A 110,897-nucleotide genomic window follows, 5' to 3' on the forward strand; every position below is an offset into this window, starting at 1 on the left:
ACGGAGAGCAGGGCGGTCGAGGCCGCCTCGGCATTGCCCGAGAGCAGGGCGCGGAAAACGAAATAGATGCCGAGCAGGGCGACCGCAGCGATCGCCGCCACCGACCAGACCGGCACCTTGAAGCCTGCGACGGTTGCCGCGATGGCCTGCCCGCGCCAGCGCGGCGAGAGCTCGGGGTCGGGCTGCTTCAACCGCCGCAGCGTCTCGAAGAGGTTGCGCTGGATCATCTGCAGGTTGTTGGCGCCCCCGGAGGAGGTGCGATGGATGCCCTGGAAGCCCAGCGCCAGGCAGGCATGCATCAGTTCCAGCAGGTCGTAATTGACCGATGGGTCGGCCTTGGCCCTGTCCAGCTCCTCGAAGAAGCGGACGCCGCCGGTGCGCTCGCCGAAGAAGCGCGAGAGCATGCTGTACTGCGTCCAGACATGGCGGTCGTCGCCGGGAGTGTTCTGGACGATGTCGTCGGCGGTGGCGGCGAGGACGTATTTCGCGGTGCGGGCGGTCTCGGCGGAGACGCCGGCGGCGCGGACCTCATGATCAAAGGCCTCGATCGTTTCACCGACCTGGCCCAGCAACTGCGCGAAGGGCGCGTTGGAGAGATTGGCGCGCATCCGCCCGAGCAGCAGCAGAAGCGGACCGGCGGCGCGCAGCAGCGGGTTCGCGTTCGGCGTCAGCAGCTGGTCGCGGCGCGGCAGCGACTGACTTCCCCCCGGAGGCGGGGGAGCCTGCGGGCGCTGCGGGATCGGCGCCGGGTTCGACATCCATTCGTCGCCGCCGCCGGGTACGCCGGGCGAGGGCACCTGCGGGGGCGCATAGGGCTGAGGCGCTGGCGTTGCGGCGGGGGAAGGCGTGGCAGGAGCTTGTGGCAGGGTCGCGCGGCGCCCGCCGGGGTTCGGCCGGATGATGGTCCGTTCGGAACGGCCGAACGGGTCGGACGAACCGTCGTCGCTCATCGCCTGCCCTCCAGAACGGCCCAGAGCTCGAGTTCGAGATCGGGCCAGTCACCGGAAAAATGCATGCCGATCGAACTCGCCGTGCTGAACTCGGGCCAGAGCGGCGAGGTGCGGTCGAGGTAGAAGTATACATGATCCGTGAGCGCGCGGATCTGCGGCGGTGGCGTCGGCAGATGGACGAGGCTGATGCCCGGCAGATGGGCATGGACGATCTCGTTCATCTTGGTGTTGGGGCCGATCTTGAAGAGCTGCGGGAACTGCGCCTGGATCTCGGTCAGCGGCCGGCGCGCCGCGACTTCCAGCACCAGCGTCGCGTTGCGGACGAGGCTGCGGTCCCGGATCGTCGACATGAAGGCGTTGGGCGCGCGTTCGATGATTTCCAGCCGGATGGCGCGGCGGCCGAGATTGGCCGAGAGGAAATCCTGGATGTCGCGCACGACGGGCGCGAAGCAGTTCTCCAGATCGTCGTGGTCATAGGCCGGATAGTCGCGGGCGCGGCGCTCGGCCGTGGTGAAGGTCGCGAGCTCACCGGCGAGCGCAAGGAAGACCGTGAACAGCCGCTCGGGATGGATGAAGCGCGAGCGGCGCATGTGCTTCAGCACGGGGATGTTGCGATTGAGAAGCTGAAGCACGAAGTAGTCCGCGCTCTGCAGGCCGCCGCCCGCCGTGGGGTCGGCGGCATAGCGAGCGAGTTCTTCCAGCTTGTTGTCGATCCAGCCGATGACCCGATCGAGCCAGCCCTCGATCACCGGATAGGCCGAGCAGACCAGCACCGGCGGGGCGAATTTCTCGTCAAACAGGATGGCGCGGTCGCGCACTTCGAGGATGCGGCCGAGCGCGAGACCGACATAGCCGGCCTTCGAGGTCTTGCGCAGCTCCAGCGTCAGGCGCGGATGGGCGACGTCGATCTCCTCCTCGGTGCGCAGGGAGGCGGTCGAATCGATCAGCATCTCGTTTGCGGGGACGTAGCGGCTGGCCGAGCCGTTCAGCGCGTCCTCGACCTCGCGGGTATTGGCGGCGGCCAGCGGCAGCGAGAGCCAGACGATCTGGCCGGCAGCATTCTCCGGCACCTCGATCGCGGCCGGCAGGGGGCTGTTGTCGGGCAGCGCGAAGGGGGTGCCGTCCGGCATCACGCCGACGGCGCGGCGCAGGCCGATGCGGCTCTGCTGGGCGAGGTCGCGGTCGATCTCCAGCACCGAGAAGCCCCATGGATAGGGCGAGATGGTCCTGACGCGGCTTTCCAGCAAATTCTCGAGATAGCGGTCGTTCTGCTGGAAGTGATGCGGCCTGAGGAAAAGCCCTTCCGACCAGACGACCTTGCTGTACCACGACATTCCGGTCTCGCTCACTCGAAGGCAGGCATGGTGAGCTTATCGAGGACGTAACCCAGCGTCACCAAGGGAATCCTATTCCCCTCGCGCGCGGGCCGCCGTCATTGACTTGAAGGATGCGGCGCCGAGAATTTCGCGGCAGTGCTGACAGCAACGAATCCGCCCGGGAGCCAGCGACGCATGCCCAAGGGACCGGCCGCCCGTATCCTCGACCCCGTGATCCACCCGCTGCCGGGCATCCTGCAGCCGGGGCCGGGCAGCCCCAATGTATTGATCGGCAGCCTGCCGGCCTGGCGCGGCGTGCCGGCGGCCGCGGCCGCCGCTATTCAGGCAGCCAAGGCGGCGTCCGATACGACACTTCAGGTTGCTGCCGCCGCGACGCTGGCGGCGGCCGGAACACCGGGTGCGCCCGCCGCCAAGGCGGCGGAGGAGGCAGCCAAGACGGCTGCGCTCTCGGCGATGAGCTCGACCATCACCGGCGCTTCGGGCGGCGCCGACATCCATAACTGCCTGACCCTGATGCCGCCGCAGCCGCATGGGCCCGGCGTCGTCATCGACGGTTCGCAGACCGTGCTGATCAACAACCTGCCGGCTTGCCGGGTGGGCGACACGATCACCGAGGCGCTCGGCCCGCCCAACAAGATCGTCATGGGGTTGCCGACTGTCATCATCGGCGGATGATCGCGAATTGATTCAGGAAAACAGCGCAAGCGGCTGATCCTCAATCGTTTTCTTCTTCAGTGGGTGCGATGGGCAAGAACAACCGGACAGTTCCCGATCGCCAGGAGGCCAAGAGCGAGCGCTTCCGCCACAAGATCGTGCAGCGGCTCTCCTCCGATCAGCGTCGGGCGCTGAACCACGGCACGGCCCGCAACGGCCGCATCGCCGAGACTTTGTGCTTCATGGCCTTGATCCGCGATCCCGCCCGGCGCAAGCGGCCGATGCTGCCGGTGCCGAACGTCAGCTGCACGGCGGCCGTGCGCCAGTTCTTCCGGGCTGATGACGGCGAGCAGGCCGCCCATCTGCTGCCGGGGCAGATCTCGATCGATGGTGCCTTTCCCTGGCTGTTCCTGTCGGGGCCGGCGGCGCGGCAGCTCGAAAACCTCTTCGGCTATGTCGAGCCGCTGCGGGCCGACTACAACAAGGCCGATTCGGCCGCCGAGGCGAACGGCCTGACCGACGCCTTCGCAGCGGCCTGCCGGCGCGTGCTGGCGACGAGGGGCGACGCGGCGACAGACATCGTCGCCGCTTACGAGCAGTTCTGGCATCCCGGTGCGCTCGCGGCCTTCGCCGCGGCAGAAGCCCAGAAGCGCAGCAAGCCGACGCCGCCGCCGATCGTCTATGGCGAGCCCGGCGGCGTCGAATACGGCATGATCCTCAACCTGGAGGAGCGGGTGGCCGCTTTCGAGGACGAGTCGATCTGGGCGACCTACGAGCAGCTCAGCATCCTCGGCTACTACAAGGCGGCTATGGACGAGGAGCCGCGCCAGCTTCAGCTCCGGGCGATCCGCGAGATCCTGGCGCTGCCAACGGCTTGACCGACGCGGACGGGCGGGCCAAGCGGGCGCTTCCATTTTCTCGCGCGACAGGACGCAAGCCCATGACCATCGAACGCATCGGATTGGCCGCCCGCTACTGCGACGCCGCCATCTTCAACGGCATCGTCTTCCTCGCCGGCCATGTGCCGGAGAAGACCGAGGGCGCTTCCCTGACCGAGCAGACGGAAGAGGTGCTGGCGCTGCTGGAGGACACGCTGGCGCAGGCCGGCAGCAGCAAGGAGCGCATCCTCAGCGTCCAGATCTTCCTCACCGATATCGGCAAGATCGGCGAGATGAACGCTGTCTGGGACAAGTGGGTGGCGGCAGGCCATGCGCCGGCGCGTGCGACCGTCGAGGCGAAGCTCGCCTCGCCCGGCTACGGCATCGAGATCACAGCGGTGGCGGCCAAGCGCTGACGGATACCTCTCGTCATTCCGGGACATTGCAAAGCAATGGGCCCGGAACCCAGAACCGATGCGCTTCGGCAAGGAAGTGACCGGATGCCCCCGCCCTTCCGATGGGCGGCATCGGTTCTGGATTCCGGGCTCAGGCCTGCGGCCTGCCCCGGAATGACGGTGTGGAGGTGATTGGGGTCAGGCCCGAGCATGACGGCCGCATAACCCGACCGTCACTTCCCGCCGCGGTCGTAGCACTCGGCGAAATAGATCATGAAGGCGTCGACCAGCCCGTTCTCGTAAGGGGCTGTCTTGGCCTCCCAGCGCGCGACATAGGCGTCCCACATCTTCGCCTTGCGCGAGCCGATCAGGCCACCGATGCCGCCGTCCTGCGCGGTGCTCTCGGCGACAGCCTGGGGGTCGAGGTCCTCGACCAGCATCTTCAGCGCGTGCTGCATGGCCGAGTAGGTCTTGATCTGGTGGGCCTTCAGGTCGCGGAAGCTCTCGTCGAAAGCGCGCCTGGCGTCGAGATAACCGGTGCGCGGCTGGCCGAAGATCAATTGCAGCGCATCGTCGACCGTCGGCGAGAATTTCAGCGGGTTGTTGTCCTGCGCCTGGATCATCGTCTGGTTGGTGCTGCGGGCGATGCGCTTGCTCTCGGCGCGGGCGGCGAGCAGGCCCTTCAGTTCCTCCGCGATCAGCCGCATCAGCCCGCCGAGCTGCTCGGCGAAGGCGCCGGGGTCCTGCGACGACAGCGACTGCGGCGAGACGCCGGCGCCCTTGGCGAAGCGCTGCATGAACTCGCCCATCGAGATCGGCGCTGCGGCTGCGGGCTGCGCGGCGCTTTCGGCTGCGAAGGGAGGTTCGGGCGCGAAAGCTCGAGGACGAGCCGGCTGTGGTTCGGTTGCCGCATCGGCCGGGACCGGGTCGGTGCCCGGCTCGTCCCAGGGGTTTGCGGCGGGCGCGCTGCTCGGGGCAGGGCGGCGTGGCGTCGGGATCGGCGCGATGGGTTCGACGGGGGCGATCGGCGACGGCTGCATCGGCGCCCAGGCGAAATCGTCGCCTTGCGCGGCCGGCGCGGACCAGCCCGGAGCGGCCGGTGGCGGAAGAGCCCCTGCATCGGGAGCAGGGATGTCCGTAGCCCAGTCGATGAAGCTCGCATGGACCGGTTTGGCGTGGCTGGGCGGCATCAGCTCGCGGCGCGAAATCGGCGGTGCGGCTTCCTCGCTCGGCGCCCAGAGCGATTCCGGCTGGGCCACATAGGGAGGCGGGGTGAGGGGGTGGGCCGGAGCCTGACCGGCATCGTCGTCGATCACGACGGCGATGACGTAGTGGCCGATTTCGAGCCGGTCGCCGTTCTGGAGCCGATAGGGCGACTGGACGCGATGATCGCCGCCATTGACGAAAGTGCCATTGGTCGAAATGTCGCGCAGCCACCAGGCGCCGTCGCGGAAGCGGATTTCGCAGTGGCGGCCGGAGATGGCGCGGGTGGGGTCGGGCAGGGCCCAGTCGAGATGCTGGTCGCGGCCGATGTCGAGGCCGCGCCCGCCGCTGGCGGTTACGCTCAGCGGGCCGCCATCCGGCAGGGAGGTCTCGTTCTCGATCGTCAGTGTCAGCGCCATGGTAGCGAACCGCTTCTACAGCATCGAACCGAATATCGTACTCGGACCGATGCTGTAGCTCTTTGATTTTGCATCGGCTTTCTCCGAAAACCGGACCCCACTTTTCGGGCCGATGCTCTAGCGCTTGCCGGCATCGTCTTCAGCCAAACGAATGCATGCTTCGACGCAGCGATGCAATGCGCCCTCGCGGTCGCGTGAGGGCAGGCGGTTGATCGCGTTGAGCACGGCGATGCGCGCCATCTTGGCGGTGAGGTCGGGCGGGCAGGGCACGCCGTGGCTTTCGACCATGCTGCCGCCGGAATACCCGGCCGCCCAGGCGACCCAGGTGCCCGGCCGGGCGCGGTCGCCGGCCAGCGCGAGCTTCAGCGCGTCGAAGCGGGTGCGGTCTCCGGGCTCGCGCACCCAGGCTTCGGCGGCGGCGAGGCCGGGATCCTGCGTGCCGGGCGGCTGCATCGCACGCACGGCCTGCAGCGCCCACCAGACGGTTTCGCGCCGCGGCAGCAGGAAGGCGCAGAAGCCGACCGCCTCCGACGGCGCCGGGCCCCTGATCAGCCGGGCAAGGAAGGCAAGCGGCGGCTCCGTGGTCGGCGGCATCGTGACGGCCTCGTGCGCCGAGGGAAAGGTCTCGAACACCTCGCGGGCGGTGCTGAAGCGCAGGCGTGACATGGAGGCCCCGGCCATTCTCAGTTGATCGTTATCATGGGGGCCTTGATCACGACGGTGCCGTCGCTGCCCACCTCGGTCATGCCGACGCTCTTGATCCTGATGCTCGGCGAGGTGATCTCGATGCTGCCGGGCGTCATCTTGATCTTGCTCTCGCCGACCTTGAGGTTGATCTCGGTCAGCGCCTCGACATCGATCTTGCCGTTTTCGACGTCGAGCCTGTCGTCGCCCTTCTTGAGCGTCGTCTTTCGCGAATAGCCGCCGTCCTGGTAGCGTTCGCCGATCTCGCGCGTCTCGATGTTGTTGACCACCACCTTGTGGTCCTTCTCTGCATGCATCTCGAAGACCTCGTGGTCCTTGCGGTCCTCGAACTTGATCTCGTTGTAGGTGTCGGGGAAGCCGGCTCCATCGGTCGATTCCGATTTCAGGCCCGATTGGGTCTTGTTCGCCGGCAGTTCATAGGGCGGCTTGTGCTGGTCGTTGACGACCGCGCCGACTACGAGCGGCAGGTCGGGGTTGCCCTCGAGGTACTCGACGATCACCTCCTGGCCGATTCGCGGGATGATCTGGCCGCCCCAGCCCTTGCCGGCCCACATCTGCGCGACACGGGTGCGGCAGGAGGTCGAGCCGTCCTCGCGATCCCAATGAAAGCGCAGCCAGATCCGGCCGTATTCGTCGACGTCGATGTCGCCTTCCTCGCCCTGGTTACGCTCACCGACCACCTTGGCGGTGTGCGGCCCGTAGACGGTGGGGCGCGGCGTGACGATGGGCGCGCGGAAGCGCCGCTCGCATTTCTGGAGTTCGTAGGAGCCGTGATAGAGCGCCTCGTCCTGCCTGGAGGAGGAACGATAGCTCTGGATGCCGAAGGCATGGGTTGCCCGGACAACGAGGTACTCGACATTCTCGGTGCCGGCCGGATGGTCCGCGAGCTTCATCAGGGCGCCGGGATAGAGGCTTGCGGCGTCGCCACCGGCATGGCGCCTGTCGTCCCTGGCCTGCTCGGCCTCGGCCATGACGCGGGCGAAATGCTCGCCCTGGTCGCGCTTGGTGTAGGCGGCGGGATAGTCATAGGCTTCATAGGATTTGGCCTTGGGAAAGCCCTCTTCGGCACGGGCGGTCAGGTCCGATTCCGATTTCTCGAAGTCGTAGTCCTTGAGCTCGAACTTGCCGGTGCGCAGGCGGCGCATCGTCGACCAGTGGGTGAGGTGCTCGACCTGGGAGTGCGGGAAGCGGTTGCCCTGCTTGACGAGCGAATAGGCCGAGGCATCGCCCTGGAAGCTCGGCTCGGCTGCGGCCGTGACCTGATCGTGAGCGGAGCGGGAATCGCAGAGCACGAGCTTGTGGTCGCCGTCGCTGTGCTTGAAATAATAATAGATGCCGTACTGCTCCATCAGCCGCAGCACGAAATCCAGATCGGTTTCGCGATACTGCACGCAGTAGTCGATCGGCTGCAGCGTCTCGCTCGTGCGGTCATCGAAGCTCGCCGAGCCTTCCTTGCCGAAGATCTCCTTGATGATGTCGATCGCGCTCTTGTTCTTGAAGATCCGGCAGTCGGCCCGCTGCGAGAGCAACCAGAGCCAGGGTCTGAGCGTGAAGCGATAGATGTAGAGATCGTCCTGTTGGCCGAGCCACTGCGCGTCGACCAGCGTGCCGTTCAGCACGCGCTCGCTCTTGTTCTTCAGCGTGAACTTGATCGAGCATTTCTCGCTCATCATGCTTTGCAGGTCGGCGTTGTCCGTCTTGCTCGCCGCTTCGATGTTGTATGTAAATAACTCGCTCAAAGCTTCGCTGGCTTCGAACTTGATAAGTGTAAATTTATCTTGGCCAGACGGCGTCGTGAATGACGCGGTTCTTTGACCTTGCCCTAGATTGGCAGTCATCAACAAAACCTCTCGCCGATTGAACCTATTTTTGCCTTGACGTAACTAACATGGAGAGTCATCGTCGACTCCTAAAGTCTTCATACGCCGAATGGCGCAACTTATCGGGAGGGTTCCCATGCGCAAGCAGTCCGGCTTCATCACATTGGTCGCTCTGACGGGCCTCGGGGTTCTCACCATGGCCGCAACGGCCGGAGCGCAGACCTACAAGGCCGACGACATCGTCAAGCATTTCGGGCCGGCGGCTGTGCCCAAGCCCGCGGTGACGCGCGGCCTGTGCGTCGGCACCGAGGCCGAATGCGCCAAGGCTGGCCATGTCGTCGAGGTGGCCAAGCCGCCGAGCGCCTTCGATCTCGTCGTCAAGTTCAAATACAATTCCGACGTGCTCGAGCCCGAGGCGAAGCTTAATCTCGATGAGTTCGCCAAGGCGCTGAAGACCCCGCAACTCTCCGCCCAGAGCTTCATGGTCGAGGGGCATACCGATGCGGCCGGCACGCCCGGCTATAATCTCAGCCTGTCGCAGCGCCGCGCGCAGGCCGTGGTCCGCTATCTCGGGGATCGCGGCGTGAGCCCCACCAAGCTCGTCGCCAGGGGATACGGCCAGAGCCGGCCGATCGCGCCCGATCCGCTGTCCGGCGACAATCGCCGCGTCGAGACCCGTCTGCGCACCGAATAACCAGCCAGGCCAGACAGCCGAGGCGGCGCGGGGCCAGCCCGGGCCGCCGATCCTGCAAGCGGGGAGAGCGATGGCGGCCTTGAATTTTGCCGAACTGACGAAGCCGGTTTCGGCCGACGAACCCTGCGGGCCGGATCTCGAGGACGATACCGACTTCATGAATGTCACGGCGCGGCTCGAGGTCGCGCTGCCGGCGTCGTATTTCCGCCGCGACGATGATGGGCGGCAGGTCGCTTTCGATCGCAGCGGCATCGAGTTTCCGGCTGCCTTCGCCGATCTCGGCAAGCTGCTGGAGCGCTCGCGCGACCTGCGCGTGCTCGTGCTCGGCGCGAAGCTGACGATCCTCAACCGCGACGTCCCGGGTTTCGCGGCCAGCCTCTCAACCATGGCGGGCCTCCTCGGCGATTACTGGGAGGAGGTGCATCCGCGGGCAATGGACGGCGATTTCGTCATGCGCGAAGTCGCGCTCCAGGGGCTCGACGAACTGGCGACCGTGGTGTTGCCGCTGCAGCATGCGCCGCTCTTCGTCAGCCGCCGGATCGGCCCTTTCGCCTTCCGCAGCCAGCTCGTCGCCAGCGGCGAGACCCGTCTCGTCGAGGGCGAGCAGCATCCCGATGCCGGAGCCATCCAGGCCGCGCTGGGCGATGTCGAGCCGGAGGATCTGACGGCGATTCTCGGCCATGTCAGCGCGGCGCGCGATGCGCTCGCCCGCATGCGCATGGTCTGGCTCGAGAAGGTCGGTGTCGATCATCCGCTCGGCTTTCCGCGCCTGGCGGCGCTTCTGGACCAGATCGCTGCCTTTCTGGACGCTGCAGTCGCGCGGCGCGTTCCGGGCCATCAATCGGCCGGTGCAGCGCCAGTGGCGAGCGGCGCGCCGGTGCCGGCAGCGAGCGCCGCAAGCTTCGGTCCCGGCAGCGTTTCGAACATCCTCCAAGTGAAGGATACGCTCTCGGCCTGCCTCGGCTACTTTCGCAAAACCGAGCCTTCCAGCCCGGCGGTCCTGCTGATCGGACAAGCCCAGCAGTTGATCGGAAAGTCGCTGATCGAGGTCATCCAGATCATGTTTCCCGAGCATGTCGACAAGGCTGTCATCGAGATCGGCGAATTGCGCCGGTTTCGGCTGCCGCTCGAACGCTTGCCGGTGCCGAATGGCTACGAGGCGGAGAGCGAAGCCGATCAGGGCTACGCCGAAGCGGCCGACGAGGCCGAGGATAGCGGCTACGGAAACGATGGCGATGACGAACAAGCGGTGGAGGACGACGCCGAAGCCGGCGAGCCTGCGGCGATCGAGGTCGCTCCCGCGCCGCCTGTCGCAGCATCCGCTATCGCGATCGGCAGCCGCAGCGAGGCCGTGGACGCGATGAGGGCGGTCGCCGCCTTCTATCGGCGGGTCGAGCCCTCGCATCCGACGCCGCTCTTGATGGACAAGGCCTGCGCTCTGGCGCAGCATGATTTCATGTCTCTTCTGGGCAATATCCTGCCAGACGTCGCTCAGGTTCCGGAGACCGACAGCTAGGTCAGTTTTTTGCCTTTGCTTTGAACCTTCCGTCGCGATGGCGCGACTATATCGATGACGGACGAAAACGGATAGGATGTCACGTTACGTCGGCGTGGCACGGATGCAGAGGGGCACGTCACATGGCCGGGGATTCAGGACAGAAGTTCATCCGCCGCAACAGGCCGCCTCGGGTGCACATCACCTATGAGGATCCGTACAACGCCGAGCAGAAGATCGAGCTGCCCTTCGTGATGGGCGTGCTGGCCGATCTCTCCGGCAACGCCTCGGCGATCGAGAAGCCGGAAATCTCCCAGCGCAAGTTCCTCGATTTCGACATGGACAATTTCGATCAGCGCATGGCCGCGATCGAGCCTGCCGTGTCCTTCAACGTGGCCAACAAGCTCGGCGACGACAGCAACGAGAAGTTGTCGGTGGCGCTGAAGTTCTCGAAGTTCGAGGATTTCAACCCGGCTGCGGTCGCCCGCCAGATCCCGGCGACGGCGAAGCTGCTGGAGGCGCGCGAGCAGCTCGCCAACCTGCTGCGCTACATGGACGGCAAGATGGCCGCGAGCGACCAGATCAAGGCGCTGCTCGCCGACCCGCAGCTGATGGCCACCCTCAAGGACAGGCTCGGCAAGAGCGAGCCTGCCGAGGACAAGAAACAGAATTGATCATGGATGCGGGCCCGCCGCTGCGGGTCTGCCAGGCGGTTAAGCAAGCGAGGCGGCAATGGCAGCGGAAGCACAAACCCAGCAGCCCGGTGGCGCGGCTGTAGAGACCCGCGAGATCGATGATTTCTCGGCAGTCCTGAAGCAGAGTTTCAAACCGAAAACCGAGCGGGCGGCGACCGAGGTCGAGAACGCGGTCGCGACGCTGGTCAACCAGGCGCTGGCGGATCAGACCCTGATCAAGGGCGACGTCATCGACACGATCGAGGAGATGATCGCCCGGCTCGACGCCAAGTTGACCGAGCAGATGAACGCGGTGCTGCACGCACCGGAATACCAGAAGATCGAGAGCGCCTGGCGCGGCCTCAACTACCTCGTCTTCAACTCCGAGACGGACGCGCAGTTGAAGATCAAGGTGATGAACGTCTCGAAGAACGAGCTCGCTCGCAATCTCAAGACCTATCCCGGCGCGCGCTGGGACCAGAGCCCGCTGTTCAAGCAGGTCTACGAGCAGGAGTTCGGTCAGCTCGGCGGCCAGCCCTTCGGCTGCCTGGTCGGCGACTACCACTTCAGCCATGTTCCGACCGACGTGCAGCTCCTGCGCGATCTGTCGAAGGTTGCGGCGGCGGCGCATGCGCCTTTCTTCGCCGGCGCCGAGCCGACCCTGATGGGCATGGACAGCTGGACGGAACTCTCCAACCCGCGCGATCTCGGCAAGGTCTTCGACACGCCGGACTATGCGGCCTGGAAGGGTCTGCGCGACGCGGCCGACTCCCGCTATGTCGGGCTTTGCCTGCCGCGGGTGCTCTCGCGGGTGCCTTACGGCGCCAAGTCCGAGCCGGTCGAGGAGTTCGCCTTCGAGGAGGACACCGACGGCCACAAGGGCGAGAACTACGCCTGGATGAACGCGGCCTATGCCATGGCCGTCAACATCAACCGCGCCTTCAAGGAATATGGCTGGTGCACCCGCATCCGCGGCGTCCAGTCGGGCGGTGAGGTGCTCAACCTGCCGACCCACACCTTCCCGACCGACGATGGCGGCATCGACCTGAAATGCCCGACCGAGATCGCGATCAGCGACCGGCGCGAGGCGGAGCTGGCCAAATCCGGCCTGATCCCGCTCATCCATCGCAAGAACACGGACAAGGCGGCCTTCATCGGCGCGCAGTCGCTCTACAAGCCCAAGGCCTTCTCGGGGCCGGACGGGGTGGCGGCGACAGCCTCCGACAACCTGTCGGCGCGCTTGCCCTACATGTTCGCGGTCTCGCGCTTCGCGCACTACCTGAAGTGCATGGTTCGCGACAAGATCGGCTCCTACAAGGAAAAGGAGCCGCTGCGCCGCTGGCTGCAGGAGTGGATCACCGACTATGTCGACGGCGATCCGGTCAATTCCAGCGAAGAGACGAAGGCGCGGCGCCCGCTCTCCGATGCGCGCATCGACGTCTTCGAGGACGAGGAGAACCCTGGCTACTACTCGGCCAAGTTCTATCTGCGGCCGCACTTCCAGCTTGAAGGCATGGATATCGGCCTGAGCCTGGTCTCGCGACTGCCAGCTCCCAAGCAGTGACCGTCACCTGATCAGCAGGTGATGGCCAACGAGAATCTTCGGCGCGCCGGCCGGTCGAGGCGGCGCGACAGGAGAAGTGCGTCCCCAAGCCCGTTCGCACCAGCGAGCGTCACAACATTCCACCTTGGAGGTAAACATGGCTAGCGACTTCCTGCTCGAGATCGATGGCATCAAGGGCGAAAGCAAGGACAAGAACCACAAGGACACGATCGAGGTCGATTCCTTCTCCTGGGGCGTCAGCAACGCCGGCTCGCATGCATCCAATGCCGGTGGCGGCGCCGGCAAGGCGAGCTTCCAGGATATTCACTTCACCTCGTCGGTCGGCAAGGCGTCGGCGAACCTGGCGCTGTCCTGCGCCAGCGGCAAGCACATCAAGAAGGCCGTGCTCTATGTCCGCAAGCAGGGCGAGACGCAGCAGGACTACTATGTCGTGACGCTGGAGGACCTGCTGGTGTCGAGCTACCAGTCCGGCGACGCGGCCGGCGGGACCAGCATCCCGACCGACCAGTTCTCGCTGAACTACGCGAAGATCAAATACGAGTACAAGCCGCAAAAGCAGGACGGCGCGCTCGATGCGCCGATCACGATGACCTGGGACATCAAGGCCAACGCGAAGTGAGGATAGTGCGCCGGTTCCGGGTCTCCGGAACCGGCGCACTAATGCCGGACAGGACATGATGGCCGATCCGATCTCGAAGAAGCGGCTGCGGCCGCCTTTGATGTTCGCATTCCGGGAGGCGCATCTGGAAAAGGATGCGAGGACCGCGCTCGACCTGCGGGACGAGGGCGGCGAACGCGTGATCGCGAACCGCCGCGCCGCGCCGCGCGCGGCGATCACCGAGCAGAAGCTCAGGCGCGAGATCGGCATCGATCTGGACGCGCTGGTGAACACGATCAACCTGGCTTCCGCGCTCGATCTCTCAGGGCTGGAGCATGTCCGCCGCTCCGTGCTCAACCACGGCTTCCCCGACATGACGCGGCTGTCGATCGACGAGCACCGCGTCGATGCGATCCGCGAGGATCTGGCGGATGTGCTGATCGGCTACGAGCCGCGCCTGATCCGCAAGTCGATCGCCGTGGAGCGCGACCAGACGGTGAATCCGGCGGAACTCAAGGTGCGCTTCCTGGTCCGGGCCGACCTCAACTGCGAGCCGCTCAACGTGCCCGTGCAGTTCGTCGCCGATCTCGAGCTCGATACCGGCAAGATCGCGATCAAGGGGCGCTGACGCGATGAACCAGGAGTTTCTCGACCTCTACAACCAGGAACTCCGGCTCTTCATGGAGCACAGCAAGGAGTTCGCCGAGGAGTATCCCGGCATTGCCGAGCGGCTCGGCGGGCTCGCCGGCGAGCGCATGGACCCGATGGTCGGGGGCCTGCTGGAGGGCGCGGCCTTCCTCGCCGCCCGCGTGCAGCTCAAGCTGAAGCACGAGTTTCCCGAGTTCACCAACAACCTGCTTGAGCAGCTGCTGCCGAACTACCTGGCACCGACGCCTTCGGCGCTGCTGGCGGGCATCGAGCCGCCTTATTCCGATCCTGGCCTGCGCGAGGGCGTCCGCATTCCCCGCGGCTCCTATGTCGATGCGACCTATCTCGAGCGCGAGCGCCGCGTCGCCTGCCGCTACCGCCTCGGCTCCGATGTCGTGCTCTGGCCCTTCGAGGTTACGGCGGCGGAGTACATCCCGGCGCCCGGCTCATTGCAGGCGCTCGGTCTCAAGGTCGGTCCGCGCGCTCTGGCGGGCCTGCGCCTGACGCTGACCCATCGCGTCATGGCCGATCGCGAGCAGGAGCCCTCCGCGGCGGACGCGCTCAAGAATCCGGCGAGCTGGTTTGCCGGCTGCCGCGCCCGCGAATTGAGCTTCCATCTCCTCGGCGGGGAGGGCGACGCGGTCGCGCTCTACGAGCAGCTCTTCGCGAACTGCATCGGCGTGCATTTCCGCCATCTCGACGCCTTCGGCGATCCGGTGGTGACGCCGGGTGAGGATTGCCGGCTCGAACAGATCGGCTTCGACGAAGACGAGGCGCTGCTGCCGGCCGATACGCGAGTCTTCCGCGGCTTCGAGCTGCTGCGCGAACTGTTCTGGTTCCCGCGCAAGTTCCTCGGCTTCCGGCTGGAAGGGCTGAACAGGGTCCTGCCGAAGCTCACCGCGAAGACGGTCGAGCTGATCTTCGTCTTCGACGAGGTCAATACGCGGCTGCCGGGCGCCGTGCGCAAGGAGATGTTCGCGCTTTACGCAGCGCCCGCGATCAACCTCTTCGAGAAGACGGCCGACCGCATCCCGGTGAAGATGAACCAGCACGAGTTCCATGTCGTGCCGGATCGCAGCCGGGCGCTCGACTACGAGCCGCACAGCGTTCTCTCGGTCCACGCCCACTATATCGGCGGGCGCGAGAAGCAGCCGGTCCATCCGCTCTATTCATCGCCGGAAGGCGCTTCGCCGGTGCATGGCCTGCATTACACGCAGCGCCGCTTGCCGCGCCGGCGCTCCTCCGCCGAGCGTCGGCAGGGCCGCGCCTCCGACTATACGGGTACGGAGATGTTCATCTCGCTGGTCGAGCCGGCGGGCCTGTCGGAAACCGCATCGGTCGCCGAGCTCAGCGTGCGCGCGCTCTGCTCGAACCGGCACCTGACCGAGCATCTGCCGACCGGCATCGGCGGCGCCGATTTCCGGCTGATCGACAATGTCTCGCTGGATGTCTCCTGCCTTGCCGGGCCGACGCCGCCGCGCGAGCCGATCGTTTCCCAGCTCAAGCTGCGGGCCGAGATGGCGAGCACCGGCGTCGTCACTTGGCGGTTGATCAACCTGCTCAGCCTCAACCAGCTCGGCCTCGTCCAGCGCGGTGCGGGCCAGAACGGCGAGGCGTTGCGGGAGCTGCTCTCGCTTTTCGCCGACCTCGCCGACAGCGCGACCGAGCGGCGCATCCGCGGCATCAAGAGCGTCGACAGCCGGGCCGTCGTGCGGCGCTTTCCGCAGCGGGCGGGGACGGGCGCGGCGCGCGGGCTCGAGATCACCGTGCTGCTCGACGAGAAGGCCTTCGAAGGCTCGGGCGTCTTCCTGCTGGGCGCGGCGCTCGACCGCTTCTTCGCCGAATACGCAGCGATGAACCATTTCACCCAGACGGTGATCCGTACGGTGGAGCGCGGCGAAGTCATGCGCTTTCCGCCGCGGGCCGGTTCGAGGCGCATCCTGTGACCGAGGAACCGGCCAACCCGCTGGAGAAGGCGCCGACCTACCAGGCGCAACTGGAGGCCGAGCCCTGGCGCTTCGATTTCTATGCGGTGATGCGCCGGCTGGAGCGCAGCTTTCCGGAGCGGGGCCGGATCGGCGACGTCGCGACGCGGCGGGACGAATATGTTGCGCTGGGCGAACCGGCCTATCTCGACTTTCCGGCGTCCAGCATCGCCGAGGCCGATCGCGACGGGCAGGGGCGTCTGCGGCTGCTGGTCAAGTTCCTCGGCCTGCTCGGCCCGCAGGGCGCGCTGCCGCTGGCGACCACCGAGGAGACCTACCACTGGCAGATCGCGCGGGACGACGCCTTCCCCCGATTCCTCGACATCTTCAACCACCGCTTCCTGCAGCTGTTCTATCGGGCCTGGGCGGATTCGCGGCCGATCGCGCAGCATGACCGGCCCGATCTCGACCGCTTCGCCGCCTATATCGGCAGCACGGTCGGGCTGGGCTCGAAGCCCTATGCCGGCCGGGACAGCGTTCCCGATGCCGAGAAGCTCGCCCATGCCGGGCTGATCGGCGCGCAGGCGAAATCGGCCTCGCGGCTCAAGCGTTTCCTGGCGGGGTTGTTCAAGGCGGATGTCGAGATCGAACAGTTCGTCGGCATGCGGCTCGTCTTCGATCCGGCCGACCGGACACGGCTCGGCGGCGCGCATTGCACGCTCGGAGGCGACGCGCTGCTCGGGGCCAGCGTCTATAGCGTCGAGGACAAGTTCCGCGTGAAGATCGTGGCTGGCGACCTCGCGCAGTTCGAGCGCTTCCTGCCCAACGGCGACCGCTGCGAGCCGCTGGCCGATGCGGTGTTCTTCCATCTCGGCGAGCAGTTCGAATGGGATGTCGAGCTGGCTTTGCCGGTCGGCGAGGTGAAGCCGGTCCGGCTCGGACAATCCGGCCATCTCGGCTGGACGAGCTGGATGGCGCCGAACTGGGATGTCGAGCCCGGCGCGCTGCGCCGCGACGCCCGCTTCCATCCCGCCGAAAGCCTGCGCCTGAAACGAAGCCGCACTGCGACCGCCGGACACTGAAGGGGACGACCATGGCCGATATCAGCCTCGAATCCGTCACGGGCAAGCTCAACCGCGTCGGCTACGACAGCTTCCTTCAGGCTCTCAGGCAGGCCAAGGGAGCGGGCAACCGCAATGTCGAGCTGGCGCATTGGCTCGTCCAGATCCTGCAGGGCAGCGCGAACGACCTCACCCTGACGGCGGACCACTACAAGCTCGATCGCGCCCGGCTGCTGATGGATCTGGGCGGTGTCGTCGAGGGCTTCCGCAAGAATGAGACGGAGATGCCGGGCATCGCCAACCACATCGTCGATATCCTCGACCGTGGCTGGCACTATGCGACCCTGTTCTTCGGCGAGACGCAGATCAGGACAGGCCATCTTCTGGTGGCGGCGTTGAAGTCGAACGATCTGCGCCGGGCGCTCTCCGGCCTCTCCAAGGAGTTCGCCAAGATCCCGGTCGAGGAACTGGCGGCGGGCTACGGCAAGATCTGGGAAAGCTCGGGAGAGGAGAATCTCCGGCCGATGGATGGTTCCGGCCTGCGCGCCGCCGGGACGCCCGGTGCCGAGGCTGCCGACGGACCGAAGGGCACCACGGCGCTCGACCGCTTCTCGCAGGACCTCACCGTCAAGGCTCGCTCCGGCACGATGGACCCGATCCTCGGCCGCGACGACGAGATCCGGCAGGTCATCGACGTGCTGATGCGCCGGCGCCAGAACAACCCGATCCTCACCGGCGAGGCCGGCGTCGGCAAGACGGCGATCGCCGAGGGCTTCGCCCAGCGCGTCGCCTCGGGCGACGTGCCGCCGCCACTGAGGGGCGTGAAGGTCTGTGCGCTCGATATCGGGCTGATGCAGGCCGGCGCCTCGATGAAGGGCGAGTTCGAGCAGCGTCTACGCTCGGTGATCGACGAGGTGCAGTCCTCGCCGACCCCCGTGATCCTGTTCATCGACGAGGCACATACGCTGATCGGCGCCGGCGGGCAGGCCGGCACGGGCGATGCCGCGAACCTGCTGAAGCCCGCTTTGGCGCGCGGCACGCTCAGGACGATCGCCGCGACGACATGGTCGGAATACCGGCAGTATTTCGAGAAAGACCCGGCGCTGACCCGGCGCTTCCAGCCGGTGCAGGTCGACGAGCCGGACGTGCTGCGCTGCTGCACCATGCTGCGCGGGCTGATCGGGCCGATGGAGAAGCACCACAAGGTGCGGATATCGGACGCGGCGATCGTCGCGGCGGTGACGCTTTCCTCGCGCTACATCCCGGCACGCCAGCTTCCCGACAAGGCCGTGAGCCTGCTCGACACCGCCTGCGCCCGCGTCGCCATCAGCCAGACCGCGACGCCGGCTGCGATCGAGGATGCGCGCGTTGCGATCTCGGCGCTTGAGAACGAGAGGGCGGCGCTGGTCGCCGACAAGGATCTCGGCGACGCCACTGACGAGCGGCTCGGCAAGATCGACGAGGAAAGCGCCGCGCTGAAGACCAAGCTCGAAGCCCTGGAGGCCGACTGGGCCTCGGAGCTGGCGCTGGTCGAGGAGATCACCCTGCTGCGCGGCAAGCTCGGGGACACCAGCGACAAGGGGGATGGTCGCGTGACCCCGCCGGCCGGTAGCGAGGCCGCTGCCGCCAATGACGACCCGCAGTCCGGGCCGGCGCCGGCTGAAACGCCAGTCGATCCCGAGGCGACGCGCGCCAGCCTGAAGGAGAAGTTCAGCTCGCTCGGCGCGATCGATCCGGCCAACCGGATGATCTATGCCCATGTCGACGAGCAGTCGGTCGCCTCCGTCGTGTCGGACTGGACCGGCATCCCGGTCGGGCGGATGGTCAAGGACGAGATCGAGACGGTGCTCAACCTCGCCGAGACGCTGAACCGGCGCGTCGTCGGCCAGGGCCATGGCATCGGCATGATCGCCAAGCGGATCGAGACGAACCGCGCCAAGCTCGACAACCCCAACAAGCCGATCGGCGTCTTCATGCTCTGCGGCCCTTCGGGCGTGGGCAAGACCGAAACGGCGCTGGCCCTGGCCGAAGCGCTCTATGGCGGCGAGCAGAACGTCATCACCATCAATATGAGCGAGTTCCAGGAGGCGCATACCGTCTCGACGCTGAAAGGCGCGCCTCCCGGCTATGTCGGCTATGGCGAGGGCGGGCGGCTGACCGAGGCGGTGCGGCGCAAGCCCTATTCGGTGGTGCTGCTCGACGAGGTCGAGAAGGCGCATCCCGACGTGCACGAGCTGTTCTTCCAGGTCTTCGACAAGGGCCAGATGGAGGACGGCACCGGCAGGCGCATCGACTTCAAGAACACGCTGATCATCCTGACCTCGAATGTCGGCACCGACGAGATCATGAGCCAGGCCGGGAATGGCGCGGCCAAGCCCGACCCCGAGGAACTGGCGGTCTCGCTCAGGCCGGCGCTGCTCAAGGTCTTTCCGCCGGCGCTGATCGGGCGCCTCGTCACCATCCCCTATTATCCGCTCTCGCCGGAGATGCTGGGCGGCGTCGTCCGGCTCCAGCTCGGGCGCATCGGCAAGCGGCTGGCGGAAAATCACAAGGCCAGCTTCGGTTACGACGACGCGGTGGTCGAGCACATCGTCGCGCAGTGCAACGACCCGGATTCGGGCGGGCGCATGATCGACAACATCATCACCAACTCGATGCTGCCGGCGCTCTCACGGGCGATCCTCAATCTGCAGCTCGAGAAGAAGCCGCTGACCGAGGCGAAGGTCTCCGTCGAGAACGGCAGCTTCGCCTATCAGGTGGCTTGAGCAAGGCGAGCTAGCACCCGGTTTCAACTCCACCGAGGAGATTTGCCATGGCTGTTCCGGATTCCGGCAACCCGACGGACATCGCCAACGCCTCGCCTTCGCCGGGCGCCTGGGTCGACCGCTACTGGAACGTGCCGGCCGGTGACACGACGGTCTCGATCAACAAGTACATGATCGGGATTCACAATGCCGATGCGGGCGCGACCAAGCGTGGCCTCGTGGTGCAGGAAGCGACCAGGAAAAAGCTCTACGTCGACAAGAAGGCCTTCAATCGCGCCAGCATGGGCAAGGTCAGCCCCGATGATTGCGAGCATATCCTGAACCTTGCGCTGGAAACCGGAAAGGCGACGGAGGACACGATCCAGGCCTGGGCCGATCAGAGCCTCGGCGTCGACTGCACGGGCTTCGTCGTCGCCTACTACAGCGAGCTGGAGCGGATCAGCCTCGACAAATATTCGGGTGGCGCGAGCTGCCCGTTCCTCGTCGGCGCGGCCAAGAAGGGCAAGCCGCCCGGCCTAGCCAGCGCGCTGATCTGGGATTTCGACGAGGTGCGGACCGGCGACATGGTGGTCTGGATGACCGACCAGCTTCTGGAGACGCGCAAGCCCGGCCATATCGCGCTGGTATCCTACAACAACGTGGTTCCGGACGCGCTGCTGATCGCGCATTCCAACGGCGCCAATGACGGCTCCGGCCATTTCGGTCCGAAGCATGGCCGGCTCGGCTGGGATGAGGTCAAGACCGGGGCCAACGGCAAGTACATCCAGGTCGACAGCACCGGCAAGGTCATCATCGTGCGCCCGCCGGCCTGGATTCCGTGAGCGTCTGGAACCAGCCGATTTAGGACGAAACCACGCCGTCATTCCGGGGCTTCGCGCCAGCGAAGAGCCCGGAACCCAGAACCGATGCGGTTTCCGAGAGGACTGTTTGGGCCGGCTCGGCAAATCTTCGACGGCATCGGTTCTGGGTTCCGGGTTCGCCGCTGCGCAGCGCCCCGGAATGACGGCGTGGTTCCACCAAAAACCCAGCAGGCTCAAGTCGTGGGTTCCGGGTTCTTCGATGCGCGAAGTCCCGGAATGACAATGGTCGCTCTGTCCGGGCACGGCCCTGCAGATGTCCGGACCGCCTTAGACCGTCCTTGTTGCGGCTTCCTGCATGAAATCGTCGAGTGCCTCGGCTTCGTCGGCGGAGAGCCGCAGGCCGAGCTTGCTGCGCCGCCAGAGCACGTCCTGGGCACGGCGCGCCCATTCCGCCTTCATCAGGTAGCGGACCTCGCGCTCGTAGAGATCGGCGCCGAAATGGCGGCCGAGATCGGCCAGGCTCTCGGCGCCGTCGAGGATATCGCGCGCGCGGGTGCCGTAGGCGCGGGCGAGGCGCGTCGCCGTCCTGCGCTCCAGCCAGGGATGCGCGGCCGCGATCTCGCCGGCTAGCTCCTCGAAGGTGCCGACCGCGAAATCGCCGCCGGGCAGGGCGCCCGTCATCGTCCATTCGGCGCGGGCCGCCCAGGGCGCATGCGGCGCCAGCTTGGCGATGGCGGCCTCCGCAAGCCGGCGATAGGTCGTGATCTTGCCGCCGAAGACGGAGAGCAGAGGCGCCTCGCCCTGCCGAGCGTCTAGCGTCAGCACGTAGTCGCGGGTCGCTTCCTGTGCCTTCGAGGCACCGTCGTCATAGAGCGGACGCACGCCGGAATAGGTCCAGACCACGGCTTCGGGCTTCACCGGCTGGCGGAAATACTCGCTCGCGGCGGCGCATAGATAGGCGATCTCCTCGGGCGTCGCGGCGACTTCTGCCGGGTCGCCCTTGTAGTCGCGGTCGGTGGTGCCGATCAGGGTGAAATCCTGCTCGTAGGGGATCGCGAAGATGATGCGCCCGTCCGCGTTCTGGAAGATGTAGCAGCGGTCGTGCTCGTAGAGCCGGGGCACGACGATATGGCTGCCCTGGACCATGCGGACGCCGGCCCTGGCGTTGCTGTGGACGACGCCGTTCAGCACGTCGCCGACCCAGGGGCCGGCGGCATTGACGAGCGCCTTCGCCCAGATCGTCTGCCTGCCGTCCGCGCCTTCCGTCTCGATCTGCCAGAGGCCATCCTCGCGCCTTGCCGAGGCCACCTTCGTGCGCGTGTGAACCGCCGTGCCGCGCACGGCGGCGTCCATCGCGTTGAGCACGACGAGGCGGGCATCCTCGACCCAGCAATCGGAGTATTCGAAGGCCTTGGCCTTGTCGTCCTTCAGCGGCTGGCCTGCGGGGTCGTGCGCGAGGTCGAGCGTGCGCGTCGCCGGCAGGAGCTTCCGGCCGCCGATATGGTCGTAGAGGAAGAGGCCGAGCCGCAGCAGCCAGGCCGGGCGCAGGCCCTTGTGATGCGGCAGCACGAAGCGCAGCGGGCGGATGATGTGCGGCGCGATGGCCCAGAGCCGCTCGCGCTCCATCAGCGCCTCGCGCACCAGCCGGAACTCATAATGTTCGAGATAGCGCAGGCCGCCATGGATCAGCTTGGTCGAGCGCGACGAGGTGGCGCTGGCGAGATCGTCCTTCTCGAACAGCACGACCGACGCGCCGCGCCCGGCCGCATCGCGGGCGATGCCGCAGCCATTGATGCCACCGCCGATGACGGCGAGGTCGTATGCCGTGGCGGGGTTCGTGCCGAAGCCGGCGGTGGGCGAAGTCGTTTCGGAAGCCATGCTCGTCTTCTGGAAGGCCTGGGCACTCGGTTCAGCAATGGCGCCATCCAAGCCCGGCCAAGCCGGCGCCACAAGTCCGCTCCTGTCGCGAAATCATGGGCGATGTCAATTCGGATCGCTTGACGCGAGGCCCACGAGGCCGGAACTGGGGCCGGGGAAGGGCGCAGTGCTGCGGCTGGGATGATCGAGACAGAGCGAGATCGCGACGGGAACAGGCTGGCGGCGCGGGTCGAGGCGGCTCTCCGCTCGGTGCTGGAGCACGCCGGTGCCGCCGTGCTGGCCGTGCTGTTCCTCGTCGTGATGGCGGCGGTGCTGCGGCGCTATGTGTTCGGCGGCGGCTTCGTCTGGTCCGACGAACTCGCGATCTGGCTGCATCTGGTGCTGATCGCCATCGGCGCACCGCTCGCGGTGACCGGTACGCTGGCGATGCGGCTCGATGCGCTCGTTCGGTTGCTGCCTGCGCCGCTTCGCAGGCTCGCCGACATCTTCGCCGATGCGATCGCGTTTCACGGCGCTATAGTGCTGGCCGTGGGAGGGGCGAGCGTCGCGATGCTCGTCGGCGGGCAGTCAACCGTGCTCGGCCTGCCGGAAGCGCTGCGCTTCGCCGTCTTCGCCTGTGGCGGCGGGCTGACGGTGCTGGCGCTGTTTCTGCGCGCCGGACTCGTCCGGGGCTGGGCGGGGGCTGCTGCGTCGCTGGCGCTAGGCCTCGGCTTCTACGGTCTCGCGCAGCTCTCCTTCGATTTCTTCCCGACCCCGAGCCTCGTCGCGGCACTGGTTGCGGGGGCCGGGCTGCTGCTCGGCGCGCCCTTGCCCTTCGCCCTGCTGGCCGGCGTCTCCCTGACGGGTCCCTTCGGCGGATTGCTGCCGGAGCCGGCGATCGTGCAGACCACCGTGGGTGGCGTGGGCAAGTTCCTGCTGCTGGCCATCCCCTTCTTCCTGCTGGCCGGCGAACTCCTGACCGAGGGCGGCCTGGCCGAGCGGCTGATCCGCTTCGCCGCGACACTGGTCGGCCATTGGCGCGCGGGGTTGGCGCAGACGGCGCTGGTCGCCAGCGTGTTGTTCTCCGGTGCGTCCGGCTCCTCCGTGGCAAATGCCGCCTTCGGCGCCAAGGTGATGGCGCCGACGCTGGTGGCACGGGGGTATCCGCCCGCCAATGCGGCGGCGATCGTCGCCGGCGTCTCGATGCTCGACAACATCATCCCGCCTTCGATCGCCTTCCTGATCCTGGCCAGCGCGACCAATCTCTCGGTCGGCTCGCTGCTGGTCGGCGGCTTCGTCGCGGGCGGCGTGCTGGCACTGGCGCTCGCCATCGGCATCCATCTCAGCGTCCGCGGCGTCGTCGATGCGGCGCCGAAGGCCAGCGCGGCCGAGCGGGGCAGGGCGCTGATCGGGGCCATTCCCGCGATCGGGCTCGGCATCGTCGTCGTGGTCGGCATTCGCTTCGGCGTGGTGACCGTGACGGAAGCCTCAGCGCTGGCCGTCGCCTATGCCGCCATCGCGTGCCTGGCGTTGCGGAGCCTGAACGCGCGTAGCGTGCTGGCGGCGCTGTGCAAATCCGCGGCCGAGGCCGCCGCGATCGGGCTGTTGATCGGCGCCTCGGCGCCTTTCGCCTTCCTGCTCGCGGTGGATCGCATCTCCGAGCAGATGGCGGGGCTCGTCACCGCCTTCGGTGCCGGGCCCTATGCCGTGATGCTGCTCGCCAATCTCGTGCTGCTGATCGCCGGCCTCTTTCTCGACATCGGCGCCGCGATCCTGCTGCTGGCGCCGCTGCTGCTGCCCGTGGCCGTGGCGGCGGGCCTCGATCCCATCCAGTTCGGCGTCGTGCTCGTGGTCAACCTGATGATCCATGGGCTGACGCCGCCGCTCGGCATCCTCGTCTATGTCGTCAGCGGCATCATGCGGGTGCCGGCAGGCGCGGTCTTCCGGGCCGTGCTGCCGCTGCTGGGTGTCCTGCTGGCAGCTCTCATGGTCCTCTCGCTGGGCATGGCTGCGTGGCCGACGCTTGCGCCGGCGCTCAAGGCGCTGTTCTGATGAGGCCCGTTTGCCCGGCGCCCGCGCGCCGCCCTGTGCAGTCCCGCCGCCGAGCTCTCCCGGATCTGATGCCGATATGATCTACACTGACATCGCGACGCGGACGTATAATCACGGCTGGCGGCTCGACCCTATCATCCGCAGCCTGCTCGATACCGATTTCTACAAGCTGCTGATGCTGCAGATGATCCGGGCTTTCCATCCGGAGGTCCGCGTCACCTTCTCGCTGATCAACCGCTCGCGGCATATCCGCCTCGCCGACATCGTCGACGAGGGCGAGTTGCGCGCGCAGCTCGACCATGCGCGCTCGCTGCGCTTCACCAAGAAGGAGCTGATCTGGCTGACCGGCAACAGCTTCTACGGCAAGACGCAGATGTTCTCGCCGGACTTCATGGCCTGGCTCGCCGAATTCCAGCTGCCCGAATACGATCTGCGCAAGGTCGACGGCCAGTACGAGCTGCATTTTGAAGGTCCCTGGACCCACAGCACCATGTGGGAGGTGCCGGCTCTCGCCATCATCAACGAGCTCAGGGCGCGCCGGGTCATGCTCGGCCAGAGGCGCTTCTCGCTCGACGTGCTCTATGCGCGCGCCAAGGCGAAGATGTGGAACAAGGTGGAGCGGCTGCAGAAGCTGCCGAATCTCAGACTCTCCGATTTCGGCACGCGCCGGCGCCACGGCCATCTCTGGCAGCGCTGGTGCGTCCTGGCGCTGAAGGAGGGGCTGGGCAAGGCCTTCACCGGCACCTCGAACGTGCTGCTCGCGATGGACACCGATCTCGAGGCGATCGGCACCAACGCCCATGAGCTGCCGATGGTGCTGGCGGCGCTGGCCGATACCGACGAGGAGCTGCTGCGCGCACCTTATCGCGTGCTCGACGAATGGCGGCAGGTCTATGGCGGCAACCTGCTGATCGCGTTGCCGGACGCCTTCGGGACGCAGAGCTTCCTGCGCCATGCGCCGGACTGGGTGGCGGACTGGACCGGCTTCCGGCCGGACAGCGCGCCGCCGATCCCGGCAGGCGAGACAATCATGGAATGGTGGCGCCAGCATGGGCGCGATCCGCGCGAGAAGCTGCTGGTCTTTTCCGACGGGCTCGATGTCGATGCGATCGAGCGCGTCTACCATCATTTCGACGGCAAGGTGCGCATGGCGTTCGGCTGGGGCACCGACCTTACCAACGACCTCGTCGGCTGCTCGCCGGACGGCTCGCGTGCGCTCGATCCGATGTCGCTGGTCTGCAAGGTCACGAAAGCGAATGGCCGGCGGGCCGTGAAGCTCTCCGACAATCCCGAGAAGGTCTCGGGCGAACCGGAGATGGTGCAGCGCTATCGGCGGGTGTTCGGGGTTTGATGACGCAACGTCAGAAAAATATGTTGCCATTATGTTCCTCATGCGCGATGCTGCTCGCGGGTTGGGGGACTCGATATGTTGCGCTTTCTGGTTGTGCTGTTCGCGGCTGTCGCCGTCATTGCCGCTACGACGGCTTCGATTGCCGGTACAATAGGACGTGAGCGGCTGAACGAAGCTCGGCCTCTCAGCGAGACCGAGATGGCGGGGCTGCTGACGACCATGATCAAGGGGCGCCCGGGCGTGAGCGCCCTGCGCGTCGAAGCTGGCGATGTGGTTTTCAGGGCAGGCGGCCGCGATATAAGGATGGGGCTGGCCCCGCTCGGCGCGCAGTTCAACGCCTTGCCGGACGCAAAGAGCCGGCAGGGTGCCTACGACAAGCTCACGCAGCGCATCACTGAGGCTGTCGCCGGCCAGTTATCGGTCAAGACCGAAGCGGAGCGCGCACGGTTCATCGGGGCTCTGATCCCTGTCATGAAGAACCGATCCTATGTCGAGCAGTTCGCCGCCATGGCTCGCAAAAAGGGCGATCCCAACGCGCGGTTGCTATATGTTCCGCTGGAGGGCGACATCATCGTCGCAGCGGGACTGGATCTTCCGAAAATCACGCGCTTTGTCTCCGTTGGAGAAGGTGGTCTCTACGGGATGAGCGACAAGGACGTGTTGCGCGCGGCTCTGGACAACTGGGTCCGGCGCGTCGACAAATTTGAGATCCATGATTTCGGAAAGCTGCGGAAGTTCCATTTCGGCGAGGGCGACTACAACGCCTCGATCCTGCTCCTGGAGAATCCCTGGAAGGACATTCCAGATCTGCCGCTCAATGTCGCCATCGCCATGCCGTCTCGCGACCTCCTCGCATTTGGAGACGCCGACGACGCCGAGGTGGTCGCCGCGTTGCGGGCGCTGACGAAAGCGCCCGACGGAGGCTTTCCCGTCAGCAAGCAACTCTACAAGCTGGGCCCGCAGGGACTGGTCGTGATCCCGTGACGTTCACGGAGCGGATTTTGGCGCCGTTTCGCGGTCGACCGCGGTGCAGACCCCGCCAACAACCTCGTGGGCGGTGCGTCCGGTGACACGCGCGTGCTCGCCCCGATATCGCCGATCTGCAAGGTCGCGAAGGAACGGGCGTTCTGCGGTGAAACTCCGGCGATCCCGAGAAGGTCTCTGGCGAAGCGAAGACGGTGCAGCGCTATCGGCGCGTGTTAGGGCCGGCTGATACCAACGGCTGATTGCAGCCTTAGGGCGACGCGACATAGACGCCATGCCGACTCCGAGCGGAATGCGAGGAGATTCGCGACCGGAGATGCCTATGCCGTCACTATGCCGCTTCTTCCCCGTCATTGTTCTCGTGACCGTGCTGACCGGGTGCCTGTCGGCCAACAAACACGAATTGTCCATTGAGGACGTTCAAAGCTTCAAGTTCGTATCTGTGGAGGGCGAGGCGGCTCCAACGCTCTCCGGTGAATGGCTCAACATGCGGAACGACTTCCTGAAGTCGAAAGGGCTGTTGCCGCCGGAGGGGAACGAGCCCATTCCGCCAGAACAGGCGCAGCCGCGAGCGGAGCCGTCGCCCGTCGAACTGCGCGCTTTTCTTTCCGCGCAGTTCTCACCGCGCGTGAAGCGCGTATTTGCCGAGCCGCTGGCCGAAGAACTGCGCGGCCATCGGCCTGTGCGTGTCGTTGTAAGTTTGCTTCAGGTCCAGATCGCGCCGGCAGTCAGCCGCTTCTTCAGGACGTTGGCGGCTGGGCAGGCCGGCAACAGCAACAGCATCACCGTGACCTTCACGATCGTCGATGCCAAGAGCGGTAAGGTCCTGCTGACTTCTCCGCCCATCCATCACTCTGGCACGGGTGGCGAGTTCATCGTCGATTTTGGCGGCGGGAAGCCGGGAGCTTTCGATCCCGACCCGATGACCCGCATGCTCGCATCTCTGCAACCGCAGTTTTCGAGCTGGCTTTTCAAGCGAGATCGATAGGGAGCTCAAGTCCGGATTTGTGGAGCGCCGAGGGTGGTCGGCTCTCGGCCTACCAATGCGACGACTGCTCGCGATATCGACCTTTGCCCAATCGCATCGTGGTGGATGCAGGCATGAGAGTTGTCTGATGCGAGGTGCGCCGCGAGCAACCTTGCATCCCCGCGCAAAACCCCCTAAGCGGACCCGCGTTTCAAGGCCCGAAGGGCCGCCTTCGAGGACAAGGGTGTCATGGCCAAAGAGAAATTCGCTCGTACGAAGCCGCACTGCAACATTGGCACGATTGGTCACGTCGACCATGGCAAGACGTCTTTGACGGCTGCGATCACGAAGGTTCTGGCGGAGACTGGCGGAGCGTCGTTCACGGCGTATGACCAGATCGACAAGGCGCCTGAGGAGAAGGCCCGCGGCATCACGATCTCGACGGCGCACGTCGAGTACGAGACCCCGGCCCGCCACTATGCGCATGTCGACTGCCCCGGTCACGCCGACTATGTGAAGAACATGATCACGGGCGCGGCGCAGATGGACGGCGCGATCCTGGTCGTGTCGGCGGCCGACGGCCCGATGCCGCAGACCCGCGAGCACATCCTGCTGGCGCGCCAGGTCGGCGTTCCCGCGCTGGTGGTGTTCATGAACAAGGTCGACCTGGTCGACGACGCCGAGCTGCTCGAGCTGGTCGAGATGGAAATCCGCGAGCTTCTGTCGAAGTACGACTTCCCGGGCGACGACATCCCGATCACCAAGGGCTCGGCCAAGGCCGCTCTGGACAACGTCACGCCGGAGATCGGCCATGACGCGGTGCTGGCGCTGATGAAGACGGTCGACGACTACATCCCGCAGCCTGAGCGTCCGATCGACCAGCCGTTCCTGATGCCGGTCGAGGACGTGTTCTCGATCTCGGGCCGCGGCACGGTGGTGACCGGCCGCGTCGAGCGCGGCATCGTCAAGGTCGGCGAGGAAATCGAGATCGTCGGTCTGAAGGACACGGTCAAGACGACGGTGACGGGCGTCGAGATGTTCCGCAAGCTGCTGGACCAGGGCCAGGCTGGCGACAACATCGGCGCGCTGCTGCGCGGCACGAAGCGCGAGGACGTCGAGCGCGGCCAGGTGCTGTGCAAGCCGGGCTCGGTGAAGCCGCACACGAAGTTCAAGGCCGAGGCCTACATCCTGACGAAGGAAGAGGGTGGCCGTCACACGCCGTTCTTCACCAACTACCGCCCGCAGTTCTACTTCCGCACGACGGACGTGACCGGCGTGGTGACGCTGCCCGAGGGCACGGAGATGGTGATGCCGGGCGACAACATCTCGATGGAGGTGACGCTGATCGCCCCGATCGCGATGGAAGAGAAGCTGCGCTTCGCCATCCGCGAAGGCGGACGTACCGTCGGCGCCGGCGTCGTCGCCAGCATCATCGCCTGATCGACGCGCATAGCGATTTGGGAAAGGGCGGTGGCGACACCGCCCTTTTCTTTTTGACCCGGTTCCGAGCCCATACCTGGAATGCAGGGCCAGCGTTGTCCGCGCCATCTGCGCGGAGGCGACATTCCATGCTCTAAATCGTTTTGAGAGAGCGGATCAGCCGCTCCCGTCGCGGAGGAGCCTGCCCATGCCATTCAAGCCGCCGTTTCCCGGTATCCATTCGATCGTCTTCGCCCTGTTCGACGAGAACGAACGGCTCGATCGAGCGGCGATGCGCCGGCAGGCTGAGATCAGCGTTGATCTCGACGTGCAGGGCATGGCGGCGCTGGGGCTCGCCACCGAGGTCTCGAAGCTCAGCTTCGCCGAGCGCTGCACCGTGATGGAATGGATGGCGGAGGATGTGGCGGGCAGGAAGCCGCTCGCCTTCACCATCTTCGGCTCCTCGGTGGCGGAGCAGGCCGAGCTGGTGAAGGTCGCCGAGAAGAACGGCGCCGACTGGGTGATTCTGCAGCCGCCGATGGTCGGCAGCTTCGGCGCGGCCGAGTATATCAGCTTCTTCGGTCGCATCGCCGATACGACCTCTCTGCCGGTCGCGATTCAGAATGCGCCGGCCTATATGGGGCGTGGTCTTTCGGCGGAGGATATCCGCGAACTCACACGCCGGCATCCGAACATCAGCCTGATCAAAGGCGAGGGCTCGGTCGTCGAGATCGAGCGCCTGATCGCTGTGACCGAAGGGCGGCTGCCGATCTTGAACGGGCGCGGCGGGCTCGAGCTCGTCGACAATTTCCGGGCGGGCTGCATCGGCATGATCCTGGCGCCCGATACGATCGACTACGCGCTGCGGGCCTACAATTTCTACAGGGCCGGGGACGAGGCGGGGGCGGATGCCGCCTATCGCGAGGTGCTGCCGGCGATCACCTTCATCATGCAGTCGATCGAGACGCTGCTCTGCTATGGCAAGCGCATCTTCGGCGCACGCGCCGGCATTCCGATCCATGATCGCGGTCCGGCGCTGAGGCCGACCGAGTTCGGTTTGAAGCTGGTCGAGCGCTATGCCCGGGAACTCGGCCCCTATCGCAAATGAGGATGCCGCGAGATTTCGACTTGAAATGTGCCGCGCCTTGGGGCACATGACGCGCACCTGCAGGGGTGTAGCTCAGTTGGTAGAGTACCGGTCTCCAAAACCGGTTGTCGTAGGTTCGAGCCCTACCGCCCCTGCCAGTCGCTCTCCGGGCGACTGAAGCGCGGACCGCAACGCGGTTTTCGAGCGCCATGACCCAGAATATCTACGACGACGAGACTTTTTTCGCGGGCTATAGCCGGCTGCCGCGTTCCGTCCATGGATTGGACGGGGCGCCGGAATGGCCGGTTCTACGTTCGATGCTGCCGGAACTCGCCGGCAAGGACGTGCTCGATCTCGGCTGCGGCTTCGGCTGGTTCTGTCGCTTCGCTGCGGGTGAGGGCGCCCGGAGCGTGCTCGGAATCGACGTCTCCGAGAAGATGCTGGAGCGGGCAAGGCGCGAGACGCGCGAGGCCGGCGTCGTCTACGAACGCGCCGATCTCGAAAGCTTCGTGCCGCAGCCTGCCGCCTTCGATCTCATCTACAGCTCTCTCGCCTTTCACTATCTCGCCGATCTCGCCGGGCTGTTCGGCCGCGTGCATGCGGCGCTGAAGCCCGGCGGAAGCCTGGTCTGTTCGGTCGAGCATCCGCTCCTGACCGCACCGGCCCGGCAGGAATGGCTCGCGGACGCCGATGGTCGCGCGACCTGGCCGGTCAATGGCTACCTCGACGAGGGCGAGCGGGTCAGCAACTGGCTGGCGGAGGGCGTGGTCAAGCGCCACCGCACCATCGCGACCTATGTCGATCTGCTGCTGGCCGCAGGCTTCTCGCTGACGAAGCTGGTCGAATGGGCTCCGAGCCCGGAACAAGTCGCCGCCGAGCCGGGCTGGGCGAAGGAGCGCGAGCGGCCGTTCTTCCTGCTGATGGCTGCAAGCCGGAACTGAGGATGCCGTGGCCCGAAAGGCTCTTGGCTAACGGCTCCAAGCGATGTAAGAGGCTTGCGATGACGGCGCGCGACCCCTCCGGGTCCCGCGCCGCGAATGTTTCAGGACGGCCGATTCGGCGTCGCGGCAAGGCCGGGCGCAGCTTCGGAACCCGAGGTGGTTCATGGCGAAATCCAATCCCTTCCAGTTCCTGCAGGACGTGCGCTCCGAGGCGTCCAAGGTCACCTGGCCTTCGCGCCGGGAGACGCTGATCACCACGGGCCTCGTGCTCGCGATGGTGGTCGCCTCCAGCCTGTTCTTCCTCTTCACCGACACCGTCATCCGCTGGGTGCTCGGCATCATCCTCGGCGCCCGTTGAACGGAATTACGAACGTGAGCACCCGCTGGTACATCGTCCACGCCTATTCGAACTTCGAGAACAAGGTCGCCCAGTCGATCCGTGACCAGGCGGCGCAGCGCAACCTCGCCGACAAGTTCGACGAGGTGCTGGTGCCGACCGAGAAGGTCGTCGAGGTCCGTCGCGGCCGCAAGGTCGACACCGAGCGCAAGTTCTTCCCCGGCTACGTGCTGGTGAAGTGCGAGATGACCGACGAGGTCTACCACCTCATCAAGAACACGCCGAAGGTCACCGGCTTCCTCGGTGCCGACAAGGCCAAGCCCATGCCGATCCCCGAGCATGAAGCGATGCGGATCAAGGGACAGGTCGCCGAGGGCATCGAGCGGCCGAAGCCGACGATCGTTTTCGAGGTCGGCGAGCAGGTCAAGGTGGCGGATGGCCCCTTCGCCTCGTTCAACGGCGTCGTCGAGGATGTCGACCATGCCCGCGCCCGCCTCAAGGTCGCGGTCTCGATCTTCGGCCGCGCCACGCCGGTCGAGCTGGAATACAGCCAGGTCGAGAAGCTCTGAGCCGGCTGATATTCCTGGGCCGGATCTGCAATCGGTTCCGTTAGGTTAAGCGGCCTTTAACACAACTGCGCCAACGCTTTGCGTCGGTAATCCGACGCAGGGCACGATGTTTCCCAGTTTCTTCAAGGCCACGGTTCGCCAGCGGCTCACGCTCTGGGCGTTGATCCTCGGCGTCCTCGCTTGCGTGTTCGGCGCCGCCGAGACCATCGGCTCCATCAAGCTCGCCGGCTTCGCCAGGGCGATCGCCGCCCATACCGGCGCTGCGGCGATGCTCTCGGAAACGGACGCCGCCTATAGCCACGTCGTCGTCGCGATCGTCTCCGGGGGCGATCGCCGCGGCCTTTCAGATGACATCGAGCTCATGACGGCGGCGGCGAAGGCCGTGGCCGAACGCAGCGAGGGCGAGATCGCCGCACGGGCGGCCGATGCTGTCCAGGGGCTGCAGGAGCTTTCGTCGAAGCTCGGGGCCGATGCCGCGGTCGCGCGCGAGGCGCTACGTAAGGTTGCCGGGCAGCGCAACGAGCTGCGCGTGCTGCTGAACGCGGCGATGGTGGGTGTCAGCGAGGCACTCGGCGCCCAGGTCGAAAGCTCGCGGCAGAACACGGTGCTGCTGGCGGCGCTCGGTCTCTTCCTGGCCGCCCTGATCATTTCCTTCGAACATCGCTGGCTGGTGCGTCCGATCTCGACAATGGCCACGGCTCTGGGTGCGCCGGGAGAGGATGCCGGCTGGGTGCGCAAGCTCGCACGCCGCGGCGACGAGATCGGCATGCTCGGCCGGGCGCTGCAGGCCCATCTCTCGGATGAGAAGCTAAGGCAGGAGGCGGCAAAGGAGCGGCTCGCCTCGCTGGCCGGAGAGGTCGAGCGGCAACAGGCGTTGCGGGTCAGCGGTCAGGCCTTTCAGGACAACATCGCCGGCATCGCCACGGCGCTCGAAACCCATGCCGCGAGCATGACCGACGCGTCGAACGAACTCTCGCAGCTCTCCGGCTTCGTCGATCAGCACGCTGGTGCGGCGGCGCAGTCGAGCCAGCGTGCCGCCATCCATGTCGGCCAGATGTCCTCGTCGCTGAATGAAATCGCCGAGCTTCTCGCGACGACGGCCGGCGAGGCCCGCCGGACCTCGGGGATCGCGAACGCGGCGAAATCCCTGGTCGAGGAAGCGACAGACGACAGCGTGCTGCTGCGCGAGGCGGTGGGCTCGATCTCCGCCGTGGTGACGCTGATCAGCACCGTCGCCAACCAGACCAATCTCCTTGCGCTCAATGCGACCATCGAGGCGGCAAGGGCCGGGGAAAGCGGGCGCGGTTTCGCGGTGGTGGCCGCCGAGGTGAAGCAGCTCGCCAATCGGACCGCGGAGGCGACCGGGCAAGTGCGGCACGGACTCGATTCCATCGGCACGGCCGCCGAGCGGATCATCGGGCGCATCGGCTCCCTCGTCGCTTCGGTCAATGCCGTCGAGACCGCCGCAGATTCGATCGCCGAGCTGGCGCGCAAGCAGGACGACACCTCGCGCTCGATCAACATCGGCACTGCGCAAACCGCGGGCGACGTGCGGGGCATGGCCGAACAGGTCGAGCAGGTCGCCGGCATGATCGAGGATTGGCGCCGGATGACGGAGCGGATGGCCAAGGCTTCCGCCGACATCGACGGTCAGGCCGCTGCCCTGAGGCAGGCGGTCGACAGCTTCATGACTGATAGGCAAGGCGTGCAGCACGCATGACGATGCTCACCGATTCCCGGAATGCCGCCACGGTCCGCCGGCAGCGTATCGGCGCCCATGAGTTTCCGCTCCTGGCCAAGGTGCTGCACTGGAGCACGGCAGCGCTCGTCCTGATGCTGTTCTGCATCGGGATCCTGATGAAGGAGATCGGAGGCGGCGCCTGGGCGGACGGACTTATGACCTTTCACAAGACGGCCGGGTTCCTGCTGCTCGCCCTGGTGGCGGCTCGGCTGGCCTACCGCATCTTCGCGCGGCTGCGCGGGCGCTGGTCCCGCACGGCCGGCGGGCGGACGGTGCACCGGGTTCTCTATGGCCTGCTGATCGCGATTCCGCTGCTCGGGCTGGCGGGCGTGTCGGATTTTGGTGCGCGGGAGATCTATGGCGGGGTTTCCCTGCCGGCGATCTGGCCTGAGGGTGCCGGGCATGCGGACATGCTGTTCCGCGGCCACGCGATCCTGGCCTTCGTACTCGTCGGGCTGGTCGCCGTTCATATATGCCTTGCCCTCGACGATTATATCCAGCATGTCCAGAAAGCCGACATGCCGGGGGCTCAGGCCGCGAAGCCCCCTTCCATTCCGCAGCCGGATATGCGATAGGCCCGGCCTCAACCGCGTGGAAGGCGTGCCGGTCGCCAGCCGGATCAAAGGCGCCGCACCACGCACTGCAACCACCCCGGCCCCGATGAAGAGCATCGGCAGGCGGGGTCGTCGTCGTTCCGGATAGGCATCCGGGCAGGCGGCAGGAGCAGCCATCATGGCAAAGAAGATCACGGGCTACGTGAAGCTTCAGGTTCCGGCGGGCGCGGCCAATCCGTCGCCGCCGATCGGTCCGGCGCTGGGTCAGCGCGGCCTCAACATCATGGAATTCTGCAAGGCCTTCAACGCGAAGACCGCGCAGATGGAAAAGGGCATGCCGATCCCGGTGATCATCACCGCGTATCAGGATCGCTCCTTCACCTTCGAAATGAAGCAGCCGCCGGTGTCCTACTGGCTGAAGAAGGCCGCTGGCCTCACCTCCGGCTCGAAGACTCCGGGCCGTGGCGGCAACGTCGGCAAGGTGACCGCTGCTCAGATCGGCGAGATCGCCGAGAAGAAGATGGCGGATCTCAACTGCGACACCGTCGAATCGGCTTCGGCCATGATCCGTGGCTCGGCCCGCTCGATGGGCCTGGAAGTCGTGGGCTGAGGGGGCTGACATGGCACATACCGGAAAGCGCGTCGTCAAGGGCCGTGAAGGCATTGACCGCACCAAGCTCTACCCGCTCGATCAGGCTGTCTCGTTCATCAAGGACCGGGCCAACGCCAAGTTCGACGAGACCGTCGAGATCGCGATGAATCTCGGCGTCGATCCGCGTCACGCCGACCAGATGGTCCGCGGCGTCTGCAATCTGCCGAACGGCTCGGGCCGCACGCTGCGCGTCGCCGTCTTCGCTCGTGGCGCCAAGGCTGACGAGGCCAAGGCCGCGGGTGCCGACATCGTCGGCGCCGAGGAGCTGGTCGAGTCCGTCCAGAAGGGCGAGATCAACTTCGATCGCTGCATCGCGACCCCGGACATGATGGGTCTCGTCGGCCGTCTCGGCAAGGTGCTCGGCCCGCGCGGCCTGATGCCGAACCCGCGCGTCGGCACCGTGACGATGGACGTCACCGCCGCCGTCGCCGCCTCGAAGGGTGGTTCGGTCGAGTTCCGCGTCGAGAAGGCCGGCATCATCCACGCCGCCGTCGGCAAGGCCTCGTTCTCGGCCGAGAAGCTCTCGGAGAACATCAAGGCTTTCGTCGACTCGGTCGCCAAGGCGAAGCCCGCCGGCGCCAAGGGCACCTATATCCAGCGCGTCGCGATCTCCTCGACCATGGGCCCGGGCGTCAAGGTCGAGCCGAACACTGTCGTCGGCGGCTGATCGATGCAGGGAAGAGCGGCCAGATCGCCGGCCGCTCACCCGCTCTTGATTTCGTGAAGTCAAGAGCCTACTTGGCAGAAGCAGGCGAAGGCGCTATGACGCTCGCCTGTTTCCATGAGTGACGAGGCTCCGGCGTGCTTGGCACGAAGGGGTCCGTTTCGCGTTTTTCGGCGGTTTTCCGCTGAAGAAATGGGTGCTTCAGGTTCGGAAGAGCGATTTTTCGAGCGGGAATCACCCAGTCCTGTCTGAGACTGCAGGTGCTCCGGAGCTTCGGCCCCGGGCATAATTTCGCCAAGAGGCCTGCATAGACGGTGCAAGAGCTTAATCCCGGATCGCAGGATCCGGAGAAGACGGTTCGAACCATCTCGCCCGATCGCGGCCCTTTCGGGTTCGGGAGCGGGGACAGGGCACCAAGCGTCGCTTCGCGGGACGCCGGTGTCAACCGGGGTTCCAGGAAGCGACACGTGCAACCGGCGGCAAGCCCTCGAAAGCCTGCCGCCTACCGGAGAGAGCCCAGTGGATAAAACGGCAAAAAAAGATGCCGTCGCGTCGCTGAACGATGTGTTTGCGAACACGTCGGTCGTCGTCGTGGCCCACTATGCGGGCTTGACCGTGGCCCAGTTCCAGAAGCTTCGTCGCGAGATGAAGGCGAATGGCGCCACTGTTAAGGTCGCAAAGAACCGGCTGGCCAAGATCGCTCTTGAAGGCACCGACGTCGCGTCCATCAGCAATCTGCTGACGGGTCCCACCCTGATCGCTTATTCAAACGATCCGGTCGCGGCGCCGAAGGTCGCCACCGCTTTCGCCAAGGAGAACGACAAGCTCGTCATCCTGGGCGGCGCGATGGGCACGACCGCCCTGAACCCCGATGGTGTCAAGGCTCTGGCCACGATGCCCTCGCTCGACGAATTGCGCGCCAAGTTGGTCGGCCTCATCCAGGCCCCGGCCACGAAGCTTGCGCAGCTCTCGACTGCGCCGGCTGCGAAGCTCGCGCGGGTGTTCCAGGCATATGCCGACAAGGATGCGGCCTGAACGGCCTGCTGATCCCGATATCGTTCGAACCTCTTACACGTAGGAACCCAAAATGGCTGATCTTACCAAGCTCGTCGACGAGCTGTCGTCGCTCACCGTTCTCGAGGCCGCCGAGCTCGCGAAGCTCCTCGAAGAGAAGTGGGGCGTTTCCGCTGCCGCCGCCGTCGCGGTTGCCGCTGGCCCGGCCGCTGGTGGCGCTGCCGCCGCCGCTGTCGAAGAGCAGACCGAGTTCACCGTTGTCCTGGCCGCGGCCGGCGACAAGAAGATCGAGGTGATCAAGGAAGTCCGCGCCATCACCGGCCTGGGCCTCAAGGAAGCCAAGGATCTGGTCGAAGGCGCCCCGAAGCCGGTCAAGGAGTCGGTCGGCAAGGACGAGGCCGAGAAGCTCAAGAAGCAGCTCGAGGCCGTCGGCGCCAAGGTCGAGCTCAAGTGAGCTAGGGCCGGCTGATGCCGGTCCGACCGTAGTCACTATCGACAGTCCCGGGGCGGGCTACGCCTCCGGGGCTGTTGCGTCGTTTCCGCGCTAGTGCGCGGGAGTTGTTGTTGGAGCCTGTCGCAACCTTGCGACGTAGCTCCGATGGAAATGCAGGTCGGCGCGATGCAGCGCCGAACGGCTCACCCGGCGGCCTTGGGGCTGTCGCCACGGACCACCGGGTGAGCCGTCCGAAGAGATTGCGAGGAACAACATGGTCAATTCGCTCCAGGGTCGCAGGCGCGTCCGCAAGTTCTTCGGCAAACTCAAGGAAGTGGCGCAGATGCCGAACCTCATCGAGGTTCAGAAGGCGTCCTATGACCAGTTCCTGATGGTCGACGAACCCAAGGGCGGCCGGGCCGACGAGGGATTGCAGTCCGTCTTCAAGTCGGTCTTCCCGATCGGCGATTTTTCCGGCGCTTCGCTGCTGGAGTTCGTGAAGTACACCTTCGAGCCGCCGAAATACGACGTCGACGAGTGCCGCCAGCGCGGCATGACCTTCTCGGCGCCGCTCAAGGTGACGCTGCGCCTGATCGTGTTCGATATCGATCCCGACACCCAGGCGAAGTCCGTCAAGGACATCAAGGAGCAGGATGTCTACATGGGCGACATGCCGCTCATGACGGATAACGGCACCTTCATCGTCAACGGCACCGAGCGCGTCATCGTCTCGCAGATGCATCGTTCGCCGGGCGTGTTCTTTGATCACGACAAGGGCAAGACCCACTCCTCGGGCAAGCTGCTCTTCGCCGCGCGCATCATCCCGTATCGCGGTTCCTGGCTCGACATCGAGTTCGACGCCAAGGACATCGTCTACGCCCGCATCGACCGGAAGCGTAAGATCCCGGTCACCTCGCTGCTGTTCGCGCTCGGCATGGACGGCGAGGAGATCCTCAACCGCTTCTACAACCACATCACCTACACCAAGGACCCCAAGGGCTGGCGCGTTCCCTACGACGCGGAGCGCATGAAGGGCTTCAAGGCCAATGAGGACCTGATCGACGCCGAAACCGGCGAGGTCGTGGTCGAGGCCGGCAAGAAGCTCGTCGCCCGCACCGCCCGCCAGCTCGCCGAGAAGGGCCTGAAGTTCCTGCGCGCGCAGGACGAGGATCTCTATACGCAGTACATCGCCGAGGACCTGGTCAATCCGGCGTCGGGCGAAGTCTATGCCGAGGCCGGCGAGGAGATCACCGAGAAGCTGCTGAAGCAGCTGACCGATGACGGCTTCGACGAGATCCCGGTGCTCGACATCGACCACATCACGGTCGGCCCCTACATCCGCAACACGCTGAACGTCGACAAGAACTCGCGCCGCGAGGAAGCCCTGTTCGACATCTACCGCGTGATGCGTCCGGGCGAGCCGCCGACGCTCGAGACGGCTGAGAACATGTTCCAGTCGCTGTTCTTCGATCCGGAGCGCTACGACCTCTCGGCCGTCGGCCGCGTGAAGATGAACATGCGCCTCGACCTCGACGCCGAGGACACCGTGCGCATCCTGCGCAAGGAGGACATCTTCGCGGTCGTCAAGGCGCTGGTCGACCTGCGCGACGGCAAGGGCGAGATCGACGACATCGACCATCTCGGCAACCGTCGCGTCCGCTCGGTCGGCGAGCTGATGGAGAACCAGTACCGTCTGGGCCTGCTGCGCATGGAGCGCGCCATCAAGGAGCGCATGTCGTCGGTCGACATCGACACCGTGATGCCGCAGGACCTGATCAACGCCAAGCCGGCGGCTGCCGCCGTGCGCGAGTTCTTCGGTTCCTCGCAGCTCTCGCAGTTCATGGACCAGACGAACCCGCTCTCGGAAGTCACTCACAAGCGTCGCCTTTCGGCGCTTGGCCCGGGTGGTCTGACCCGCGAGCGCGCCGGCTTCGAGGTGCGCGACGTGCACCCGACGCATTACGGCCGCATCTGCCCGATCGAGACGCCGGAAGGCCCGAACATCGGCCTGATCAACTCGCTTGCCACCTTCGCGCGGGTGAACAAGTACGGCTTCATCGAGAGCCCGTATCGCCGCATCCGCGACGGCAAGGTCACGGACGAGGTGATCTATCTCTCGGCGATGGAAGAGGCGAAGTACAACGTCGCCCAGGCGAATGCCGCCGTCGACAAGGAAGGCCGCCTCACCGACGACCTGATCGTCTGCCGCCGCGCCGGCGAAGTCATCGTCACGCCGGTCGACAAGGTCGACTTCCAGGACGTGTCGCCGAAGCAGCTCGTCTCGGTCGCCGCGGCGCTGATCCCGTTCCTCGAGAACGACGACGCCAACCGCGCGCTGATGGGCTCGAACATGCAGCGCCAGGCGGTGCCGCTGGTTCGCGCCGACGCGCCTTTCGTCGGCACCGGCATGGAAGCGGTCGTTGCCCGCGACTCGGGCGCTGCCATCGCGGCCCGCCGCGGCGGCATCGTCGATCAGGTCGACGCGACCCGTATCGTCATCCGCGCTTCCGACGAGATGGACCCGACCAAGCCGGGCGTCGACATCTACCGTCTGCAGAAGTTCCAGCGCTCCAACCAGTCGACCTGCATCACGCAGCGCCCGCTGGTGCGCGTCGGCGACATCATCAAGAAGGGTGACATCGTCGCGGACGGCCCGTCGACCGAGTTCGGCGAGCTCGCGCTCGGCCGCAACGTGCTCGTCGCGTTCATGCCGTGGAACGGCTACAACTTCGAGGATTCGATCCTTCTCTCCGAGAACATCGTGTCCCAGGACGTCTTCACCTCGATCCATATCGAGGAGTTCGAGGTCATGGCCCGCGACACCAAGCTCGGCCCGGAGGAGATCACGCGCGACATTCCGAACGTTTCGGAAGAGGCGCTGAAGAACCTCGACGAAGCCGGCATCGTCTATATCGGCGCCGAAGTGGCGGCTGGCGACATCCTCGTCGGCAAGATCACGCCGAAGGGCGAGAGCCCGATGACGCCGGAAGAGAAGCTGCTGCGCGCGATCTTCGGCGAGAAGGCCTCGGACGTCCGCGACACCTCGCTCCGGGTTCCGCCCGGCGTGCAGGGCACGATCGTCGAGGTCCGCGTGTTCAACCGCCACGGCGTCGACAAGGACGAGCGCGCCCAGGCGATCGAGCGCGAGGAAATCGAGCGTCTCGCCAAGGACCGCGACGACGAGCAGGCGATCCTGGACCGCAACACCTTCGCGCGTCTGGCGGAGATCCTGACCGGGAAGACCGGCCTTGCCGGCCCGAAGGGCTTCAAGAAGGACACGGTCATCACCCGCGAGGTGATGAGCGAGTTCCCGCGTTCGCAGTGGTGGCTGTTCGCCACCGCCGAAGACTCGCTGATGACCGAGATCGAGGCGATGCGGAAGCAGTACGACGAGTCGAAGAAGCGCCTCGAGCAGCGCTTCCTCGACAAGGTCGAGAAGCTGCAGCGCGGCGACGAACTGCCTCCGGGCGTGATGAAGATGGTCAAGGTCTTCGTCGCGGTGAAGCGCAAGATCCAGCCGGGCGACAAGATGGCCGGCCGTCACGGCAACAAGGGAGTGGTCTCGCGCATCGTGCCGGTGGAGGACATGCCGTTCCTCGAGGACGGCACCCATGCCGACATCGTGCTGAACCCGCTCGGCGTGCCCTCGCGCATGAACGTCGGCCAGATCCTGGAGACGCATCTGGGTTGGGCCGCCGCCGGTCTCGGCAAGCAGATCGGCAAGGCGCTCGACGCCTACAAGAAGTCGAACGACTTCAAGGCGCTGAAGGCTTCGTTCGATGCCGTCTACGAGGACAACGAGATCATCGCCTCGATGGACGAGAACGAACTCGTCGAGATGGGTCAGAACCTGCGCCGTGGCGTGCCGGTGGCGACGCCGGTCTTCAACGGTGCGAAGGAAGCCGATATCGAGCGGCTTCTGGAGCAGGCCGGCCTGCACTCGTCGGGTCAGTCGACGCTCTATGACGGCCGCACCGGTGAGCCCTTCGACCGCAAGGTCACCATGGGCTACATCTACATGCTGAAGCTGCACCACCTCGTGGACGACAAGATCCACGCGCGTTCGATCGGTCCGTACTCGCTCGTCACTCAGCAGCCGCTGGGCGGCAAGGCGCAGTTCGGCGGCCAGCGCTTCGGCGAGATGGAGGTCTGGGCGCTCGAAGCGTACGGTGCCGCCTACACGCTGCAGGAGATGCTGACGGTGAAGTCGGACGACGTCGCGGGCCGCACGAAGGTCTACGAGTCGATCGTGCGCGGCGAGGACAACTTCGAAGCGGGCATCCCCGAGAGCTTCAACGTGCTCGTCAAGGAGATGCGTTCGCTCGGCCTCAACGTCGAGCTGATCAATAACAAGGTGAAGCCGGGCGAGTTGCCGCCCGCCGAAGCGGCCGAATAAGCCGCGACCGAGCCTTGAACATTGCCGGCGGCACTCACGCCGCCGGCCTTCGGAATTTACCAGCCGGGCAGGGCGGCCTTAGCCCCCGCCGGCGGAAGGAGACAGGCGATGAAGCAAGAGGTCATGAACCTTTTCGGCCAGCAGCCGGTGCAGCAGGCCTTCGACGCGATCAAGATCTCGATCGCGAGCCCGGAGAAGATTCTGTCCTGGTCCTATGGCGAGATCAAAAAGCCGGAGACCATCAACTACCGCACGTTCAAGCCTGAGCGTGACGGCCTGTTCTGCGCGCGCATCTTCGGGCCGATCAAGGACTACGAGTGCCTGTGCGGCAAGTACAAGCGCATGAAGTTCAAGGGCGTCATCTGCGAGAAGTGCGGCGTCGAAGTCACGCTGGCCCGCGTCCGGCGCGAGCGCATGGGCCATATCGAGCTGGCCGCCCCGGTCGCGCATATCTGGTTCCTGAAGTCGCTGCCCTCGCGCATCGGCCTGCTGATGGATATGCCGCTCAAGGACCTGGAGCGCATCCTCTACTTCGAAAGCTACGTCGTCATCGAGCCGGGCCTGACCCCGCTCAAGGACCGTCAGCTTCTGTCGGAGGAGGAGTATGTCCGCTGCCAGGAGGAGTATGGCGCCGACACCTTCACCGCCATGATCGGCGCGGAAGCGATCCGCGAGATGCTGCGCGCGCTCGACCTCGACCAGATCAACGCCGATCTCAAGCATGAGATCGCGACGACGACGTCGGAGCTGAAGCCCAAGAAGCTGATGAAGCGCCTCAAGATCATCGAGGCCTTCCAGGAGTCGGGCAACAAGCCGGAATGGATGGTGATGACCGTGATTCCGGTCATCCCGCCGGATCTGCGTCCTCTCGTGCCGCTCGACGGCGGCCGCTTCGCGACCTCCGACCTGAACGACCTCTATCGCCGCGTCATCAACCGCAACAACCGCCTGAAGCGGCTGATCGAGCTGCGCGCGCCGGACATCATCATCCGCAACGAGAAGCGGATGCTGCAGGAGTCGGTCGACGCCCTGTTCGACAACGGCCGCCGCGGCCGCGTCATCACGGGTGCCAACAAGCGCCCGCTGAAGTCGCTCGCCGACATGCTGAAGGGCAAGCAGGGCCGCTTCCGCCAGAATCTGCTCGGCAAGCGCGTCGACTATTCCGGCCGCTCGGTCATCGTCGTCGGACCGGAGATGAAGCTCCACCAGTGCGGCCTGCCGAAGAAGATGGCGCTCGAGCTGTTCAAGCCGTTCATCTATGCTCGCCTCGACGCCAAGGGCTACTCGACCACGGTCAAGCAGGCCAAGAAGCTCGTCGAGAAGGAGAAGCCGGAGGTCTGGGATATCCTGGACGAGGTCATCCGCGAGCATCCGGTGATGCTGAACCGCGCGCCGACGCTGCACCGCCTTGGCATCCAGGCCTTCGAGCCCGTGCTGATCGAGGGCAAGGCGATCCAGCTTCACCCGCTGGTCTGCGCCGCCTTCAACGCGGACTTCGACGGCGACCAGATGGCCGTGCACGTCCCGCTGTCGCTCGAGGCGCAGCTCGAAGCGCGCGTGCTGATGATGTCGACCAACAACATCCTGCACCCGGCGAACGGCCAGCCGATCATCGTGCCGTCGCAGGACATCGTGCTCGGCCTCTACTACCTCTCGATCGTCTCGGACGGCGAGCCCGGCCAGGGCAAGGTCTTCGGTGATCTGGGCGAGCTCGAGCATGCGCTGCACGAGAAGGTCGTGACGCTGCATTCGAAGATCAGATACCGCTGGACCGGCACCGGCCAGGACGGCAAGCCGTATACCAAGATCTACGAGACCACGCCGGGCCGCGTGATCCTCTCGACCGCGCTGCCGGATCATCCGGCCGTGTCCTTCGACGTCGTCAACAAGCTGATGACGAAGAAGGAAATCTCCGGAATGATCGACGCCGTTTATCGCGGCTGCGGTCAGAAGGAATCGGTGATCTTCTGCGACCGCGTCATGGGGCTCGGCTTCAAGCACGCCTTCAAGGCCGGCATCTCCTTCGGCAAGGACGACATGGTCGTGCCGGAGAACAAGTGGCAGATCGTCGACACGACCCGCGCGCTCGCCAAGGACTACGAGCAGCAGTACCAGGACGGCCTGATCACGCAGGGCGAGAAGTACAACAAGGTCGTCGACGCCTGGGCGAAGTGCTCCGACAAGCTCGCCCAGGAGATGATGGCCCGCATCTCGACCGTCCAGAAGGACGAGACCGGCCGCGACAAGCAGATCAACTCGATCTACATGATGTCGCACTCGGGCGCCCGTGGTTCGCCGGCGCAGATGCGCCAGCTCGCCGCCATGCGCGGCCTGATGGCCAAGCCGTCGGGCGAGATCATCGAGTCGCCGATCATCTCGAACTTCAAGGAAGGCCTCGACGTTCTCGAGTACTTCAACTCGACCCACGGCGCCCGCAAGGGCCTCGCCGATACGGCGCTCAAGACGGCCAACTCCGGCTATCTGACCCGCCGTCTCGTCGACGTGGCGCAGGACGCGATCATCTCCGAGGTCGATTGCGGCTCCGAAAACGGCATCAAGATGCGCGCCATCGTCGATGCCGGCCAGGTTGTCGCCTCGCTCGGCGTGCGCATCCTGGGCCGCTCCGCGGCTGAGGACGTGACCGACATCGATGGCAACGTTCTCGTGCCGAAGGGCACGATGATCGAGGAGAGCCATATCGAGAAGATCAACGCCGCCGGCGTCCAGGAGGTGAAGATCCGCTCGGTTCTCACCTGCGCGACCAAGAATGGCGTCTGCGCGACCTGCTATGGGCGCGATCTGGCCCGTGGCACGCCCGTCAACATGGGTGAGGCCGTCGGCGTCATCGCGGCGCAGTCGATCGGTGAGCCGGGTACGCAGCTCACCATGCGCACCTTCCACATCGGCGGCGCGGCCACCATCGCCGACCAGTCCTTCGTCGAGTCGAACTTCGAAGGCACGGTCAAGATGCGTAACCGCAACGTCGCGCGGAACTCGGACGGCGACCTCATCGCCATGGCGCGCAACATCGCCATCGTGATCGTCGGCCCGGACGGCGCCGAGCGCGCCGTGCACCGCGTCCAGTTCGGCTCGAAGCTGCGGGTCGACGAGGGCGACAAGGTCAAGCGCGGCCAGCGTCTGATCGAGTGGGATCCCTATTCCCGCCCGATCCTGGCCGAGGTGGACGGCAAGGTCGGCTACGAGGATCTCGTGGACGGCATGTCGATGACCGAGACGACCGACGAGGCGACCGGCATCTCGAAGCGCGTCGTGATCGACTGGCGCGGCTCGGCCCGTACGGCCGACCTCAAGCCCGCGATGACGATCACGGGCACGGACGGCAAGATCGCGAAGCTCGCCCGTGGTGGCGATGCCCGCTACATCCTGCCTGTCGACGGCATCATCTCGGTGGAGCCGGGCCACTCGATTAAGGCCGGCGACGTGCTGGCGCGTGTCTCGACCGACTCGGCCAAGACCCGCGACATCACCGGCGGTCTGCCGCGCGTCGCGGAACTTTTCGAGGCGCGTCGTCCGAAGGACGCGGCGATCATCGCCGAGAAGTCGGGCGTCATCGGCTTCGGCAAGGACTACAAGAACAAGCGTCGCGTCACGCTGACGCCGCATGACGGTTCCGACGGGGTCGAGTACCTGATCCCGAAGGGCAAGCACATCCATCTCCAGGACGGCGACGTCGTGGAGGTCGGCGACTACATCCTCGACGGTAACCCGGCCCCGCACGACATCCTGGCGATCAAGGGCGTCGAGGAGCTGGCGGCTTATCTGGTGAACGAGATCCAGGAGGTCTATCGCCTCCAGGGCGTCGGCATCAACGACAAGCACATCGAGGTCATCGTCCGGCAGATGCTGCAGAAGGTCGAGATCACGGAGTCCGGAGACAGCGACATCCTGACCGGCGACCAGATCGACCGTATCGAGCTGGAAGAGGTCAACACGAAGCTGCGCGAGGAGGGCAAGAAGCCGGCTTCCGGCGTGCCGGTCTTGCTCGGCATCACCAAGGCCTCGCTGCAGACCCGCTCGTTCATCTCGGCTGCGTCGTTCCAGGAGACCACCCGCGTCCTCACCGAGGCGGCGGTCAACGGCAAGTCCGACATGCTCGAAGGCCTCAAGGAGAACGTCATCGTCGGCTCGCTCATCCCGGCCGGCACCGGCGCCCAGGTCGCCCGCATCAAGCAGGTGGCCACGCGTCGCGACGATCTCATCGTCGGCCAGAAGGCCGATGCGGCGGCGAAGGCCGCTGCCCAGGCTGCAGCGGTGCTTCCGGCGGCAGAGTAAGCCCCGGCCGCTACCGAACGTCGGTAATCATCGGAAAGGCCGCCCCTCCCGGGCGGCCTTTTTGTTTCGTGGAAGGGCAGCCAAGGGCCGAACTGGTCCGAACGCCGCGAAAGCCCGGCCTTTTCGGCCGTTTCGGGGTTGACGCGAATCTTTCCTTGAGTCATAAGCGCGCCACTGTCGACGGCTGTCGGACACGTTTGTCGCTTGCGCTGAAGTTCGCAAGCGAGTTTCGCGACCGAAACTCCGTCGGAATTCCAGCGTCGAATGACGACATGGCAAGATGCATGAATGCGGGATCCGTCCTGTGTTCCTCTGCTGGCGAACGCGCCTGAGGCCCCGAGAAGGGCGCCGATGGCGCGGCTTCGTTTATGCCGTGGCTTTGTTCAGTCTGGGAAATCGAATTTCCAAACGCTCAGTGGGGCGAGAGGCCAGAATGCCGACAATCAGCCAGCTCATCCGCAAGCCGCGGTCGCCCGTGAAGGCGCGTAACACCGCTCCGGCGCTCGAGTCTTGCCCGCAGAAGCGCGGCGTTTGCACGCGCGTCTATACGACGACCCCGAAGAAGCCGAACTCGGCGCTCCGCAAGGTCGCCAAGGTTCGCCTGACCAACGGCTTCGAGGTGATCGGCTACATTCCGGGTGAAGGCCACAACCTTCAGGAGCACTCTGTCGTCATGATCCGTGGCGGCCGCGTGAAGGACCTTCCCGGCGTGCGCTATCACATCCTGCGCGGCGTGCTCGACACGCAGGGCGTCAAGAACCGCAAGCAGCGCCGTTCGAAGTACGGCGCCAAGCGTCCCAAGTAATTTCGGCCCGATCGGCCGGGCAATGAGCCCAGGCCGATCCGCCGCGTTGAAGATTTGACCGGAGACTAGACGATGTCCCGCCGCCACAGTGCCGAAAAGCGCGAAGTTATCCCGGACCCGAAGTTCGGTGATATCGTCGTCACGAAGTTCATGAACTCCGTGATGTACGAAGGTAAGAAGTCGACCGCCGAGCGGATCGTCTACGGTGCCTTCGACATCATCGAGGCCAAGACCAAGAGCGAGCCGCTCGGTGTCTTCAAGTCGGCGCTCGAGAACGTCGCTCCGGCGATCGAGGTCCGTTCCCGCCGCGTCGGCGGCGCGACCTATCAGGTTCCGGTCGAGGTTCGCACCGAGCGCCGTCAGGCGCTGGCGATCCGCTGGCTGATCACGGCTGCTCGCGGCCGTAACGATAAGACCATGGTGGAGCGCCTGTCGGCCGAGCTGATGGACGCCGCCAACAACCGCGGCAATGCCGTCAAGAAGCGCGAAGACACGCACCGGATGGCGGAAGCCAACCGCGCCTTCTCGCACTACCGCTGGTAAGCGGCGCGGTTTCCTGAGAGACAGAGCACGATCATGGCCCGTTCCCATCCCATCGACCGTTATCGCAACTTCGGCATCATGGCCCACATTGATGCGGGCAAGACGACGACGACCGAGCGTATCCTTTTCTACACCGGCAAGTCGCATAAGATCGGCGAAGTCCATGACGGCGCTGCGACCATGGACTGGATGACGCAGGAGCAGGAGCGTGGCATCACGATCACCTCCGCTGCGACGACCTGCCTGTGGCGCGACCATCGCCTGAACATCATCGACACCCCCGGCCACGTCGATTTCACGATCGAAGTCGAGCGTTCGCTGCGTGTGCTCGACGGCGCCGTCTGCGTTCTCGACGGCAACCAGGGCGTCGAGCCCCAGACCGAGACCGTCTGGCGTCAGGCCGACAAGTACGACGTGCCGCGCGTCGTGTTCGTCAACAAGATGGACAAGATCGGCGCCGATTTCTATCGCTGCGTCCAGGACATCATCGACCGCGTCGCCGGAAAGCCCGTCTGCCTGCAGATTCCGATCGGTTCGGAGTCGAACTTCGCCGGCGTCATCGACCTCATCAAGATGAAGGCGATCGTCTGGAACGGCGAGGCGCTGGGTGCGTCCTTCGAAGAGAAGGATATCCCTGCCGATCTGCTCGACAAGGCCACTGAGTATCGTGGCAAGCTCATCGAGGCCGCCGTCGACATGGACGACGCCGCGATGGAAGCTTACCTCGACGGCACCGAGCCGGACGCCGATACCCTGCGCCGCCTGGTGCGTACGGCCGTCCAGCGCCGCGCGTTCCACCCTGTCCTCTGTGGCTCGGCCTTCAAGAACAAGGGCGTGCAGCCCCTGCTCGATGCCGTCGTCGACTTCCTGCCGTCGCCGGTCGATCGCGGCGCGGTCGAAGGCATCGACTTCAAGACCGAAGAGCCGACCACCCGCAATCCGACGGACGAAGATCCGTTCGCGATGCTCGCCTTCAAGATCATGGACGACCCCTTCGTCGGCACGATCACCTTCTGCCGTATCTATTCGGGCAAGGTCGAAGCCGGCCAGGGCGTCATCAACTCGACCCGCGACAAGAAGGAGCGCGTCGGTCGCATGCTCCTGATGCATGCGAACAACCGTGAGGACATCAAGGAGGCTTATGCCGGCGACATCGTCGCCCTGGCCGGCCTCAAGGACGTCCGCACCGGCGACACGCTCTGCGATCCCGCCCACGCGGTCATCCTGGAGCGCATGGAGTTCCCCGAGCCGGTCATCACGATCGCGATCGAGCCGAAGTCCAAGGCCGACCAGGAGAAGCTGGGCCTCGCCCTGTCGAAGCTCGCGAACGAGGATCCGTCCTTCCGCGTGTCGACCGACCAGGAGAGCGGCCAGACCATCCTGAAGGGCATGGGCGAGCTCCATCTCGACATCAAGGTCGACATCCTGAAGCGCACCTACAAGGTCGATGCCAACATCGGCGCGCCGCAAGTTGCCTATCGCGAGACGCTGACCAAGAAGGCCGAGATCGACTACACCCACAAGAAGCAGACCGGCGGCACGGGCCAGTTCGCCCGCGTCAAGCTCGTCATCGAGCCGAACGAGACCGGCAAGGGCTTCGAGTTCGAGTCGAAGGTCGTCGGCGGCTCGGTGCCGAAGGAGTATATCCCCGGCGTCGAGAAGGGCCTGAACTCGGTCATCGGCTCGGGCGTTCTTGCCGGCTTCCCGGTGGTGGACGTCAAGGTCACGCTGATCGACGGCGCCTTCCACGAGGTCGACTCGTCGGCTCTCGCCTTCGAAATCGCATCCCGTGCGGCGCTGCGCGAAGGTCTGCAGAAGGGCGGCTCCGTGCTGCTCGAGCCGATCATGAAGGTCGAAGTCGTGACCCCGGAAGACTATACCGGCTCGGTCATCGGCGACCTGAACTCGCGTCGTGGCCAGATCCAGGGCCAGGACATGCGCGGCAACGCCGTCGTGATCAACGCGATGGTGCCGCTGGCGAACATGTTCGGCTACGTCAACCAGCTGCGTTCGTTCTCGCAAGGTCGCGCGAACTACACGATGCAGTTCGACCATTATGAGCAGGTGCCGTCGGCAGTCGCCGCCGAGGTCCAGGCCAAGTACGCCTGAACCCGCACCGAACCGACTGAACGTTTGAACAAGATCTGACGGAGGCTACGATGGCCAAAGAGAAATTCGCTCGTACGAAGCCGCACTGCAACATTGGCACGATTGGTCACGTTGACCATGGCAAGACGTCTTTGACGGCTGCGATCACGAAGGTTCTGGCGGAGACCGGCGGTGCGTCGTTCACGGCGTATGACCAGATCGACAAGGCGCCTGAGGAGAAGGCCCGCGGCATCACGATCTCGACGGCGCACGTCGAGTACGAGACCCCGGCCCGCCACTATGCGCATGTCGACTGCCCCGGCCACGCCGACTATGTGAAGAACATGATCACGGGCGCGGCGCAGATGGACGGCGCGATCCTGGTCGTGTCGGCGGCCGACGGCCCGATGCCGCAGACCCGCGAGCACATCCTGCTGGCGCGCCAGGTCGGCGTTCCCGCGCTGGTGGTGTTCATGAACAAGGTCGACCTGGTCGACGACGCCGAGCTGCTCGAGCTGGTCGAGATGGAGATCCGCGAGCTTCTGTCGAAGTACGACTTCCCGGGCGACGACATCCCGATCACCAAGGGCTCGGCCAAGGCCGCTCTGGACAACGTCACGCCGGAGATCGGCCATGACGCGGTGCTGGCGCTGATGAAGACGGTCGACGACTACATCCCGCAGCCTGAGCGTCCGATCGACCAGCCGTTCCTGATGCCGGTCGAGGACGTGTTCTCGATCTCGGGCCGCGGCACGGTGGTGACCGGCCGCGTCGAGCGCGGCATCGTCAAGGTCGGCGAGGAAATCGAGATCGTCGGTCTGAAGGACACGGTCAAGACGACGGTGACGGGCGTCGAGATGTTCCGCAAGCTGCTGGACCAGGGCCAGGCTGGCGACAACATCGGCGCGCTGCTGCGCGGCACGAAGCGCGAGGACGTCGAGCGCGGCCAGGTGCTGTGCAAGCCGGGCTCGGTGAAGCCGCACACGAAGTTCAAGGCCGAGGCCTACATCCTGACGAAGGAAGAGGGTGGCCGTCACACGCCGTTCTTCACCAACTACCGCCCGCAGTTCTACTTCCGCACGACGGACGTGACCGGCGTGGTGACGCTGCCCGAGGGCACGGAGATGGTGATGCCGGGCGACAACATCTCGATGGAGGTGACGCTGATCGCCCCGATCGCGATGGAAGAGAAGCTGCGCTTCGCCATCCGCGAAGGCGGACGTACCGTCGGCGCCGGCGTCGTCGCCAGCATCATCGCGTAACGCGTTTGCGTGAGGGCGAAGGCCCTGCAGGGGCTTTCGCCTTTTCACGTCACGGAGAAACAAGACCATGAACGGTCAGAACATTCGGATCCGCCTCAAGGCGTTCGACCACCGCATCCTCGACGCGTCCACGCGCGAGATCGTGTCGACCGCGAAGCGGACGGGCGCTCAGGTCCGCGGGCCGATTCCGCTGCCCACGCTCATCGAGAAGTTCACCGTCAACCGCTCGCCGCACATCGACAAGAAGTCGCGCGAGCAGTTTGAGATGCGGACCCACAAGCGGGTTCTCGACATCGTCGACCCGACCCCGCAGACGGTCGACGCCCTCATGAAGCTCGATCTCGCCGCCGGCGTCGACGTCGAAATCAAGCTCTGATCCGATTTGAACGGGTCCTCTGTTTCCGGTTCCGCCGGATGGACATGACCCCAAGGGAAGGTATGCACCGATGCGTTCCGGTGTGATTGCACAGAAAGTCGGGATGACCCGCATCTTCACCGATGCCGGCGAACATATCCCGGTCACCGTGCTGAAGCTCGACAGCTGCCAGGTTGTCGCGCATCGCACGAAAGAGAAGAACGGCTACGTCGCCGTGCAGCTGGGCTCCGGCACGGCGAAGGTGAAGAATGTCTCGAAGGCGGAGCGCGGTCATTTCGCGGTCGCCACGGTCGAGCCGAAGCGCAAGGTGGTCGAGTTCCGCGTCAGCGATGACGCCCTGATCCCCGTCGGCGCCGAGCTGACCGCGGACCACTTCGTCGTCGGCCAGTTCGTCGACGTCTCCGGCACCACCACCGGCAAGGGCTTCGCCGGCGGTATGAAGCGCTGGAACTTCGGCGGTCTGCGCGCCACGCACGGCGTCTCGGTCTCGCACCGTTCGATCGGTTCGACCGGTGGCCGCCAGGATCCGGGCAAGACCTTCAAGAACAAGAAGATGCCGGGCCATCTCGGCGCCGAGCGCGTCACCACGCAGAACCTGCGCGTCGTCCAGACGGATGCCGAGCGTGGCCTGATCCTCGTCGAGGGCGCCGTTCCCGGCGTCGCCGGCGGCTGGATCCATGTCCGCGACGCCATCAAGCGCGCCCTGCCGAAGGATGCGCCGCTGCCGGGCAAGTTCAAGGTTTCCGGCGAGGCCAAGGCGGACGAGGCTCCTGCGGCCCAGGCTGAGGAGAACGCGTGATGAAGTTCGATATCACCACTCTCGAGGGCAAGTCGGCCGGTTCGGTCGAGCTGTCGGATGAGGTGTTCGGCCTCGAGCCGCGCGCCGATCTGCTCGCCCGCATGGTCCGCTATCAGCTCGCCAAGCGTCGCGCCGGGACTCACAAGTCCAAGGGCCGCTCGGAAGTCGATCGCACCCGCAAGAAGATCTACAAGCAGAAGGGCACCGGCGGCGCTCGCCACGGCGCGGCTTCGGCTCCGCAGTTCCGCGGCGGCGGCAAGGCCTTCGGCCCCGTGCTGCGCGACCACACTCACGATCTTCCCAAGAAGGTCCGTGCGCTCGCCCTGCGCCATGCGCTCTCGGCCAAGGCCAAGGACGCCGGCATCATCGTCATCGACGACGTGAAGCTCGACGAGCCGAAGACCAAGGTGCTACTCGGCCATTTCGGCAAGCTCGACCTGTCGAGCGCGCTGATCGTCGGCGGCGCCGAGATCGATACCAACTTCGGCCTGGCTGCCCGCTCGATCCCGAATGTCGACGTGCTGCCGGTCCAGGGCATCAACGTCTATGACATCCTGCGTCGCGACAAGCTCGTCCTGACGCGCGCGGCTGTCGATGCGCTGGAGGCGCGCTTCAAATGAGCCAGTCCAAGAATCTGGACCCGCGCCACTACGATGTGATCGTGGCGCCGGTCATCACCGAGAAGGCGACGATGCTCTCCGAGCACAACAAGGTCGTCTTCAAGGTTGCGCGCACCGCGACCAAGCCGCAGATCAAGGCGGCGATCGAGAAGCTCTTCGACGTCAAGGTCAAGAGCGTCAACACGATCGTCACCGAAGGCAAGGTCAAGGTCTTCCGTGGCCGCCTCGGCCAGCGCTCGGACGTCAAGAAGGCCGTTGTGACCCTCGAAGAGGGCCACTCGATCGACGTGACCACGGGCCTCTGAGGGAAGGATCGCCATCATGGCTTTGAAACACTTCAAGCCGATCACGCCGAGCCTTCGCCAGCTCGTGATCGTCGACCGCAGCGAGCTCTACAAGGGCAAGCCGGTCAAGGTGCTGACCGAGGGCAAGAGCTCCTCGGGCGGCCGTAACAACCTCGGCCGCATCACCGTCCGCTTCCGCGGCGGTGGCCACAAGCGCACGCTTCGCCTCGTCGACTTCAAGCGTCGCGGCAAGGACGGCATCCCGGCGACCGTCGAGCGGCTCGAGTACGATCCGAACCGCACGGCCTTCATCGCCCTGATCAAGTATCAGGACGGCGAGCAGGCCTACATCCTGGCGCCGCAGCGCCTGGCTGTCGGCGACACGGTCATCTCGGGTGAGTCGGTCGACGTGAAGCCCGGCAACGCGGCCCCGATGGGTTCGCTGCCGATCGGCACGATCGTCCACAACGTCGAACTCAAGATCGGCAAGGGTGGCGCTCTGGCCCGTTCGGCCGGCAACTACGCCCAGATCGTCGGCCGCGACCAGGGCTACGTCATCGTTCGCCTGAACTCCGGCGAGCAGCGCCTGATCTCGGGCCAGTGCTACGCCACGGTCGGCGCCGTCTCGAACCCGGATCACATGAACCGGAACGACGGCAAGGCCGGTCGCTCTCGCTGGCTTGGCCGCCGTCCGCATAACCGCGGCGTCTCGATGAACCCGGTCGACCATCCGCACGGCGGTGGTGAAGGCCGGACCTCGGGCGGCCGTCACCCGGTTACGCCCTGGGGTCTGCCGACCAAGGGCAAGAAGACCCGCTCGAACAAGCGGACCGATACGTTCATCGTGTCGAGCCGTCACGCCCGCAAGAAGAAGAACTGAGGTCCGTCATGGCGCGTTCGCTTTGGAAAGGTCCGTTTGTCGACGGATACCTCCTGAAGAAGGCCGAGGTCGCCAGGACCTCGGGCCGCAATGAAGTTATCAAGATCTGGAGCCGACGCTCCACGATCCTGCCGCAGTTCGTCGGTCTGACGTTCGGCGTTTACAACGGCCAGAAGCATGTGCCGGTGTCCGTGTCCGAGGAGATGGTGGGCCACAAGTTCGGCGAGTTCTCGCCGACGCGCACCTTCCACGGCCACGCTGCCGACAAGAAGGCGAAGAGGAAGTAAGCCATGGGTAAAGCATCAGCCCCCCGTGCGCTGCCGGACAACGAAGCGATTGCGATTGCCCGCAACCTTCGCGTCTCGCCGCAGAAGCTGAACCTCGTCGCTCAGCTGATCCGTGGCAAGAAGGTCGCGACGGCTCTCGCCGATCTCGAGTTCTCGCGCAAGCGCATCGCGAACGACGTTCGCAAGTGCCTGCAGAGCGCGATCGCCAACGCCGAGAACAATCATGATCTCGACGTCGACGATCTCGTCGTTGCCCAGGCCTTCGTCGGCAAGGCGCTCGTGATGAAGCGCTTCCACGCCCGCGCCCGCGGCCGTGGCGCCCGTATCATGAAGCCGTTCTCGAACATCACGATCGTGGTGCGCGAGCAGGCTGCGCAGGCCTGAGGAGAGAACGATGGGTCAGAAAATCAATCCGATCGGCCTTCGCCTCGGCATCAATCGCACCTGGGATTCGCGCTGGTTCGCGAGCAAGGGCGAGTACGGCAAGCTGCTGCATGAGGACATGGCCATCCGCGCCGCCCTCATGAAGCTGCTGAAGCAGGCCGCCGTCTCGAAGATCATCATCGAGCGTCCGCACAAGAAGTGCCGCGTCACCATCCACTCGGCGCGTCCGGGCGTGGTGATCGGCAAGAAGGGTGCGGATATCGAGAAGCTCCGCAAGGTGGTCTCGAACCTCACCAAGGCCGATGTCACGATCAACATCGTCGAGGTGCGCAAGCCCGAGATCGACGCCACGCTGGTCGCCGACTCGATCGCGCAGCAGCTCGAGCGCCGCGTCGCCTTCCGTCGCGCCATGAAGCGCGCCGTGCAGTCGGCGATGCGTCTGGGCGCCGAGGGCATCCGCATCAACTGCTCGGGCCGTCTCGGCGGCGCCGAGATCGCCCGCCTCGAATGGTACCGTGAGGGCCGCGTGCCGCTGCATACGCTGCGCGCCGACGTCGACTACGGCGTCGCCACCGCTTTCACGACCTACGGGACGTGCGGCATCAAGGTCTGGATCTTCAAGGGCGAGATCCTGGAACACGACCCGATGGCCCAGGACAAGCGCCTCTCCGACGAGGGCGGCCGTTCCGGCGGCCGTGACCGCGATCATCGCGATCGCGATCGTCGCGAGCAGGCTGCGTAAGGCTGATCGAGAAGAGCCATGCTGCAACCAAAACGCACCAAGTTCCGCAAGCAGTTCAAGGGACGCATCCACGGCGTCGCCAAGGGCGGCACGGACCTCAACTTCGGCCAGTTCGGCCTGAAGGCCCAGGAGCCCGAGCGCGTCACCGCCCGGCAGATCGAGGCGGCCCGCCGCGCGATCACCCGTGCCATGAAGCGCGTCGGCCGTGTCTGGATCCGCGTCTTCCCGGACGTGCCGGTTTCCAAGAAGCCGACCGAAGTCCGCATGGGTAAGGGCAAGGGTTCGCCCGAGTTCTGGGCGGCCAAGGTCAAGCCGGGCCGGATCATGTTCGAGCTCGACGGCGTGTCCGAGGAGATCGCCCGCGAGGCGCTCCGTCTCGGCGCCGCCAAGCTGCCGATCAAGACCCGCTTCATCCAGCGCATCGCCGAGTAAGGGAGGGCGACATGAAAAGCACACAGCGTCTTTCCGACCTGAAGTCGATGAGCACGGACCAGCTCCATGACGAGCTGCTCAAGCTGAAGAAGGAGCAGTTCAACCTGCGCTTCCAGAAGGCGACGGGCCAGCTCGAGAACTCCGCGCGCGTCACCGAGCTGCGCAAGGACATCGCCCGCATCAAGACGCTGCAACGGTCGAAGGCCGTTGCGGCCAGCGCGTGAGGAGAGAATAATGCCTAAGCGCGTACTGCAGGGCGTCGTCGTCAGCGACAAGCAGAACAAAACTGTTGTCGTGAAGGTCGAGCGGCGTTATACGCACCCGCTCCTCAAGAAGACGGTTCGCCGCACGAAGAACTATCACGCCCACAACGAGGCGGGTTCGTTCAAGATCGGCGACACGGTGTGGATCGAGGAGTCCAAGCCGATTTCCAAGCTGAAAAGCTGGGTTGTGCTCGACAGCGCCCCCAAGGCGTGAGGCGAGACCGCTTTGCCCGGCCCCGAATCAGGGGCGGGCAGGGCGCCCGTAGGAAGCCGGACATGTTTCTCCGCAAAGGTGGAAACCACTTTTGCGGATCATGTTTTGTTTTGAGGCCAGGGGGCGATCGACCCCCGTCAGTCGTAGTCCCGGGCAGCGCTGAGGCGGTCCGGGAAACCGCCTGATACACAGATTGGAAGGATCAAGGCCATGATCCAGGTGCAGACGAATCTCGACGTCGCCGACAATTCCGGCGCGCGTCGTGTGATGTGCATCAAGGTTCTGGGCGGATCGAAGCGCAAGTACGCCGGTGTCGGCGACATCATCGTCGTTTCGATCAAGGAAGCCATTCCGCGCGGTCGCGTGAAGAAGGGCGACGTCATGAAGGCGGTCGTCGTTCGCACCGCCAAGGACGTCAAGCGCGCAGACGGTTCGGTGATCCGCTTCGACCGCAATGCGGCCGTGCTGATCAACAACCAGAAGGAGCCGGTCGGCACGCGTATCTTCGGACCGGTTCCGCGCGAGCTGCGCGCCAAGAACCACATGAAGATCATCTCGCTGGCGCCGGAGGTGCTGTGATGGCTGCGAAGATCAAGAAGGGCGACAAGGTCGTCGTGCTCGCAGGCCGCGACAAGGGCAAGTCGGGCGAAGTGCTGCAGGTCCTGCCGAAGGATGCCCGCGCCGTCGTGCGTGGTGTCAACCTCGTCAAGCGCCACACCAAGCAGTCGCAGACGTCCGAGGGTGGCATCATCTCGAAAGAGGCCACCATCGACCTGTCGAACATCGCCGTGGCCGATCCGAAGGACGGCAAGCCGACCCGCGTTGGTTTCAAGGTGCTCGATGACGGCCGCAAGGTTCGTTTCGCCAAGCGTTCGGGGGATCTGATCGATGGCTGAGGCTCAGCAGGCGGCTCTCTCGCCGCGCATGAAGAAGCATTACGAGGACGTCGTTCGTCCCGCAATGATCGCCGAATTCGGCTACAAGAACGTCATGGAAGTGCCGACGATCGAGAAGATCGTCATCAACATGGGCGTTGGCGAAGCGACGGCCGACCGCAAGAAGGTCGACAACGCCGCCGGCGATCTCGCCATGATTGCCGGCCAGAGGCCGGTCATCACCAAGTCCCGCCTCGCCATCGCCGGCTTCAAGCTGCGCGAGAACATGGCGGTGGGCTGCAAGGTCACGCTGCGCAAGACCAAGATGTTCGAGTTCGTCGACCGGCTCGTCACCATCGCCTTGCCGCGCGTGCGCGACTTCCGGGGCCTGAACCCGAAGTCGTTCGACGGGCGCGGCAACTTCGCGCTCGGGATCAAGGAGCACATCGTGTTTCCGGAGATCAACTACGACAAGGTCGACCAGGTCTGGGGCATGGACGTGATCGTCTGCACGACTGCGAAGTCGGACGACGAGGCGCGCGCCTTGCTCAAGCACTTCAACTTCCCGTTCCGGCAGTGAACCTAAGCGTTCATACGCGGAAACCAGGAGAGATCGATGGCTAAGAAAAGCTCCGTCGAGAACAACGAGCGCCGCAGGAAGCTGGTGAAGAAATTCGCCGGCCGCCGGGCCCGTTTGCTCGCAATTGCCAATGACGACAACCAGCCCATGGACGAGCGCTTCCTCGCTCGCCTCAAGCTGGCTGAACTGCCGCGCAACTCGGCCAAGATCCGCATCCGCAATCGTTGCGAGGTGACGGGTCGTCCGCGCGCTTTTTATCGCAAGCTCAAGATGTCGCGTGTCGCGCTGCGTGAGCTCGGTAACAAGGGGCTGGTTCCCGGCCTCGTGAAATCGAGCTGGTGAGGAGTACTGGACAATGGCAATCATTGATCCGCTCGGCGATATGCTGACCCGCATCCGCAATGCGCAGATGCGTCGCAAGTCCCGCGTTTCCACCCCTGGCTCGAAGCTGCGCGCCCGCGTGCTCGACGTGCTGCAGTCCGAGGGCTATATCCGCGGCTACAGCCAGACCGAGTTCGGCAACGGCCGGACGGAGTTCGACATCGAGCTGAAGTATCACGAGGGCCAGCCGGTCATCCGGTCGATCTCGCGTGTTTCGAAGCCCGGCCGTCGCGTTTACTCGTCGGTCGAGACAATGCCGCGCGTGGCCGATGGCCTCGGCGTGACGATCGTCTCGACCCCGCGTGGCGTTATGGCCGATCATGTGGCCCGCGAGCAGAACGTGGGCGGCGAAGTGCTCTGCAAGGTCTTCTGACCTTTCAGGCGCCCCGCTCATCTTCAGGAGAGATCCAATGTCTCGTATCGGTAAGAAGCCGGTCTCGGTTCCCGCAGGCGTCACCGCCACGGTCACCGGCCAGCTGGTCAAGGTCAAGGGCTCGAAGGGCGAGCTCTCCTTCGAGGTGCCCGAGGACGTCTCGGTCGCCATGGAGGACGGCGCGATCGCGGTTCAGCCGCGTTCGCAGTCGAAGCGCGCCCGTGCGCTCTGGGGCACCTCGCGTGCCCGCATCAACAACCTCGTCGTCGGCACCACCGCCGGCTTCGAGAAGCGCCTCGAGATCAACGGCGTCGGCTACAAGGCCGCGGTCGCTGGCAAGGTGCTGAAGCTGTCGCTCGGCTACAGCCACGATATCGACTATGAAATCCCGGCCGGTGTCGCGATCACGACGCCGAAGCCGACGGAAATCGTCGTCGTCGGCATCGACAAGCAGGTCGTCGGCCAGACCGCCGCGGAAATCCGCGACTATCGTGGCCCCGAGCCCTACAAGGGCAAGGGCGTCAAGTACGCCGGCGAGTTCATCTTCCGCAAGGAAGGCAAGAAGAAGTAAGGACGCCAGCCATGAGCAAGCAGAACGATGTGACTGCGCGCCGCAAGGCCCGCGTCCGCCGCGCGATCAAGGCGGTTGCCAACGGCCGCCCGCGCCTTTCGGTGCACCGCACCGGCAAGCAGATCTATGCGCAGGTTATCGACGACGTGAAGGGGGTCACCCTGGCCTCGGCCTCGTCGCTCGACAAGGACCTGCGCGGCGATATCAAGTCCGGCGCCAACGTCGAGTCGGCCGCCATCATCGGCAAGATCGTCGCCGAGCGCGCGGTCAAGGCCGGCGTGACGGACGTGGTCTTCGACCGTGGCCCGTACATGTACCACGGCCGCGTCAAGGCGCTGGCCGAGGCAGCCCGCGAGGGCGGCCTCAGCTTCTGAGGCTACCGGGTTTCGCCCGGCCCGGCGTTCGCGCGCCGGCCGGGCGGCATCCGTTTTCAGGCTTCCCCCAGGCAATGAGGCCGAAGGGGATTTGCTCGAGCGAGCGGCGGAGCCTCAGGCTCTCGTCGCGCAAGTAAGAGGACAGAGATGGCTAGAGAGCCGCGTGAGCGTCGGGATAGCGAAGATTCCGAATTCGTGGATAAGCTCGTCCACATCAACCGTGTCGCCAAGGTGGTGAAGGGTGGTCGTCGCTTCGGCTTCGCCGCGCTCGTCGTCGTCGGCGACCAGAAGGGCCGCGTCGGCTTCGGCCACGGCAAGGCCCGTGAAGTTCCTGAGGCGATCCGCAAGGCGACGGAAGCCGCCAAGCGTGGCCTCGTCCGCATCCCGCTGCGCGAGGGCCGCACCCTCCATCACGACGTGCAGGGCCGCCATGGCGCCGGCAAGGTCGTGCTGCGCGCGGCTCCGGCCGGTACCGGCATCATTGCCGGCGGCCCGATGCGCGCTGTCTTCGAGGCGGTCGGCATGCAGGACGTCGTGTCCAAGTCGCTCGGCTCCTCGAACCCCTACAACCTCGTGCGCGCCACTTTCGACGCGCTGAAGAACGAGGACAGCCCGCGCTCCGTCGCGGCCCGTCGCTCGCTCAAGGTTTCGGCCCTGCAGACCCGTCGCCGCGATGCCGGCACGGATGCGGCTGCGGAAGCGTGAGGAGGGATTCATGGCAAAGGCTGAGAAGACCCTGACCGTCGAGCAGATCGGCTCCCCGATCCGCCGCGACGCCACCCAGCGCCAGACCCTGATCGGTCTCGGCCTGAACAAGATCCGCCGCCGCTCGACCCTCCAGGACACCCCCGCGGTGCGTGGCATGGTCGAGAAGGTCAAGCACCTCGTGCGCGTCGTCGACGCGAATTGAGGAGGGCGACACATGAAACTCAACGAGATTCGTGACAACGAAGGCGCTCTCAAGGAGCGCATCCGCGTCGGCCGTGGTATCGGCTCGGGCAAGGGCAAGACCGGTGGCCGCGGCGTGAAGGGTCAGACCTCGCGCGCCGGTGTCGCCATCAAGGGCTTCGAAGGCGGCCAGATGCCGCTCTATCGTCGCCTGCCCAAGCGCGGCTTCAACAACCTGTTCAGCAAGGATCTGAACGAGGTGAACCTCGGCCGCATCCAGCAGGCCGTCGAAGCCGGCAAGCTCGACGCCAAGGGCGCTGTCACCATCGAGGCGCTCGTCGCCGCCGGTGTCATCACCCGTCAGGCCAAGGATGGCGTCAAGATCCTCGGCGTCGGCGAGCTCAAGACCAAGCTCGCTTTCGAGGTGGCCGGTGCGTCCAAGTCGGCCGTCGCGGCGATCGAGAAGGCGGGCGGCACGGTCAAGATTCTGGCTGCCGCTTCACAGGCGTGATCCTAACGCCTACATGACGTTTGCGAACGGCGGCCGGGCCAGCGCCCAGGCCGCCGTTCGACTGTTTGACGCAAGGCACGCGACCCGAAAACGCACCGCGAGCGCGGCGGGGGATGTGCTTCAATGACTGACTTGAGACCCAAGGACCGGACGCATGGCATCGGCGGCTGAACAGCTTGCGGCAAACCTCAACTTCGGGGCCTTCGCCAAGGCGGACGAACTGAAGAAGCGGATCTGGTTCACGCTGGGGGCGCTCGTCGTCTACCGGCTCGGCACCTATATCCCGCTGCCCGGCATGAACCCCGACGCGGTGGCGGACCTGTTCCGCCAGTCGCAGAGCGGTGTGCTCGGCATGTTCAACATGTTCTCGGGCGGCGCCGTCGGCCGTCTCGCCATCTTCGCGCTGGCGATCATGCCGTACATCTCGGCCTCGATCATCGTCCAGCTGCTGTCCAGCGTCATCCCGACTTTCGAGGCGCTGAAGAAGGAAGGCGAGCAGGGCCGCAAGACCCTCAACCAGTATACGCGCTACCTGACGCTGGTGCTGGCGGTGTTCCAGGCCTATGCGATCGGCGTCGGCCTGCAGGGCTCGGGCAATCTGGTGCTGGAGCCGGGCCCCTTCTTCCTGCTCTCGACGACGCTGACGCTCGTCGGCGGCACGATGTTCCTGCTCTGGCTCGGCGAACAGATCACCAGCCGCGGCATCGGCAACGGCACCTCGATGATCATCTTCGCGGGCATCATCGCCGAATTCCCGTCGCAGCTCGCCCAGACCCTCGAACTCGGCCGGCAGGGCGCGATTTCGACCGGGCTGCTGCTCGGCGTGCTGGTCATGGCGGTCTGCGTCATCGCCTTCTGCGTGTTCATGGAGCGCGCCCAGCGGCGCCTGCTGATCAACTACCCGAAGCGCCAGGTCGGCAACCGCATGTATGAGGGCCAGACCTCGTTCCTGCCGCTGAAGCTCAACACCTCCGGCGTCATCCCGCCGATCTTCGCCTCCTCGCTGCTGCTTCTGCCGACGACGATCGCGAGCTTCTCGCAGGCTTCGGGCGGGACGGGCTTCCTCTCCATCATCGCGACCTATCTCGCGCATGGCCGGCCGCTGTTCATGATCCTCTACGCGGCGCTGATCATCTTCTTCTGCTTCTTCTACACCGCGATCGTGTTCAACCCGGTCGAGACGGCGGACAACCTCAAGAAGCATGGCGGCTTCATGCCGGGCATCCGCCCCGGCGAGCGCACGGCCGAGCATATCGACCGCATCCTCACCCGCATCACCGTGCTCGGCGCAGGCTATCTGACGATCGTCTGCCTTATCCCCGAGTTCATGATCACCTATGCTCAGATCCCGATCATCCTGCTGGGCGGCACTTCGCTGCTCATCGTGGTGACGACGACGATGGACACCGTGGCTCAAGTTCACGGACATCTGCTGGCCCATCAGTACGAGGGGCTGGTCAAGAAGGCCAAATTGCGAGGAGCGAGGCGCTAAATGCGGTTGATTTTCCTGGGGCCGCCGGGGGCGGGCAAAGGCACTCAGGCGGCGCGCATCGTCGCGAAGCATGGCATTCCGCAACTCTCGACCGGTGACATGCTGCGCGCGGCTGTCAGTGCCGGCACGCCGATCGGCCAGAAGGCCAAGGCCGTGATGGATGCGGGCGGGCTCGTCTCCGACGAGATCGTCATCGGCATCGTCGCCGACCGCATCGAAGAAGCGGATGCCAAGAAGGGCTTCATCCTCGACGGCTTCCCGCGGACGCTGGCGCAGGCCGAAGCGCTCGACCGGATGCTGGAGAGCAAGGGCGTCAAGCTCGACGCGGTGCTGGAACTCAAGGTCGACCAGAGCAAGCTCGTCGACCGTATCGTCCGCCGCGCCGAAGAGGCGAAAGCCGCCGGCCAGCCGGTGCGCAAGGATGATGATCCGGAGGTCTTCAAGACCCGGCTCGAGGCCTATAACCGCGATACGGCGGTGGTTGCGCCCTATTACGAGAAGCGCGGCCAGTTGACCCCGATCGACGGCATGCAGCCGATCGACAGCGTCTCCGAAGTGATCGCGAACGCATTGTCCGTGGCGGCGCAGGGCTGATCCGCCGGCGGCCACGAACTCGAAGCAGATACCGAACCCGGACAGGCCGAACGGCCTCTCCGGGTTTTTTCGTTCGGCGGTGCGCTTTTGCGTGCCGGCCTTTGTCTTTTCTCGGCCTGCCCGTGCGTTGACAGGCACAGGCCCGCCGGATGTGCTGACTGCAAGCCGCGAAAAGCGGTGTGAAGCGCCCGTCGACCGGGAGCGAAGCGGTTTTCCGGTCCGGCGCAGGACAGGGAGCAGGCGCATGACGACGAGATGGGGTGCATTGCTGGTCGCCAGCACGCTGGCGCTGATGCCGGCTGCGGCGCGGGCGCAGGATGCGGTCAAGATCGGCATCCTCAACGACCAGTCGGGCAACTATGCCGAATTCGGCGGGCTTGGCTCGGTCGAGGCGGCAAAGCTGGCGATCGAGGATTTCGGCGGGTCGGTGCTCGGTAAGCCGATCGAGATCGTCGCGGCGGACCACCAGAACAAGCCCGACGTCGCCGCCGGACTGGCGCGGCGCTGGTACGATGTCGACGGCGTCACCGCCATCGCCGACCTGACCAACTCGGCGGTCGCGCTGGCCGTGGGCGGGATCGCCAAGGAACGCCAGAAGGTCGCGCTCTACAACGGGCCGGCGACGACCCGGCTGTTCAACGAGGATTGCTCGGCGACCGGCTTCATGTGGACCTTCGACACCGCGACCTCGGCCAAGGGCACGGCGCTGTCGGTGCTGCGCGAGGGCGGCGACAGCTGGTACATCATTGCCGCCGACTATGCCTTCGGCCATCAGCTCACCGCGGATATCGAGGCGATCGTCGCGGCCAATGGCGGCAAGACGCTCGGCACGGTGCGGGCGCCGCTCTCCACGCCGGACTTCTCCTCCTTCCTGCTGCAGGCGCAGGCCTCGAAGGCGAAGATCGTCGCCTTCGCCAATGCCGGCACAGACACGATCAACTCGGTCAAGCAAGCCGGCGAGTTCGGCCTCGTCGATGGCGGGCAGAAGCTCGCCGCGATGGTCGTGGTGCTGAGCGACGTGCACGGCCTCGGCCTCGACAAGGCCAAGGGGCTGATCACCACCACCGCTTATTATCACGATGCCGACAAGCCGAGCCGCGACTGGGCGAACCGCTATATGGCGCGAACCAAGAAGATGCCGGGCATGATCCAGGCCAGCGTCTATTCCTCGGTGCTGCACTATCTCAAGGCGGTGAAGGCGGCGGGCACTGCCGCCGGTCCTGCGGTTGCCGCAAAGATGCGGGAGATGCCGGTCGAGGATTTCTATGCGCCCGGTGCCAAGGTCCGCGAAGACGGGCGGCTGATGAACGACATGCTGCTGGTCGAGGTTAAGGCGCCGGCGGCCTCGAAGGCTCCATGGGACTACTTCAAGGTCGTCCGCAGGATCCCGGCATCCGAGATCATCGCGCCGCTTTCGGAGAGCAAGTGCAGCCTGGTGAAGAAGTAAGCGGTCGCACTCAGGCGCGTCATTCCGGACGGAGCGAAGCGGAGACCCGGAATCCATCGTAAAGCACGGTACTCTTCGATGGATTCCGGATCGACGCGGCTTCGCCGCTTGCCCGGAATGACGAAGCCCCATATGGCAGCGTTGGCTACGGTCTTGACCTGACAGTGCTTCGGCCGCTTTGCCGGCCTTGGCATGTTTCTTGGGTGCGAGGGTTGACTCGTGTGGCCCGACCGGTTAACGACCCGCCATCCGGTTCCAATGGGAGCGATGCCGTTACCCTCGCGAGAGGGGGCGACGTCGCGTTACTGCGTGGAGCCGTTCAACGTCCTGCATGAGCCGGCCTCCACCGGACGCAGGATTTTTTCCCACCGCCGGAGTGCCATCGGGCATGCCGGCCGACATGGAGATGAGACCATGGCTCGTATCGCGGGCGTTAACATTCCGACCGGCAAGCGCGTCGTCATCGGCCTTCAGTACATCCACGGCATTGGTTCGGCCAAGGCTCAGGAGATTTGCGAGAAGGTCGGCATCGCCGCCGAGCGCCGCGTCAACCAGCTGACCGACGCCGAAGTGCTTCAGATCCGTGAAGCGATCGACCGCGACTATCTCGTCGAGGGCGATCTGCGCCGTGAAGTCTCGATGAACATCAAGCGCCTGATGGACCTCGGCTGCTATCGCGGCCTGCGCCATCGCCGCTCGCTGCCGGTTCGCGGCCAGCGCACGCACACCAACGCCCGCACCCGCAAGGGCAAGGCGAAGCCGATCGCCGGCAAGAAGAAGTGAGTTTCGGCGGGCCGGCTAACCGGCCCGCCGTATTTTCGCCGGCTGACCCGTATCGGGCGGCCGGCATCCCCAGCGCCTGGCATGACGGGCGCGCCTGAAGGATGGAAGAAGAGATATGGCTAAGGAAGCCCAGCGCGTCCGTCGTCGCGAACGCAAGAACATCGTCTCCGGCGTCGCGCATGTGAACGCCTCGTTCAACAACACCATGATCACCATCACCGACGCGCAGGGCAACACGATCTCGTGGTCCTCGGCCGGCACGATGGGCTTCAAGGGTTCGCGCAAGTCGACCCCCTATGCCGCGCAGGTCGCCGCCGAAGACGCCGCCCGCAAGGCTGCCGAGCACGGCATGCGCACCCTCGAGGTCGAGGTGACGGGTCCGGGTTCGGGCCGCGAATCGGCGCTGCGCGCGCTGCAGGCCGCGGGTTTCACCGTGACCTCGATCCGCGACGTCACGCCGATCCCGCACAATGGTTGCCGTCCGCGCAAGCGCCGTCGCGTCTGACGTCTGACCATTGCACGAGGCGCCCGCAGGGGCGGGCGCCTGTCCGGGGCGGCGGTGGCCGCCAGATGAATTCAGCACCAGGAGTGCGGTCGTGATCAGCAAGAACTGGCAGGATCTTTCCAAGCCGAACAAGCTCGAAGTCAAGGTCGGAGACGACCCGAAGCGTCAGGCCACCGTGATCGCGCGTCCGCTCGAGCGCGGCTTCGGCATGACGCTCGGCAATGCGCTCCGTCGCGTGCTGCTGTCCTCGCTCCAGGGCGCGGCCGTCACCGCCGTCCAGATCGACGGCGTGCTGCACGAGTTCTCCTCGATTCCGGGCGTCCGCGAGGACGTCACCGACATCGTCCTCAACATCAAGGCCGTCGCGGTCAAGATGCAGGGCGAGGGACCGAAGCGCATGACCCTGCGCAAGTCGGGCCCGGGCACCGTCACCGCCGGCGACATCAACACCATCGGCGACGTCTCGATCCTCAACCCCGACCTCGTGCTCTGCACGCTGGACGATGGGGCCGAGATCCGGATGGAGTTCACGGTCAACACCGGCAAGGGCTACGTCCCGGCCGAGCAGAACCGTCCCGAGGACGCGCCGATCGGCCTGATCCCGGTCGACAGCCTGTACTCGCCGGTCAAGAAGGTTTCCTACCGCGTCGAGAACACCCGCGAGGGCCAGAACCTCGACAAGGATTCGTTGACCCTCCAGATCGAGACCAACGGCTCGGTCACCCCCGAGGACGCGCTGGCGCTCGCCGCCCGCATCCTGCAGGACCAGCTCGCCGTCTTCATCACCTTCGAGGAGCCGCGCAAGGAAGAGGCCGTCTCGACCGCGCCGCAGCTGCCTTTCAACCCGGCGCTGCTCAAGAAGGTCGACGAACTCGAGCTCTCTGTGCGTTCGGCGAACTGCCTGAAGAACGACAACATCGTCTATATCGGCGACCTCATCCAGAAGTCCGAGGGCGAGATGCTGCGCACCCCGAACTTCGGCCGCAAGTCGCTGAACGAGATCAAGGAAGTGCTGGCGACCATGGGCCTGCATCTGGGCATGGACGTCCAGGGCTGGCCGCCGGAGAACATCGAAGAGCTCGCCAAGCGCTTCGAGGAGCACTACTGAGCCTCAACCGGCGCGGGAGGCATCCCGCGCCATCCCGCCCGGCTCATGCGAGCCGGAGCATAAGGAACGGCCGTTCCGTGGCACGGCGGCCGTAAGCAACGAAGGAGCCAAACAATGCGTCACGGATTCCGCGGCCGCCGTTTCAACCGCACGGCCGAGCATCGCCAGGCGATGTTCGCGAACATGGCCCAGGCCCTGATCAAGCACGAGCAGATCACCACCACGCTGCCGAAGGCGAAGGACCTGCGTCCGGTCGTCGAGAAGCTCATCACGCTCGGCAAGCGCGGCGACCTGCACGCCCGCCGCCAGGCGATCTCGCAGATCAAGGATGTCGCCCTCGTCGCCAAGCTCTTCGCCGTGCTCGGGCCGCGCTACAAGGAGCGCAACGGCGGCTATCTCCGCATCATGAAGGCGGGCTTCCGCTTCGGCGACAACGCTCCGATGGCGATCATCGAGTTCGTCGACCGCGACGTCGACGCCAAGGGCAAGGACTCCGGTCCGGTGTTCACGGCGGAAGACGAAGCGGCCTGATCGGCCTCTGTTCGGTTCGATTTCGGAAAGGGCGGTCTTCGGGCCGCCCTTTCTTTTTGGCTGTGTGGCGCGTCGGCGTGAAATCTCTCAGGCAGGCCGGCGGGCGAGTTCTCCGGCGAGGTCGAGGAGCGCATCGACGGGCTGCGTCGGAAGGTCGTTGTCGGGTGTCACGCCGTAGAGCCCGAAGATGAAATGCGTGGTCTCGTCATGCTCGGCGACGCCCATCGCCCAGCCCGAGAAGAGCCGCTCCACAATCGGCCTTTCTTCCAATATGCGCAGATCGGTATGGCGCGGATCCGCCATGATGCGGCCGTAGGTTTCCCGCACATGGGAAATCTCGCCCTCCAGCACCTGCGCAAACGCATTTCGCGTGACGAGCAGGAACCCGGTGACCCGGTTTTCCTGGTTGGAGCGACGGGCGCTCGCCAGCATTCTGTCGAGTTCCGCGCGTCGGCCGGAGTCGTCGAGGAGGCTGTGGCTGGCGTAGACAAGCCGGGTCAGGCTCATGAGATATGTCCCTGGCGGCTTGCGAAGCCCGCGGAGTTGCACGACATGTCGGTTCGGAACCGCGGCGCGTCGAGATGGGTATATGAAGGACGCTGCACGTCGGTTCATTTCCAACGTGTGCCGGCGGCTTTTTGTTTCACGATGAGGACAGCATGACCGAACGCTTCGCAGGAAACCGCAGGAAGCTGGCAGCCGCCGCGTTCGCATGCGCGCTGGGGGCGGCAGTCGCCCCCTGGCCGGCGCTCGGTCAGGCCCGGCAGGTCCCCGAGACGCGCGAGCAGGTGACGCTGTCCTTCGCGCCGCTGGTGAAGCGCACGGCTTCCTCGGTGGTGAACGTCTACGGGGCGCGCGTCGAGAAGCGGCCGCAGAACCCGTTCATGGACGATCCCTTCTTCCGGCGCTTCTTCGGAGATGGCGGCTTCGGCGTGCCGCGCGAGCGGGTGCAGCGCTCGCTGGGCTCCGGCGTGGTGGTCGACGCGGGCGCGGGCCTCGTGGTGACCAACAACCACGTCATCGAGAACATGAGCGAGGTGAAGGTCGCCTTCGCCGACAAGCGCGAGGTCGAGGCCACGATCCTGCTGCGCGACCCGCGCACCGATCTCGCCGTGCTGAAGCTCGCCGACACCAAGAACCTGTCCGCGATCGAGCTCGCCGATACCGACGAACTCCAGGTCGGCGACATCGTGCTCGCCATGGGCAATCCCTTCGGCGTCGGCCAGACGGTGACGCAGGGCATCGTATCGGCGCTCGCGCGCACGCAGATCGGCGTGGGCGATGCGCAGTCCTTCATCCAGACCGATGCGGCGATCAATCCCGGCAATTCGGGCGGCGCGCTGGTCGACATGAAGGGGCGTGTCGTCGGCATCAACACCGCAATCTATTCGCGCTCGGGCGGCAGCGTAGGCATCGGCTTCGCGATTCCCTCGGCGATGGTGCGTCTTGTCGTCGACAGCGCCAAGGCCGGCGTCAAGACCGTGCGGCGGCCGTGGCTCGGCGCGCGTCTGCAGAGCCTGACCGCCGATGTCGCGGACGGACTCGGGCTCGACCGGCCGGCCGGATCGGTCGTCGCCAGCGTCGTCGAGAAGGGGCCGGCCGATCAGGCTGGCCTGCGCCGGTCCGACGTAGTCCTTTCGGTCGACGGCGCCGCGGTCGATGATCCGGAAGCTTTCGGCTATCGCTTCGCCACAAGGCCGATCGGCGGCACGACCGCACTGACCGTGCTGCGCGGCGGCAAGAAGATCGACATTGCGATCAAGCTCGTCGCCGCGCCCGAGACGCGGCCGCGCGATGCGGTGAAGCTGACCAGCCGTTCCCCGCTCGCGGGCCTGACGGTGGCGAATCTCTCGCCGGCGCTGGCCGAGGAGCTTTCGATCGATACGGGCAATGAAGGTGTCGTCGTCAGCGAGATCGAGGACGGCAGCACCGGCGCCAATATAGGCTTCCAGAAGGGCGACCTGATCATGGCGCTCAACGGCGAGCGGATGGCCAATTCGCGCGAGGTCGAGACCGCCCTGAAGGATCGCAAGCGAGCCTGGGAGGTGACCATCTCCCGCAACGGCCAGACCATCACCTCGGTCTTCCCGGGGTGAGATTCGCGGTTGATCCATGCCGTCATTCCGGGGCCTCGCGGAGCGAGGAGCCCGGAATCCATGAACACCGGACGATTGTGGAAATGGTGGGACGGTGGGGACTTCGATGAACAAGAGCCGTGTTCATGGGTTCCGGGCTCGCTGCTCCGCAGCGCCCCGGAATGACGGTTGTGGTTCCCAGCCATGAGCGATCTCTTCTCCGCCTCGGGGCTCGACAAGTCGGGTCCCCGCCCGCTTGCCGACCGCCTACGGCCAACGACGCTCGCCGAGGTGGCGGGGCAGGAGCATCTGACCGGGCCGGACGGCGCGCTGACGCGGCTCGTCGCCTCCGGCTCTGTCGGCAGCCTGATCTTCTGGGGCCCGCCCGGCACCGGCAAGACCACGGTGGCGCGACTTCTCGCCGGCCTCGTCGATCTCGGCTTCGAGCAGATCAGCGCGATCTTCTCCGGCGTCGCCGATCTCAAGCGGGTGTTCGAAGCGGCGCGTGGGCGCCGGCTGGGCGGCAAGGGCACGCTGCTCTTCGTCGACGAGATCCATCGCTTCAACCGGGCTCAGCTCGACGCCTTCCTGCCCGTCATGGAGGACGGCACGATCACGCTGATCGGCGCGACGACTGAGAACCCGTCCTTCGCGCTCAATGCGGCGCTGCTGTCGCGGGCGCGCGTCCTGACATTCAAATCGCTGGATGAGGGCTCGCTGCTCTTCCTGCTCGGCCGGGCCGAGGTGCTGGAGAACAGGGAGCTGCCGCTGACGCCGGAAGCGCGGCTGGCGCTCGCGCGCTTCGCTGATGGCGACGGGCGCGCGGTGCTGACGCTGGCGGAGGAGATCTGGCGTGCGGCCAAGCCCGGCGAAATCCTCGACGAAGCCGGCTTGTCCGAGGTTATACAGCGCCGTGCGCCGATCTACGACAAGGCGCAGGACGGCCACTACAACCTGATCTCGGCCCTGCACAAGACGATCCGCGGCTCGGACCCGGATGCCGCGCTCTATTATTTCGCGCGCATGCTCGATGCCGGCGAAGACCCGCGTTTCCTGGCGCGGCGGCTGGTCCGGATGGCGGTGGAGGATATCGGGCTCGCCGATCCCCAGGCCCTGCTGCATGCGCGGGCGGCCGCGCAGACCTATGAGCAACTCGGCACGCCGGAAGGCGAGCTCGCTTTGGCCAATTGCGTGATCTATCTGGCGACGGCGCCGAAATCGAACGCTGCTTATTCCGCCTACAAGGCCGCGGTGAGGGTCGCGAAGGACCGCGGTTCGCTCATGCCGCCCAAGACCATTCTCAACGCGCCGACCAAGCTGATGCGCGAGGAGGGCTATGGTGCCGACTACGCCTATGACCACGACCAGCCGGACGCCTTTTCCGGCCAGAACTACTGGCCGGACGCGCTCGGCCGGCAGCGCTTCTACGATCCGCCGGAGCGCGGCTACGAGCGCGAGATCCGCAAGCGGCTGGAATATTGGGAGCGGCTGCGCCAGGAGCGTGGCGAGGGGTAACGCTCGTCATGGCCGGGCCTGTTCCGACCATTCCTCATTCCGGGATTCCCGTTTCTCCGCCGAGCTTCGACCGGGAACGGCGGCGTTGAGGCCGCCTGAACCTCACTTCCGGCAGTTGAACGGCAGGAAGGTGCCGGACATGCCGCTGTTCATCGCCATCAGCACCAGTTTGTTGGCGAGGTCGAGTTCTTCCTTGCTGCGGGCGCAGACTTCGGCGCGGGCCTGGCAGTTCGAGGCGAGGAAGGCCTCGTGGCTGGCCAGGAAGTCGGGGCTCAGGCCCTGCTTGCCTTGCCGATTCAAGGACTGCTCGTAAGCCTTTTTGTAGCGGTTGCATTTCTCGGTCGGCCAGTCCGAGGCGCTACCCTGTTGGGCTATCGCGACTGCGCTGCCGGAGCCGCAGAAGGCCAGAAGAGCCATCCCCTGCAGAAGCCGCCGGGACGCGCCGGTGATCGCGAAACTCCGTATGTCCATATCCGCCGCCTCTGCCGCCCCGCCGTATCGATGCAAGGCCGGCGGAGAAGTGCAGCCAATTGCGGCGGATTTCGTTTGTGCGTGGCGGCAGCCCGCTCTATTCCACAAGGATGATTTCCACTTCACTCGTTTTTCTGGGCGCCGGCATCGGCGGCGTGCTGCGCCACGGCGTCAACGTCTTGACGCCGCGCTGGCTCGGCATGGGCTTTCCGTATGGCACCATGGCGATCAACATCCTCGGCTCGGGCCTGATGGGGCTGGTCGCCGGCTGGTTCGCCTTCAGGGCCGGGGAGGGCGCGCCGCAGGATCTGCGCCTGTTCCTCGCCACCGGCATCCTGGGCGGCTTCACCACCTTCTCGGCGTTCTCGCTCGATGCCGTGCTGCTCTGGGAGCGCGGCGACGCGATGCTGGCGGCCATCTATGTGATCGGTTCGGTCGTGGTGTCGCTGGCGGCGCTGGTCGGCGGGTTGGCTGTCGTGCGGGGGCTGTCATGAGGGCTGGCGGCAAAGGCACGGGCGGCAAGGGCCCCGGCAGCAAGGGCACCGGAGGCTCCGCGCGCGGGGGCAAGCCGCCATCCGCGGGCGCGCCCCGCGGCAAGCGGCCGAGCCATGATGCGCGGCGGCGGGCGGCGGCACGACCGGCGGCGGGCGAGGAGCGTGCGCAGCGGGCACCAAGCGTGCGGCGCACGGAGGAGCCCCCCAAGCCGACGCGGGCGCAGGTCAAGGCCGAAACGGCGCAGGTGCTCTCCACCGGCGTGCAGCAGCTGGTGGTGACGGCGGACGAGAACGAGATGCGGATCGACCGCTTCCTCGAGTCGCGCTTCCCGCAGCTTTCGTTCAGCCATATCCAGCGGATCGTCCGGAAGGGCGAGCTGCGCGTCGACGGCAAGCGCGCCGACAGCAAGGACCGGCTCAGCGAGGGGCAGACCATCCGCATCCCGCCGCTGAAGCTGGAGCAGCAGTCGGAGCGTCCGCGCTCGGCCAAGGGCGACGCCGATACGATCGGCTTCCTGCGCTCGATCACGCTCTATGAAGACGACGACGTTATGGTCCTCAACAAGCCGGCCGGGCTCGCTGTGCAGGGCGGCTCGGGCACGACGCGCCATGTCGATCAGATGCTCGAAGCGCTGACGGCTAAGGACGGGCAGAAGCCGCGCCTCGTCCACCGGCTCGACAAGGACACGGCCGGCTGCCTCGTCATCGCCAAGTCGCGCTTCGCGGCGGCGACGCTCGCCAAGACCTTCCGCTCGCGCTCGGCCCGCAAGGTCTACTGGGCGCTGGTCGTCGGCGTGCCGCGCGTGAAGCAGGGCCGAATCTCGACCTATCTCGCGCGCGAGGAGGCCTATGACGGCGACCAGCGCATGGCCGTCGCCCAGCATGGCGAGGACGGCGCTATGCATGCCGTGACCTACTACGCCGTGGTCGAGACTGCGGCGCAGAAACTCGCCTGGCTGTCGCTGAAGCCGGTGACGGGGCGCACGCACCAGCTGCGCGCGCACACCACCCATATCGGCCACCCGATCGTCGGCGACCCCAAATACTTCAACATCCAGAACTGGGAACTGCCCGGCGGCATCCAGAACAAGCTGCACCTGCTGGCGCGGCGGATCGTGCTGCCGCATCCGCGCGGCAAGGGCACGATCGACGTCAGCGCGCCGCTGCCGCCGCATATGCGCCAGAGCTGGAACCTGCTCGGCTTCGAGGACGAGCATTACGACCCGATCGTGAACGCCCCGGACGAATGATCCGCGGACCGAGCTGACGAAACGTAAGAGAACGGTTGCGGAACAAAACGCTTTCTGTTCTAACTATGTTCTCGTCATCTCAGGGGGCTGACCATGCGTTCGGTGTTGATCGTTTCCGCTTTCCTTCTCGGTTTTGCCGCGACCGCACAGGCGCAGACCGCCGCGCCGGCGAAACCCACCTCGGCCACGGCCGTTGCGGCGACTTCGGACGAGCCCATACCGCGGACCGAGCGCGCGAAGGCGCGGCAGGATTGCGTGTCCGAGAATGTCGCGCTGTCGGGCGACGATCTGCGCGCCGCCATGCGCCTGTGCATGCAGGCGAAGTTTCCGGGCGTGCGGCTTTATGCGCAGGACGGCGTCACGCGCGACGGCAAGCCGACGGCGGTGGCGGCGCGGACCGCCTGCAAGGATGAAGTCGATGCGCGCAAGCTGGAGGGACCGGAGCGGGTTGCGGCCCTGACGGCCTGCTTCAACGCCAAGCGCCCCGATCTCGCTCAGCGCTCCGAATGTCGCAAGGATGCGCGCGCCAAGGGGCTGGACGGCGCCGATCTGCGCAAGGCCGTGGACGCTTGCGCCCGCGAGGCCAAAGGCTGACGGCCGGGCGACGGACTGCCTCGCGGCGATGGGACGATGCCATGACGGGGCTGCAATGGCTTGGGCGGGCTATCTGCGCTAAAGCGCCGTCATGGATCTCATCATCTTCGATCTCGACGGCACGCTGATCAATTCCGAGGCGATCATCCTCGGCGCGCAGTACGAAACCTTCAAACGTTGCGGCCGGCCGCATCCGGGGCGCGAGGCCGGACTCGGTATCGTCGGGCTGACGCTGGACATCGCGATGGCGCGGCTGGCCGGGCTCGAAGAGCCCGACGATCTGCTGACCGACACCTACCGGCAGGTCTTCGGCGCGATGCGCCTGCAGGCCCAGACCGATGCCTCGCTCGACGAGCCGCTGTTTCCCGGCGTCGCCGAGACCTTGGCGCAATTAAAGCGGCACAGCGGGCTGAAGCTCGGCATCGCCACGGGAAAGTCCCGCAAGGGCGCGGAGTTCATCGTCGAGCGACATGGCTGGCAGGATCTGTTCGACACCGTGCAGTCGGCTGACGATGCGCCGTCCAAGCCGCATCCCGGTATGATCCAGCGCGCCATGGCCGAGACGGGGGCTGCGCCGGAGCGCACGGCGATGGTCGGCGACAGCTCCTTCGACATTGAGATGGCAGTTGCGGCCGGCGTGGTGCCCGTCGCCGTGTCCTGGGGCTTCCAGCCGATCGACTGCCTCGTCGCACTCGGCGCCCGCCACGCGCTGCGGGAGTTCGGTGAATTGCCGGGCGTGCTGGGATTGGCCGAGCCTGTGCCGGCCTAGGGCACGCCGGTTTTGCACTGGACCACGGTGTCATCCCGGGCTTGACCCGGGAGCCATGGCGGAGCGCATCCGCTCAAGGTTCGGGCATGGTTTCGGATCCGCGCCTCGCTCGGTCGGGGATGGCTCGCATTTCCGCGAAAACAAGCAGACTCTGCAGCATCGAACCGAATGCCGTATTCGGCTGATGCCGTAGGGCTTTGATCTAGCGCCGGCTTTCCGAAAACCGCATTCCGCTTCTCGGGCCGATGCTCAAGGGCGCCGTAGCGGCATCGTATGCGACTTTCACGATAGCTTTTCGACCTGGCGAAACGCGCGTCGATGCGAGGCGAGTTTCGCGCGATGCGCACCCGCTTTCGATGGTGGCACCGAGGCGTGAGTAAGATCCTCGCAACCAAGACGACTCAGCTCTGTTTAACCTGAATATCCGTTCAGATTTGCGCGTTAACCACCTGCTGCCGAGGCGGGGTGCATGGTGTTCCCACAGCAGGAACGTACCGGCACAAAACAACGCCGGACAGGGGTTCGAACATGATGGATCATGAGCTTCGTGAATTCGTCGATCGCGTGATGGATCGTCGCGCGATCGACGAAGAAGACGTCAAGATGCTTCAACGTGACATCTTGATCGACATCGTCACGACACGCGACATCATCGATGTGCTCATCGCACTCGATCGTGCCGTGCCGCAAAGCTGCAAGGCTTACGGCGATTACCTGGTGGCGCTGGTCGTCGATTTCGCCGTCTGGGAGAACCGCCCGACCGGCGTGATCGACCGCGACAAGGCGCATTGGCTGGTGACGACGCTCTCGGCCGGCGAAGGGCCGACCGCGACGGCGCAACGCATCGCCTTCGAGATCGCCCGTGAAGCCGAGCATTGCGACGAAGCGCTGCTCGCCTTCGCCTTCGCCAAGGGGGCGGCGAAGGATGTGGCGCGGGCCGCCAGCGGCGGCGCGCAGCGGGTCCTGCTCGCGAGCTGAGCCGGGCGTCATTCTCGGGCTTGCCCCGAGAATCTCCGGCCGGAAGAGGGAGGCCCTTCCTGCGCGAGATGCCCGGGTCAGGCCCGGGCATGACGGTGCCGGGTAGGCACTCCCTCTGATAGGGCCCGGCGCCCTGGCCTGTGCATCCTTGCACAACGGCTTGGCCTGTAGCCGACTTTCGCATTGGTGGACGGCAGTTGCGGCATCCCATAGACCCCGGCTATTGCAGTTCGTCTGAAGCCGGGAGATGCCGCGGATGTTCTCGAAGATTCTGATCGCGAACCGTGGCGAGATCGCCTGCCGGGTCATCAAGACGGCGCGACGCATGGGCATCAAGACCGTGGCGGTCTATTCGGATGCCGATCGCGATGCGCTGCATGTCGAGATGGCCGATGAAGCCGTCCATATCGGCGAGGCGCCTGCCGCCCAATCCTATCTCCAGATCGACAAGATCGTCGCGGCCTGCAAGCAGACCGGCGCCGAGGCGGTGCATCCGGGTTATGGCTTCCTCTCCGAGCGCGAGGCCTTCGCTAGGGCGCTCAAGGATAACGGCATCGTCTTCATCGGCCCCAATCCCGGCGCCATCGCCGCGATGGGCGACAAGATCGAATCGAAGAAGGCGGCGGCCGCGGCCAATGTCTCCACCGTTCCGGGCTTCCTCGGCATCATCGAGAACCCCGAGCATGCGGTCACGATCGCAGACGAGATCGGCTATCCCGTGATGATCAAGGCCTCGGCCGGCGGTGGCGGCAAGGGCATGCGCATCGCCCATTCCTCGGCCGAGGTGGCTGAGGGCTTCGCCCGCGCCAAGTCCGAAGCCGCATCCTCCTTCGGCGACGACCGCGTCTTCGTCGAGAAGTTCATCGTCGACCCCCGCCATATCGAGATCCAGGTGCTGGGCGACAAGCACGGCAACGTCATCTATCTCGGCGAGCGCGAGTGCTCGATCCAGCGCCGCAACCAGAAGGTCGTCGAGGAGGCGCCGTCGCCGCTGCTCGACGAGGCGACGCGCCGCAAGATGGGAGAGCAGGCGGTCGCGCTGGCCAAGGCCGTGAACTACGACTCCGCCGGCACGGTGGAGTTCGTCGCCGGGCAGGACAAGTCCTTTTATTTTCTCGAGATGAACACGCGGCTGCAGGTCGAGCATCCCGTGACGGAGATGGTCACCGGCATCGATCTCGTCGAGCAGATGATCCGCGTCGCCTATGGCGAGAAGCTCGCGATCTCGCAGGCGGATGTGAAGCTCGATGGCTGGGCGGTCGAATCCCGCGTCTATGCGGAGGATCCGACGCGCAATTTCCTGCCCTCGACAGGACGGCTGGTCACCTATCGGCCGCCGGCGGAGGGGCCGGATGGCGAGGCGACGGTGCGCAACGACACCGGCGTCTTCGAGGGCGGCGAGATCTCGATCTACTACGACCCGATGATCGCCAAGCTGGTGACGCATGCGCCGACGCGCGAGGCGGCGATCAAGGCGCAGGGCCGCGCGCTCGACGCCTTCGCCATCGAGGGCATCCGCCACAACATCCCCTTCGTCTCGGCCCTGATGCAGCACCCGCGCTGGATCGCGGGCAATCTCTCGACCGGCTTCATCGCCGAGGAGTTCCCGGAGGGGTTCTCCCTGCCGGCGCCGAGGGCCGAGACGGCTCTGCGCATGGCGGCGATCGCGATCGCCTGCGACCACCGTATGAACCAGCGCAAGCGCAACGTTTCCGAGCAGATGGAGGGCTGGCGCCGGGTTTCCTTCGACCGGCTGCGCATCGTCCAGCTCGGGGCTGAGAGCTTCGAGGGCGAGGTGACGGAGCAGGGCGGGGCGGTCGTCATCGCCTTCCCGGGCCGCAGCGTCAGCGTCGTCAGCGGCTGGGTGCCCGGCGAGCCGGTCTGGCACGGCACGCTCGACGGGGTGAAGGTCGCGGCGCAGGTGCGCTCGATCCTCAACGGCGTCGCGCTCGCCCATGCCGGCGCCTATGCCAACGCCAATGTCTACACGCAGCGCGAGGCCGAGCTGGCGGCGTTGATGCCGGAGAAGGTCGCGGCCGATACCGGCAAGTTCCTGCTCTGCCCGATGCCGGGGCTGGTCAAGTCGATCGCGGTCACGCTCGGGCAGGAGGTCAAGGTGGGCGAGCCGCTGGCCATGGTCGAGGCGATGAAGATGGAGAACGTCCTGCGCGCCGAGAAGGACGTCACCATCGCCAAGATCCTGGCGAAGGAAGGCGATTCGCTCGCCGTCGATGCCGTCATCATGGAATTCGCGTGAGCGAAGGCAGGATCTGGTCATGCTGAAAATCTGGGGGCGGCTGAGCTCCGTCAATGTCCAGAAGGTCGTATGGGCGGCTGGCGAGGTCGGGCAGGCGTTCGAGCGCATCGATGTCGGCGGGCCGTTCGGCGGGCTCGACACGCCGGAATTCCGCGCGATGAATCCCAATGGGCAGATTCCGGTGATCGAGGACGGCGCGTTCAAGCTGTGGGAGTCGAACACCATCGTGCGCTATCTGGCGGCCCGCCACGGCGCCGCGACGATCGCGGAGGAAGATCCAGCGCGGCGAGCCGAGGCCGAGCGCTGGATGGACTGGATGCTGTCCGAGCTTCAGCCGGCCCTGGCGCCCGTGCTTTGGGGCGTGGTGCGCAAGGTGCCGGGCCATACCGATCCCGACGTGATCGCGAAGGGCGTAGAGCGGGCCGAGGAGTTGATGGCAATCCTCGAGGCGCAACTGGCCGACCGGCCGTTCCTGTCCGGCGAGCGTTTCGGCGTTGCCGACATCACGGTCGGCTGCGGTGCGCATCGCTGGCTCAACATGCCGGTCGAGCGAATCGAGCGGCCGGCGGTACAGCGTTGGTACCAAACGCTGTTTGCCCGTCCGGCAGCGCAGGCCGCGCTGCCGTTGCCGATCACGTGAGGTCTCGCCGCGGCGCTTGATCCGTGCCGTTACGCTGTCATGATGAGTGCATGAACGCTTTCCGCGCGGTCCTGCTCCTGTGCTCTCTCGCTGCCGCCACTTCCGTGGCGGCCCAGGACGCGCCGACCCTGCGCACCGACTTGTCTTCGCTCGCGGGTTGCCTGCGCGACAATGGCGCCTCGCCTTCTGCCTGTATCGGCACGGTGGCCGTCTCCTGTGTCCGTGCGGCCAGCAGCGATCCGCGCGGCGCGGAGGCGGGCTGCGCCCGGCGCGAGGAGGCCGCCTGGCGTGAGCGTCTCACGCTTGCCCTGCAGGCGACTGGACGCTCGCTCGATGCCAGCCAGCGTAGCCGGCTGGCTGCCGTGCAACTGGCCTGGGAAAGCTATGTCGCGCAGAAATGCGCCTTCTACGGTGCTACGCAGAGCGCAACCCTGCAGGCTGGACGCCAGGCCGGCTGCGAGCTTCGCGAGGCCGCCGAGCGCGCCATCGAGCTCGCCAAAGCGCTCCCTCAGACGGCGCGCCGGCCGCAATCGCCACCGCAAATCATCCGTTAGGGCGTGCCGATTCTGCACGGAACCACGCCGTCATCCCGGGCGTGACCCGGGATCCATGCCAGAGCGGGGTCCGAGGGAACGTCCGGCATGGGTCCGGATCTGCGCTTTGCTCCGTCCGGGATGACACGCCTTTTCCACGAAACCGCAGCGATCGAGGGATGCGCCTGGCGCTTTCGTGAGCGCGGGGCCGATGGCCTGGCTCGGAAAATGCTGGAGCGCCGCTTCAGCCTGCGGCTATACGGGCGAGGGCGGTGATGGCCCGTCAATCCCCGGTCCTGCGAGCCCCTGATGTTCTTCGTCCTGTCCAAGCTCGTCTGGTTCGTGTTCTCGCCGGTCAACTTCGTCATCCTCCTCGCGGGGCTGTCCGCGCTGCTTGCCTTCACGCGCTTTGCCCGTGCCGCGCGCTGGCTCGGCCTGCTGTCGGTGCTTGCGCTCGGGTTGATGGCGTTCAGCCCGCTGCCACGCGCGGTCATCCGGCCGCTGGAGGATCGCTTCCCGCAGCAGGATGCGGCGAAGGGGCCGGTCACGGGTATTGTCGTGCTGGGCGGAGCGGTCGGCGTCGCGCGAGGCGATGTCGTGCTGAACTCAGCGGCATCGCGCATGACCAAGGCGGTGGAGCTCGCGCGGCTGCATCCCGAAGCGAAGCTGGTCTTCACGGGCGGAGCCGCCAATCTGATCTCGGAGGCGACGGAGACCGAGGCCGACGGCGCCAAGCTGCTGTTCGAAGGGCTCGGGCTCGATCCCAAGCGGCTGGTTCTCGAAGACAAGTCACGCAACACGCGCGAGAACGCGACCTTCACCCGCCGCCTCGTCGATCCGAAGCCGGGCGAGCGCTGGCTTCTGGTGACTTCGGCCTGGCATATGCCGCGCTCGATCGGCGTGTTCCGGAAGGCGGGGTTTCCGGTCGAGGCCTTTCCCGTCGACTACTGGTCCAAAGGCGAGCCCGACGATTTCATTCGGCCCTATAGCCGGGCGCACAGGGCGCTCGAGATCGCCGATAACGGCTTCAAGGAATGGGTCGGGCTGCTCGCCTATCGTTTGGCGGGCTATAGTGACGAGCTCTTCCCGGGGCCGTGACGTCAGGCGGCGTCAGCAGGCAGGGACAGCCTGTAGACGCCGCGAAAATCGTCGGGATCGACCGGCCGGCCCTTGCGGGTGATCTGCAGCCGGCCTTCCTTCATCAGCTTCACCGCCGCGCGACGAACCGGCTGCATCAGCGGGCCCCAGTCGTCGGGATGATCGCTGCCGAGCGTGCGGGCGACATCCATCGGCGCCACAGTGCGGCCCGGACCCTGTTGCTCCAGCAGTGCGAGGATCGTGCTCTCGATCGCTTCGGGGTCGATGCTCATGACTGGCCCGGATAGTTGAAGACGCGTGCGGCGTCTGAGGCGAACTGGCGCCGATACATCGCGACCAGCACCGCGCCGGTGAAGGCCAGGAAGGTGACCGGCCCGAGGAACCAGCCGAGATAGGCGAGCGCGAAGAAGAAGGCGCGCTGGCCACGATTGAAGTGGCGGCCGGCGGCGATGTTCATCTCGATCGTCTCATGCACGGCATGGGCCGCCGCGATCTCGTTGCGCCCCGATGCAGGCGGCAGGGCGCCGAGCAGGATGACGCAATAATTGAACAGCCGGTAGCTCCAGGCGAATTTGAAGAAGGCATAGCCGAAGACACCGGCGAGGCCGATCACCTTCATTTCCCAGACCGCGCGCTGCGTCACCGGGACGAAGGGCAGGTCGGAGAAGATGGCGACGACGCGGTCGGTCGATTGCAGCAGGGCGAGCGTGCCGCCGATGGCGATCAGCGAGGTCGAAGCAAAGAAGGCGGTGCCGTTCTGCAGGCCGTTCATCACCTGGGTGTCGACGATGCGGTTCTCCCGCTTCATCGATTCGTTGATCCAGCTGGCGCGGCGCAGGTTCATCCGCATGTTGAGCGTCTTGGCCGCATGAGGGCCGAGTTCGACGGCATAGTGATAGCCGATCCAGGAGGCGGCGAAGAACGCCAGGGCGATCACGTCCAGATTACTGAAACCGAGCATGCCGTCGCTGTGCCACTTCACCCGCCGGAGAAGCAAGCAGCTTGTGCCGAGGCCGCGCCAGCGGCAAGCGCCATGGCATTGACGCTGCGGCGGCGAGCCGCCACGGTGCGCGCGGATTCGGGAGGGCGACCGTGCCGCAAACCATCACGAAGGGCTACAAGGCCCTGGTCGCGGAAGCCGAGAGCCGGATCGAGACGCTGTCGGTCGAGGAAGCGCGGGCGCTCCATGGCCGCGACGACGTCGTCTTCGTCGACCTGCGCGATCCGCGCGAGCTGGAGCGGGAAGGGCGCATGCCCGGCGCCTTCCATTGCCCGCGCGGGATGCTCGAATTCTGGATCGACCCGGAAAGCCCCTACGCCAAGCCGGTTTTCGCCGAGGACAAGCGCTTCGTGTTCTTCTGCGGTGGCGGCTGGCGCTCGGCGCTCGCGGCGCAGACGGCGCAGGAGATGGGGCTGAAACCCGTCGCCCATGTCGCCGGCGGCTTCGGCGCCTGGAAGAAGGCCGGCGCGCCGGTCGAGCCCGCTGCCACAGACAAGAAGGGCTGAGGCCGAGCCTTGTCTCATATCGTCATCGTTCTCCTTGTCGCGGCCTTCATCTTCCGCAAGCCTCTGGGCAAGCTGCTGTCCAGGCAATTCCCCAACCGCGCCAAGCGCCAACAGGTTCTGGCCACGATCATCGCCGCTTTCGCGCTGGTGATCGCGGCCCGGCTCGTCGCGCTGTTCTGGTGATCCTGCCGGCTTCGTCCTGAAACCAGCGAAGGCGCCCCGTGCAGCGGTCGCATGGCGGGCAGGGTTGCGCTCTGCCTAACAATCAGGCATCTTCCGCAACCTGGCTCCAACTCAAGAAAGGGAGGGCTGAATGGTAATCGTCACCACCGCTGTCACTCCCATGCGACCACACCGGCACTAGGTCGGTCTCGCACGAGGCCCGCCCGCCGGCGGTCTCCTGAGCCTTTTCCAAACGATTATTGTCCATTGCTGGAGTCGGCGTGCGTCGTCGTCTCCGCCTGATCCGGAGTCGGCTGCCGTTTCGGCGCCGAATGACGCTATGTCTCTCGATACTCAAACCGGGCGGCGCGAGCCGTTTCGAGCCGTTCTCGGCTTTACTTTCAGACACTGGGCGCGCCAGCCCAGGCAGGTCGCCTGGGTTGCCGGCGTCACTGCCGTCGCGACCCTGGCCGAGCTGTTCACGCCGGTCTATGCCGGTCGCCTCGTCGATGCGGTCGCGACCGGAGTCGGCGGTGCCGACGCGGCGCTGTGGGCGCTCGGCGGAATGATGGCGCTCGCCATCGTCACCGTGCTGGGGCGGCACTTCGCCTTCATCGGGCTGACGACCATGACGCTGCGCACGATGAGCGATGTGGCGCAGGAGGCGTTCGCGCGCCTGCAACGCTTCTCGACCGACTGGCACGCCAACAACTTCGCCGGCTCGACGGTGCGCAAGATTACGCGCGGCATGTGGGCGCTCGACCTGCTGACCGACACGATCCTGATCGCGCTGCTGCCCTCGCTCGTCATCCTGCTGGGCATGACGGCGCTGCTCGCCTGGCACTGGCCGGTGATGGGGCTCGTGGTGGCGGTGGGAGCACTGGCCTATATCGGGCTAACGCTTGTGCTTTCGCTGCGCTTCGTCGCGCCGGCGGCGCGGCTGGGCAATGCCTGGGATACCCGCCTCGGCGGCTCGCTGGCGGACGCCATCACCTGCAACCCCGTGGTGAAGGCCTATGGCGCGGAGGCGCGCGAGGATCTGCGCCTCGCGACCGTGATGGCAAAGTGGAGCCTCAGGACGCGGCGCGCCTGGCTGCGTGGCACCTGGTCGGGCACCGGCCAGCTGATGGTGCTGCTGCTGCTGCGCGCCGCGGTGATCGGCCTCGTCATCTGGCTCTGGCTGAAAGGACGGGCGAGCGCGGGCGATGTCGCCTTCGTGCTGACGGCCTATGCGGTGGTGCATGGCTATCTGCGCGATGTCGGCCAGCACGTCCACAACCTGCAGCGCTCGGTCAACGACATGGAGGAACTCGTCTGGATGCACGATCTTCCCTATGGCGTGCCGGACCGGAAGGGCGCCGTGGAGATGGGCGTGACGGCGGGCGAGATCGCCTTCGAGGACGTGACCTTCCATTACGGCGGCCATGTCGACCCGCTCTACCGCGACTTCTCGCTGACCATCCGTGGCGGCGAGAAGGTCGGCCTCGTCGGCCGCTCCGGCTCCGGCAAGACGACCTTCGTCAAGCTGGTTCAGCGGCTCTACGACGTCACCTCGGGCCGGATCGCGATCGACGGGCAGGATATCGCCGATGTCACGCAGGAGAGCCTGCGCCGGCAGATCGCGATCGTGCAGCAGGAGCCGGTGCTGTTCCACCGCTCGCTGGCCGAGAACATCGCCTATGGCCGGCCGGGTGCCAGCCAGGCGCAGATCGAGCAGGCGGCGAAGCTCGCCAACGCGCATGAGTTCATCATGCGCCTGCCCAAGGGCTATGGCACGCTCGTCGGCGAGCGCGGCATCAAGCTCTCGGGCGGCGAGCGCCAGCGCGTCGCGCTGGCCCGCGCCTTCCTGGCCGACGCGCCGATCCTGATCTTGGACGAGGCGACCTCAAGCCTCGATTCGGAATCGGAGGCGCTGATCCAGCAGGCGATCGAGCGCTTGATGGAGGGGCGCACCACGATCGTGATCGCGCATCGTCTCTCGACGGTGCGAGCCATGGACCGCATCCTGGTCTTCGATCGCGGCCGTGTAGTTGAGGAAGGCCCGCACGATGCCCTGCTGACCCGCGAGGGCGGCGCCTATCGCGCGCTGTTCGAGAAGCAGGTCAGCGAAATGGCAAAGGGGTTGGCGGCGTAGTCACCTTCTTCCCTCTGGGGGAGAAGGTGTCCGCGGAGCAGACGGATGAGGGAAGGGCCGCTTAGGCGGCCCTTTTCTTGTTTGGAACGAGGTTCTGCCCTCATCCGTCACGGCTCCGCCGTGCCACCTTCTCCCCCGATGGGAGAAGGAAAGGCTCACTTCGGTGCCAGCGACCGAGGTCGCACGCCCTTCACGGGCCGGGCGGAAGCGGCTCGCTCGCATCCTGATTCAATGGCTTCAGATCCAGCGTCGGCTTGGTCAATCCGGCAGCAATCACCGGGCTCGACCGGTCAGGGTTCAAGGTGTTGCGCTTCGAGCCGGCCTTGCATTTTCGCAAACACCTTGTCTTTCCGCCAGGGCGCCCGCGACCGCAGCTTGTCCGCGACTTCTTAGGCGTGCTGGCCGAGGTGAGGAACGGATTTGTACTCCAACTCGACAACGCATGAGAATCGCCAAGAAAGGACGTTGCGCCATCGTCCCACAGCGGACGTCGCTTTGCGTCGCAAGCCGCAGTCTGAGCACGGCCTAACGGAGCTTGGCGATCCCGATACCATCGAGTTTCGCGCGATCTTTGATGGATTCTTCGCTGCGGGTCATCGCTTTCGAAATCGCCTTCAGTGCCATGCCCTTCTTGGCGAGCAACTTTAGCTTCTCGAGTTCCTCATGTGTCCAGGGTTGGCGATGCCGTTCAAATCGCTCGGTCACAATCTACTCCTGCTCTGCCGGGACATGTCCGGCAATCGCGCCATCTATAGCAGTCCCCGCGCCGAATTTGGCCACACGTATGGATGCGTGCCGAGTCCATCCGCTGCTCGCGCCATAAGCGGAAGTTGACGCTTTGCCCGACAGCGGACGCTCTTCAGCCTAGGCGAAGGGACGCCCTGGATCGAGCGGCGTGCCGTAGAGCGGGCGTTCAGGCTCCGTTGCGGGCGTCACCGGATCTCTGCGAGCCGGGTGTCCTGCGATAGCACCAGGCACCAGTGCGGCTCGAAATCGGCGCCCATCGGCCAGATCCAGCTTTCGAAGATCGTCAGCATCGGCGCCTGGTAGCGCTCGAACCATTGGCGCTGGCACAGCACGAACTTGGTCGCGGCCACGACGCTTTCGCGATCGATGAGGCATAGCGGCACGATGTCGGGATGGGCGTCGAGAAAATGCTGCACGGCGACCATGAGTGTCGGGTAGCCAGGGTGCAGCATGTCGTCGAGCACGATCAGTCCGCCCTCGACCAGGCAGGCGGTGGCGAGCGCGAGATCCTTCGCCAGGGCAGCGCGCGAGTGTTCGCCATCGATATGGATGAGCCGCAGGCGCTCGCCCCGCGCATGCGCGATGAGATCCGCCGGCGTCATCGTGCCGCTGTCGGCTTTCACGCTGACGCGGCGCTCGGGTCCGATACCATGGCGGGCCGCGTTCGCCTCAAATCGCTCTTGCACGCCGGCATCCGGCCACTCGAAAAGATCGACCGCCAGTGCGACCTCGCCTGGTTCCAGCGCATGAGCGAGCGCGATCAGGAAGCGGCCCTCGAAGGCGCCGATCTCTGCGATCGGTCCGCTCACGCCCTGTTCGGTCTGAAGCCGCAGCAGCCGGGCACATATCGCAGCGGCGAAGCGCGAGGACATGCCGGGAACTCGGTCGTATCCGTCCTCGAGATAAGCCGAGACGGCGGGATGGGCCGGACTAGGATCGGCGGTCATCGAAATCCTCATCCGCATACCATTCGGCGCCACAACCAGACATTGAGCCTATACGCGGAAGCGGACATTCGTGGCTCTATAGCGACGGCGGGCCGTTTCACACCTTGCTCGGCCGATGACTCAGCCGACTGCTGGCTACGCCGGGTTTGCATCGCGACGCGTTCAGTCAGTCCAGCGGATCCGGTTCAGGAACAAGCTCTCGTTCGGTGTCGGCGTGAACTGCACAGGCTTGGCTGCGCCATATCCGGCGACTGTTTGGTAGAGCGGGACGACTGGAAGCGAGGCAGCGATGATCTCGTGAACTTTGCGATAGTCGGCCAGCCGCGCGGCCGGGTCGAGGGCAGAGCGAGCGCGATCGAGAAGACCGTCGACCTCCTTATTCTCGACGATCGTCCAACCGCTGCCGGCGTGGAAGAGCTCGTACAGCGCACCGTCCGCATCCTGACAGGCGCAGGACGAACGGCTGATGGCCAGCACGGGCGCTTCGACGGGGCCGCGCTGGGTGCGCTGCAGGAAGCTGGGCGTATCGATCAGCTCGATCGACACGTCGAGCCCGGCATCGCGCAGTTGCTGTTGGATCGCCTGAACGACGCGCTGGTCGAAGAATGGCGCGGTCGTGAGCGGAATCGGAATTTTTCCGGCCGCACCCGCCTCGGCAACCAGGGCCTTCGCGCGGGCGGGATCGTAGGCCAGCCCCCCGATGCCATCTGCCCAGCCGAAATGTGCGGGCGTGAGCATCTGTGCGATCGGCTTCTCCTGTCCGCCCAGAATGCCGTCGATGATCCCCTGCTTGTCGACGGCTCGCGCAATCGCCTCACGGATCTTGGGATCGTCGAAAGGCGGGCGATTAGGATTCAGACGTAGATAGGCGAGGCGCTCCGTCAGAGTGGTCAAAGGCTTGGCGCGCTGTGAGCCCTTGAGCTGGGCGAGCTGGTCACTGTCGAGTCCGACCACAAGATCGGAGGCACCGGCCTGCAGGTTGGCGAGACGCGTGGCACTATCCGGAACCGCACGGAAAAGCGCGACCGGAAACGGCCCTTTCGTTCCCCAATAAGCATCATTGCGGCTCAGGGTCACGGCGACCCCGCGCTGCCAAGCTTCGAACTTATACGGCCCGCTCCCGACTGGCTTCAGGTTGAAGGCATCCTTGCCCATCGCCTCGACGACCTTCTTGGGCACGATGGAGAGCTTGACGAGCTGAGCAAGCAGCGCGGGATAGGGCCCGTCTGTGACGAGCTTGATTTCTGTCGGGGAAAGCGGCGCCGCCTGCACGATCTTGTTGAATTGACCACGCTGAGGGCTGGCGAAGCTCTTGTCGGTGACTCGCTCGATGCTGAAGGCCACATCCTCGGCCGTGAGCCTCGAGCCGTCATGGAACGTCACGTCCGGCCGGAGCGTGAAGATGACCTCGGTGTCGGACACGTTGCGCCACGCCGTGGCGATCTGCGGAGCAATCTCGCCTTTGTCGTCGCGCGTGACGAGATTGTCGAAGATGTTGCGGTAAACGTAATAGCTGTCGGGATTCCATTGGAGCTGGGGGTCGAGCGTTGAGGGCTCGGCCGCGAGATCGACGACGAAACGGTCTGCGCCGGCAATGGCGGGCGTCGCCAGGGCGAGAGTGGCGGCGACGAACCAGGCGAACGACTTGTGCATCACGTTTCTCTCATTCCGCGGCCGGGAAAGGCGCCATTAGTCTTGGCGCCAGCCGCTCAGCAGAGCCAGCGTCGCGCTCGCAGATCCCTGCCGCCAAAGCATCCAGTTAAACATGGCCGCATGTTAGGCCATACCTGACATCTCTCAATTCTCTTTTGAAATCTCAGAAGAGAGAATTCGTCTTCCAGGCCAAGCCCTGTGATCGGTCGTTCGATGAGCGGTCCACCTTGAATATTCAACGGTGCCAGGCGCTCCCCGATGCTGCCGACCAGCACGTTGCTGGTGTTATAGACAATCGGGACAATCGCAGGCGGAATAGCGCTCGGCACAGCGATCAAGGTGAAACCCCTAACCCGCTCGCGGCGTATCCGACTGGAGCGAGAATGGGCCACTTCCGGCGGCGTGAGTGACTTGGTAATGAGGCGTGGTCTGCCTTTCGGAAGACGACGCAGCCGGCGATCAACGACCCCCGTGTTCGGGGAAGTGAGACTTGAGGCCGCGTCGCGCCACTTCCGGACATTCCGTGGATGCCCCGTAAGCGGACTCGGCTTTTTATCATGCCAACCGGATGGCCCGATCTCCCGCCGCTTCCCAAACCTGATCAGGATCTTCGCTGCCAGCGGCGCCTTATCCTGCGGAAGGAAGCGGCTGTAGTGGTTCTGCATCATTTCCTGCGGAAGGGGGGATCGCCCTCAGAGTACAAGAGGCTGCGGGCGGACCCTTCTGCCGAAGCTGAACTGACACATTTCAGTTGTGAACGGCCTCACTCGCTAGCGTCTTTCACCGATCAGCACCGATCAGCACCGATCAGGTCGGACGCAGGGGGATACGATCCTGAAGGGTCGGCATAACGGACGTTGACGCGCCCTTCGCTCCCTCGATCAGAATTATGTCAGGATGTTTTTGCGGCAACCGACCTCGAAGCCCTCGTGAACAGGACCGATTGGCGCTATTCTTGGCTTGCGCAACCGCCATCTGACTACTGCGCACCTGTGATACGAGGGCTCCTGACATGCTGGCTGGTGTCGAGAGAAAATCGAATCCGGGCCAGCGTTCGGCCCCGGCTCCGTGCACCCGAGCTAGGCACCTCCCGGCAAATGGGGCAGCGGGTGGACCACGAGCGCTGGACGAATCCGGGTCGGCGCCGGTCGGACGAACTGCCGGAAATGCTCGACGCACCGATGAATGAGATCGTTCACACTCCGGTAACCCGGAGGGCTTGAAGGAGGCTGGAGTGGGTCTTGTTCTCGACAAGGTGCGTCGCGACGTCGGAGCGCTGACGCACATTCACGAGACGACGCTGCGGCTTCCACCGGGAACGATGACCGTGTTGCTCGGCGCGACGCTGGCGGGAAAGACCTCTCTGATGCGGCTGATGGCCGGCCTCGACAGGCCGACATCGGGGCGCATCCTGGTCGATGAGGGCGGCCGAGAGAGGGATGTAACTGGCCTAGCCGTACGCGAGCGCTCGGTCGCGATGGTCTACCAGCAATTCATCAACTACCCCAACCTCAACGTCTTCGAGAACATCGCCTCGCCCCTCAGGGTCAAAGGGCTGCCCAAGGCGGAAATCGAGAGCAAGGTGCGAGCAATGGCGCGCCTGATGCAACTCGATCCATTCCTTGAGCGGATGCCGCTCAACCTCTCCGGCGGGCAGCAGCAGCGTACCGCCATGGCTCGCGCGCTGATCAAGGGCGCCGATCTCGTCCTGCTCGACGAGCCATTGGCCAACCTTGATTACAAGTTGCGCGAGGAACTGCGCGAGGAACTTCCCAAGATCGTTCGCATGTCGAATGCGACAGTCGTCTATGCCACGACCGAACCGCAGGAAGCGCTGCTGCTGGGCGACCATACCGCCACGCTCTGGCAGGGCCGGGTGACGCAATACGGGCCGAGCGCGGAGGTCTATCGCCGGCCGCAGGATCTGATCACGGCGCGCATCTTCTCCGATCCGCCGCTCAACATTTTGCCTGTTACCAAAAATGGCGCGGAAATCGTCCTCCCCGACGGTGTGAGCGCTCCCGCGACTGGAGCGCTCACCGGGCTAGCCGACGGGGATTATCAGGTCGGATTTCGGGCCCATCATCTTCATTTACGAGTTCCCGCCGGGCCTAGCCTGCGCTTCGACGGCAGGGTGATCGTGGCTGAGATCGCCGGCTCCGAAAGTTTCGTCCATGTCGAATGCGCGGGTGCGCGCTGGGTGGCGCTTGCGCCGGGCGTGCACGATTTGGAGCCCGGCGCCACCATCTCAGTGCATGTCGACCCGACGACTGTCTTCGTCTTTGATTCCAACGGGCGGCTCGCTCACGCCCCAGCCTTCCTCTCGGCTGCTTGAGGAGACGCTCAATGGCGCGCATCGAGCTTTCCGATCTCGCGCATTCCTATAAGCGAGGCGCTTCGGCACCGGGCGATTTCGCTCTGAAGCCGATGACGCTGACCTGGCGCCAGGGAGGCGCCTACGCCTTGCTCGGCCCCTCCGGCTGCGGCAAGACGACGTTGCTCAACATCATCTCGGGTCTTGTCATCCCATCACATGGCCGCGTGCTGTTCGATGGCCGGGATGTCGCGCACTTGCCAACGGAAGAGCGCAACATCGCCCAGGTGTTTCAATTCCCGGTCGTTTACGACACGATGACCGTCTACGAGAATCTCGCCTTCCCGCTGCGCAATCGCGGCATGGAGGCCAGAGCCGTCGATGGCCGTGTGCGCGAGATCGCGACGCTTCTGGAACTGACCGGCGAGCTCAACCACAAGGCGAGAGGACTCACGGCTGACGCCAAGCAGAAGATCTCGCTCGGTCGCGGCCTCGTCCGCCCTGATGTTGCAGCCATCCTCTTCGACGAGCCTTTGACCGTCATCGACCCGCAACTGAAGTGGGAGTTGCGTTCCAAGCTCAAGGCGCTTCACAGAGCGCTCGACGTCACCATGATCTATGTGACGCATGACCAGACCGAGGCGCTGACCTTCGCCGACACCGTGGTCGTGATGCATGATGGAAGGGTCGTGCAGACCGGGCGGCCGGACGAATTGTTCGAGAAGCCGGCCCATACCTTCGTCGGCTATTTTATCGGCTCCCCGGGCATGAACGTGATTCCGGCCTCTGTCGCGGGCAACTGCGCCCATGTCGCGGGAGCGACGATCGAGTTGCCACGGAGCTACGACATTCCGTCCGGCAAACGGATCGAGATCGGGATCAGGCCCGAATTCGCAACACTCGCCCGCCCCGGCGAGGGGGTACCCGTCACGGTCGAGCGCATCGATGATCTCGGCCGCTCCCGGCTGGCGCGCCTGCGATTGCGCGAATACGCGGTTGCCGCCGGTGTGCCCGACGGGCTCAGCGACATCGGCGAGAGCGCGGGGCTCATCCTTCAGCCCGATCACATCCATGTCTATGCCGATGGCGAACGGCTGGAGGGCAGGGCGTGATGGACAAGCCCTATGACAACCGCGCCTGGTTCCTTGTTCTGCCGGTCCTCGCCATCGTTGCCTTCTCGGCGGTGATCCCGCTGATGACGGTGGTGAACTATTCGGTGCAGGATACGTTCGGCAACAACCAGTTCTTCTGGAACGGCACCGGCTGGTTCAAGGAACTGCTCGACCCGTCGAGCGACCTGGGCGGCCGCGTGCGCGACTCGTTTTGGCGCAACCTCCTGTTCTCCGCGATCATCCTGACGATCCAGGTGCCGCTGGGCATCACGGTCGCGCTCGCCATGCCGCGCGAGGGCTGGAAGGTGGCGGCGACGCTGGTGCTGATGGCGATGCCGCTGCTCGTGCCGTGGAACGTGGTCGGCACGATCTGGCAGGTGTTCGCGCGCGGCGATATCGGGCTGCTCGGCTACACAGTCAACCGGCTCGGCATCGACTACAACTATGTCGCCGATCCGCTTGCGGCTTGGATCACCATCATCGTGATGGACGTCTGGCACTGGACCTCGCTGGTGGCGCTGCTCTGCTATGCCGGCTTGAAATCCATCCCGGACGCCTTTTACCAGGCCGCACGTATCGACGGCGCCAGCCGCTGGGCGGTGTTCCGTTTCATCCAGCTGCCGAAGATGCGGCGCGTGCTGATCATAGCCGTTCTGCTGCGCTTCATGGATTCGTTCATGATCTATACCGAGCCCTTCGTCGTCACCGGCGGCGGACCAGGCAATTCGACGACCTTCCTCTCGATCGAGCTGGTGAAGCTCGCGCTCGGCCAGTTCGATCTCGGCAAGGCCGCGGCGATGTCGATCGTCTACAACCTGATCATCCTCGCCGTGTGCTGGGTCTTCTACACGGTGATGACCAATCTCGATGTCGAGCGTCGGCGCCCGCCGGCGGATGCTGAGGGCGGCCGATGACGACGGGCAGCCTCAGCTCGACCGCGGCACTTTCCGCAGCCGAAGCGGCACCGAAGGCGCGCTCCGCCCTTCGCTTCAACGGCAGCGCGCTGACGCTCGGCCTCTATCTGATTTTCCTGATCCTGCCGATTTACTGGCTCGTCGTGATGAGCCTGAAGACCAATGCCGAGATCAATTCCGGCATGACGCTCTGGCCGCGCGAGATCACATTCGAGAACTACCGGACGATCTTCACCGACCCGTCCTGGTACTCCGGCTACATCAACTCGCTGACCTATGTGGTCATGAATACGGTGATCTCGATCACGCTGGCGCTTCCAGCCGCCTATGCCTTCTCGCGCTACCGCTTCCTCGGCGACAAGCACCTGTTCTTCTGGCTCCTCTCGAACCGGATGGCGCCCCCCGCGATCTTCGCACTGCCCTTCTTCAACCTCTATTCGGCGATCGGGCTCTTCGACACGCCGCTCGCGGTGGCGCTGGCTCATTGCCTGTTCAATGTGCCGCTCGCGGTCTGGATCCTCGAAGGCTTCATGTCCGGCGTGCCGCGCGAAATCGACGAGACAGCCTATCTCGATGGCTATTCCTTCCCGCGCTTCTTCGTGAAGATCTTCACCCCGATCATCGCCAACGGCATCGGCGTCACCGCCTTCTTCTGTTTCATGTTCTCCTGGGTCGAGCTCTTGCTGGCGCGGACCCTGACGACGGTCAACGCCAAGCCGATCGCCGCCACGATGACGCGCACGGTCTCGGCCGCAGGCATGGACTGGGGACTGCTCGCGGCCGCCGGCGTGCTGACGTTGATCCCCGGTGCGCTCGTGATCTGGTTCGTCCGAAACTACATCGCCAAGGGCTTTGCCCTGGGGAGGGTCTGATGCCCGATCTGGCATGGATGGCGTGGACACCGCAGACCGGGCTGTTCTTTGCCGGTCTCTTCGGCCTGCTCGGCGTGATGACGGCGCTGGCGATCTGGCGGCCCGAACTCGAGCGCGTCGGCGTGCTCGGCATCCCGACGACACGCGGCGACCGACTCTTCCTGAGCCTGCTTGGATCGGCCTTCATCCACCTCGCCTGGCTCGGCCTCACCGCCGCCGATCTCTGGTGGGCGACCGGCCTTTCGTTTCTCTACGCCACCACGGTTTTTCGCTTCGTCTAACCCTAACCACGGAGGCTGCTCTCGCACGAACATTGCCTGCGCAAAGGGAGCCAACAAGGCTCGCAAGAACAATCAACTAGTGGAGGAAACGATGAGAAAGCAGATGCTAGCCGCTACCGCGCTCAGCTCCTTGCTCAGCGCCGTGCCCGCCCTCGCCGACATGGATGCGGCGCGACGCTGGGTCGACAGCGAATTCCAGCCTTCCACACTGGCCAAGGATGCGCAGCTCAAGGAAATGGAGTGGTTCGTCAATGCCGCGAAACCCTTCGCCGGCATGGAGGTCAATATCGTCTCAGAGACCATCACCACCCATGAATACGAAGCCCGTACGCTGGCCAGGGCCTTCAGCGAGATCACCGGCATCAAGCTGAAGCACGACCTGATCCAGGAAGGCGACGTGGTCGAGAAGCTGCAGACACAGATGCAGTCCGGCCGGAACGTCTATGACGGCTGGATCAACGACTCCGACCTGATCGGCACGCATTTTCGCTACAAGCAGACCACGAACCTGACGGACTGGATGGCGGGGCCGGGCAAGGACGTCACCAACCCGATGCTCGACGTCGACGACTTCATCGGTAAATCCTTCGGCACCGCACCGGACGGAAAGCTCTACCAGCTGCCGGACCAGCAATTCGCGAACCTTTACTGGTTCCGCTACGACTGGTTCACCCGCCCGGACTTCAAGGAGAAATTCAAGACCAAGTACGGCTACGAGCTCGGCGTACCCGTCAACTGGTCGGCCTATGAAGACATTGCCGAGTTCTTCTCGAACGATATCAAGGAGGTCGACGGCGTCCGGGTCTTTGGCCATATGGACTACGGCAAGAAGGACCCCTCGCTCGGCTGGCGCTTCACCGATGCCTGGCTCTCGATGGCCGGCAATGGCGACAAGGGCATCCCGAACGGCAAGCCGGTCGACGAATGGGGCATCCGCATGGAGGGCTGCCGCCCGGTCGGCTCCTCGGTGGATCGCGGCGGCGACACCAACGGCCCGGCTTCGGTCTATGCCGTCCAGAAATATGTCGACTGGCTCAACAAATACGCGCCGCCTCAGGCACGCGGCATGACCTTCTCGGAATCGGGGCCTGTACCGGCGCAGGGCACGATCGCGCAGCAGATCTTTTGGTACACCGCCTTCACGGCCGACATGGTCAAGCCCGGCCTGCCGGTGGTGAATGCCGACGGCACCCCGAAATGGCGCATGGCCCCCTCGCCCAAGGGCTCCTACTGGAAGGAAGGCATGAAGCTTGGCTACCAGGATGCCGGCTCATTGACCCTGCTTGAATCGACCCCGCTGGAGAAGCGCAAGGCGGCCTGGCTCTACCTCCAGTTCATCGTCTCCAAATCGGTCAGCCTGAAGAAGAGCCATGTCGGCCTGACCTTCATCCGCGAGAGCGACATCTGGGACAAGAGCTTCACAGAGCGGGCGCCGAAACTCGGCGGGCTGATCGAGTTCTACCGCTCGCCGGCGCGCGTGCAGTGGACGCCGACCGGCAACAACGTTCCCGACTACCCGCGCCTCGCCCAACTCTGGTGGCAGAACATCGGCGATGCCTCCTCGGGCGCCAAGACCGCGCAGGCGGCGATGGATTCACTCGCGGCGGCGCAGGACTCGGTGTTGGAGCGGCTCGAACGCTCCGGCGTCCAGGGCGATTGCGGCCCGAAGCTGAACCCGAAGCAGACGGCGGATGCCTGGTTCGCCAAGTCCAAGGCGGACGGCAACATCGCGCCGCAGCCCAAGCTCGCCAATGAGAAGCCGAAGGGCGAGACGATCGACTACGACACGCTGATCAAGTCCTGGCCGGCGACTCCGCCCAAGAAGAACTGAGACAAACGCTCCGGGGGTGCGGGCGGGCAGTGCGAGCCGCCCGCACACCATTCGGCAGCCGCAAGGAATGGCGCACCTACCACGAGCAGGATCCCTTATTGGCTTTATCTCATGCGCAGCCCGAGGGATCGTTGCCCCCACACAGTGGTGAGCGCGGCATCGCCGGCTCAACGGCGAAGGCAAATTCCAGGCAAGATCCGCCCCAACGCTTGCGGTGCTTACCCCCAACGCAGCGCAGCCGTATGGACCGGCGAGTCCCAGAGTTGGATCATGCTGTCGTCCAGCGCCGTCACGGTTAGCGAACAACCAGCCATGTCCAGAGAGGTGACGTAAGACCCAACCAGGCCACGTGCGATGGCGAGACCGCGTCCCGCCAGGACGCGCCTTGCAGCATTGGCCATCAGATAGAGCTCCATGGCGGGCGTCCCGCCGAAGCCATTGACGAGCAGCAGGCAGGGCGCGCCGCTCTTCAGGGAAAGATCGCCGAGGATCGCCCCCATCATCTCGTCGGCGATAGCGTCCGCCGTTGCCAGCTTCACGCGCCGCCGGCCCGGTTCGCCGTGGATGCCGACGCCCATCTCTATCTCGTCCTCACCGAGGGTGAAGGTCGGCTTGCCGGCTGCAGGCACGGTGCAGGAAGTGAGGGCCACGCCCATCGAGCGGGTGCGCCGGTTGACCTCCTCGCCGAGGGACTTCAGCGTATCGAGCTCGCGGCCCTGCTCGGCGGCGGCGCCGACCATCTTCTCGACGATCAGCGTGCCTGCGACGCCACGCCGGCCGGTGGACCAGGTCGAGGCCGGGACCGCGACGTCGTCATCGGTGATGACGGTCGCGACTGGGCTCTCGGCCATCTCGGCCGCCATCTCGAAATTCATCACGTCGCCTTCATAGTTCTTGACGATGAAGAGCGAGCCCGCCGCCGTGCCGACGGCGTTCACCGCCGCCAGCATCTGGTCCGGCGTCGGCGAGGTGAAGACCTGCCCCGGACAGGCGGCATCGAGCATGCCGGTGCCGACGAAGCCGGCATGCAAGGGTTCATGGCCAGAGCCCCCACCCGAGATCAGCGCGACCTTGCCGGGCTTCAGCACCTTGCGTCGAACGAACTTTTCCTCTTCGCCGAGCATGAGGATATCGCCATGAATGGCGGCGAGTCCCTGGAGGCTCTCCGACAGAATGCTGTCGACCGCGTTGATCAGTTTCTTCATAGGCTCTCCCCCTGCGCATCGGCTTCTTCGTCGGCGGCGGCCGGGATCAGGGACACCAGGCCGCGCGCGACCCCCAGCACGATATGGTCGACCCGGGCATTCAGGTCGGCGCTGCCGAAATCCGGCAACTCGACCACCAGCCGGCGCATCGGCCGCCCGGCATCGACCACCTCCAGGCGCCCCGGATGCGCGGCGCGATAGGCGTTCAGGAAGGCCTGCCGCTCCCGCGGCGCGAAATGGCAGACATGGAAGATCGTCTCCAGATGCTGCACCGGCACTGGCGTGGCATAGGCGGGGCTGATGATCTGCGAAATGAAGCTGCGGTTCTTGCCGATGGCTTCCGCCAGCCGCTGCCGGGTGCCGGAGGGGCGGTTCTCGATGATCGCGCGCAGGATCGCCTTGTACGCGGCCAATGGCGAAGGGTCGGTCGGGAGGGTTTCGGGGCTGGTCATGCGTCCGTCACTGGCTGCGAGAGATCGACCGCCCGGATCGCTTCCTTCGCCATCGCCAACAGCCCGGGAGAGACCGACACGGCCCGGACGCCGGCCCGCAGCAATGCGGCGATGGCGCGCGGATCGCCTCCCGCATCGCCGCAGAGACTGACTTCTCGACCAAGGTCGGCGCCATGGCGCGCGACATGGGCTATCATGGCGAGCACGCCGGGATGCAGGACGTCGGCATAGGCCGCGACCTCCGATCCATCGCGCGCGGCGGCGGTCGCGTATTGCGTCAGATCGTTGGAGCCGATCGAGAAAAAGGCGGCGTCGAAGCTCGCGACCGCCATGGCGGCGGCCGGAACCTCGACCATGATGCCGAGCGCAGGCGCTGCATGCGGCAATCCTTCCGCCGCGAGTTCCGCCAGAACGCCGTCCAGCAGCACTCTCGTTTGTTCCAGTTCCTGCGCTGCGGTGACCATAGGCAGCATGACCTTGAGCGGGCCCAGGCTCGCCGCCCGGGCCAACGCCCGCAATTGGACGCGGAAGACGTCGGCATGGCGCAGGGACAGCCTGATGCCACGCAGGCCAAGAAAGGGATTGGTCTCGCCATCGATCGTGTAGCCGGCGATGGGCTTGTCTCCGCCGGCATCGAGCGTGCGGATCGTTACCGGCCGACCGCCAGCCCAGTGCAGCAACGCGGCATAGGCCTCGAACTGGCGCGCCTCATCCTGCAAGGCCTGCTCGACGAGGAACTCCGTGCGGGTCAGGCCGATGCCGTCGCAGGCCTCGGCCGGGAAGCCGGCGACATCGGCGCTCCCCGCGATATTGACCATCACGGCAATCGGGGTCCCGTCGCGGGTCAGCGCAGGCTCGCGCTTGCGGGTTTCCGCCTCGCTCCGCCCGTGGCCGAGTTCGTCTGCCCGCCGTCGCGCCTCGTCGATGCTCGCGCGCGACGGGCCGGTCAGGACGAGGCCTGCCATGCCATCGACGACGACCGTGCCGGAGACCGCCTCCCAATCGGAGCCGATGCCGACCACCATCGGCACGCCACGCCCGCGCGCCAGCATGGCGACATGGCTGGTCGGGCTGCCGGCCCCGAGCACGATGCCGCCGCCTTGCGACCAATCGATGCCAAGGAAGGCGGAGGGCGGCAGATCCTGCGCCACGATGACGGCGCCGGGCGGCGCATTCGTCAATTCGGGCAAGCCGAAAAGCTGGCGCAGAACCCGGTCCCGGATATCAGACAAATCTGTGGCGCGGGCGCGGAAATAGGCGTCGTCGGACGCCTCATATCCCGCGATCTCCTCCGCCAGCGCCTGTCGCCAGGCCGTGTCGGCAGGCACGCCGCGCTCGATTGCTGCATAGGCGCCCTCGGTCAAGGCGTCGTCTTCGAGCAGCGCCACCTGAAAGCCCACGATATCGGCAGCCTCGCCGTGAAGACTGGCCGCCAATGCCGTGACGGCCTGGAGGGAAGCGGCAACGGCGTCCGCCAGAGCCTGTCGCTCACTTGCGACCGGGCCCTTCACGCGCCGCATCTCGCCGACTGCGCGAAATGCCACCACCGGGCCGAAGGCGAGCCCGGTCGATGCGGCGAGGCCGGAAAGGCGGCGTTCCATCACGCCTCACTCCTCATCGAACTTGCGTGCGACGATATCGACGAGCGCAGCGAGCGCGGCGGAAGCATCTTCGCCGCTGGCCTTGAAATGCAGCACTTCGCCCTGGGCCGCCTTGACGCGCATGATCTTCACCGGGCTCTTGGCATCGGTCCACGGGCCGGCCGCGCTGGTCGCGACCTCTATACGGGAGCCGAAGCGCTTGGCGGTCTGGGTAAGCTTCACCGAGGGCCGGGCATGAAGCCCGATCTTGTTGGTGAGCAGGGCGCTGGCCGTCACCTCCTGCATCCTTGCATTCCTCTCGCTACCTTTTGCCGACATGTCATTCATGCCGACATGAGTTCCTCGGCGGTCGCCTGCACGACGGCCAGCGGCGAGCCGCCGGACGCTTCGGTGGCGGCCATCACGGCGCCTTCCACAATCGGTGCATTACAGATGACGATGCGCCCGCGCCGCTCCTCCGGCATCATTTCCACCGCCATCTCGCTATTGGTCTCGGCCCCGCCGAGATCGACCAGGATGGCGACGCCCGCTTCCGACCACGCCTTGTCGATCGCCGCCATGATGGCGGCGACATCGGTGCCCAGGCCGCCTTCGGCATTGCCCCCGGCCGCGGCAAGTGGGACATTGTCGCCGACCATCTGGCGAACCATGTCGACGGCGCCTTCGGCGACCTTGGCCGAGTGCGACACGATGACGATGCCGACATTCTTGCTGGCTGGCATGCTTTCAGGCTCCGATGGCGTGGCAGATTGCGGTGGCGAGCAGCGCCGATGAGCGTGCCCCGGGATCCATATGGCCGATCGAACGCTCTCCCAGAAACGAGGCGCGTCCGCGAATGGCCTTGAGCGGCACCGTTGCCTCAGCCGCGATCCTGGCGACCTCGGGAAGGCGCTTCGTGAGGTCGGCGCCGCCATGAGCGAGTGCGGCCTGGAGCGGCGCCAGCACGTCGAGCATGGTCTTCTGGCCGAGATCGGACTTGCCTCGCGCCTTCACGGCCTCGATCGCCGCGGCCAGTGCCTGCGCCATCTCCGTAATCGTCGGCTCCGGCGGCAGTTCCTTACCCAGCGTCATGAATAGCGTGCCGTAGAGCGGCCCTGAGGCGCCGCCGACTTTCATCACCAATGTCGTGCCGATTGCCTTCAGGGCGTCGGGCAAGGGCTTTGCCGTGATCGGATCCATGTCCGCCAGCACGGCCTCGAACCCGCGCTTCATGTTCAGGCCGTGATCGCCGTCGCCAATGGCCTGGTCGAGCGCCGTCAATTCATCGGCATGGGTCAAGATTGCCGCGGCCATGGCTTGGATCAGCTTCTTCTTCAACGCGCCGTCCATGGTTCACCTCACCCGCTGGCCGTCGGCGTCGAAGAACAGCGGCTTGAGCAGGCTCACGCTCACCTCGTCGCTGACATCCAGGCCTTCATCCGGATCGACCAGGCTGACGATCTGATGCTGGTTCACTGCGATATGCAGGTGGTTCTGATCGCCGAGCCGCTCGATCCAGTTGACCTTGCCCGTCACCGCGCCATTCCCCGCCTTGGCGATGGCGAGATGCTCGGTGCGCACGCCGATCGTGGTCGTGCTGGCCGGCGCCCCCAGACCGGGGAAGAGGGCGCGCGGCAGCAGGTTGATGCCGGGGCTGCCGAGGCGGGTGGCGACATAGATGTCGGTCGGGTCCTCATAGATGCTGCGCGGCGTTCCGATCTGCACGAGGCGGCCCTGGTTGATCACGCCGATGCGAGAGGCCAGCGTCATCGCTTCGGTCTGGTCATGTGTGACGTAGAGGACGGTCGCGCCCAGATCCTGCTGGATATGCTTCAGCTCGATGCGCAGTTCCGCGCGCAGCTTGGCATCGAGCGAGGAGAGCGGCTCATCCATCAGGTAGATCGACGGGCTGCGCACCAAGGCACGGCCGATCGCGACGCGCTGCATCTGGCCGCCGGAGAGCTGCGTCGCGCGGTTCTGCAGCTTGTCCTCGATCTTGAGGAGCTTTGCGACATGGCCGACCGCGCGCCGGATCTCGTCCTCGGGCGTACGCCGTGTCGGCGACCGCAAGGGGAAGGCGAGATTGTCGAATACGCTCAGATGCGGATAGAGCGAGTATTGCTGGAACACGAAGGCGACGTCGCGCGCCGCCGGCGGCAGCGCCGTGACATCGACGCCGCCGATGAAGATGCGGCCTTCATCCGGGGTCTCCAGCCCGGCAATGAGGCGCAAGGCTGTTGTCTTGCCCGCGCCCGTCGGCCCCAGCAGCACGACGAACTCGCCATCGGCGATGGTGAGCGACAGATCGCTCGCGGCCTGCACCGCACCGAACCGCTTCGAGACTTGCGTCAGCGTGACCTCAGCCATGGGTGCGCCTCGTCGTGCTGGCCTCATGCAAGGCGGAGCGGATCGCCTTTCCCGTCGCCGCATCGAACAGCGATAGCCGCTCAGGCCTGAACGACAGACTGACGCGGTCGCCGGCCGCCACCGGCAGATGGGCAGGCAAGCGCGCCTTGAGCTTGCCGCGCGGGGTGGCGACCGTCACGATCTGGGTCGTGCCGAGATATTCGGTGCCAAAAATCTCGCCCGGAAGGGCGCTGCCCTGCCGGCCGGGATCGCCGATGACGATCTGCTCGGGCCGCACCCCAAGCGCCAGCGGTCCGGGTGCGTGGCTCTCGCGCAGTTCCGGCAGGGTCACGCAGGCGGCATCGATGCTGACCGAGGTCGAGCCCGCAATGGCCGTGCCGTCGAAACGGATGAAATTCATCGCGGGCGAACCGATGAAATCCCCGACGAACATCGAATTCGGGCGGTCATAGATCTCCTGCGGCGAGCCGAGTTGCTCGATCACGCCGTCATTCATCACCGCGATCTTGTCGGCCATCGACATCGCTTCGAGCTGGTCATGGGTGACATAGACCGTCGTCGCCTTCAGCCGATCGTGCAGCGCGCGCAGCTCGCCGCACATCAGATGGCGGAACTCGGCGTCAAGCGCGCCCAGCGGCTCGTCCATCATGAAGGCCTTCGGTTCGCGCACGATGGCGCGTCCGAGTGCGACCCGCTGCCGGTCGCCGCCGGAAAGACCGGAGATCGATTTGTCGAGCAGATGCTCGATGCGCAGCACGCGTGCCGCTTCCTCGACGCGCCGTCTCGTCTCGTCCCTGGGCACCCCCATCGAGACCAAGGGAAAGCTGATGTTCTTGCGCACGTTCATATGCGGGTAGAGCGCAAAGAGCTGGAACACCATGGCGATGTCGCGTTCGCGCGCCCGCTTGAAGGTGACGTCCTCACCATCGAGCTGGATACTGCCGGAGGATGGCAGCTCCAGCCCCGCAACCATCCGCAATGTCGTCGTCTTGCCGCAGCCGGAGGGGCCCAGCAGGCAGAAGAAATCGCCGTCCTCGACCGTGAAACTGGTATCGCGCACCGCCATGAAGGCGCCGAACCGTTTCACCAGATTATCGACCCGGATCTCGGCCATGGCTCACTCCGGGAATTTGGTGACGAAGGTGAACATGATGACGCCGATCAGCGTCGTTACGAAGGAATAGCCGTAGAGCGTCAGCGAGAAGGGCTGCAGCAGCATGAGCACGCCGGCCGCGATCAGCACCGTCGCCAGCATCTCCATCGGTCCGCGCCGCAGCGCCCTGGGCCAGCGCGATCGAGGCGTGCCGCCCGGTTGCCGGGAATGGCTGGCATGCAGGTTCATTTGCGCACCGCCCCGAAGGTGATACCGCGCAGGAGGTGCTTGCGCAGCAGCACGGTGAAAACCAGGATCGGGATCAGGAACAGCGTCGTTCCGGCCGCAACCGCCGGCCAATCCTGCCCGCCCTCGCCGATGATGATCGGGATGAAGGGCGGCGCGGTCTGCGCCGTGCCCGAGGTGAGCAGCACGGCGAAGGCATATTCGTTCCAGGCGAAGATAAGGCAGAAGATCGCGGTCGCGACGATTCCGGTCGTGGCCTGCGGCAGCACGACCTTGCGGAAGGCCTGCAGCCGTGTGTAGCCGTCGATCATCGCCGCCTCCTCGTATTCGCGTGGGATCTCGTCGATGAAGCCCTTGAGCAGCCAGACAGCCAGCGAGACGTTGACCGAGGTGTAGAGCAGGATCATGCCGAGCCGCGTGTCGGAGAGGCCGAGCTCGCGATACATCAGGAAGATCGGGATCGCGACGGCGATCGGCGGCATCATCCGTGTCGACAGGATGAAGAACAGCAGGTCGTCCTTCAGCGGCACCTTGAAGCGCGAGAAGGCATAGGCCGCGCAGGTGCCCAGCCCCACCGAGAGCAGCGTCGAGCCGAATGCGATGATCAGCGAATTGACGAAGCGCGGCACATAATTCGACGGGCCGACGACCACCATGCTGCGCGAGCGCGTGATCTCTTCGCAGGCGGAATTCGCAGGCGGGAGCGAGGCGAGATAATCCGCCGTCTGGCGCGATCGGGTGTTGAACAGGTTGCAATAGCCTTCGATCGAAGGCTCGAAATGCAGGAAGGGCACGACCTTGGGCGGGTAGGAGATCGAGTCCGGCGGCGTCTTGATGCTGGTCAGGCCGATCCAGAGCAGCGGCACGATGGCCACCAGCGCGTAGAGAACGACGATGGTACCGGCCAGCAGCTTGACGCGTCCGCTCGGCGCGACGACGGAGTGGGCCGTGGAGAGCGCGCCGCTCATCGTGCCTTCACCTTGTTCAGCGCCTTCACATAGATGTTCGCCAGCCCAAACACGGCGACGAACAGGATGATCGCGAAGGCGGAGGAATAGCCGGTGCGCCAGGCCTCGAAGGCGGCGCGCTTCAGCGTGATCGAGGCGAGTTCGGTCGTCGAGCCCGGCCCGCCCGAGGTCAGGAGGTTGACCATGTCGAACATCTTGAAGTTCTCGATGCCGCGGAAGAGCACGGCCAGCATGATGAAGGGCAGGCACATCGGCAGCGTGATCGAGATGAATTGCCGCCAGTTGCTGGCGCGGTCGACCTCGGCTGCCTCGTAGATGTAGTCCGGGATCGAGCGCAGGCCGGCCAGGCAGATCAGCATCACATAGGGCGTCCACATCCAGGTATCGACGATGATGATCGCCCAGGGGCTCAAGGTGACGTCGCCCAGCATCTGGAAGGAGGACGGCGCAAGCCCCGTGAAGAACGAGACGACGTAATTGAACAGGCCGATCTGCGGCTGGTAGAGGAAGGTCCAGAAATTGCCGACCACGGCCGGCGACAGCATCATCGGGATCAGGATCAGCGTGGTCCAGAAGCCATGGCCGCGGAATTTGCGGTCGATCAGGTAGGCCAGCGCAAAGCCGATGACGGTCTGCAGCAGGATCGTCCAGAACACGAAATGCGCCGTCGCCTGCATGCGCTGCCAGATTTCCGGATCCGACAGGATCGCCTGGTAGTGATCGAGCCCGACATTGCGCAGCGGTGCATTGGGGCGATTGGCGCGGTAATTGGTGAAGGAAAGCTGGATCGTCCAGATCAGCGGGAACAGGTTGATCGCGAGCAGGAGGATCATCGTCGGCGCGATGAAGATCCAGGCGATGGCTTTGTCGCTGAGACCCCGGACCCGCTGGGCGATTGGGGGATAGGCTGCGCGCATCGCTGCCGCGCTCCTGATGCCGGTGACGTCGCTCGCATTCATGACTCAGCACCGTTCAAAGGCAAGGTCGGGGACTGGCTGCGCCACCTGCGATGAGGCGCAGCCCCGGTTCGGCTGGGGCGAAGGCCCGCTTGCGTCAGAACTTGCCGTCTTCCTTGAAGACCTTGGTCCAATCCTGGATCAGCAGGTCGAGCGCCTGTTTGGCGGTGCCCTTCTCCGCCACGACATAGTCGTGGATGCGCGCCTGCTCCGCCTGCATCAGCTGCGCGTAGGACGGCTCGGCCCAGAAATCGACGACCTGGCCCATGGCGACGAGGAAGTCGGCCGCGAAGGGCGCGGATTTGGCGAAACCGGGATCGTTCAGCACGCCCTTGTGGCAAGTATAGCCGCCGAGTTCCCACCACTTCTTCTGCACGTCGAGCGAGGCGAACCATTTGACGTAGGACAGCGCCTCGGCCTGGTTCGGCGAATAGGCGACGACCGAGAGGCCCTGTCCGCCGAGCTGCGAGCCCTTCTGCTTCTCGGGCGGATTGACGAAGAAGCCGATCCTGTCGCCGCCAACATTGGGATCCTTGTACAGGCCGGGAAAGAAGGCGAACCAGTTCATCTGCAGGGCCGCCTGTCCGGATTTGAAAGCGTCCAGGCCCTCTTGCATATAGGCGTTGGAGTAGCCCGGCGGGGTGCAGCACTTGTACAGGGACTTGTAGAACTCCAGGCCCTTCACGGCATCGTCGGAGTTGACGAAACCAGCCATGGCGTAGGGCTTCTTCGGGTCCTCATATTTGAAGCCGAAAGGATAGAGTGCGTTGGCGACGCCCATCGTGATGCCTTCCGAGCCACGCTCGGTGAAGATCGCCGCGCCATAGACCTTCTTGCCGTCGATATCGCGGCCCTGGAAGAACTCGGCGATCTGCTTCAGCTCGGTTTGCGACTTCGGCGCGGCGAGCTCGCGGTTGTACTTGGCCTTGAATTCGGCCTGCAGCTCAGGTCTGGAGAACCAGTCCTTGCGGTAGGTCCAGCCGAGCGCATCCCCCATGGCCGGCAGCGCCCAGTAGTTCGGCGTATTTTTCGGCCATTCGGCATAGCCGGTGACGGTCGCCGGCATGAAGTCGTCGATCTTGATTCCTTCCTTGGCGAAGAAATCGTTCAGCTTCACGTAATGCTTGTTCTCGGCGGAGCCGCCGATCCACTGCGAGTCACCGATGATCAGGTCGCAGAGCTTGCCCTTGGAATTGAGCTCGTTGAGCATGCGATCGGCGAAGTTCGGCCAAGGCACGAACTCGAACTTCATCGCGATATTGGTCTTGGCGGTGAAGTCCTTGGAGAGCTCGACTAGCGCATTGGCCGGATCCCAGGCCGCCCAGCAGAGCGTCAGAGACTTGCCCTGCGCCTGTGCCGCGGTGGCAGCCAGCGCGGCGCTCCCGGCGATGGTCGCGGCAAGCATCCATGTCCTGATTGTTTTCATGGTTTTCCCTCCCTTGGCGTGCCGTCACCAGCCGTCATTGGGGTGACGGGTGAACCTGCGTGACCGCGACGGGCACAACCGGAAGAAAAGGCACGGCCGACGCGGGACGTTTCCTCACGCCGCCCCGGAACTAACCGTCCAAGTTCAGCGATTTGTTTAGTGAACAGTCAATCGCTAAACATGTCAAGCGATGAAGACGGCCGATAACATACCGCAATGCAGCGTTTTGCGCCGCGATGCACAAGTTTAGTGAATTCCTGAGTATCGGTGGGTTGGGGCAGCCTGGCCCATCATCTGCTTCGCGAAGCAAGCAGGCTTGCCCGACAGGTCCACGAAGCGGTAGATCGAGCGTCGGGAACTCAAGAGCGACGGGCCAAGGGGCACTTAACACGCTGTCGGTCGGGCTGGCAGGTGAGCCGGACCGGTCCCCGCCAACGCGCCATGACCGCTCGGTCTCGCGGGGTACGAGTCAATGAGCGGACGGAGACGCATTGAACTGCTTCCAAGCCGAAGTGGAAGATCGCTGACGCGGCGCCTTTCCGAGGAATAAGGGAGAGCCCGCCGTTCCAGGGGCACGCTTCTTGATTTGCTGGAAACGAAGCGCCGCCCGGCTTGGTGGCCGGGCGGCGCTTATCGGATTGCGGAATTTTTCCTACAATCGCGGCAACACTATGCCTCGCGTTTCAGGTCAGAAACCGATTCAAGCCGGCGATGTAAGCCTCTGGCAGAGCCCAATGTTTCGCTCCGGCGATGACCGTTTCCATATAGCCGGGCTTCGGCTTTCCGGCATCGCCTGAACGGCCGATATAGATCAGCGCGCGCTTGGCGCCGCCCGGCACGATCACCGGCTGGTTGATCTTGACGTAGAGCCCGCTGCCGATGTCCTCGAACTTGTCGAGCGTGCGGATATCACTGAGCGAGCAGTCCCAGAGCACGCCATGGACCTCGTCGCGCGCATCGCGGATGGCGGAGGCATAGCCGTCGCGCGTGACGATGAAACGATGGCGCGGCAGGCGGGCGGGGCCGAGCGCGTGCGAGTTCGGGCAGCGCTGTGCCATGCCGACCGGGTCCATGTTAAGGCCGTAGGCGAAGTAGAGGGGCATGGTCCGGCTCGGCCTTTTTGCAGGGTCCCATTGTCAGGGCGCGCTGTCATTCCGGACATAGCGAAGCGGAGATCCGGAATCCATCGTAGGGCATAGTAGCCTCCGATGGATCCCGGATCAGCGCGGCTTCGCCGCTTGTCCGGGATGACGGCGCGGTTGTTGCTCTCGTCCTACTTCGTCTTGTTGAACAGCTCGCGCCCGATCAGCATGCGCCTGATCTCACTCGTCCCGGCGCCGATCTCGTAGAGCTTGGCGTCGCGCAGCAGGCGGCCTGTCGGATAGTCGTTGATGTAGCCGTTGCCGCCCAAGAGCTGGATGGCGTCGAGCGCGACCTGCGTCGCCTTCTCGGCCGCGATCAGGATCGCGCCGGCTGCGTCCTCGCGAGTCGTCTCGCCACGGTCGCAGGCCTTGGCGACGGAATAGACGTAAGCGCGGCAGGAGTTCATCGCGACATACATGTCGGCGACCTTGCCCTGGACGAGCTGGAATTCGCCGATCGACTGGCCGAACTGCTTGCGCTCATGGACATAGGGCATGACCACGTCGAGCGCCGCCTGCATGATGCCGAGGGGGCCGGCGGCCAACACGACGCGCTCATAGTCGAGGCCCGACATCAGCACGTTGACGCCGCGCCCGACCGTACCCAGCACGTTCTCCTCCGGCACCTCGCAATCCTGGAAGACGAGCTCGCAGGTATCGGAGCCGCGCATGCCGAGCTTGTCGAGCTTCTGGTGGGTCGAGAAGCCCTTCATGCCCTTCTCGATCAGGAAGGCGCTGATGCCGCGCGAGCCGGCCTCCGGATCGGTCTTGGCGTAGACCACCAGCGTCTCGGCGATCGGGCCGTTGGTGATCCACATCTTGTTGCCGTTGAGGACGTAGCGGTCGCCCTTCTTGTCGGCGCGGGTGCGCATCGAGACCACGTCGGAGCCCGAGCCGGGTTCGGACATGGCGAGCGCGCCGACATGCTCGCCGGAGATGAGACCCGGCAGGTATTTGCGCTTCTGCGCCTCGCTGCCGTTGCGGCGGATCTGGTTGACGCAGAGATTGGAATGGGCGCCGTAGGAGAGGCCGACCGAGGCCGAGGCACGGGAGACTTCCTCGACCGCGATGCAATGCTCGAGATAGCCGAGCCCGGTGCCGCCATACTCCTCCTCCACCGTGATTCCGTGCAGGCCGAGCGCGCCCATCTCCGGCCAGAGATCGCGCGGGAACTGGTTGCTGCGGTCGATCTCTTCTGCGCGCGGCGCGATCTTCTCCTGCGCGAAGGCGTGGACGGTGTCGCGGATGGCGTCGGCGGTCTCGCCGAGGTCGAAATTGAACGGGCGCGGCGCGTTGGCGAGCATGGCGGAACCTCCCGGTTGATCATTGGGAGCGAGCCTCCCTTGCCGCCGTTATAGCCGGAGCCAGCCGGCGCGTCAGTGTGCAGACGCGCCCGGCGCGGTTGGGCGTCGATGCGGTGGCCAGCGTTCCGTGGCGGCAGGCCAAAGCCTGTCCGCACAGGGGCAATCCCTCTTGTTTATCCCCTCCTGGAGGATAGGATATCGACATGAGCCACGCCATGGACCCCGACATCATCAATCGCCTGCGCCGCGCACAGGGGCACCTCGGCACCGTCGTCGGGATGGTCGAGGCGGGGCGGGCGGTTCCCGAGGTCGTGCAGCAGCTCCAGGCTGTCGAGAAGGCTCTGGAGAAGGTCAAGTCGCTGCTGATCTTCGACCATATCGAGCACCATCTGTTCGACCACGCCCAGGCACCGACGCCCGAGGCCCGCAGGTCGATCGAGGAGCTGAAGGCTCTCACCAAATATCTGTGACGGCCGCGGAGCGAGCGCCATGTCGAACCTGAACAGCTTTCCAGCCCGCCACGAGCACGTCTTCCTAGGCAGCGCACATGATCGCCACGAGCGGCGCACCTGGCTCGTCGTCGGCCTGACGGCGGTCACCATGGTCGCCGAGATCGTGGCGGGCACGGCGTTCGGCTCGATGGCGCTCGTCGCCGATGGCTGGCACATGTCGACCCATGCCGCAGCGCTCGGCATCGCTGCCTTCGCCTATCGCTTCGCCCGGCAGCATGCGCGTGACAGCCGTTTCAGCTTCGGCACGGGCAAGCTCGGCGATCTCGCGGCCTTCGCCAGCGCGCTGCTGCTGATGCTTGTGGGCCTTGCCGTGGGCTGGGAATCAGCGATGCGGTTGAGCACGCCGGTCGCGATCGATTTCACCCAGGCCACGGTGATCGCCGTGCTCGGTCTCATCGTCAATCTGGCGAGCGCCTGGGTGCTGAAGGATGGGCATGACCACCATCACGGCCACAGCCATGGCGGCTCGGGGCATCGCCCGCACGATCACGACCATGACCATCACGACCACCACCATCATGCCCATGGCGGCGGGCACGGCGCGGACACCAACCTGCGCGCGGCCTACACGCATGTCGTCGCCGACGCCTTCACCTCGATCCTGGCGATCGCGGCGCTGCTTGGCGGCCGATTCTACGGCTGGGTCTGGCTCGACCCGGCGATGGGCATCGTCGGCGCCTGCGTGATCGCCCACTGGTCGGTCGGCCTGCTGCGCAGCTCGGGAGCGATCCTGCTCGACACCGTGCCGGACGAGACCCTTGCGAAGCGTATCGGCGAACGGATCGCCGCCGAGGGCGCCGAGATCGCCGATCTACATCTCTGGCAGGTCGGGCCGGGGCATCGCAGCGCGATCGTCTCGATCGTCACCCGCGAGCCGAAAGCCCCGGCGGTCTACAAGCAGCTGCTGGCCGATCTGCCGACGCTGTCACATGTCACGGTCGAGGTGAACGCCCGCCCGGCCGTTGCCTAGATGGCTCCGGTCAATCGCCGATTACGCCGCGTTTCCGCAGCAGGATCAGCGTGAACAGCGCTGTGGCGATGCAGGACATGGCCACGAACACGGCGCCGAGATCCGATTCGACCCAGGGCAGGCCCTTCACATTGATGCCGAACAGGCCGGTGATGAAGGTTGCGGGCAGGAAGAGCGCCGTCAGCAAGGAGAGCACATAGAGCTGGCGGTTGGTGCGGCTGGCCGAGCGGGCGGCGATCTCGTCCTGCAGCAGCCGCGCCCGATCCTGCACCGACTGGACGTCATGGTGGAGGCCGTCGATGCGCTGGAGCAGGCGCATGGCCGCAGCCTTCACCGCGTCCGGGGCGCTGCGGCCGGAATGCGTCTCGGCGAAGCGGCGGAACAGGACATGCAGCCCGCTGAGCTGGCGATGCAGCCGAACGGCGGTGCGGCGGATCGCGCCGACACGCTGCGGCCCGTCATGCAGGCGGTCGAGCAGAATGTGATCCTCGACGCTGTCGGTTTCCTCGACGAGGCGGACGACGGCGTCGGTGATGTCGTCGATGATGTATTCGATGATCTGCTCGAACAGGCCTGCCGGGCTGGAAGCCGGCTCGCCGCGATCAAGCGCTTCGGCGGTCATGCGGATCGAATGCAGGGCTTCACGCCGGCCAGTCAGCAGGAAGTCGTCGCCGATGATCCAGCGCAGCGCGCCGACATCCTCGGATTTGTCGGCGATGTCCCGGATCAGGTCGTGCGACACGCCCCAGGCGAGATTGGCGGAATGATCGAGCCGCTGGTGCGGCTCATGCGACAGGAAGGCTTCCTGCGTCGTGTCCGGCAGGGCCTGCTCTGCGATCCAGCTCTGCGCCCGCGTATGGACGAGGTCGAGATGCAGCCAGACGAAGCCCTCGGCCGGTGAGAGATCTGGCAGGGTCTCGCGCGGAACGCGGCTTGGCCGCCCGTCCTCGTCAAAGCGATAGGCCCAGATGATACCGGACTGGGATTGCAGGTCGCCGGGCATGGTCCGCTTCCGCTGCCGCCGCAGGCTGGTCGGCGGCGCGGTGCTAAGGGCTCCGCGGATGTGACAATGGCGTGACGGTCGGGCCCGGCTATTCAGTTGCGGCGGACGGTGCCGGTCATGTCCGCGTCGCCGCTGTTCGCCGTGCGCGCGGGGATGCGGCCGGGCGGTGCGAATTTCAACTTCGTGCCGCCGGCCGCTGCCGGGGCGCGCAGACCGGCCGGTGTCGGCGGAGGCGCACGCAGGGCGAACTTGGGCTCGCCGCCCTGCCATTTGCGTGCGCCGATATCGAACCTGCCCTGGCGCCAGCCGTCGAACTCACGCTCGCTGCCGAAGAAGGCGTTGCGATCGACGTCGCCGACGATGCCAGGCACGCGGCCCGTGGTGGTGAACTGCCAGAACTCCCAGCGGTCGCGGGCATAGCGCTTGGCCAGCGGCGCGGCGGTCGAGCGCAGCCAGAAGGGATGATCGTTGAGTTCGCCCTCCAGTACGTCCTCGTGGAAGTTGATGTCGGTGTAGATGACGGGCTTCTTGCCGGTGTGCTCGCGCAGACCCTTCAGCATCTCGTTGATCTTGGCGAGGGCCAGCTCCCGCGAGATCTTGCGGGTGCATTGCGAGTCGTTCTGCCATTCGACGTCGAGGACGGGCGGCAGCGCATCCGCATCGCGCGGAATATGCTTTTTGATCCAGCGCACCTGATCCTTGGCCGAGCGGCACCACCAGACGAAGTGATAGGCGCCGCGTGGAATCCCGTGCTTCTTCGCCTCGGCCCAGTTGCGCTTGAAATTGGGATCGAGATGGTCGCCGCCTTCCGTCGCCTTGATGAAGGCGAAGCGGGTGCCGGCATCCTTGACCTTGGCCCAGTCGATCTCGCCCTGCCAGCGCGAGATGTCGATGCCCTGGATGACCTTGCGCCGCGCATCGCGGACGCCGTGATGCGGGGCGCTGTCGCCCTTCTTGGGATAGAACGCCTGCGCAGGCTCCAGAAAACTGATCAGAATCGCCGCGAAAGCAAAGGCTCCAAGGCCCGTCCGTCCGCTGGTCAGCTTGCCCGCTGGCATGTGTCTCTCCCGCATCACAGGTCCAGATGGCGGGAGCGTGGTTAAGCGGCGGTTAGAATTGCCGCGCTGTCTAACCAAGAGTTTCAGCCTTGGTTAACCGCGGGGCCGGGCCGCTCAGTCGTCGAGGTCCGTGTCCTGCACGGCTGTCGCTGCCACGCGGCTCGGCTGGAACGCCGAGGCGACGGGGGGAGCGGCGCCGGGGATACGTGCGACAGGCATGTTCTCCGGGATCGGCGCCGGCGTCGGTGCCGGCCCCGGCATCGCCGGACGCTCGGGTCCCGGATCAGGCTGCGGCGGAACCTTGTCGGCCTTGTCCCAGCGACGCGTGCCGATGTCGAATTCGCCGCGCACCCAGCCGGCGTATTGCGCTTCGGTGCCGAAGAAAGCGTTGCGGTCGACATCGCCCTTGATGCCGGGCACGCGGCCGGTGGTGGTGAACTGCCAGAAGGCCCAGGTCCGATTGTTGTAGCGCACCTCGGGCAGGGCAGCGGTCGAGCGGATCCAATAGGGGTAGCTGTTGAACTGGCCTTCGAGCACCTCGCGGTGGAAGGTTATGTCCGTGTAGATCACCGGCTTCTTG

The 110,897-nt window shown here is 65.5% G+C and carries 113 protein-coding genes, 1 tRNA gene and 1 pseudogene (1 of these 115 running past the window's edge); 85 read left to right on the plus strand and 30 right to left on the minus strand.

The features are described from left to right. On the minus strand, positions 1-950 hold a 950-nt coding region (gene icmH / locus AC2FAN_RS15665), incomplete at its 3' end, for a type IVB secretion system protein IcmH/DotU (protein WP_485175264.1). Continuing rightward, the gene (tssK, locus tag AC2FAN_RS15670; RefSeq protein WP_265053818.1) at positions 947-2,284 is read right to left on the minus strand and encodes a type VI secretion system baseplate subunit TssK; all 1,338 of its coding nucleotides are present in this window, start codon (positions 2,282-2,284) and stop codon (positions 947-949) included. The genes tssK and icmH, both read right to left, overlap by 4 nt. Positions 2,285-2,461: 177 nt before the next feature. On the opposite strand from tssK, the gene AC2FAN_RS15675 reads away from it, so the two are divergent. The 3 genes from AC2FAN_RS15675 to AC2FAN_RS15685 all read left to right on the plus strand — a co-directional run bounded on the left by AC2FAN_RS15675 (position 2,462) and on the right by AC2FAN_RS15685 (position 4,235). Then, positions 2,462-2,962 carry a PAAR domain-containing protein gene (locus AC2FAN_RS15675; RefSeq protein WP_485175266.1) on the plus strand — a complete coding sequence of 167 codons (501 nt, stop codon included), beginning with the start codon at positions 2,462-2,464 and terminating at the stop codon, positions 2,960-2,962. 68 nt (positions 2,963-3,030) lie between these two features. Further along, positions 3,031-3,819 carry a hypothetical protein gene (locus AC2FAN_RS15680; protein WP_265053816.1) on the plus strand — a complete coding sequence of 263 codons (789 nt, stop codon included), beginning with the start codon at positions 3,031-3,033 and terminating at the stop codon, positions 3,817-3,819. Positions 3,820-3,881: 62 nt separating this feature from the next. Next, positions 3,882-4,235, plus strand: coding sequence for a RidA family protein (locus tag AC2FAN_RS15685; protein WP_265053815.1), 354 nt, complete (start codon positions 3,882-3,884; stop codon positions 4,233-4,235). A 212-nt stretch (positions 4,236-4,447) separates the two neighbouring features. Here the strand turns inward: AC2FAN_RS15685 and tagH are convergent, their stop codons facing one another. From tagH to AC2FAN_RS15700, 3 genes are all read right to left on the minus strand, one after another. Continuing rightward, positions 4,448-5,836, minus strand: a complete 1,389-nt coding sequence (tagH, locus tag AC2FAN_RS15690) for a type VI secretion system-associated FHA domain protein TagH (RefSeq protein ID WP_485175268.1) — start codon at positions 5,834-5,836, stop codon at positions 4,448-4,450. Between the two features lie 117 nt (positions 5,837-5,953). Then, positions 5,954-6,502 carry a DUF6931 family protein gene (locus AC2FAN_RS15695; protein WP_485175270.1) on the minus strand — a complete coding sequence of 183 codons (549 nt, stop codon included), beginning with the start codon at positions 6,500-6,502 and terminating at the stop codon, positions 5,954-5,956. A gap of 17 nt (positions 6,503-6,519) precedes the next feature. After that, positions 6,520-8,379 carry a type VI secretion system Vgr family protein gene (locus tag AC2FAN_RS15700; RefSeq protein WP_265053812.1) on the minus strand — a complete coding sequence of 620 codons (1,860 nt, stop codon included), beginning with the start codon at positions 8,377-8,379 and terminating at the stop codon, positions 6,520-6,522. A 118-nt stretch (positions 8,380-8,497) separates the two neighbouring features. On the opposite strand from AC2FAN_RS15700, the gene AC2FAN_RS15705 reads away from it, so the two are divergent. From AC2FAN_RS15705 to AC2FAN_RS15750, 10 genes are all read left to right on the plus strand, one after another. Beyond that, positions 8,498-9,055, plus strand: a complete 558-nt coding sequence (locus AC2FAN_RS15705; protein ID WP_265053811.1) for an OmpA family protein — start codon at positions 8,498-8,500, stop codon at positions 9,053-9,055. Positions 9,056-9,125: 70 nt separating this feature from the next. Continuing rightward, positions 9,126-10,571 carry a type VI secretion system protein TssA gene (locus tag AC2FAN_RS15710; RefSeq protein WP_485175272.1) on the plus strand — a complete coding sequence of 482 codons (1,446 nt, stop codon included), beginning with the start codon at positions 9,126-9,128 and terminating at the stop codon, positions 10,569-10,571. A gap of 122 nt (positions 10,572-10,693) precedes the next feature. Beyond that, positions 10,694-11,224, plus strand: a complete 531-nt coding sequence (gene tssB / locus AC2FAN_RS15715; RefSeq protein ID WP_265053809.1) for a type VI secretion system contractile sheath small subunit — start codon at positions 10,694-10,696, stop codon at positions 11,222-11,224. Between the two features lie 58 nt (positions 11,225-11,282). Next, entirely contained in the window at positions 11,283-12,788 is a 1,506-nt protein-coding gene (gene tssC, locus AC2FAN_RS15720) for a type VI secretion system contractile sheath large subunit (RefSeq protein WP_265053808.1), read from the plus strand. A gap of 136 nt (positions 12,789-12,924) precedes the next feature. Continuing rightward, on the plus strand, positions 12,925-13,407 hold the full coding sequence (locus AC2FAN_RS15725; protein ID WP_265053807.1) for an Hcp family type VI secretion system effector: 483 nt from the start codon (positions 12,925-12,927) through the stop codon (positions 13,405-13,407). Positions 13,408-13,465: 58 nt separating this feature from the next. After that, positions 13,466-14,014 (plus strand): type VI secretion system baseplate subunit TssE, encoded by a 549-nt coding sequence (locus AC2FAN_RS15730; RefSeq protein WP_485175275.1) that lies wholly within the window; start codon positions 13,466-13,468, stop codon positions 14,012-14,014. Between the two features lie 4 nt (positions 14,015-14,018). Beyond that, positions 14,019-15,980 (plus strand): type VI secretion system baseplate subunit TssF, encoded by a 1,962-nt coding sequence (gene tssF / locus AC2FAN_RS15735; RefSeq protein WP_485175277.1) that lies wholly within the window; start codon positions 14,019-14,021, stop codon positions 15,978-15,980. Then, positions 15,977-17,041, plus strand: coding sequence for a type VI secretion system baseplate subunit TssG (tssG, locus tag AC2FAN_RS15740; RefSeq protein WP_485175279.1), 1,065 nt, complete (start codon positions 15,977-15,979; stop codon positions 17,039-17,041). The genes tssF and tssG overlap by 4 nt, the downstream gene beginning before the upstream one ends. An 11-nt stretch (positions 17,042-17,052) precedes the next feature. Continuing rightward, positions 17,053-19,785, plus strand: a complete 2,733-nt coding sequence (tssH, locus tag AC2FAN_RS15745; protein WP_485175281.1) for a type VI secretion system ATPase TssH — start codon at positions 17,053-17,055, stop codon at positions 19,783-19,785. Between the two features lie 47 nt (positions 19,786-19,832). Beyond that, entirely contained in the window at positions 19,833-20,606 is a 774-nt protein-coding gene (locus tag AC2FAN_RS15750; RefSeq protein WP_485175283.1) for a hypothetical protein, read from the plus strand. Positions 20,607-20,912: 306 nt separating this feature from the next. Here AC2FAN_RS15750 and glpD read toward each other — a convergent pair whose 3' ends face one another. After that, positions 20,913-22,463 (minus strand): glycerol-3-phosphate dehydrogenase, encoded by a 1,551-nt coding sequence (gene glpD / locus AC2FAN_RS15755; protein ID WP_485175285.1) that lies wholly within the window; start codon positions 22,461-22,463, stop codon positions 20,913-20,915. A gap of 180 nt (positions 22,464-22,643) precedes the next feature. Here glpD and AC2FAN_RS15760 point away from each other — a divergent pair, with 180 nt between their 5' ends. The 50 genes from AC2FAN_RS15760 (at position 22,644) to rplQ (ending at position 66,888) form a co-directional block, all read left to right on the plus strand. Beyond that, on the plus strand, positions 22,644-24,494 hold the full coding sequence (locus AC2FAN_RS15760) for a TRAP transporter large permease (RefSeq protein ID WP_485175287.1): 1,851 nt from the start codon (positions 22,644-22,646) through the stop codon (positions 24,492-24,494). A gap of 76 nt (positions 24,495-24,570) precedes the next feature. After that, positions 24,571-25,845 (plus strand): nicotinate phosphoribosyltransferase, encoded by a 1,275-nt coding sequence (gene pncB / locus AC2FAN_RS15765; protein ID WP_485175289.1) that lies wholly within the window; start codon positions 24,571-24,573, stop codon positions 25,843-25,845. 75 nt (positions 25,846-25,920) lie between these two features. Further along, complete coding sequence (locus tag AC2FAN_RS15770; RefSeq protein WP_485175291.1) at positions 25,921-26,829, plus strand: DUF1444 domain-containing protein; 909 nt, start codon at positions 25,921-25,923, stop codon at positions 26,827-26,829. 322 nt (positions 26,830-27,151) lie between these two features. Next, entirely contained in the window at positions 27,152-27,817 is a 666-nt protein-coding gene (locus tag AC2FAN_RS15775) for an META domain-containing protein (protein ID WP_485175293.1), read from the plus strand. 228 nt (positions 27,818-28,045) lie between these two features. Continuing rightward, complete coding sequence (gene tuf / locus AC2FAN_RS15780) at positions 28,046-29,236, plus strand: elongation factor Tu (RefSeq protein ID WP_265053785.1); 1,191 nt, start codon at positions 28,046-28,048, stop codon at positions 29,234-29,236. Positions 29,237-29,423: 187 nt separating this feature from the next. Further along, on the plus strand, positions 29,424-30,323 hold the full coding sequence (locus AC2FAN_RS15785) for a dihydrodipicolinate synthase family protein (protein WP_485175295.1): 900 nt from the start codon (positions 29,424-29,426) through the stop codon (positions 30,321-30,323). Between the two features lie 61 nt (positions 30,324-30,384). Continuing rightward, positions 30,385-30,460, plus strand: a tRNA-Trp gene (locus tag AC2FAN_RS15790). Positions 30,461-30,511: 51 nt separating this feature from the next. Further along, positions 30,512-31,243, plus strand: coding sequence for a class I SAM-dependent methyltransferase (locus tag AC2FAN_RS15795; RefSeq protein ID WP_485175297.1), 732 nt, complete (start codon positions 30,512-30,514; stop codon positions 31,241-31,243). Between the two features lie 163 nt (positions 31,244-31,406). Then, on the plus strand, positions 31,407-31,601 hold the full coding sequence (gene secE, locus AC2FAN_RS15800) for a preprotein translocase subunit SecE (RefSeq protein ID WP_265053795.1): 195 nt from the start codon (positions 31,407-31,409) through the stop codon (positions 31,599-31,601). Positions 31,602-31,615: 14 nt separating this feature from the next. Then, the gene (nusG, locus tag AC2FAN_RS15805) at positions 31,616-32,149 is read left to right on the plus strand and encodes a transcription termination/antitermination protein NusG (protein WP_047577926.1); all 534 of its coding nucleotides are present in this window, start codon (positions 31,616-31,618) and stop codon (positions 32,147-32,149) included. A gap of 106 nt (positions 32,150-32,255) precedes the next feature. Then, positions 32,256-33,869 carry a methyl-accepting chemotaxis protein gene (locus AC2FAN_RS15810; RefSeq protein ID WP_265053794.1) on the plus strand — a complete coding sequence of 538 codons (1,614 nt, stop codon included), beginning with the start codon at positions 32,256-32,258 and terminating at the stop codon, positions 33,867-33,869. Then, positions 33,866-34,465, plus strand: coding sequence for a cytochrome b/b6 domain-containing protein (locus tag AC2FAN_RS15815; RefSeq protein WP_485175300.1), 600 nt, complete (start codon positions 33,866-33,868; stop codon positions 34,463-34,465). Before AC2FAN_RS15810 ends, AC2FAN_RS15815 begins: the two co-directional genes overlap by 4 nt. A 157-nt stretch (positions 34,466-34,622) precedes the next feature. Beyond that, on the plus strand, positions 34,623-35,054 hold the full coding sequence (rplK, locus tag AC2FAN_RS15820; RefSeq protein ID WP_265053792.1) for a 50S ribosomal protein L11: 432 nt from the start codon (positions 34,623-34,625) through the stop codon (positions 35,052-35,054). Positions 35,055-35,064: 10 nt separating this feature from the next. Beyond that, entirely contained in the window at positions 35,065-35,763 is a 699-nt protein-coding gene (rplA, locus tag AC2FAN_RS15825) for a 50S ribosomal protein L1 (protein WP_265053791.1), read from the plus strand. 516 nt (positions 35,764-36,279) lie between these two features. Continuing rightward, a complete protein-coding gene (gene rplJ / locus AC2FAN_RS15830; protein ID WP_265053790.1) occupies positions 36,280-36,795 on the plus strand; it encodes a 50S ribosomal protein L10 in 516 nt (171 codons plus the stop codon). A gap of 52 nt (positions 36,796-36,847) precedes the next feature. Then, positions 36,848-37,228 (plus strand): 50S ribosomal protein L7/L12, encoded by a 381-nt coding sequence (gene rplL / locus AC2FAN_RS15835; protein WP_265053789.1) that lies wholly within the window; start codon positions 36,848-36,850, stop codon positions 37,226-37,228. Positions 37,229-37,481: 253 nt separating this feature from the next. Further along, complete coding sequence (gene rpoB, locus AC2FAN_RS15840) at positions 37,482-41,603, plus strand: DNA-directed RNA polymerase subunit beta (RefSeq protein ID WP_485175303.1); 4,122 nt, start codon at positions 37,482-37,484, stop codon at positions 41,601-41,603. Between the two features lie 108 nt (positions 41,604-41,711). Then, positions 41,712-45,896: a DNA-directed RNA polymerase subunit beta' gene (rpoC, locus tag AC2FAN_RS15845; protein WP_265053787.1), complete on the plus strand. Its 4,185-nt coding sequence runs from the start codon at positions 41,712-41,714 to the stop codon at positions 45,894-45,896. A gap of 433 nt (positions 45,897-46,329) precedes the next feature. Next, positions 46,330-46,701: a 30S ribosomal protein S12 gene (rpsL, locus tag AC2FAN_RS15850; RefSeq protein ID WP_038358286.1), complete on the plus strand. Its 372-nt coding sequence runs from the start codon at positions 46,330-46,332 to the stop codon at positions 46,699-46,701. 72 nt (positions 46,702-46,773) lie between these two features. Next, positions 46,774-47,244, plus strand: coding sequence for a 30S ribosomal protein S7 (gene rpsG / locus AC2FAN_RS15855; protein ID WP_061966717.1), 471 nt, complete (start codon positions 46,774-46,776; stop codon positions 47,242-47,244). A gap of 33 nt (positions 47,245-47,277) precedes the next feature. Continuing rightward, positions 47,278-49,353, plus strand: a complete 2,076-nt coding sequence (gene fusA / locus AC2FAN_RS15860; protein ID WP_265053786.1) for an elongation factor G — start codon at positions 47,278-47,280, stop codon at positions 49,351-49,353. A 50-nt stretch (positions 49,354-49,403) separates the two neighbouring features. Continuing rightward, positions 49,404-50,594 (plus strand): elongation factor Tu, encoded by a 1,191-nt coding sequence (gene tuf, locus AC2FAN_RS15865; RefSeq protein WP_265053785.1) that lies wholly within the window; start codon positions 49,404-49,406, stop codon positions 50,592-50,594. Between the two features lie 67 nt (positions 50,595-50,661). Then, positions 50,662-50,970, plus strand: coding sequence for a 30S ribosomal protein S10 (rpsJ, locus tag AC2FAN_RS15870; RefSeq protein WP_043237115.1), 309 nt, complete (start codon positions 50,662-50,664; stop codon positions 50,968-50,970). Between the two features lie 70 nt (positions 50,971-51,040). Further along, positions 51,041-51,769 (plus strand): 50S ribosomal protein L3, encoded by a 729-nt coding sequence (rplC, locus tag AC2FAN_RS15875; RefSeq protein WP_265053784.1) that lies wholly within the window; start codon positions 51,041-51,043, stop codon positions 51,767-51,769. Next, positions 51,769-52,389: a 50S ribosomal protein L4 gene (rplD, locus tag AC2FAN_RS15880; RefSeq protein ID WP_265053783.1), complete on the plus strand. Its 621-nt coding sequence runs from the start codon at positions 51,769-51,771 to the stop codon at positions 52,387-52,389. The genes rplC and rplD overlap by 1 nt, the downstream gene beginning before the upstream one ends. Further along, the gene (locus AC2FAN_RS15885) at positions 52,386-52,694 is read left to right on the plus strand and encodes a 50S ribosomal protein L23 (RefSeq protein WP_265053782.1); all 309 of its coding nucleotides are present in this window, start codon (positions 52,386-52,388) and stop codon (positions 52,692-52,694) included. The genes rplD and AC2FAN_RS15885 overlap by 4 nt, the downstream gene beginning before the upstream one ends. Before the next feature lie 16 nt (positions 52,695-52,710). Next, a complete protein-coding gene (rplB, locus tag AC2FAN_RS15890) occupies positions 52,711-53,553 on the plus strand; it encodes a 50S ribosomal protein L2 (protein ID WP_265053781.1) in 843 nt (280 codons plus the stop codon). An 8-nt stretch (positions 53,554-53,561) separates the two neighbouring features. Then, complete coding sequence (rpsS, locus tag AC2FAN_RS15895; RefSeq protein ID WP_055730182.1) at positions 53,562-53,840, plus strand: 30S ribosomal protein S19; 279 nt, start codon at positions 53,562-53,564, stop codon at positions 53,838-53,840. A gap of 3 nt (positions 53,841-53,843) precedes the next feature. Further along, positions 53,844-54,224, plus strand: coding sequence for a 50S ribosomal protein L22 (rplV, locus tag AC2FAN_RS15900; RefSeq protein WP_265053780.1), 381 nt, complete (start codon positions 53,844-53,846; stop codon positions 54,222-54,224). Between the two features lie 10 nt (positions 54,225-54,234). Further along, a complete protein-coding gene (rpsC, locus tag AC2FAN_RS15905) occupies positions 54,235-54,966 on the plus strand; it encodes a 30S ribosomal protein S3 (protein WP_485175308.1) in 732 nt (243 codons plus the stop codon). 18 nt (positions 54,967-54,984) lie between these two features. Then, positions 54,985-55,398 (plus strand): 50S ribosomal protein L16, encoded by a 414-nt coding sequence (gene rplP, locus AC2FAN_RS15910; RefSeq protein ID WP_089175048.1) that lies wholly within the window; start codon positions 54,985-54,987, stop codon positions 55,396-55,398. 11 nt (positions 55,399-55,409) lie between these two features. Continuing rightward, positions 55,410-55,622: a 50S ribosomal protein L29 gene (gene rpmC / locus AC2FAN_RS15915; RefSeq protein WP_265053778.1), complete on the plus strand. Its 213-nt coding sequence runs from the start codon at positions 55,410-55,412 to the stop codon at positions 55,620-55,622. A gap of 10 nt (positions 55,623-55,632) precedes the next feature. After that, positions 55,633-55,875 carry a 30S ribosomal protein S17 gene (rpsQ, locus tag AC2FAN_RS15920; RefSeq protein ID WP_265053777.1) on the plus strand — a complete coding sequence of 81 codons (243 nt, stop codon included), beginning with the start codon at positions 55,633-55,635 and terminating at the stop codon, positions 55,873-55,875. 210 nt (positions 55,876-56,085) lie between these two features. Next, the gene (gene rplN / locus AC2FAN_RS15925; protein ID WP_055730187.1) at positions 56,086-56,454 is read left to right on the plus strand and encodes a 50S ribosomal protein L14; all 369 of its coding nucleotides are present in this window, start codon (positions 56,086-56,088) and stop codon (positions 56,452-56,454) included. Then, a complete protein-coding gene (rplX, locus tag AC2FAN_RS15930) occupies positions 56,454-56,771 on the plus strand; it encodes a 50S ribosomal protein L24 (protein WP_149128657.1) in 318 nt (105 codons plus the stop codon). The genes rplN and rplX overlap by 1 nt, the downstream gene beginning before the upstream one ends. After that, positions 56,764-57,330, plus strand: a complete 567-nt coding sequence (gene rplE / locus AC2FAN_RS15935) for a 50S ribosomal protein L5 (protein ID WP_265053776.1) — start codon at positions 56,764-56,766, stop codon at positions 57,328-57,330. The genes rplX and rplE overlap by 8 nt, the downstream gene beginning before the upstream one ends. A gap of 36 nt (positions 57,331-57,366) precedes the next feature. After that, positions 57,367-57,672 (plus strand): 30S ribosomal protein S14, encoded by a 306-nt coding sequence (gene rpsN, locus AC2FAN_RS15940; RefSeq protein WP_199085556.1) that lies wholly within the window; start codon positions 57,367-57,369, stop codon positions 57,670-57,672. Positions 57,673-57,685: 13 nt separating this feature from the next. After that, complete coding sequence (gene rpsH, locus AC2FAN_RS15945) at positions 57,686-58,084, plus strand: 30S ribosomal protein S8 (RefSeq protein ID WP_047582049.1); 399 nt, start codon at positions 57,686-57,688, stop codon at positions 58,082-58,084. A 37-nt stretch (positions 58,085-58,121) separates the two neighbouring features. After that, positions 58,122-58,655, plus strand: a complete 534-nt coding sequence (gene rplF / locus AC2FAN_RS15950) for a 50S ribosomal protein L6 (RefSeq protein ID WP_265053775.1) — start codon at positions 58,122-58,124, stop codon at positions 58,653-58,655. Positions 58,656-58,666: 11 nt separating this feature from the next. Then, entirely contained in the window at positions 58,667-59,029 is a 363-nt protein-coding gene (rplR, locus tag AC2FAN_RS15955) for a 50S ribosomal protein L18 (protein WP_265053774.1), read from the plus strand. A gap of 147 nt (positions 59,030-59,176) precedes the next feature. Further along, positions 59,177-59,734 carry a 30S ribosomal protein S5 gene (gene rpsE / locus AC2FAN_RS15960; RefSeq protein ID WP_038365418.1) on the plus strand — a complete coding sequence of 186 codons (558 nt, stop codon included), beginning with the start codon at positions 59,177-59,179 and terminating at the stop codon, positions 59,732-59,734. Between the two features lie 10 nt (positions 59,735-59,744). Further along, positions 59,745-59,939: a 50S ribosomal protein L30 gene (gene rpmD, locus AC2FAN_RS15965; protein WP_265053773.1), complete on the plus strand. Its 195-nt coding sequence runs from the start codon at positions 59,745-59,747 to the stop codon at positions 59,937-59,939. Positions 59,940-59,951: 12 nt separating this feature from the next. Next, entirely contained in the window at positions 59,952-60,428 is a 477-nt protein-coding gene (gene rplO / locus AC2FAN_RS15970) for a 50S ribosomal protein L15 (protein ID WP_265053772.1), read from the plus strand. 154 nt (positions 60,429-60,582) lie between these two features. Then, entirely contained in the window at positions 60,583-61,920 is a 1,338-nt protein-coding gene (gene secY / locus AC2FAN_RS15975) for a preprotein translocase subunit SecY (RefSeq protein ID WP_265053771.1), read from the plus strand. Next, a complete protein-coding gene (locus AC2FAN_RS15980; RefSeq protein WP_265053770.1) occupies positions 61,921-62,514 on the plus strand; it encodes an adenylate kinase in 594 nt (197 codons plus the stop codon). A 244-nt stretch (positions 62,515-62,758) separates the two neighbouring features. After that, complete coding sequence (locus tag AC2FAN_RS15985) at positions 62,759-63,961, plus strand: ABC transporter substrate-binding protein (protein WP_485175316.1); 1,203 nt, start codon at positions 62,759-62,761, stop codon at positions 63,959-63,961. A gap of 414 nt (positions 63,962-64,375) precedes the next feature. Continuing rightward, the gene (rpsM, locus tag AC2FAN_RS15990; protein ID WP_265053768.1) at positions 64,376-64,744 is read left to right on the plus strand and encodes a 30S ribosomal protein S13; all 369 of its coding nucleotides are present in this window, start codon (positions 64,376-64,378) and stop codon (positions 64,742-64,744) included. A gap of 115 nt (positions 64,745-64,859) precedes the next feature. Further along, positions 64,860-65,249 (plus strand): 30S ribosomal protein S11, encoded by a 390-nt coding sequence (gene rpsK / locus AC2FAN_RS15995; protein WP_043237079.1) that lies wholly within the window; start codon positions 64,860-64,862, stop codon positions 65,247-65,249. A 91-nt stretch (positions 65,250-65,340) separates the two neighbouring features. Next, entirely contained in the window at positions 65,341-66,357 is a 1,017-nt protein-coding gene (locus AC2FAN_RS16000) for a DNA-directed RNA polymerase subunit alpha (RefSeq protein ID WP_265053767.1), read from the plus strand. A gap of 114 nt (positions 66,358-66,471) precedes the next feature. Next, positions 66,472-66,888: a 50S ribosomal protein L17 gene (gene rplQ, locus AC2FAN_RS16005; RefSeq protein WP_265053766.1), complete on the plus strand. Its 417-nt coding sequence runs from the start codon at positions 66,472-66,474 to the stop codon at positions 66,886-66,888. A gap of 87 nt (positions 66,889-66,975) precedes the next feature. Here the strand turns inward: rplQ and AC2FAN_RS16010 are convergent, their stop codons facing one another. Then, on the minus strand, positions 66,976-67,395 hold the full coding sequence (locus tag AC2FAN_RS16010; protein ID WP_265053765.1) for a BLUF domain-containing protein: 420 nt from the start codon (positions 67,393-67,395) through the stop codon (positions 66,976-66,978). Between the two features lie 152 nt (positions 67,396-67,547). On the opposite strand from AC2FAN_RS16010, the gene AC2FAN_RS16015 reads away from it, so the two are divergent. Continuing rightward, a complete protein-coding gene (locus AC2FAN_RS16015) occupies positions 67,548-68,984 on the plus strand; it encodes a DegQ family serine endoprotease (protein WP_265053764.1) in 1,437 nt (478 codons plus the stop codon). A 183-nt stretch (positions 68,985-69,167) separates the two neighbouring features. Continuing rightward, a complete protein-coding gene (locus AC2FAN_RS16020) occupies positions 69,168-70,478 on the plus strand; it encodes a replication-associated recombination protein A (RefSeq protein ID WP_485175319.1) in 1,311 nt (436 codons plus the stop codon). Positions 70,479-70,580: 102 nt separating this feature from the next. On the opposite strand, the gene AC2FAN_RS16025 is transcribed toward AC2FAN_RS16020, so the two are convergent. After that, positions 70,581-71,075: a hypothetical protein gene (locus AC2FAN_RS16025; protein ID WP_485175321.1), complete on the minus strand. Its 495-nt coding sequence runs from the start codon at positions 71,073-71,075 to the stop codon at positions 70,581-70,583. Between AC2FAN_RS16025 and crcB the strand changes: the two genes are divergently transcribed. The 9 genes from crcB to AC2FAN_RS16070 all read left to right on the plus strand — a co-directional run bounded on the left by crcB (position 71,060) and on the right by AC2FAN_RS16070 (position 79,562). Continuing rightward, the gene (crcB, locus tag AC2FAN_RS16030; protein ID WP_485175323.1) at positions 71,060-71,443 is read left to right on the plus strand and encodes a fluoride efflux transporter CrcB; all 384 of its coding nucleotides are present in this window, start codon (positions 71,060-71,062) and stop codon (positions 71,441-71,443) included. The genes AC2FAN_RS16025 and crcB overlap by 16 nt on opposite strands. Then, positions 71,440-72,693, plus strand: coding sequence for an RluA family pseudouridine synthase (locus AC2FAN_RS16035; RefSeq protein WP_485175325.1), 1,254 nt, complete (start codon positions 71,440-71,442; stop codon positions 72,691-72,693). The genes crcB and AC2FAN_RS16035 overlap by 4 nt, the downstream gene beginning before the upstream one ends. 93 nt (positions 72,694-72,786) lie before the next feature. Further along, on the plus strand, positions 72,787-73,287 hold the full coding sequence (locus AC2FAN_RS16040; protein ID WP_476806961.1) for a hypothetical protein: 501 nt from the start codon (positions 72,787-72,789) through the stop codon (positions 73,285-73,287). Between the two features lie 91 nt (positions 73,288-73,378). After that, complete coding sequence (locus tag AC2FAN_RS16045; protein WP_485175327.1) at positions 73,379-74,056, plus strand: HAD-IA family hydrolase; 678 nt, start codon at positions 73,379-73,381, stop codon at positions 74,054-74,056. A 603-nt stretch (positions 74,057-74,659) separates the two neighbouring features. Then, complete coding sequence (locus AC2FAN_RS16050) at positions 74,660-75,034, plus strand: hypothetical protein (protein WP_485175328.1); 375 nt, start codon at positions 74,660-74,662, stop codon at positions 75,032-75,034. A 256-nt stretch (positions 75,035-75,290) separates the two neighbouring features. Further along, positions 75,291-77,291, plus strand: coding sequence for an acetyl-CoA carboxylase biotin carboxylase subunit (locus AC2FAN_RS16055; RefSeq protein WP_485175330.1), 2,001 nt, complete (start codon positions 75,291-75,293; stop codon positions 77,289-77,291). A 19-nt stretch (positions 77,292-77,310) separates the two neighbouring features. After that, on the plus strand, positions 77,311-77,931 hold the full coding sequence (locus tag AC2FAN_RS16060) for a glutathione S-transferase family protein (RefSeq protein ID WP_265053755.1): 621 nt from the start codon (positions 77,311-77,313) through the stop codon (positions 77,929-77,931). Positions 77,932-77,981: 50 nt separating this feature from the next. Then, positions 77,982-78,485 (plus strand): lysozyme inhibitor LprI family protein, encoded by a 504-nt coding sequence (locus AC2FAN_RS16065; RefSeq protein ID WP_265053754.1) that lies wholly within the window; start codon positions 77,982-77,984, stop codon positions 78,483-78,485. Between the two features lie 288 nt (positions 78,486-78,773). Next, the gene (locus tag AC2FAN_RS16070; RefSeq protein ID WP_265053753.1) at positions 78,774-79,562 is read left to right on the plus strand and encodes a YdcF family protein; all 789 of its coding nucleotides are present in this window, start codon (positions 78,774-78,776) and stop codon (positions 79,560-79,562) included. Between the two features lie 2 nt (positions 79,563-79,564). Here AC2FAN_RS16070 and AC2FAN_RS16075 read toward each other — a convergent pair whose 3' ends face one another. Together AC2FAN_RS16075 and AC2FAN_RS16080 are read right to left on the minus strand one after the other, a co-directional pair. Next, entirely contained in the window at positions 79,565-79,834 is a 270-nt protein-coding gene (locus AC2FAN_RS16075) for a DUF3253 domain-containing protein (RefSeq protein WP_265053752.1), read from the minus strand. After that, entirely contained in the window at positions 79,831-80,523 is a 693-nt protein-coding gene (locus AC2FAN_RS16080) for a DUF599 domain-containing protein (protein ID WP_265053751.1), read from the minus strand. Before AC2FAN_RS16080 ends, AC2FAN_RS16075 begins: the two co-directional genes overlap by 4 nt. Before the next feature lie 131 nt (positions 80,524-80,654). Here AC2FAN_RS16080 and AC2FAN_RS16085 point away from each other — a divergent pair, with 131 nt between their 5' ends. From AC2FAN_RS16085 to AC2FAN_RS16095, 3 genes are all read left to right on the plus strand, one after another. Then, positions 80,655-81,068: a rhodanese-like domain-containing protein gene (locus tag AC2FAN_RS16085; protein WP_476806966.1), complete on the plus strand. Its 414-nt coding sequence runs from the start codon at positions 80,655-80,657 to the stop codon at positions 81,066-81,068. Positions 81,069-81,077: 9 nt separating this feature from the next. Further along, positions 81,078-81,251, plus strand: a complete 174-nt coding sequence (locus AC2FAN_RS16090; protein WP_265053749.1) for a hypothetical protein — start codon at positions 81,078-81,080, stop codon at positions 81,249-81,251. A gap of 319 nt (positions 81,252-81,570) precedes the next feature. Continuing rightward, positions 81,571-83,364, plus strand: coding sequence for an ABC transporter ATP-binding protein (locus AC2FAN_RS16095; protein ID WP_485175334.1), 1,794 nt, complete (start codon positions 81,571-81,573; stop codon positions 83,362-83,364). A 525-nt stretch (positions 83,365-83,889) separates the two neighbouring features. Here AC2FAN_RS16095 and AC2FAN_RS16100 read toward each other — a convergent pair. The 3 genes from AC2FAN_RS16100 to AC2FAN_RS16110 all read right to left on the minus strand — a co-directional run bounded on the left by AC2FAN_RS16100 (position 83,890) and on the right by AC2FAN_RS16110 (position 86,711). After that, positions 83,890-84,069: a Myb-like DNA-binding domain-containing protein gene (locus AC2FAN_RS16100; protein WP_038362276.1), complete on the minus strand. Its 180-nt coding sequence runs from the start codon at positions 84,067-84,069 to the stop codon at positions 83,890-83,892. Positions 84,070-84,296: 227 nt separating this feature from the next. Then, on the minus strand, positions 84,297-85,058 hold the full coding sequence (locus AC2FAN_RS16105; protein WP_476806968.1) for a class I SAM-dependent methyltransferase: 762 nt from the start codon (positions 85,056-85,058) through the stop codon (positions 84,297-84,299). 162 nt (positions 85,059-85,220) lie between these two features. Continuing rightward, a complete protein-coding gene (locus tag AC2FAN_RS16110; protein ID WP_476806969.1) occupies positions 85,221-86,711 on the minus strand; it encodes an ABC transporter substrate-binding protein in 1,491 nt (496 codons plus the stop codon). A gap of 1,234 nt (positions 86,712-87,945) precedes the next feature. Between AC2FAN_RS16110 and AC2FAN_RS16115 the strand changes: the two genes are divergently transcribed. The 6 genes from AC2FAN_RS16115 (at position 87,946) to AC2FAN_RS16140 (ending at position 94,035) form a co-directional block, all read left to right on the plus strand. Next, a complete protein-coding gene (locus tag AC2FAN_RS16115; RefSeq protein ID WP_485175336.1) occupies positions 87,946-89,046 on the plus strand; it encodes an ABC transporter ATP-binding protein in 1,101 nt (366 codons plus the stop codon). Positions 89,047-89,057: 11 nt separating this feature from the next. Then, positions 89,058-90,137, plus strand: a complete 1,080-nt coding sequence (locus tag AC2FAN_RS16120) for an ABC transporter ATP-binding protein (protein WP_476806971.1) — start codon at positions 89,058-89,060, stop codon at positions 90,135-90,137. Further along, positions 90,137-91,051, plus strand: a complete 915-nt coding sequence (locus AC2FAN_RS16125) for a carbohydrate ABC transporter permease (RefSeq protein ID WP_476806972.1) — start codon at positions 90,137-90,139, stop codon at positions 91,049-91,051. Before AC2FAN_RS16120 ends, AC2FAN_RS16125 begins: the two co-directional genes overlap by 1 nt. Next, positions 91,048-91,923 carry a carbohydrate ABC transporter permease gene (locus tag AC2FAN_RS16130; protein WP_265053743.1) on the plus strand — a complete coding sequence of 292 codons (876 nt, stop codon included), beginning with the start codon at positions 91,048-91,050 and terminating at the stop codon, positions 91,921-91,923. The genes AC2FAN_RS16125 and AC2FAN_RS16130 overlap by 4 nt, the downstream gene beginning before the upstream one ends. Continuing rightward, positions 91,923-92,204 carry a DUF2160 domain-containing protein gene (locus tag AC2FAN_RS16135; RefSeq protein WP_265053742.1) on the plus strand — a complete coding sequence of 94 codons (282 nt, stop codon included), beginning with the start codon at positions 91,923-91,925 and terminating at the stop codon, positions 92,202-92,204. The genes AC2FAN_RS16130 and AC2FAN_RS16135 overlap by 1 nt, the downstream gene beginning before the upstream one ends. 91 nt (positions 92,205-92,295) lie before the next feature. Beyond that, positions 92,296-94,035, plus strand: a complete 1,740-nt coding sequence (locus AC2FAN_RS16140) for an ABC transporter substrate-binding protein (RefSeq protein ID WP_265053741.1) — start codon at positions 92,296-92,298, stop codon at positions 94,033-94,035. A 218-nt stretch (positions 94,036-94,253) separates the two neighbouring features. Here the strand turns inward: AC2FAN_RS16140 and dhaK are convergent, their stop codons facing one another. The 14 genes from dhaK to AC2FAN_RS16210 all read right to left on the minus strand — a co-directional run bounded on the left by dhaK (position 94,254) and on the right by AC2FAN_RS16210 (position 106,774). After that, positions 94,254-95,240 (minus strand): dihydroxyacetone kinase subunit DhaK, encoded by a 987-nt coding sequence (dhaK, locus tag AC2FAN_RS16145; RefSeq protein ID WP_476806974.1) that lies wholly within the window; start codon positions 95,238-95,240, stop codon positions 94,254-94,256. Next, the gene (locus AC2FAN_RS16150; RefSeq protein WP_265053739.1) at positions 95,237-95,692 is read right to left on the minus strand and encodes a hypothetical protein; all 456 of its coding nucleotides are present in this window, start codon (positions 95,690-95,692) and stop codon (positions 95,237-95,239) included. Before AC2FAN_RS16150 ends, dhaK begins: the two co-directional genes overlap by 4 nt. Beyond that, a complete protein-coding gene (gene ptsP / locus AC2FAN_RS16155; protein WP_265053738.1) occupies positions 95,689-97,293 on the minus strand; it encodes a phosphoenolpyruvate--protein phosphotransferase in 1,605 nt (534 codons plus the stop codon). The genes AC2FAN_RS16150 and ptsP overlap by 4 nt, the downstream gene beginning before the upstream one ends. A gap of 6 nt (positions 97,294-97,299) precedes the next feature. Next, positions 97,300-97,578, minus strand: a complete 279-nt coding sequence (locus AC2FAN_RS16160; protein ID WP_265053737.1) for an HPr family phosphocarrier protein — start codon at positions 97,576-97,578, stop codon at positions 97,300-97,302. A gap of 38 nt (positions 97,579-97,616) precedes the next feature. Then, positions 97,617-98,015, minus strand: coding sequence for a dihydroxyacetone kinase phosphoryl donor subunit DhaM (gene dhaM / locus AC2FAN_RS16165; protein WP_265053736.1), 399 nt, complete (start codon positions 98,013-98,015; stop codon positions 97,617-97,619). Between the two features lie 4 nt (positions 98,016-98,019). Further along, the gene (dhaL, locus tag AC2FAN_RS16170; RefSeq protein WP_485175342.1) at positions 98,020-98,622 is read right to left on the minus strand and encodes a dihydroxyacetone kinase subunit DhaL; all 603 of its coding nucleotides are present in this window, start codon (positions 98,620-98,622) and stop codon (positions 98,020-98,022) included. A 3-nt stretch (positions 98,623-98,625) separates the two neighbouring features. Then, positions 98,626-99,639 carry an ABC transporter ATP-binding protein gene (locus AC2FAN_RS16175; protein ID WP_265053734.1) on the minus strand — a complete coding sequence of 338 codons (1,014 nt, stop codon included), beginning with the start codon at positions 99,637-99,639 and terminating at the stop codon, positions 98,626-98,628. Continuing rightward, positions 99,632-100,753: an ABC transporter ATP-binding protein gene (locus AC2FAN_RS16180; protein ID WP_265053733.1), complete on the minus strand. Its 1,122-nt coding sequence runs from the start codon at positions 100,751-100,753 to the stop codon at positions 99,632-99,634. The genes AC2FAN_RS16175 and AC2FAN_RS16180 overlap by 8 nt, the downstream gene beginning before the upstream one ends. A gap of 3 nt (positions 100,754-100,756) precedes the next feature. After that, entirely contained in the window at positions 100,757-100,981 is a 225-nt protein-coding gene (locus tag AC2FAN_RS16185) for a hypothetical protein (RefSeq protein WP_265053732.1), read from the minus strand. Beyond that, a complete protein-coding gene (locus tag AC2FAN_RS16190; RefSeq protein ID WP_113511717.1) occupies positions 100,978-101,946 on the minus strand; it encodes a carbohydrate ABC transporter permease in 969 nt (322 codons plus the stop codon). Before AC2FAN_RS16190 ends, AC2FAN_RS16185 begins: the two co-directional genes overlap by 4 nt. Beyond that, positions 101,943-102,863, minus strand: coding sequence for a carbohydrate ABC transporter permease (locus AC2FAN_RS16195; RefSeq protein ID WP_485175686.1), 921 nt, complete (start codon positions 102,861-102,863; stop codon positions 101,943-101,945). The genes AC2FAN_RS16190 and AC2FAN_RS16195 overlap by 4 nt, the downstream gene beginning before the upstream one ends. A gap of 136 nt (positions 102,864-102,999) precedes the next feature. Continuing rightward, positions 103,000-104,307: an ABC transporter substrate-binding protein gene (locus tag AC2FAN_RS16200; RefSeq protein WP_442865020.1), complete on the minus strand. Its 1,308-nt coding sequence runs from the start codon at positions 104,305-104,307 to the stop codon at positions 103,000-103,002. A 704-nt stretch (positions 104,308-105,011) separates the two neighbouring features. Then, positions 105,012-105,431 carry a gamma-glutamylcyclotransferase family protein gene (locus AC2FAN_RS16205; RefSeq protein WP_485175345.1) on the minus strand — a complete coding sequence of 140 codons (420 nt, stop codon included), beginning with the start codon at positions 105,429-105,431 and terminating at the stop codon, positions 105,012-105,014. Positions 105,432-105,601: 170 nt separating this feature from the next. Continuing rightward, on the minus strand, positions 105,602-106,774 hold the full coding sequence (locus AC2FAN_RS16210; RefSeq protein ID WP_265053729.1) for an isovaleryl-CoA dehydrogenase: 1,173 nt from the start codon (positions 106,772-106,774) through the stop codon (positions 105,602-105,604). A gap of 203 nt (positions 106,775-106,977) precedes the next feature. Between AC2FAN_RS16210 and AC2FAN_RS16215 the strand changes: the two genes are divergently transcribed. Together AC2FAN_RS16215 and dmeF are read left to right on the plus strand one after the other, a co-directional pair. Beyond that, the gene (locus AC2FAN_RS16215; RefSeq protein WP_265053728.1) at positions 106,978-107,244 is read left to right on the plus strand and encodes a metal-sensing transcriptional repressor; all 267 of its coding nucleotides are present in this window, start codon (positions 106,978-106,980) and stop codon (positions 107,242-107,244) included. Between the two features lie 19 nt (positions 107,245-107,263). Then, the gene (dmeF, locus tag AC2FAN_RS16220; protein WP_485175348.1) at positions 107,264-108,256 is read left to right on the plus strand and encodes a CDF family Co(II)/Ni(II) efflux transporter DmeF; all 993 of its coding nucleotides are present in this window, start codon (positions 107,264-107,266) and stop codon (positions 108,254-108,256) included. Positions 108,257-108,266: 10 nt separating this feature from the next. On the opposite strand, the gene AC2FAN_RS16225 is transcribed toward dmeF, so the two are convergent. The 3 genes and pseudogenes from AC2FAN_RS16225 to AC2FAN_RS16235 all read right to left on the minus strand — a co-directional run. After that, positions 108,267-109,259 (minus strand): CorA family divalent cation transporter, encoded by a 993-nt coding sequence (locus tag AC2FAN_RS16225; protein WP_485175350.1) that lies wholly within the window; start codon positions 109,257-109,259, stop codon positions 108,267-108,269. Positions 109,260-109,351: 92 nt separating this feature from the next. Further along, positions 109,352-110,317, minus strand: a complete 966-nt coding sequence (locus tag AC2FAN_RS16230) for a GH25 family lysozyme (RefSeq protein ID WP_265053723.1) — start codon at positions 110,315-110,317, stop codon at positions 109,352-109,354. A gap of 333 nt (positions 110,318-110,650) precedes the next feature. Further along, a pseudogene (locus AC2FAN_RS16235) lies at positions 110,651-110,897 on the minus strand (glycoside hydrolase family 25 protein) (its annotated part continues 527 nt past the right edge of the window); the annotation flags it as partial.

The sequence above is a fragment of the Allobosea sp. RIT-PG3_2 genome, from assembly GCF_057321085.1.

Excerpts from the sequence above, each read along its gene's own strand:
- tssK (WP_265053818.1), bottom strand. The coding sequence starts at position 2,284 with ATGTCGTGGTACAGCAAGGTCGTCTGGTCGGAAGGGCTTTTCCTCAGG.
- AC2FAN_RS15675 (WP_485175266.1), top strand. The coding sequence starts at position 2,462 with ATGCCCAAGGGACCGGCCGCCCGTATCCTCGACCCCGTGATCCACCCG.
- AC2FAN_RS15680 (WP_265053816.1), top strand. The coding sequence starts at position 3,031 with ATGGGCAAGAACAACCGGACAGTTCCCGATCGCCAGGAGGCCAAGAGC.
- AC2FAN_RS15685 (WP_265053815.1), top strand. The coding sequence starts at position 3,882 with ATGACCATCGAACGCATCGGATTGGCCGCCCGCTACTGCGACGCCGCC.
- tagH (WP_485175268.1), bottom strand. The coding sequence starts at position 5,836 with ATGGCGCTGACACTGACGATCGAGAACGAGACCTCCCTGCCGGATGGC.
- AC2FAN_RS15695 (WP_485175270.1), bottom strand. The coding sequence starts at position 6,502 with ATGTCACGCCTGCGCTTCAGCACCGCCCGCGAGGTGTTCGAGACCTTT.
- AC2FAN_RS15700 (WP_265053812.1), bottom strand. The coding sequence starts at position 8,379 with ATGACTGCCAATCTAGGGCAAGGTCAAAGAACCGCGTCATTCACGACG.
- AC2FAN_RS15705 (WP_265053811.1), top strand. The coding sequence starts at position 8,498 with ATGCGCAAGCAGTCCGGCTTCATCACATTGGTCGCTCTGACGGGCCTC.
- AC2FAN_RS15710 (WP_485175272.1), top strand. The coding sequence starts at position 9,126 with ATGGCGGCCTTGAATTTTGCCGAACTGACGAAGCCGGTTTCGGCCGAC.
- tssB (WP_265053809.1), top strand. The coding sequence starts at position 10,694 with ATGGCCGGGGATTCAGGACAGAAGTTCATCCGCCGCAACAGGCCGCCT.
- tssC (WP_265053808.1), top strand. The coding sequence starts at position 11,283 with ATGGCAGCGGAAGCACAAACCCAGCAGCCCGGTGGCGCGGCTGTAGAG.
- AC2FAN_RS15725 (WP_265053807.1), top strand. The coding sequence starts at position 12,925 with ATGGCTAGCGACTTCCTGCTCGAGATCGATGGCATCAAGGGCGAAAGC.
- AC2FAN_RS15730 (WP_485175275.1), top strand. The coding sequence starts at position 13,466 with ATGGCCGATCCGATCTCGAAGAAGCGGCTGCGGCCGCCTTTGATGTTC.
- tssF (WP_485175277.1), top strand. The coding sequence starts at position 14,019 with ATGAACCAGGAGTTTCTCGACCTCTACAACCAGGAACTCCGGCTCTTC.
- tssH (WP_485175281.1), top strand. The coding sequence starts at position 17,053 with ATGGCCGATATCAGCCTCGAATCCGTCACGGGCAAGCTCAACCGCGTC.
- AC2FAN_RS15750 (WP_485175283.1), top strand. The coding sequence starts at position 19,833 with ATGGCTGTTCCGGATTCCGGCAACCCGACGGACATCGCCAACGCCTCG.
- glpD (WP_485175285.1), bottom strand. The coding sequence starts at position 22,463 with ATGGCTTCCGAAACGACTTCGCCCACCGCCGGCTTCGGCACGAACCCC.
- AC2FAN_RS15760 (WP_485175287.1), top strand. The coding sequence starts at position 22,644 with ATGATCGAGACAGAGCGAGATCGCGACGGGAACAGGCTGGCGGCGCGG.
- pncB (WP_485175289.1), top strand. The coding sequence starts at position 24,571 with ATGATCTACACTGACATCGCGACGCGGACGTATAATCACGGCTGGCGG.
- AC2FAN_RS15770 (WP_485175291.1), top strand. The coding sequence starts at position 25,921 with ATGTTGCGCTTTCTGGTTGTGCTGTTCGCGGCTGTCGCCGTCATTGCC.
- AC2FAN_RS15775 (WP_485175293.1), top strand. The coding sequence starts at position 27,152 with ATGCCGTCACTATGCCGCTTCTTCCCCGTCATTGTTCTCGTGACCGTG.
- tuf (WP_265053785.1), top strand. The coding sequence starts at position 28,046 with ATGGCCAAAGAGAAATTCGCTCGTACGAAGCCGCACTGCAACATTGGC.
- AC2FAN_RS15785 (WP_485175295.1), top strand. The coding sequence starts at position 29,424 with ATGCCATTCAAGCCGCCGTTTCCCGGTATCCATTCGATCGTCTTCGCC.
- AC2FAN_RS15795 (WP_485175297.1), top strand. The coding sequence starts at position 30,512 with ATGACCCAGAATATCTACGACGACGAGACTTTTTTCGCGGGCTATAGC.
- secE (WP_265053795.1), top strand. The coding sequence starts at position 31,407 with ATGGCGAAATCCAATCCCTTCCAGTTCCTGCAGGACGTGCGCTCCGAG.
- AC2FAN_RS15810 (WP_265053794.1), top strand. The coding sequence starts at position 32,256 with ATGTTTCCCAGTTTCTTCAAGGCCACGGTTCGCCAGCGGCTCACGCTC.
- AC2FAN_RS15815 (WP_485175300.1), top strand. The coding sequence starts at position 33,866 with ATGACGATGCTCACCGATTCCCGGAATGCCGCCACGGTCCGCCGGCAG.
- rplK (WP_265053792.1), top strand. The coding sequence starts at position 34,623 with ATGGCAAAGAAGATCACGGGCTACGTGAAGCTTCAGGTTCCGGCGGGC.
- rplA (WP_265053791.1), top strand. The coding sequence starts at position 35,065 with ATGGCACATACCGGAAAGCGCGTCGTCAAGGGCCGTGAAGGCATTGAC.
- rplL (WP_265053789.1), top strand. The coding sequence starts at position 36,848 with ATGGCTGATCTTACCAAGCTCGTCGACGAGCTGTCGTCGCTCACCGTT.
- rpoB (WP_485175303.1), top strand. The coding sequence starts at position 37,482 with ATGGTCAATTCGCTCCAGGGTCGCAGGCGCGTCCGCAAGTTCTTCGGC.
- rpoC (WP_265053787.1), top strand. The coding sequence starts at position 41,712 with ATGAAGCAAGAGGTCATGAACCTTTTCGGCCAGCAGCCGGTGCAGCAG.
- rpsL (WP_038358286.1), top strand. The coding sequence starts at position 46,330 with ATGCCGACAATCAGCCAGCTCATCCGCAAGCCGCGGTCGCCCGTGAAG.
- rpsG (WP_061966717.1), top strand. The coding sequence starts at position 46,774 with ATGTCCCGCCGCCACAGTGCCGAAAAGCGCGAAGTTATCCCGGACCCG.
- fusA (WP_265053786.1), top strand. The coding sequence starts at position 47,278 with ATGGCCCGTTCCCATCCCATCGACCGTTATCGCAACTTCGGCATCATG.
- tuf (WP_265053785.1), top strand. The coding sequence starts at position 49,404 with ATGGCCAAAGAGAAATTCGCTCGTACGAAGCCGCACTGCAACATTGGC.
- rpsJ (WP_043237115.1), top strand. The coding sequence starts at position 50,662 with ATGAACGGTCAGAACATTCGGATCCGCCTCAAGGCGTTCGACCACCGC.
- rplC (WP_265053784.1), top strand. The coding sequence starts at position 51,041 with ATGCGTTCCGGTGTGATTGCACAGAAAGTCGGGATGACCCGCATCTTC.
- rplD (WP_265053783.1), top strand. The coding sequence starts at position 51,769 with ATGAAGTTCGATATCACCACTCTCGAGGGCAAGTCGGCCGGTTCGGTC.
- AC2FAN_RS15885 (WP_265053782.1), top strand. The coding sequence starts at position 52,386 with ATGAGCCAGTCCAAGAATCTGGACCCGCGCCACTACGATGTGATCGTG.
- rplB (WP_265053781.1), top strand. The coding sequence starts at position 52,711 with ATGGCTTTGAAACACTTCAAGCCGATCACGCCGAGCCTTCGCCAGCTC.
- rpsS (WP_055730182.1), top strand. The coding sequence starts at position 53,562 with ATGGCGCGTTCGCTTTGGAAAGGTCCGTTTGTCGACGGATACCTCCTG.
- rplV (WP_265053780.1), top strand. The coding sequence starts at position 53,844 with ATGGGTAAAGCATCAGCCCCCCGTGCGCTGCCGGACAACGAAGCGATT.
- rpsC (WP_485175308.1), top strand. The coding sequence starts at position 54,235 with ATGGGTCAGAAAATCAATCCGATCGGCCTTCGCCTCGGCATCAATCGC.
- rplP (WP_089175048.1), top strand. The coding sequence starts at position 54,985 with ATGCTGCAACCAAAACGCACCAAGTTCCGCAAGCAGTTCAAGGGACGC.
- rpmC (WP_265053778.1), top strand. The coding sequence starts at position 55,410 with ATGAAAAGCACACAGCGTCTTTCCGACCTGAAGTCGATGAGCACGGAC.
- rpsQ (WP_265053777.1), top strand. The coding sequence starts at position 55,633 with ATGCCTAAGCGCGTACTGCAGGGCGTCGTCGTCAGCGACAAGCAGAAC.
- rplN (WP_055730187.1), top strand. The coding sequence starts at position 56,086 with ATGATCCAGGTGCAGACGAATCTCGACGTCGCCGACAATTCCGGCGCG.
- rplX (WP_149128657.1), top strand. The coding sequence starts at position 56,454 with ATGGCTGCGAAGATCAAGAAGGGCGACAAGGTCGTCGTGCTCGCAGGC.
- rplE (WP_265053776.1), top strand. The coding sequence starts at position 56,764 with ATGGCTGAGGCTCAGCAGGCGGCTCTCTCGCCGCGCATGAAGAAGCAT.
- rpsN (WP_199085556.1), top strand. The coding sequence starts at position 57,367 with ATGGCTAAGAAAAGCTCCGTCGAGAACAACGAGCGCCGCAGGAAGCTG.
- rpsH (WP_047582049.1), top strand. The coding sequence starts at position 57,686 with ATGGCAATCATTGATCCGCTCGGCGATATGCTGACCCGCATCCGCAAT.
- rplF (WP_265053775.1), top strand. The coding sequence starts at position 58,122 with ATGTCTCGTATCGGTAAGAAGCCGGTCTCGGTTCCCGCAGGCGTCACC.
- rplR (WP_265053774.1), top strand. The coding sequence starts at position 58,667 with ATGAGCAAGCAGAACGATGTGACTGCGCGCCGCAAGGCCCGCGTCCGC.
- rpsE (WP_038365418.1), top strand. The coding sequence starts at position 59,177 with ATGGCTAGAGAGCCGCGTGAGCGTCGGGATAGCGAAGATTCCGAATTC.
- rpmD (WP_265053773.1), top strand. The coding sequence starts at position 59,745 with ATGGCAAAGGCTGAGAAGACCCTGACCGTCGAGCAGATCGGCTCCCCG.
- rplO (WP_265053772.1), top strand. The coding sequence starts at position 59,952 with ATGAAACTCAACGAGATTCGTGACAACGAAGGCGCTCTCAAGGAGCGC.
- secY (WP_265053771.1), top strand. The coding sequence starts at position 60,583 with ATGGCATCGGCGGCTGAACAGCTTGCGGCAAACCTCAACTTCGGGGCC.
- AC2FAN_RS15980 (WP_265053770.1), top strand. The coding sequence starts at position 61,921 with ATGCGGTTGATTTTCCTGGGGCCGCCGGGGGCGGGCAAAGGCACTCAG.
- AC2FAN_RS15985 (WP_485175316.1), top strand. The coding sequence starts at position 62,759 with ATGACGACGAGATGGGGTGCATTGCTGGTCGCCAGCACGCTGGCGCTG.
- rpsM (WP_265053768.1), top strand. The coding sequence starts at position 64,376 with ATGGCTCGTATCGCGGGCGTTAACATTCCGACCGGCAAGCGCGTCGTC.
- rpsK (WP_043237079.1), top strand. The coding sequence starts at position 64,860 with ATGGCTAAGGAAGCCCAGCGCGTCCGTCGTCGCGAACGCAAGAACATC.
- rplQ (WP_265053766.1), top strand. The coding sequence starts at position 66,472 with ATGCGTCACGGATTCCGCGGCCGCCGTTTCAACCGCACGGCCGAGCAT.
- AC2FAN_RS16010 (WP_265053765.1), bottom strand. The coding sequence starts at position 67,395 with ATGAGCCTGACCCGGCTTGTCTACGCCAGCCACAGCCTCCTCGACGAC.
- AC2FAN_RS16015 (WP_265053764.1), top strand. The coding sequence starts at position 67,548 with ATGACCGAACGCTTCGCAGGAAACCGCAGGAAGCTGGCAGCCGCCGCG.
- AC2FAN_RS16020 (WP_485175319.1), top strand. The coding sequence starts at position 69,168 with ATGAGCGATCTCTTCTCCGCCTCGGGGCTCGACAAGTCGGGTCCCCGC.
- crcB (WP_485175323.1), top strand. The coding sequence starts at position 71,060 with ATGATTTCCACTTCACTCGTTTTTCTGGGCGCCGGCATCGGCGGCGTG.
- AC2FAN_RS16035 (WP_485175325.1), top strand. The coding sequence starts at position 71,440 with ATGAGGGCTGGCGGCAAAGGCACGGGCGGCAAGGGCCCCGGCAGCAAG.
- AC2FAN_RS16040 (WP_476806961.1), top strand. The coding sequence starts at position 72,787 with ATGCGTTCGGTGTTGATCGTTTCCGCTTTCCTTCTCGGTTTTGCCGCG.
- AC2FAN_RS16045 (WP_485175327.1), top strand. The coding sequence starts at position 73,379 with ATGGATCTCATCATCTTCGATCTCGACGGCACGCTGATCAATTCCGAG.
- AC2FAN_RS16050 (WP_485175328.1), top strand. The coding sequence starts at position 74,660 with ATGCTTCAACGTGACATCTTGATCGACATCGTCACGACACGCGACATC.
- AC2FAN_RS16055 (WP_485175330.1), top strand. The coding sequence starts at position 75,291 with ATGTTCTCGAAGATTCTGATCGCGAACCGTGGCGAGATCGCCTGCCGG.
- AC2FAN_RS16060 (WP_265053755.1), top strand. The coding sequence starts at position 77,311 with ATGCTGAAAATCTGGGGGCGGCTGAGCTCCGTCAATGTCCAGAAGGTC.
- AC2FAN_RS16065 (WP_265053754.1), top strand. The coding sequence starts at position 77,982 with ATGAACGCTTTCCGCGCGGTCCTGCTCCTGTGCTCTCTCGCTGCCGCC.
- AC2FAN_RS16070 (WP_265053753.1), top strand. The coding sequence starts at position 78,774 with ATGTTCTTCGTCCTGTCCAAGCTCGTCTGGTTCGTGTTCTCGCCGGTC.
- AC2FAN_RS16075 (WP_265053752.1), bottom strand. The coding sequence starts at position 79,834 with ATGAGCATCGACCCCGAAGCGATCGAGAGCACGATCCTCGCACTGCTG.
- AC2FAN_RS16080 (WP_265053751.1), bottom strand. The coding sequence starts at position 80,523 with ATGCTCGGTTTCAGTAATCTGGACGTGATCGCCCTGGCGTTCTTCGCC.
- AC2FAN_RS16095 (WP_485175334.1), top strand. The coding sequence starts at position 81,571 with ATGTCTCTCGATACTCAAACCGGGCGGCGCGAGCCGTTTCGAGCCGTT.
- AC2FAN_RS16105 (WP_476806968.1), bottom strand. The coding sequence starts at position 85,058 with ATGACCGCCGATCCTAGTCCGGCCCATCCCGCCGTCTCGGCTTATCTC.
- AC2FAN_RS16110 (WP_476806969.1), bottom strand. The coding sequence starts at position 86,711 with ATGCACAAGTCGTTCGCCTGGTTCGTCGCCGCCACTCTCGCCCTGGCG.
- AC2FAN_RS16120 (WP_476806971.1), top strand. The coding sequence starts at position 89,058 with ATGGCGCGCATCGAGCTTTCCGATCTCGCGCATTCCTATAAGCGAGGC.
- AC2FAN_RS16125 (WP_476806972.1), top strand. The coding sequence starts at position 90,137 with ATGGACAAGCCCTATGACAACCGCGCCTGGTTCCTTGTTCTGCCGGTC.
- AC2FAN_RS16130 (WP_265053743.1), top strand. The coding sequence starts at position 91,048 with ATGACGACGGGCAGCCTCAGCTCGACCGCGGCACTTTCCGCAGCCGAA.
- AC2FAN_RS16135 (WP_265053742.1), top strand. The coding sequence starts at position 91,923 with ATGCCCGATCTGGCATGGATGGCGTGGACACCGCAGACCGGGCTGTTC.
- AC2FAN_RS16140 (WP_265053741.1), top strand. The coding sequence starts at position 92,296 with ATGAGAAAGCAGATGCTAGCCGCTACCGCGCTCAGCTCCTTGCTCAGC.
- dhaK (WP_476806974.1), bottom strand. The coding sequence starts at position 95,240 with ATGAAGAAACTGATCAACGCGGTCGACAGCATTCTGTCGGAGAGCCTC.
- AC2FAN_RS16150 (WP_265053739.1), bottom strand. The coding sequence starts at position 95,692 with ATGACCAGCCCCGAAACCCTCCCGACCGACCCTTCGCCATTGGCCGCG.
- ptsP (WP_265053738.1), bottom strand. The coding sequence starts at position 97,293 with ATGGAACGCCGCCTTTCCGGCCTCGCCGCATCGACCGGGCTCGCCTTC.
- AC2FAN_RS16160 (WP_265053737.1), bottom strand. The coding sequence starts at position 97,578 with ATGCAGGAGGTGACGGCCAGCGCCCTGCTCACCAACAAGATCGGGCTT.
- dhaM (WP_265053736.1), bottom strand. The coding sequence starts at position 98,015 with ATGCCAGCCAGCAAGAATGTCGGCATCGTCATCGTGTCGCACTCGGCC.
- dhaL (WP_485175342.1), bottom strand. The coding sequence starts at position 98,622 with ATGGACGGCGCGTTGAAGAAGAAGCTGATCCAAGCCATGGCCGCGGCA.
- AC2FAN_RS16175 (WP_265053734.1), bottom strand. The coding sequence starts at position 99,639 with ATGGCTGAGGTCACGCTGACGCAAGTCTCGAAGCGGTTCGGTGCGGTG.
- AC2FAN_RS16180 (WP_265053733.1), bottom strand. The coding sequence starts at position 100,753 with ATGGCCGAGATCCGGGTCGATAATCTGGTGAAACGGTTCGGCGCCTTC.
- AC2FAN_RS16185 (WP_265053732.1), bottom strand. The coding sequence starts at position 100,981 with ATGAACCTGCATGCCAGCCATTCCCGGCAACCGGGCGGCACGCCTCGA.
- AC2FAN_RS16190 (WP_113511717.1), bottom strand. The coding sequence starts at position 101,946 with ATGAGCGGCGCGCTCTCCACGGCCCACTCCGTCGTCGCGCCGAGCGGA.
- AC2FAN_RS16195 (WP_485175686.1), bottom strand. The coding sequence starts at position 102,863 with ATGCGCGCAGCCTATCCCCCAATCGCCCAGCGGGTCCGGGGTCTCAGC.
- AC2FAN_RS16200 (WP_442865020.1), bottom strand. The coding sequence starts at position 104,307 with ATGCTTGCCGCGACCATCGCCGGGAGCGCCGCGCTGGCTGCCACCGCG.
- AC2FAN_RS16205 (WP_485175345.1), bottom strand. The coding sequence starts at position 105,431 with ATGCCCCTCTACTTCGCCTACGGCCTTAACATGGACCCGGTCGGCATG.
- AC2FAN_RS16210 (WP_265053729.1), bottom strand. The coding sequence starts at position 106,774 with ATGCTCGCCAACGCGCCGCGCCCGTTCAATTTCGACCTCGGCGAGACC.
- AC2FAN_RS16215 (WP_265053728.1), top strand. The coding sequence starts at position 106,978 with ATGAGCCACGCCATGGACCCCGACATCATCAATCGCCTGCGCCGCGCA.
- dmeF (WP_485175348.1), top strand. The coding sequence starts at position 107,264 with ATGTCGAACCTGAACAGCTTTCCAGCCCGCCACGAGCACGTCTTCCTA.
- AC2FAN_RS16225 (WP_485175350.1), bottom strand. The coding sequence starts at position 109,259 with ATGCCCGGCGACCTGCAATCCCAGTCCGGTATCATCTGGGCCTATCGC.
- AC2FAN_RS16230 (WP_265053723.1), bottom strand. The coding sequence starts at position 110,317 with ATGCCAGCGGGCAAGCTGACCAGCGGACGGACGGGCCTTGGAGCCTTT.